The following is a 112,220-nucleotide window of genomic DNA, read 5'->3' on the forward strand; positions in this document are numbered from 1 at the left end:
ACAGGCCGCACCACGCATGGCGCCCGGGCCCGCGCGCGTCGCTAAAATTTTCGCTGGAATGGATGCTCACACTCGACTCCTTCTACAAACGGGAGGTCCCCCTCCCGCTCGGTGACTTCACGTGACGGTAAATTACTGATTGCTGGCCTGCATCGCTTCAATCTGCATCTTGATCTGTTTCACCGCATTATCGAGCGCGGCCTGCGGCGCCTGCTTGCCGGTGAGGCTCAGTTCAAGCGCGGCATTGGCCGGCCCCCACACTTCCCCCATCTCCGGAATGCCCGGCATAGCCATCGCCCGAGCCGACTGGACGGCGACGGCGCTGGCCTTTTCGTCATTTTTAATCACCGGGTCGTCAATCATCGCCTTCAGCGGCGGGATTTCGCCGGTGGCGACATAGCGGGCTTTTACATACTGCGGCTGGTTGATGAACTCGATAAACTGTTGCGCCAGCGCCTTGTCTTTACTCCAGGTCGATACCACGTAGCCCTTAACGCCGAGGAAGGAGCTCATTGGCTTGCCGTCCGGCAGGGTCGGCAGCGGCACCACGCCATAGTTGATACCGGCGGCTTCATACGGCTGGAAGGCCCAGGGGCCGTTGATCACCGCCGCCGCTTTTTTCTCGGTAAACAGCGAATCAATGGCGTTCAGCCCGTTATCGCCGAGGATCCCTGCGGGGAAGGCCTTCTCGGCATAGAATTTTTTCAGGAAGGTCACGGCTTCCACGGCGCCGGGCGTATTGAGCCCCACCTGCTGCGGATTAAAACCGCCGCCGTCGTTCTTCGCGAAGATATAGCCGCCCATCGGGCCAATCGCCCCCCAGCTGTAGTAGATCTGATCAAACTTGGCCAGCAGGCCGTATTTGTTCTGCTCGCGCTGGGTCTTCGAGTAGTCCAGCCAGGCCTGCAGACTGTCCAGCGGCTTGTCGATCAGGTCCTTGTTGTAGATAAGCACCAGGGTTTCCACCGCTTTCGGGATCCCATACAGCGCGTTGTCCATGCGGAAGGCGTTGATAGAGGCTGGCGTAAAGGCATCCTGTTTCGCCTGCTCAACGTTGAGCGGCGAGAGAAGTCCCTGAACGACGGCGCCGCCGAGCTGGTCATTCGGGATCACCAGCACGTCCGGCCCAATGCCCGCCGGGCCATCGAGGCGCAGCTTTTCCAGCTGCTGGGCATAAGGCATCTCCTGCAGATTGACCTTCACGTTGTACTGCTTCTCAAAATCGCTGACCGCGGTTTTGATGCCAGTGGATTTTTTAATGTCTTCCCAAACGTTGAGCTGCCCGGCGGCATGCGCCTGCAGGCTGGTAAGTTGCCCCGCCGCGAGGGTGGTAAGGATCAGTGCAGCAAGCGTGTTCTTTTTCATTATCAACCTCATGTGAAGGTATAACAATTTAATGGTTTTTATTTGACTTACGTCTGCCAGTTAGAAAAAAAATCATTTCAAACTGCCTTGTTACATAGAAAACAGACTCTGGTTCGCTTTTGTTATACGCTACGCTTTGATTGGGGATAAAACTACCATAAGCTGCCAGTTGTGTGATCATCCTTGCAGAAATGAAACGCCGCTGTATGGCGCAAAAACCGCGGAAGTTATAGTCAGGACATGATTTTAGCGCTGTTGAATATCGTCACGCTGATTTGTTACACGTAATACAAACACACTCAAATCAGCGACACGCCAACGGCAAACAACGGCTACTCACTTCGGGGAATGTGGATGTCCAATATACGACTGAGGAATGTCACCAAAAGGTTCGGCAGCACGGTGACGCTGCACCAGGTCAATCTCGATATTGAAGATGGCGAGTTTGCGGTCTTCGTCGGCCCTTCCGGCTGTGGAAAATCGACGCTGTTACGTATGATTGCCGGGCTGGAAGAGGTCAGTGACGGGGAAGTGCTGATTGGCGATGAGGTGATGAACGATGTGGTCCCCGCCCGCCGCGGCGTGGCGATGGTTTTTCAGTCCTATGCGCTCTATCCGCACATGACGGTGGCGGAGAATATGGGCTATGGGCTGAAAGTGAATAAAGTGCCGAAAGCGGAGATCCGTCGCCAGGTGGAAATGGTGGCCAAAACGCTGCAGCTCTCTCACCTGCTGGATCGTAAACCGAAGCAGCTCTCCGGCGGCCAGCGGCAGCGTGTGGCCATTGGCCGCGCTATCGTGCGTAATCCCCGGGTGTTTATGTTCGATGAGCCGCTTTCTAACCTCGATGCCGAGCTGCGCGTCGATATGCGCCTGCATATCGCCCGACTGCACCAGGAGCTGAAGACCACCATGGTGTATGTCACGCACGATCAGGTGGAGGCGATGACGCTCGCCGATAAAATCGTAGTCATGAACTACGGGAAGGTCGAACAAATGGGTTCGCCGATGGCGCTGTACTACAATCCGGTCAACAAGTTCGTCGCCGGTTTTATCGGCTCGCCAAAGATGAACTTTTTGCCGGCCACCGTCAGCGACTGGCAGGCAGAGCGCTTAACGGTCACCCTCGCCCAGGACCATCAGCTCACCCTGAACGTTGCCACCCAACCGCTGAAGCCCGGCGCCGCGGTCACGCTGGGGATCCGGCCAGAGCACCTCACGCCGGAAGTCTCCACCGGTACCGTGGTGGAGTTTCAATGTGAAGTGGTGGAGCGTCTGGGCAACAATACCTACCTGTTCGGCCAGTGCTACGGTCACGATAACGTCAAGGTTCTGCTGCCCGGCGACGTCCATTTCCGCCCGTGGCAGAAGATTAATCTGGCCTTCGATGACCGCTTCTGCATGGTGTTTGATGAGAACGATCTGCGCATCAGCGCCGATATCACGGCGCCGGACGCCCACTAAGCCAACATATTGCTGTCATCTGCGCAGCGTATGCTGCGACTGAATGCCGGAAAACATACTGCCCGGCATTCACACCCTCATTTTTATTCTGCTGCATCGGAATCATCCTTCTCTCCCGGCATCGCAGGTTATTGTGATGCCGGTTTTTTTGCCCACGCAGCACGATTTCTCCCGCTGCGCCCGGTTTATCTTTCGCATATACTGATGACACCCGGCGAACGATAAGGATACAGGCATGAGGACCCGGCATCTGATGGCGCTGTTTACAGGAGTGCTGATACTGGCCATCATCCTGCCTATCTCGCTCAGCATCTGGCAGGCGGCGCGGCAGGCCAAAATGCAGTTCTATCGTGAGCTGGATGATTATTCCAACCGTATTGTCGTCCGCACGCTGCAGGTCGCCGATCAGGCCCGGGAAGCACTGCGGGAGGCCGACTCACACTCTGCCGCTTCCTGTAGCCCGGAGCATCTGCTCGCCCTCCGCCGGATCGCCTATACCCATCGCTACGTGCAGGAAGTGCTCTGGCTGGAAGATTCCGTACCGCAATGCTCCTCCCTGGAAGACCATAGCGTTGCGGTGACCTTCCCGCCACCGGACCACATTGCCCCCGACGGCTATCGCACCTGGCTGACCTCGATTAACGATCTTGGCCTTAATCACCAGATGACGGCCATGGCCAGCCGGCAGCATATGGTAATGATCGATCCCATCTCCTTCATTGATGTGGTGCCCGCCAGCGAGGAGAAGATCCATACCATGCTGTTTGGTTTGGACCATCTGAAAATGGTGATCAGCAGCCAGCCGCTGCCGGCGAAGGTCTGGCAACGGATTAAAGATCCGCACCTGAATATGCTGACCCTGGATAATACGGTCTACCGGATCCAGCGCATTCCCGAGCTGGGATCCGGCATTGTGACCTGGTCATCCACGCTGCCGCTACAGCAGCGTATTCGCCAGCAGCTGATCTTCTGGCTCCCTGTCGGCATCTTCACCAGCCTGCTTGCCACCTGGCTGCTGCTGCGCCTGCTGAGACACCTGCGTTCACCGCGCAACAGTATGCTGGACGCCCTCAATTCCCAGGCGATTCAGGTTCACTATCAGCCGATTATTTCATTGCAGGACGGAAAAATCGCCGGGGCCGAAGCGCTGGCGCGCTGGCAGCAACCCGACGGCACCTTTTTATCGCCGGATATCTTCATTCCCCTGGCCGAGCAAACCGGACTGATCACCCAGCTGACGGAAGATATCGTCAGGAAAATTTTTGCCGACCTGGGCCCCTGGCTGAGGCAGCGGCCGGAAGTGCATATCTCCATCAACCTGTCGGTGGATGACTTACGCTCTCCCACCCTACCCAAGCTATTACACGATCAGCTGCAGCACTGGGGGATCGCCGCGGAACAGATTATCCTTGAGATCACCGAGCGCGGGTTTGTTGACCCGGAGACCACCATGCCGGTGATCGCACACTACCGCGAGGCCGGGCACCGCATTTCGATTGACGATTTCGGTACCGGCTACTCCAGCCTGAGCTATCTGCAGAAGCTGGACGTCGACACGCTGAAAATCGATAAATCCTTTGTCGATACCCTCGAGTACCGGCCGCTGACGCCGCACATTATTGAAATGGCCAAGGCGCTCAATTTGGCCACCGTCGCCGAAGGGGTGGAAACCGTAAGCCAGCGCGACTGGCTGAGACAGCATGGCGTTCAGTACGCCCAGGGGTGGCTGTACAGCAAAGCGCTGCCAAAAGAGTCGTTTATTCTGTGGGCGGAAGAGAACCTCCATGCGCATTAAGCGGCAGGCGGCCTGCGCAGAAGGTCAGCGGGCGCGGCCTCTTCGCCGCCCTCTGCCGGAGGCTACTTCAGATAGGATTTAATCACCTGCATCACCGTCTCCAGATCCGCCTCACGCTGCGTCTCGTCTGGCTCTTTCACCACATGGTCGGTGAGATGTCCCTGGATAACCTGCAGCATCATGCCATTGACCGCGCCGCGGATCGCCGCCAGCTGCTGTAGCACCTCAGCGCACTCATGCTCGCGATTAAGCATTTTCTCTAATGCGGTACTCTGCCCCTGAATTTTCTTCAGCCGGGTCAGTAACTTCTTTTTGTCTCTCACTGTGTGTGACATTACGCGATCCACCGTTTTTTTCTGTCCGGGATTACCGACCTGCGTGGTCAGCAACGCCTGCCAGCATACCATGATCCTTTTTATTAGCCGCTTTATCTACTGGGGGGTAGTATTTTACTACTGGGGGGGAGTAGGATAAACGCACTTTTGGCAAGGATCCCGATATGAACGATTTCACTTCCCTTTTGCAGCAGGGCAATGCCTGGCTGTTTATTCCCAGCGCAATACTGCTCGGCGCGCTGCACGGCCTCGAACCCGGGCACTCAAAAACAATGATGGCCGCCTTTATCGTGGCGGTGCGAGGAACCTTAAAACAGGCGGTACTGCTGGGGCTGGCGGCCACGGTTTCGCATACGGCGGTGGTCTGGCTGATCGCCATGGCCGGTCTGTGGTTTGGCCGCGGCTGGAACGCCCAAACCTCTGAACCCTGGTTTCAGCTGGTCTCAGGGATTGTCATTGTGCTGATTGCCTGCTGGATGCTCTGGCGCACCTGGCGCGAATCGCAGCCCCACACGCACCATGATCACCACCACGAACATGATCATCACCACGAACATGATCACCACCATGACCATCACCATGCGTCCTCATCCGCCGCGCCGCTGGTGGCGGAAGAGTGGCAGGATGCGCATCAGCGGGCCCATGCTCAGGAGATTAACCGGCGCTTCGATGGCCGCCAGGTGACCACCGGGCAGATCGTGCTGTTTGGCCTGACCGGCGGGCTGATCCCCTGCCCGGCGTCCATTACCGTGCTGCTTATCTGTTTACAGCTGAAGAAATTCTCGCTGGGCGCCACGCTGGTGCTGGGCTTTAGCGTCGGTCTGGCGCTGACGCTGGTGGCTTCAGGGGCTATCGCCGCCCTGAGCATGAAACATGCCACCCGCCGCTGGTCGTGGCTTAACGACCTCTCGCGCAAGGCACCCTGGTTCTCAGGCTTACTGATTATTGTGGTGGGGATCTACATGATGCTTCATGGCCTGAGCGGCCTGTAAGCGATGAAAGGCCCTCTCCGTGATGAAGAGGGCGATGGGTTAATTCAGGAGACTATTTCCCGGGGAGGGCTGACCGCGTTGCGGTTGACGGGCTGACTGAACCACGGCAGGCACAGCTGGATAAGCGGTCCAATCGACAGCGCGTAAATGACGGTTCCGACGCCAAACTTGCCCCCCAGCAGACAGCCAATCAGCAGCACGGAAAGCTCGATCGCCGTCCGGATACCGCGCAATGACCAGCCGGTGCGAGCGTGCAGGCCGGTCATCAGGCCATCGCGCGGACCCGGGCCAAACCCCGCGCCAATGTACATCCCGGTGGCGATAGCGTTCAGCACAATCGCCACCACCAGCAGCGCACTGCGCGCCACCAGCGATTCCAGCGGCGGCAGGACGGCCAGCGTGGCGTCCGCCGCCAGCCCCAGCACGATCACATTGCTCACCGTGCCGAGCCCCGGCATCTGCCGGATCGGGATCCATAGCAGCAGCACCGCGGCGCCGGTCAGAATAATCACAGTCCCGAAACTGATCCCCATCTGTTTAGCCACTCCAAGATGAAAGACGTCCCACGGATCGGCGCCGAGATTAGCATGCACGAAGAGCGCCGTGGACACGCCGTAGAGCACCAGACCGATATATAACTGCAGCAGGCGACGAAGCATATTTTTTCCTCAACATCATTGCGAATGCCCTCATCATCAGCAAAAATGGACTGATAATTAATGGCCAGTTTTGGAAAAGTGGATCGCTATGTCAGCCCGACGCTTTGGAACACAGTCCCTGGTACGCCTGCTCGGCAACTGGCAGGAGTCCAGTTCTCGCACACCGCTATGGCGCCAGCTGGCGGAAGCGCTCCGCCTGCTGATCCTCGATGGCCGTCTGACGCTACAGACGCGCCTGCCCGGCGAGCGCGAGCTGGCGGCGGCACTCAACGTCAGCCGGACGACCATCGCCAGCGCCCTCGGCCAGCTGCGGGAGGAGGGATTTCTCCAAAGCCGCCAGGGGAGCGGGTCGCGCATTGTTTTGCCGGAACGCCCTGCCGACCTGCCGCCGTCCTCTGCGACCCCCTCGACGATCAATCTCTCTACCGCCGCCCTCAGCGCCGGTCCGGAGGTCCATCAGGCCTTCCAGCATGCCATGACCCTGCTGCCGCCCTATCTCGCCCAGACCGGTTACGATCAGCAGGGGCTCCCGGTGCTGCGGGAAGCGATTGCCCGGCGCTACAGCGAACGTGGCCTGCCGACGCGGCCCGATGAAGTGATGGTGGTCAACGGCGCGCTCAGCGCCTTCGCGCTGATCCTGCGTCTGTTCACCGGCCCCGGTGACCGGGTGGTCATTGATGCCCCGACCTATCCAATGGCCATCAGCGCCATTCAGGGCGCCTCCTGCCGGCCCATTGGGGTCGCACTCCCACAGCAGGGGTGGGACTGCGATGGATTCGCGGCGATCATTGCGCAGACCGCGCCGCGTCTGGCGTGGCTGATGCCGGATTTTCACAACCCCACCGGGCGCTGTATGGATGCCCTCACCCGCCAGCGGGTCGCGGACATCGCGGCCAGGACGCGAACAACGCTGGTGATCGATGAGACCATGGTCGACCTCTGGTATAACGCCCCGCCCCCGCCGCCGCTGGCCTGCTTTAATCCCGACGCCGCGGTGATCACCATCGGTTCGGCCGGGAAAAGTTTCTGGGGGGGACTGCGCATCGGCTGGATCCGCGCCAGCACGCGAACAATCGCCTCGCTTATTCAGGCCCGCGACTCTCTGGACTTGGGTACGCCGCTGCTGGAGCAGCTGGCCTGCAGCTGGCTGCTGGCAAACGCCGCCACGCTGCTGCCGCCGCGACGGGAGATGCTGAAGGCGCGCCGGGACATGTGCGAAGAGCTGATGAAAGAGTATTTTCCCCGCTGGCGCTTTACGCCACCGGAAGGCGGGCTCTCTTTTTGGGTGGAACTCCCTGACATGCTAGCCACTTTGTTCTCTGCACGTGCGGAAAGCCAGGGGATCCATATCGGCACCGGCACGCGGTTTGGTCTGGAGGGCGCGTTCGATCGCTATTTACGTCTGCCGTTTACGCTGCCGGATGAAGCATTGCGCCAGGCCTTCTCCACGCTACAACCATTGTGGCACAGCCTTGCAGAACAGCGGGAAAGTGCGCGTTTGCGGAAAATAATATAAGAAAATATCGACGGGCTGGCTTCAGCCCGTCAAAAGTCCGTCATCCATGAGGTATATGAGATGTTTTTATAAAATTGCCTGGGTATCCTGCCATCTGGTTATGGCAACCCGGTGACGGAAATAAGGCAATTTCATTAATGCTGGCGCGGAATAGGAAACCCTTTCAAGGAAATAATAAAGCCATCTTCATCTTTTTTAATTTTAGCGCCGGTGTCACACCAGTCGGAGGCAATGCGAAAGAACTCATCACTACCGATATTCCAGTTCAGGCGAACGTGTTTCACGTATCCTGAGCGCAACATATCGCAGGCTTCGCTATAGTTGCTGGCTGTAGAGAATTGTTGTTTCATTTTTTCTTCTTCAGAAGTTTTCTTAATGCTTTGATTTCTTTAGGGGTTAATGGCGTCGCTTCCTCTTCGGTATGCTGGCTGTCAATGTCCTCTTCCGTCACCCCCGCCTCATCTGCTGACGCCTCCAGCTGAAAAGCCAGCTGCAGCAGCTTTTCCGTTGCCGTACCCAGGTTCTCGTTATTCACTTCCGCATAATGACGCAACTTCTCTTTTAACTCAGCGTCAATTTTTACATTCAAAACCACTGTGGTCATAGCTACGCTTCCCGTGCAATAAAATCATCATAATTAATACACGAAGTTAACATGCTGATCCAGAGATATATTTTATAGCATGGATCTGGCAACAAATTCCCACCAATAAGATGCGCTTTATTTATGACACGCAAATGACATTAATATTTCAGTAGCATTTCAGATTTATGACAAGTAAATATTATGGAATAAGTAGAGGGTGTTTTAGCAACTAAAAATAATATGTGATCTGTATTAGGAATAAATTCTGGCCAGCAGAGAAGACCGCACAAATACAAGGGGAAAATTACGAAGGCCGAAATGGGTGGGGGCCCTGCCAGCTACATCCCGGCACACACGTCGTCTGCTCTGGCTGCTTCCTTCCGGACCTGACCTGGTAAACAGAGTAGCGTTGCGGGAGAACCAACAGAGCCCCCATTGAGAGCGTTGTTACCCAACGCGCTGGCGCATTATCCCTGCTGACCTGGTGAATTGCAAGCACGCCCCGACTGCCTGCTGGTTTATTGCGCAATAATGCGAATAAAACCAGTCACTCACGCTCAACCTGTGAGATTGCGAGCGCGCGCTCAGCACACAGTCGGGATATCCACCATACTTAGCCATCTTGCGTCCCCTTTTATCATCAGCACCTTGTCTCGACGGTAATCGAATGACTGACTCATCACCACAGACCATCACTCTGCCTTTACCCGCCATTGAAGGGATGACCATCGCCTTTCAGGGGGTGAATTATCTGCGCCCTGAAAAAATGCTCGACTTCGTGACCATCAGTCAGGCGCCGGTGCGGGCGGTCACGCCGCTGGCGCTGCTCTATTCCACCGTCGGCGTCCTGCGCCAGGTGGAACTGCGCAAGCTACCGGTCTACATCAGCGGTCGGGTGGTATACCCCATCTCGTCGCTGACCATGCCGGGCCTGCGCGCGAAGCTGATCATCAACGCGACCTCGCAGCGGTTAAAATTCCTTGAGAGCCTCATCGCCAGTTCACCTTCCGACAATGTCCATGGCATGCAGATCCTCGGCCTCGCTCTGACGTTCACCGTCGAACAGCCCGCCTGATCGGGCAGGCTGTACAGCCTGAAGATCAGCGCTTATGCTGGCGTTTTTCGGGTAACAGGACTGAATATGGATCCGCACGATACATTTCCCCAACGTGTCTGGCACATTGTGGCGTCGATACCGGAAGGGTATGTCACGACCTATGGCGATGTCGCCAGGCTGGCTGGTTCGCCGCGCGCGGCGCGCCAGGTGGGCGGTGTGCTGAAGCGTCTGCCGGAAGGGTCCACTCTGCCCTGGCATCGGGTAGTCAATCGCCATGGCGATATCTCCCTCACCGGCCCCGATCTGCAGCGGCAGCGTCAGGCGCTGCTGGCCGAAGGGGTGCAGGTCTCCGGCGGCGGCCATATCGATCTCCAGCGCTATCGCTGGGTTTACTGAAGACCAAAAAAAAGCCCCCATTCGGGGGCTTAGCGAGCTTACTGTGCGACAGGCACGGCGGTCTGCTGAACCGGAACCAGCGTCAGGTCGGCATGGGTGCCCCCCTGGTTGATCACCGTCTGCACGGTATCGGTAATGAACATCAACTGGCCGTTAACCGTAATCGCTGCGCTCAACAGAATGCGGGCGTTCGGTTGAATATCTGCCGGGTTGTAAGGCAGTGCAAAGTTGAATGGCGCCTGCTTGCCTTCGGTACGCACCGCTTTTTGCGACAATACGCGGGCTGGCGCATCGGCCAGAGAAGCATCCGACAGGGTCACCGTCAGCACCGCATCCGGCGGCAAAGCGATTCTCTGGCGGATATTAATCGTCCCCGTGACGCTCGGCTGCTGCTGCGCCACGCTCAGCGTCGCAATACCGTAAGGGTCGGGTGCAGCCGCCTGCGTCGAAGAATTGTTCGAGTGGTGATTAGCACAGGCGGTCAGCGTCGCGGCGACGGCTAAGGCACTAAACATATAGGCAAATTTCATGATGTTCTCCTTATCATCCCTTAATACCCAGGAGGATGTTCCGCCGCTTCGCCGGCAGGAACTTTCGTGTCGTCAATAAGTGTGGCACAGATCGCAGATTTCTTCCTGTTGACCGGTTGTTATTCAGATTATTACACCCATCGGACCACTTGCGATTCCAGGTTATACTTTGCCACATTACGCGCGCGGCGCCGCCATTGTTAACTGAGGAAAAGTATGAGTCAGGCACTCTCTAACCTGCTGGCATTATTAGATTTGGAAAAAATTGAGGAAGGGTTGTTCCGTGGACAGAGCGAAGACCTGGGATTGCGCCAGGTTTTTGGCGGCCAGGTGGTGGGCCAGGCGCTGTATGCGGCAAAAGAGACCGTGCCCGTTGAACGTCTGGTGCATTCGTTTCACAGCTACTTTCTGCGCCCCGGCGACAGTCAAAAACCGATCGTCTACGATGTGGAGGTGCTGCGCGACGGCAACAGCTTTAGCGCCCGCCGGGTCGCCGCCATCCAGAACGGGAAGCCGATCTTCTATATGACCGCCTCCTTCCAGGCGCCAGAGCACGGCTATGAACATCAGAAAGCGATGCCGGCCGCCCCCTCCCCTGATGGGCTGCCTTCGGAAACCGACATTGCCCGCAAGCTGGCGCATCTCCTGCCGCCGCAGGTGAAAGACAAATTCCTCTGCGATAAGCCGCTGGAGATCCGCCCGGTGGAGTTTCATAACCCGATGAAAGGCCATATCGCCGAGCCGGTGCGTCAGGTGTGGTTGCGCGCCAACGGCGCCGTTCCCGACGATCTGCGCATTCATCAGTATCTGCTGGGCTATGCCTCGGACTTTAACTTCCTGCCGGTGGCGCTGCAGCCGCACGGCGTTGGTTTCCTTGAGCCCGGCATGCAGGTCGCCACTATCGATCACTCGATGTGGTTCCATCGGCCGTTTAATATCAATGAGTGGCTGCTGTACAGCGTCGAAAGCACCTCGGCCTCCAGCGCCCGCGGCTTCGTCCGCGGCGAGTTCTACACCCAGGATGGCACGCTGGTTGCCTCAACGGTGCAGGAAGGGGTGATGCGCAACCGCAACGCATAAAAAAAGCCTCCCCTACGGGAGGCTTTTTGCTACATGGAGAAGGGTTTTCTGTCAGGCGTTGTAAGCGTTTTCGCCATGGCTGTTGACGTCCAGCCCTTCGCGCTCCTGCTCTTCCGGCACGCGCAGCCCTACGGTCATATCCGCTACTTTGTAGCCGATAAAAGCGACGACGCCGGACCAGACCACGGTAATGCCGATACTTTCCAGTTGCACCAGCAGCTGATGGCCCATGGTGACGCCTTCCGCATAACCGACGCCGCCCAGAGAAGTCGCCGCGAAGATACCGGTCAGAATACAGCCGACGATGCCGCAGACGCCGTGAACGCCGAAGACGTCGCAAGGGTCATCCACACGCAGCCAGCGTTTCAGCGCAGTCACGCCCCAGATACCCGCCAGGCCAGAGGCGATACCGACGATCAGCGCGCCGCCGACACCGATATAACCACACGCCGGCGTAACGCCAACCAGACCGGCAATTGCCCCGGAGCAGGCGCCCAGCAGTGAAGGTTTGCCGCGCAGAGCCCATTCGCCAAAAGTCCACGCCAGGATAGCAGCGGCGGTCGCCACGACGGTGTTAACGAACGCCAGGGCCGCGATTTCATTCGCTGCGCTGGCAGACCCGGCGTTGAAACCGAACCAACCCACGTAGAGGATAGCGGTGCCGGTGAACACCATCGGCAGGTTATGCGGTTTGAACGCTTCTTTGCCGAAGCCCACGCGTTTGCCCATCATATACGCGCCCACCAGCCCGGCGACCGCGGCGTTGATGTGCACAACGGTGCCGCCGGCGAAATCCAGCGCGCCATGCGTCGCCAGCAGACCGCCGCCCCAGACCATATGCGCAATCGGCACGTAGGAGAGCGTCATCCACACCACCACGAAAATCAGCACGGCGGAGAAACGGATACGTTCAGCCAGCGCCCCGACGATCAGCCCGACGGTGATGCAGGCGAACGAGCCCTGGAAGGCGACGTGGATATACTGATAGAAGGTGCCCATCAGCGCTTTCAGTTCAATATTTTTCAGCATCACCCAGTCAAAGCTGCCGAAGAAGCTGCCGCCGGTGCCGAAGGCCAGGGTATAGCCATAAATGACCCACAGTACGCAGACCAGGCCAAAGGTGACAATCACCTGCGTCAGCATGGAAAGAACGTTCTTACCGCGGATCAGGCCGCCGTAAAACAGCGCAATCCCCGGGATAGTCATAAACAGAACCAGCGCGGTGCAAATCATCATAAACGCGTTATCGGCTTTGTCCGCTACCGCAGGCGCGGCCATCGCCAGCCCCGGAAGAAGGGCTAATGCCCCCAGACCCGATTTCATTGTTGCCATTTTCATTGTTTCGTTCCCCATCACTGTGTGGTCTGGAAATTACAGTGCCGCTTCGTCAGCTTCGCCGGTACGGATGCGAATGACGCGCTGCAATTCAGCGACAAAAATTTTGCCGTCGCCAATTTTTCCGGTATAAGCCGCTTTGCTGATGACATCGATAACTTCATCCAGCTGATCGTCGGCGATCGCCACATCAATCTTCACTTTTGGCAGAAAGTTGACGCTATACTCGGCGCCGCGGTAGAGCTCCGCATGTCCTTTCTGACGGCCAAATCCTTTGACTTCAGTGACCGTCAGGCCCTGAATGCCGATGGAAGACAAGGCTTCACGCACGTCTTCCAGTTTGAATGGTTTGATTACCACGGTAACCAGCTTCATAAGTCCCCTCCAGTCAGTATTCGGTAATGGCCGCAGCTAACACGATGGATATAAAGCAAGGGCTATGCCAGAAATGAAAAAAGGCCGCTGAGCGGCCCTTTGATGGCAAAAAACAGGCGAGAGGTCAGGCATTAGCCGGCGTAAAGGCATTTAACGGGCAAAAATGCACCACAGCGGTGCATTTGATGTAACGTTTTTGCACCACGACAGGCCGCCCAGCCTTCGCTGCCTGCTGGTGGTGCATCAGGCGCTGAGCGACTCTTCTCTGGCGCTGGCCGCCAGCTCTTCACCAGCCAGCTGTAGCTGATACATCTGCCAGTAGCGGCCTTTCGCCGCCAGCAGCTGCTGGTGGTTGCCCCGCTCGACGGCCTGACCACGATGCAGAACCAGAATGGTATCCGCCTCGACGATGGTCGACAGCCGATGGGCGATAACCACCAGGGTGGTATGCTGGCGAACCTTCGCCAGCGCCTGCTGGATCGCCTGCTCGGTACCGGAGTCGATGTTTGCCGTCGCCTCATCCAGAATCAGTACCTGCGGGGTGTCCACCAGCACGCGCGCCAGCGCCAGCAGTTGCTTCTGTCCGACGGAGAGATTATTGCCCTGCTCGCCCAGTTGGGTGTACAGGCCGTCGCTCATGCTGCGCGCCACCGCCGCCAGCTGCACCGCCTCCAGCGCTTCCCAGACCTGGGTTTCGCTGATGTCCCGGCCCAGCGCGACGTTGGCGTAGAAGGTATCCGCCAGCACCACCGGATCCTGTTGCACCATCGCGATGCCCCGACGCAACGCGCTGTGGCTAAGAGAAGCGAGCGGCCGGCCATCGATGCGGATCTCCCCGTGGGTTAACGGATAATAGCCCATCATCAGACTGGCGAGGGTACTCTTCCCGCTGCCGGTATGCCCGACCAGCGCCACAAAGCTGCGGGAAGGGATATCCAGCGTGATATCCTGGAGGACCAGACGATCCCCGCGGTAGGCGAAGGAGAGATGGTCGATTTCCACCCGACCGCTGCTCAGCGGCGCGTCATCGGCGCCCCACGCCTGGCGCGGACGATCCATTAGCTCGAAAACGCGTTCGCCGGCGACCACCGCCTGCTGCAGCATTGACTGCTGGGTGGTCAGCTCAATGAGCGGCTCGTTAAGGCGTCCGAGATAGCTGATAAACGCATACAGGACCCCGACCTCAATTGTGCCCGCCGCGCTAAAGCCGAACAGCATCAGCAGCCCGCACAGCACCAGCGAGGAAAAAAGACTCAGCAGCGGACGCAGCAGAAAACCGTCGAGGCGCAGCGTCTGCATCCGCGCCAGGTAGTGGGCGTAGCTGGCCTCACGCATCCGTTCGCCAAAACGCGCCTGCTGGCGGAACTGCTGAATGACACCCATGCCGTTGATCACTTCGTTAAAGCCATCGTTGATGTCGGCAAGCCAGGCGCGCACCCGGCGCACGATCGGCGTGCTATAGCGCTGATAAATGATCATCACGATCAGCACCGCCGGGAAAATCGCGATTGCCACCAGCGCCATCCGCCAGTCGAGGCTAAACATCGCCACCAGCATCGCGCCGATCAGCGCCGCGCTACGCAGCACCGTCGCCACTACCGTCACGTACAGGTCGCGAATGACTTCCGTATCGTTGGTTACCCGGGAGATAAGCTGCCCGACCGGCTGAGTATCAAACTCGCTGAGCGGCTGATGCAGGGCGGCATCCATCACATCGCTGCGTAACTGCTGGACCACGCCAACCGCGGCGCGGTTAAACAGCAGCGACTGGCTATAGTGCAGTAACGCCGCCAGCAGCTGCAGACCGATATAGGCTGCCGCCAGGCCTGCCACCAGCTTCAGCGGCAGAGTATGTTTCGCCACCATATTGTCGATGAAATAACTGATAAGCAGCGGACCGCTCACCTCTGCCGCCGCCGCGATCCACATCATCGCCACCGCGATGGCCAGCGGCTTACGCCACGGTGAACCATAGGCCAGCAGGCGTTTAAGCGTCGGCCAGAGTTCGGTAAAGCTACGCATCCAGGACCTCCTCTTGCTCCTGGGGAACCTCGTCGAGCGCGGCCTCCAGCTGCTGATAGCGATACATGTCGCGATACCAGCCTGGCTGCACGGCCAGCGCCTCATGGCGGCCGCGCTGGGCGACATGCCCATGCTGCAGCACCAGAATTTCACTGGCCTCGGTCAGCGCCGACAGCCGGTGGGCGCTGATGATCACCGTCCGGCCCTCTCCCCACTGGCGCAGGTTATGCAGGATCTGGTGTTCGGTGCGACCATCCACCGCCGATAAGGCATCATCCAGGATCAGAATTTCGGCCTCCAGCAGCAGGGCGCGGGCAATAGAGATACGCTGTTTCTGGCCGCCGGAGAGCATCACGCCGCGCTCGCCCACTTCGGTATCGTACCCCTGGGGCAGACGCAGAATGTCGTCATGCACGCTGGCCAGCCGCGCCACCCGCTCAATCTGTTCCGGCGTCGCGTCCGGTTTTCCCAGCGCGATATTATTGGCGACGGTATCGGAGAATAAAAACGGCGTCTGATTGACCACCGCCAGCCGTTCGCGCCAGCTGTCGAGCTGCAGACGCGGTAGCGGCAGATCGTGAAAGCGGATCTCGCCGCTGGTGACGTCAAAATGGCGCTGCAGCAGGGCCAGAATGGTGCTTTTGCCGGCGCCCGTCGGCCCGCAGATGCCCACCATTTGCCCCGGCTGAAGGGTAAAATTAACCTGTTCCAGTGAAGGTTTGCTCGCCTGCGGATAGATGAAATCGCGGATAGCGACCTGCAGGACGCCGCGGCCTGCCGGCACCGTCTCGGTCCCGTCGTCCACCGCCGGCGCCTCTTCGAGCAGGGTGCGGATACGACCATAGGCCGCGCTACCGCGCTCCACGATGTTAAACATCCACGCCAGCGCCAGCATCGGCCAGATCATCAGGCCAAGGTACATCACGAAGCTGGTCAGCTGCCCCAGCGTCAGGCTGCCGTGGATAACCATCCAGCTGCCGCCGCCGATGGCCAGCAGGTTCGCCGCCCCGATGGCGATATAGATGGTAGGGTCGAAGCGCGCGTCAATTCGCGCCACGCGCATATTTTTCGCTCCGGTATCGGCCGCATCGGCGGCAAACTGCGCCGACTGGCGATCCTCCAGCCCGAACGCCTTAATCATGCGGATGCTGGTCAGGCTCTCCTGCGTGCGATCGTTGAGGCTGGAAAAGGCCGCCTGGGCGACGCGAAAACGTTCGTGAAGGGCATCGCCGTTGCGTTTGATCGCCAGGGCCATCAGCGGCATCGGCAGCAGCGCCAGCAGGGTGAGCTGCCAGCTAATCTGCGTCGACATCACAATCAACACCGCACAGCCCATCACCAGGGAATCCACCAGGGTTAACACCCCTTCACCAGCGGCAAACACCACCCGGTCCACGTCATTGGTGGCGCGGGCGATAAGATCCCCGGTGCGATGGCGCAAATAGAACGCCGGATGCTGGCGGCTCAGCTGCCGGTAAAAGTCTTCCCGCAGTTCGACCGCCAGCTGGTAAGAGGCGCCGAACAGCAGCACGCGCCAGACATAGCGCAGCAGGTAGACCATCACCGCGATCAGCACCAGCGCGCCGATCCACATCCACACCTTCTCCGCGGTGTAATGTTGTTGCGTCACGCCGTCGACCACAATGCCCACCACCTTCGGCGGAACAAGCTGCAGGACGGCAATAATGGCCAGCAGGGCAATTGCGCCAAGATAGCGGCGCCACTCCCGGCGGAAATACCAGCTGAGTTGTGCAAATAATCGCAAGCAGTAAGATCCTGATTTGTTATGGGTTACGGCGCAATACCGTTATTCGACAGGCAAGGCGGTGGTGTATTTTATCTGTTCCATGGCAAAACTCGAAGTGACATCCGACAGCCCCGGCACGCTGTTCACCAACCGTTTATAAAAGTCGTCATAGCGCTTCATATCGGCCACCTGCACCCGCAGCAGATAGTCATACTCCCCCGCCATCCGCCAGAAGCCGAGCACTTCAGCCATCTGCGTCACTTCGCTCACAAAATGGCAATACCAGTCGCTGCTGTGATGCTGGGTCTTGATCAGGACAAACGCCGTCAGTCCCAGCCCCACCTTTTCCGCATCCAGTAAGGCGACGCGCCCGCGGAGAATACCCTCATCCTCGAGTCGTTTCAGGCGTTTCCAGCAAGGGGTCGTGGTCAGATTAACGGCATCGGCCAGCGCCTGCAAAGAGAGGGTGCAATCTTCCTGCAGCAGCGCCAGCAGCTTACGGTCAATTTTATCTAACATAAGGCCACCAGAGAGAATAATTTACTCCCGCAATTGTAATTGAAAGGTCAAATAGCAACAATTTTTCCCGCACAATCCGCTAAGCTGGGCACAAAATGACAAACAGGAATCCGAGATGAATAGCGCCTGGGTAAAACACGCCATTAGTGAAATTAACGCCGACTATCAGCGTTCCGCCGATACACACCTGATTCGCCTGGCGCTGCCTGGTTTTCCGGGGATCCCGATTTATCTGAAGGATGAAAGTACGCATCCGACCGGTAGCCTCAAACATCGTCTGGCGCGGTCGCTGTTTCTCTATGGCCTGTGCAACGGCTGGATCAAAGAAGGCACCACGATTATCGAATCGTCTTCGGGTTCGACTGCAGTTTCTGAGGCCTATTTCGCCCGCCTGCTGGGGCTGCCGTTTATCGCCGTGATGCCCTCCTGCACCGCCAGACGCAAAATCGAACAGATCGAGTTCTACGGCGGACGCTGCCATTTTGTGCAGAGCGCCTGCGAAATCTACGCGGCTTCCGAAACGCTGGCGCGTGAACTGAACGGCCACTATATGGATCAGTTTACCTTCGCCGAGCGGGCCACCGACTGGCGCGGCAATAACAATATCGCCGACAGTATTTTCCGCCAGATGAGCCATGAGCCGCACCCGCAGCCGTCGTGGATCGTGATGAGCGCCGGCACCGGGGGGACCTCGGCGACCATTGGCCGCTATATTCGCAGCCAGGGTTACGAGACGCAGCTGATGGTTGTCGACCCGCAAAATTCAGTATTCCTCGATTACTGGCAGACCCGCGACGCCAGCCTGCGCAGCCCGATCGGCAGCAAAATTGAAGGCATCGGCCGCCCGCGCGTCGAGCCATCGTTTATTCCCGATGTTGTCGATGAGATGCTGCGCGTGCCGGATGCGGCGAGCGTGGCCACTGCTCTGTGGCTGGAAACGCAGCTTGGGCGAAAAGTCGGCGCCTCGACCGGGACCAACATGTGGGGCGTGCTGCAGCTGGCCGCGCGGTTGCGCGAGGAAGGACGCACGGGTTCCCTCGTCACCCTGCTGTGCGACAGCGGCGAGCGTTATCTGGAAAGCTATTACAACCCGCAGTGGGTGGCGGCCAACATCGGCGATATCGCCCCCTGGCAGGCGGAGATCGCCCGGCTGGTCGGCAGAACATAAAAAAAGCCAGATAGAATGCTATCTGGCTTGCTGGAAGGGTCTCTCTATTCGGGGGAATAAGGAAGATCAGGATTATCCAGCCAATGCGTTAAAAAATGGGAGACCGCCTGATGCCGGCAGTCGCCAATAACCGGGAGATGCGGCAGCTCGGCTTTCAGCTGCGGCATCGCGTTGCCCATGATGAACCCCCGCCCGACGCTGCGAAGCATCTCGCGATCGTTCATCGCATCGCCGAAGGCCATGCACTCCTGTAGGGAGAGTCCCAGGTGCTGGCTCAGCCTCGCCAGCGCCGCGCCTTTATTGCAGCCAACCGGCAGCACTTCCAGACAGTCCATCGCCGAGAAGCAGAGAAACGCGCGCTGGCCCAGCGCCTCATTCAGTTGGATCCGCAGGCGGCGCAGATCGTCATGATCGCCGCAGAAGCAGATCTTGGTGACATGATGCGCCGACATACGTTTCGGATCGCACAGTTGATAGCGAAACCCGCTGAAGACATGCGCCTTCAGCAGCTCAGGTCTTGCCTGGCCGGTGAACCAACCGCCGTCATTAAACACGTGCATGCTGGCCCGGGTATCCCATCGACTATGCAGCACGTCTTCCGCTACCTCGGGATTGAGATCCTGACGGTACAGCTCCTCCCCTTCCAGCGAGTGGATGCGCGTCCCGTTGCCCGTGATCAGAAATGCGTCCAGGGAAAATTCACCCATCACATGGTGCATCTCCAGCGCATGGCGGCCGGTGGCGAACGTCAGAGTGATATCGCGTTCCCGCAGCCGTTTCAGCGCGGTGAGCGTCTTTTCTCCGAGACGATGGTCCGGCATCAGTAAGGTGCCGTCCATATCAAATGCTGCCAGTTTTGCCATGATGTTTTCCCCGATGTGTGATGGGCTTCGCTTGTGTTGCAGTATCACCTGGGATATACGGAAGTAATAGTGAATAGATAATATAAATTGTTCCGGGTTTATTGCGGCCCGGTGGGCGACAGCGCTTATGCGACTCTTACACCGTTTAAACCAGTACCAGCGGCTGTGGCAGCCCTCTGCCGGGGCGCCGCAGCAGGTCACCGTCGGCGAGCTGGCGGAACGCTGTTTTTGCAGCGAACGCCACGTCCGTACCCTACTGCGTCAGGCGCAGGAAGCTGGATGGTTAAGCTGGCAGGCCAGCTCCGGGCGCGGCAAGCGCGGCTTGCTCTCTTTTTACAAAACGCCGGAACGTCTGCGCAATGAGATGATGGAGCAGGCGCTGCATAAAGGTCAGCAGCAAAACGCGCTGGAGCTGGCGCAGCTGGCCCCGGTGGAGCTGAAAGCCCTGCTCCACCCCTTTCTGGGCGGTCAATGGCAAAACAATACCCCGACGCTGCGTATTCCCTACTATCGCCCGCTGGAGCCGCTGCGTCCCGGCTTTCTGCCCGGACGCGCCGAGCAGCATCTGGCCGGGCAGATCTATGCCGGGCTGACGCGCTTCGACGAAGGTGACAATATGCCGATCGGCGATCTGGCGCACCACTGGCAGGTCTCCCCTGACGGCCTGCGCTGGCAGTTTTATATCCGCTCCACACTGTGCTGGCACAACGGCGATGCGGTGGAAACCGCACAGCTGCGGCAGCGCTTACTGCTGCTGCTGGAACTGCCCGCCCTGCGGACCCTCTTCGCCAGCATCAGCCGCATCGATGTCACTCACGCCCAGTGTCTGACTATCACACTGCATCGTCCTGACTACTGGCTGCCGTTCCGCCTCGCCAGCTATTGCAGCGTGCTGGCCCATCCTGACGATCCGGCCATCGGCTGCGGACCGTTCCGCCTGAAGCGGTTTAGTCCAGAACTCGTCCGCCTGGAGAACCATCCTCGCTACCACCTGCGGCATCCGCTGATCCAGGCGGTGGAGTACTGGATCACCCCCCAGCTCTTCGATCGCGATCTCGGGACCAGCTGCCGCCACCCGGTGCAGATCACTATTGGCGATCGCGAAGAGCTGCATAACCTGCGCCAGGTCAGCAACAGCATCAGTCTTGGCTTCTGCTATCTGACCCTGCGTCACAGCCCTCGGCTTAGCAAAGCGCAGGCCCAGCGGCTGGTATCGATAATTCACCGCTCGTCGTTGCTGGATACGCTGCCGCTCGACGAGGATCTGATTACGCCAAGCCATGAGGTGTTGCCAGGATGGTCCATCCCGCAGGGGCCGGAAAACAGCGCGGTGCCGCTGCCGGCGAGGCTCACGCTGCTCTACCATCTGCCGGTCGAACTCCACGCCATGGCCGAACAGCTGAGACAGCGGCTGGCTGTGCTGGGCTGCGAGCTGACGCTGCTGTTCCATGACGCCAAAAACTGGGAAGGCTGCCAGCATCTGGGGCAGGCCGACCTGATGATGGGCGACCGCCTGATCGGCGAAGCGCCGGAGTATGCCCTGGAGCAGTGGCTGCGCTGCGATATGCTGTGGCCCAATTTGCTGACCGGGGCGCAATATGCCCATCTGCAGGCGACATTAGACGCGGTACAGGCGCAACCGGAAGCCCGCAGCCGCAACGATGCGCTGCGCAACGTATTTAACAGCCTGATGGAAGACGCCATCATGACGCCGCTGTTTAAATACAACTATCGCATCAGCGCCCCACCGGGAGTCAATGGCTTGCGCCTCAACGCCCGCGGATGGTTCGACTTCGCCAGCGCCTGGCTGCCGGCGTCGACGTGACAGAGCTGGTGGTGGCGGGCGTCTGGCGCTACCATATCGCCTTTACTCATTTAGTCAGGAATTGCCATGAAACGCGCCGTAGTTGTCTTCAGCGGAGGACAAGATTCAACCACCTGTCTGGTGCAGGCTCTGCAACAGTATGATGAAGTGCATTGCGTCACTTTTGATTATGGCCAACGCCACCGCGCGGAAATCGACGTTGCGCGCGAACTCGCCCTGAAACTTGGCGCCGTCGCGCATAAAGTGCTGGACGTTACCCTGCTCAATGAACTGGCGGTTAGCAGCCTGACCCGCGATAACATTCCGGTACCGGACTATCAGCCTGATGCCGAGGGCATTCCCAATACTTTTGTCCCGGGGCGCAATATTCTGTTTTTAACCCTGACGGCCATCTACGCCTATCAGGTAAAAGCCGAAGCTATCATCACCGGCGTGTGCGAGACCGACTTCTCCGGCTACCCGGACTGCCGCGATGAGTTTGTCAAAGCGCTGCACCACGCCGTCAGCCTTGGAATGGCGAAAGACATTCGCTTTGAAACACCGCTGATGTGGCTGAACAAAGCCGAGACCTGGGCGCTGGCCGACTACTGGGGTCAGTTAGATCTGGTGCGCCGGGAAACCCTTACCTGCTACAACGGCATTAAGGGCGATGGCTGCGGCCAGTGCGCCGCCTGCAACCTGCGCGCTAACGGGCTTAACCAGTATCTGGCCGATAAAGTCGGGGTAATGGCGGTGATGAAGCAAAAAACCGGGCTGATACAGGCATAGCCTCCGCAGAGGTATCTTCTAAAAGCTTCAGTTCAACTTCCCCGGTAGCGCTACGCTTACCGGGGCAAGGGGTTCATCACCTTCCGTGGGTCGAGGTGCGCCACCGCCCGGCACGCACGCGACGGTTGTCAGCGCAAGTTCATCTGGTCGAGTTTCTCACGCAGTTCCCCTTCCAGCGGCAGCGCCTTCTGGGTTTTCAAATCGATACAGACGAAGGTAATCAGCGCATCGGCCACCACCTCGCCGTTGGGGTTGAGAGTGACCACCTGGCTGAGCGTGCCGCTTTTGCCGTTGAGTTGCTCCAGTTTGCTGCTCACCGTCAGCACATCGCCCAGGACCGCCGGACGGCGGTAGTTAATATTAATATTCACCACCACGAAGGCGATGTTTTTCTCGGTCATCCACTGAAACGCCGGACTCTTTTCCAGACCATCCCAGCGGGCCTCCTCAAGGAACTCCAGGTAGCGTGCGTTATTCACATGCTGGTAGACGTCCAGATGATAGCCGCGAACTTTAATTTGTGTCTGCATAGCATCAATGCCTTTCTGTTATTGTTGTTTATGAGGTAAGAGGTCACACCACTTAATGCAACCTCTTTATCCTGGCAAAAAATCACCGCTGTGCAAGCGCTGGCAAAAAATTTACAGCGTCAGATGGGATAAATTCCGCTCCACCAGCGCGCTGCCCATCCCCGGGACCTGCTTCAGATCATCAAGGGTTTTGAACGGTCCGTACTCCTCACGGTAGCTGACAATCGCCTGGGCTTTTTTCAACCCCACGCCATTCAGAGCCTGCGCCAGCTGTTCGGCGCTGGCGTGGTTAATGCTGACTTTGGTCGCCCCGTTGTCGGCCTCGCCGGGCTCCGCTTTCGCCTTCGCCGAAGAGGACGCCTGGACATGCTCTTTGGTTACCGCCGCTTTGCCGCTGGCGGGGGCAGCCAGCGCGCCCTGTGCGCCTACCGCGAAAACCAGAACGCCCGCGGCCATCAGTGCTTTTATTCCATATTTCATGCTGATATCTCCTTGTGTATAGACAGCAAGGCTACGATAGCGTCAGTGCGGATGGCCGACAAAAGGCAAATCACAGAAATGGAAAGGGCCGCGAAAGCGGCCCTTGAGGATTACATGGTGTTGCGTATTTTTGCGAAATGACGCGAAATTACTGCTGCTGGTCGATGCTGTCGCCCAGCTTAATTTTCGCCGCCTTGCGCAGGTTGCTCATCAGCGCTTCGAAAGCGATTTGGGCATTGTTCTGGGTAATCCCCTGAACCATAGCCTTCTTCTGCTCTTCCGGCATGCTGCCTGCTTTCACTTCATCGAGCGCCACCAGCACCACATCGCCTTGCATGTTGCTGCCAACGCCATAGACCGGTTTGCCCTGCTGCGGCAGCGGCAGAGTAAATGCCAGCTGGCTCAGCGGATCCTGGCCGGTACGGGAAAGCGTCTGCGGTGCGCCAAAGCTCAGGCCAGCCGCCTTCATCGCCTCATCGCCTTTGCCGTCTTTCAGCGCCGCCAGCAGCTTATCGGCATCCCGCTTCGCCTGCTGTTCCGCTTTATTGTGCTTAACGATATCGCTGACCTGTGCCTTCACTTCGGCCAGCGGTTTCACCGCCTCGGCTTTGTGCTCGCTGATACGCAGAACAAAGGCGCGATCGCCGTCAACGGTAATGATGTCGGAGTTGCTGCCCGGCGCGCCGTTCACGCCGACCAGACCGCCGTTGAAGATAGCGTCAGCGACCGGTTTAAAGTTCAGCTCTTCCGGCAGGTTATCGCGGCCAAACCAGCCGGTTTCCACCACCTGCAGTCCGGCGACCTGCGCCGCGCCCGCCAGCGATTCATTATCGTTGCTGGCCGCATCGCTCACCTTCTGCTGCAGCGCATAGTAAGCATCCAGCGCTTTCTCCTGCTTCACTTTCGCCGCAATGTCATTGCGCACGTCAGCCAGCGGCTTGACCTGCGCCGGCTGGACGTCGTCCAGACGGGCCACCAGGAAGCCAACCGAGGATTTGATCACCCCGGAGAGCTGGCCTTTCTCTTTCAGGCCGGCGTCTTTCAGCTCAGGCACGGTAGAAGCATCTTCCATCCACCCCATATCGCCGCCGTTGCGGGCAGAGATAATATCGGTCGATTTTTCTTTTGCCAGCGTGGCGAAATCGGCGCCTTTTTGCAGCTCGGCCAGTACCGCTTTCGCATCAGCTTCAGTTTTAGTCTGAATCACGCTGTAGCGGTTACGCTGCGGCTGAGTGAACTGATCTTTGTGCTGGTCATACCATGACTGAATTTCTTCGTCAGAGGCGTTTTCCTGCATGCTGGCGGCATCCATCTTGATGTAGCTCACGCGGAACTGCTCCGGCGCCATAAAACGGGCCTGATTCTGCTGCCAGAAAGCGTTGATTTCCTCATCGCTGGCGGTCTGTTTTGCCGCCAGGGCGTTGACGTTGATGGTCGCTTCGCGGACGACACGCTGCTGAGACACCAGCGCCGCCAGCTGATCGGACTCGCCGGGCAGCATGAAGTCGGTACCCGCAATGGCGTTAATCAGCTGCTGCGTGGTCAGCTGGTTACGCAGCGCCTGGGCGTACTGATCGGTGGTCATCCCCATCTGGGCGACAATACCGCTGAAACGCTGGTTGTCGAACTTACCGTTCGTCTGGAACGCCTGGGTCTGGAAGATCGCCTGCTTCACCTGCTCATCGCTGATGCTGAGGCCCAGCTCGCGGGCATACTGATCCAGAAGCGACTCGTCAATCAGGCGGTTCAGCACCTGCTGGCGCATGGTTTTCATGTAGTTTTCGTTCGCCGCCAGCTCGGAGAACTGGTCGCCAAGCTGCTGCTGCATACGGTTACGTTCGCTGGCGACGGCGTTTTCAAACTGCCCACGGCCAATCTCCTGGCCATTCACTTTTGCGGCATAGTTTTTGCCACCGCCAATCAGGTAACCACTCACCCCGGTCAAAATGAACGAGACGATAATGATACCGAAAATAATCTTGAGCACGACGCTGTTGGCGGCCGTGCGTAGGTTGTCCATCATGGTGTAACAACGCTCCGCTGTAGATGACTTTAGCTCGCGCAGCATAGCACGTGATGGCCGCCGCGCGTGAGGACGTATTTTGACAAGAAAACAGGGTGATTGTCAGCCCACAAGTGGCGATAAACACACATAAAGTGGTCTGAAAAGGCAATAAAAAAGGCACATCTCACGATGCGCCCTTGTACTTCGTCACATTCCCTGACGGGAAAGCCGATCAGTTCACCGCGTCTTTCAGCGCTTTACCAGCACGGAAGCCCGGCACTTTTGCGGCAGCGATAGTAATTTCTTTACCTGTTTGTGGGTTGCGACCAGTACGGGCGGCACGTTCTTTAACAGCAAAGGTACCGAAACCTACCAGCGCAACGTCATCCCCAGCCTGCAGAGATTCAGTAACAGAAGCGATTAAAGCATCTAACGCACGTCCAGCTGCAGCTTTAGAAATGTCCGCACCCGCAGCAATTTTGTCAATCAGTTGAGATTTATTCACTGTTCTCTTCCTCTCTTTATAATTTATATCGCACCAGAGTCCTTCATAGTGCGACCGCGCAGCAGTTATATCAGGACTGTCATGCCCTTACAACAGCAGTTGTCGATGACCCCCCTGCCAGCGATCTAAGTTAGCTACACAAAAAAAGGCTGGCAAGTCCGAAATGACTTACCAGCCCTATTTTTATTAGCGCAATTTGCGCAGAATCACTATTTCGCGGTCACAACCTGCATGCCAAACGGTTCGTTTTGCAGCGCAAGTGTCAGAACTTCCTCGATTCGTTTCACCGGATGGATATCCAAATCAGCGATAACGTTATCCGGAATTTCTTCAAGGTCGCGTTTGTTCTCATCAGGAATCAGAACAGTCTTAATACCGCCGCGATGCGCCGCCAGCAGTTTTTCCTTCAGACCGCCGATCGGCAGCACCTGACCACGCAGCGTAATTTCCCCGGTCATCGCCACATCGGCGCGTACCGGGTTGCCGGTCAGGCAGGAGACCAGCGCCGTACACATGGCAATCCCCGCGCTCGGACCGTCCTTCGGCGTCGCCCCTTCCGGTACGTGGACGTGAATATCACGCTTCTCGTAAAAGTCGGCGTTAATCCCCAGCTTGTCCGCCCGCGAACGTACCACGGTCAGCGCAGCCTGAATCGACTCCTGCATCACCTCGCCCAGCGATCCGGTGTAGGTCAGTTTGCCTTTGCCCGGTACGCAGGCGGTTTCGATGGTCAGCAGATCGCCGCCCACTTCCGTCCACGCCAGACCGGTCACCTGACCGACGCGGTTCTCGCTATCGGCGCGGCCATAGTCGAAGCGCTGCACGCCGAGATAATCATGCAGATTCTCACCATTAATTTCGATGTGTTTCAGCGATTTATCCAGCAACAGCTGCTTAACGGCCTTACGGCACAGCTTGGAGATTTCACGCTCCAGGCTACGAACACCCGCTTCACGGGTGTAGTAACGAATAATGCCGATAATGGCGCTGTCGTCGACGGTCAGTTCGCCTTTCTTCAGCGCGTTGCGTTCGATCTGCTTCGGCAGCAGGTGACGCTTGGCGATGTTCAGTTTTTCATCCTCGGTGTAACCCGAGAGGCGAATCACTTCCATACGGTCCAGCAGCGGCGCCGGAATGTTCATGGAGTTGGAAGTCGCCACGAACATCACGTCGCTGAGATCGTAATCCACTTCCAGATAGTGGTCGTTAAAGGCCACGTTCTGTTCCGGATCCAGCACCTCAAGCAACGCAGAAGCCGGGTCGCCGCGCATGTCGGAAGACATTTTGTCAATCTCATCCAGCAGGAACAGCGGGTTTTTTACCCCCACTTTCGCCATTTTCTGGATCAGTTTGCCCGGCATCGAGCCAATATAGGTTCGACGATGACCGCGAATTTCCGCTTCATCGCGCACGCCGCCCAGCGCCATGCGGACGTATTTCCGGCCGGTCGCTTTGGCGATAGATTGCCCCAGCGAGGTTTTACCTACCCCCGGCGGTCCCACCAGGCAGAGGATCGGCCCCTTGATTTTGTTCACCCGGCTCTGCACCGCGAGATACTCAAGGATGCGGTCCTTCACGCGCTCCAGACCATAGTGATCGGTATCGAGGATCTCCTGGGCCTGACGCAGGTCTTTCTTGACCTTACTGCGCGCATTCCACGGCACCTGCACCATCCAGTCGATGTAGCCACGCACGACGGTCGCTTCCGCAGACATCGGCGACATCATCTTCAGCTTCTGCAGTTCCGCTTCGGTTTTCTCTTTCGCCTCTTTCGGCATTTTCGCCGCGTCGATCTTGCGCTTCAGCGCTTCGTTTTCATCCGGGGCGTCGTCCATCTCGCCGAGTTCTTTCTGAATCGCTTTCATTTGCTCATTCAGATAGTACTCGCGCTGGGATTTCTCCATCTGCTTTTTGACGCGGTTGCGAATGCGCTTCTCAACCTGCAGCAGATCGATTTCCGATTCCATCATCGCCATCAGATATTCCAGACGTTCGTTGACGTCGGACATCTCAAGCACGGACTGCTTGTCCGCCAGCTTCAGCGGCATATGCGCCGCGATGGTATCCGCCAGGCGCGCCGGATCGTCGATGCTGTTCAGCGACGTCAGCACTTCCGGTGGAATCTTCTTATTCAGCTTGATATAGCCTTCAAACTGGCTGATAGCGGTACGAACCAGTACTTCCTGCTCACGTTCGTCAATCGCCGGCGAGTCGAGATACTCCGCTTTCGCCGAGAAATGCTCGCCATTATCAGACAGCGCAGAAATGCGTGCACGCTGTAGCCCTTCGACCAGCACCTTCACGGTGCCGTCCGGCAGCTTCAGCATCTGCAAAATAGACGCCACGGTTCCAACGGTGAAAAGATCGTTTACACCCGGCTCATCCGTCGACGCTTCTTTCTGCGCAACCAGCATGATTTTTTTATCATGGTCCATGGCCGCTTCGAGGCAACGGATAGATTTTTCCCGCCCTACGAACAGGGGTATGACCATGTGCGGATAAACCACCACATCGCGCAACGGCAATACGGGGATTTCAATGCGTTCAGAACGCTCAGGATTCATAGAGCTCTCTCTTAGTTTAAAGTCCGCCAGGTAGCCGACGACGCCACACTCCACTGCATCGTCGTTAATATGTAATCCAGTATATGGGGATGTATTCCACACATTCAACGGCGGGAATGCAGGAAAAATAAAAGGGGAGATAAAATCCCCCCTTTTTGTTAACTGCTTGAGTGAAATGGCTAATTATTCGCCAGATGCCTGCTGCGCTTCCGGTTTGCCGTAGATCAGCAGCGGTTTGCTCTGACCGGCGATAACCGACTCATCAATGACCACTTTTTCGACATCTTCCATCGAAGGCAGATCATACATGGTGTCCAGCAGCGCCGCTTCCACAATGGAACGCAGGCCACGGGCGCCGGTTTTACGCGCCATCGCTTTCTTGGCAATGGCATCCAGCGCTTCGTCGCGGAATTCAAGCTCTGCGCCTTCAAGGCTAAACAGCGCCTGATACTGCTTGGTCAGGGCGTTTTTCGGCTCTTTCAGGATCTGGATCAGCGCTTCTTCGCTCAGCTCGTTCAGGGTCGCCACGACCGGCAGACGGCCGATGAATTCCGGAATCAAACCAAACTTGATCAGATCTTCCGGCTCGACCTGGGCCAGCAGCTCGCCTTCGCTCGCTTTGTCGGACTTCGCTTTAACCGTCGCGCCAAAACCAATGCCGGAGCCGGTTTCCACACGGTGGGAAATCACTTTGTCCAGACCGGCAAACGCGCCGCCGCAGATAAACAGGATCTTGGAGGTATCAACCTGCAGGAACTCCTGCTGCGGGTGTTTACGCCCGCCCTGCGGTGGAACGGCGGCGACGGTGCCTTCGATAAGCTTCAGCAGCGCCTGTTGCACGCCTTCGCCGGAGACATCGCGAGTAATCGACGGGTTATCGGACTTACGCGAAATTTTGTCGATTTCGTCGATATAGACGATGCCGCGCTGCGCTTTCTGCACGTCGTAATCGCACTTCTGCAGCAGTTTCTGAATGATATTTTCTACGTCCTCACCCACATAACCGGCTTCGGTCAGGGTGGTGGCGTCCGCCATGGTAAACGGCACATCCAGCAGGCGCGCCAGCGTTTCCGCCAGCAGCGTTTTACCGGAGCCGGTCGGCCCGATCAGCAGGATGTTACTTTTACCCAGCTCTACGCCATTGCTGGTATCGCCATTGCGCAGACGTTTGTAGTGGTTGTATACCGCGACCGCCAACACTTTTTTCGCCTGTTCCTGACCGATGACGTAGTCATCAAGGTGGTGGCGAATCTCGTGCGGCGTCGGCAGCGCGCTGCGCTCGCGGTGCGGCGCAACTTCTTTAATCTCTTCGCGAATGATGTCGTTACATAAATCAACGCATTCGTCGCAGATATACACGGATGGCCCGGCGATCAGCTTACGCACTTCATGCTGGCTTTTGCCGCAAAAAGAGCAATACAACAATTTGCCCGATCCATCTTTGCGTTTATCTGTCATGAGTCCAAACCTCTTTTTAAGTTCTTTGTGCCGCACACGACGACGCAAATGCCATTCTCAGGCGCAAGCCGCCATATAGCGTTGTGCCGCCCTTCATTAGTATATACACAAAATCCTTCGCGCTACATCGCGGCGGTAGCGAAGCGACCGGCCGCCTGCCTGCCCGGCAAGCGTCCGGAAAAATGCCAACCGCTCAGCAAACGTGGCGAGAAGGATGAAGCGTAAAGCGGCACCCTTACGCCCAGGGCATCAATTACGATGGGTCAAAATAGAGTCGACCAGTCCGTACTCCACGGCTTCCGCAGCAGACAGGAAGCGGTCACGCTCGGTGTCACGCTCAATCTGCTCAAGAGACTGGCCGGTATGATGCGCCATCAGCTCATTCATGCGTCCTTTCACCTTCAGGATTTCACGGGCGTGGATCTCAATATCCGTCGCCTGCCCCTGATAGCCGCCCAGCGGCTGGTGGATCATCACGCGGGAGTTCGGCAGGCAGAAACGCTTGCCCTTCGCCCCGGCGGTCAGCAGGAACGCGCCCATGGACGCGGCCTGGCCCATACAGATGGTGCTGACGTCCGGCTTGATGAACTGCATGGTGTCATAAATCGACATCCCGGCGGTGATCACCCCGCCCGGAGAGTTAATGTACAGGTAAATGTCTTTTTCCGGGTTTTCCGCTTCCAGAAACAGCATCTGCGCCACGATCAGATTTGCCATGTGGTCTTCGACCTGGCCGGTCAGAAAAATGACGCGTTCCTTAAGCAGACGGGAGTAGATATCAAAAGAACGTTCACCGCGTGAGGTCTGTTCAATGACCATCGGCACCAGGGCCATATGGGGTGCAAAGTTGTCTCGTTCGCCACTGTATGACATTTCCGTCTCCTGGAGTAATTTTAAAATACCTGCTGCACTGATTGTAACCTTACGGACGGATTATCAGCCACAGTTTCTATCCGCTGAACGCGTCACCGCCTCTTCAACACGCGTGCGATTGCGGATGCAGTTGCCTCCCTCGGTAATGGGGATGGCGTTGCCATATTTCAAGCATAACAAGCTTTTGCTGTAACGCTATCATGGTAAATGCGTTTTAGCACCGTGCCTGAGGCTATCATTAGCCTAAAAAAAAACCCGCCGCCTTTCGGCAACGGGTTTTTGCCCGAACCTTGAACAATCGCGGCGAAATTACGCCTGCTGGTTCATCAGTTCGTTGAAGGAAGTGGCTTTTTCAGACACTTTGGCTTTCGCCAGCACGGCTTCAACAGCCTGCTCTTCCAGCGCCACGTTGCGCATGTTGTCCATCAGCTCTTTGTTCTTGCTGTAGAACTCAACCACTTCTGACGGATCTTCGTAAGCAGAAGCCATCTCTTCGATCAGGCCTTTCACGCGCTCTTCGTCAGCTTTCAGCTCGTTGGTGCGAATCACTTCGCCCAGCAGCAGGCCAACCACTACGCGGCGTTTAGCCTGCTCTTCGAACAGTTCGCGCGGCAGTTCCAGAGCCTGTTTCTCGTTGCCACCGAAACGCTGAGCAGCCTGGCGACGGAGCACGTCGATTTCGCTGTCGATCAGAGCTGCCGGAACGTCGATGTCGTTAGCTTTAACCAGACCTTCGATAGCCTGAGACTTCACGCGGTTACGCACAGCGCCTTTCAGCTCGCGTTCCATGTTTTTACGCACTTCAGCGCGCAGGCCAGCGACGGAACCATCTTCCACGCCGAAACGTTTGATGAATTCTTCGGTCAGCTCCGGCAGTTCACGTTCTTCAACTTTCTTCAGGTTGATAACGAACTTAGCCGCTTTACCTTTCAGGTTTTCTGCGTGGTATTCTTCCGGGAAGGTCACGTCGATGGTGAACTCGTCACCCGCTTTGTGGCCTTTGATACCGTCTTCGAAGCCCGGGATCATGCGACCCTGGCCCATCGCCAGTACGAAGTCAGAAGCTTTGCCGCCTTCGAACTCTTCACCATCTACGGAACCGGTGAAGTCGATGGTTACGCGATCTTCAGCGTCAACCGCGCCTTCTTTTTCTTTCCAGGTTGCCTGCTGCTTGCGCAGGGTTTCCAGCATGGTGTCAACGTCAGCGTCGGTCACTTCAACAACCGGTTTTTCTACTTCGATCGCTTCCAGACCCTGCAGTTCAACTTCCGGATACACTTCGAACTCTACCGCGTAGGTGAAGTCTTCACCCAGTTTGTATTCGCCCGGAACGTAGTTCGGCGCGCCGGCCGGATTGATTTTTTCTTTGATGATCGCGTCAACGAAATGACGGCTCATCAGGTCGCCCAGCACGTCCTGACGAACGGAAGCGCCATAGCGCTGAGCAACAACATTCATCGGCACTTTGCCTTTACGGAAGCCGTCAATGCGAACTTTTTTCGCTACGTTGACCAGCTCGCTTTTGACAGCATTCTCGATGCTGTCAGCGGCGATAGTAATCGTTACACGGCGCCCAAGGCCCTGAGTGGTTTCAACTGAAACTTGCATCTTGTTACCTCAAAAAAATCACAGTGCTCGGTCAACTCTGGAAGCGCGTGTAGGTGGCTTCGCAGAACCGGGATGCCCTCTTCAAATCAGAAACACATTCCCTGTCGTCAGAATCATCCCGAAGACATTCATATATAAGACGCGGCATTATAGCGGCATCACTTTTGTGAGTCGAGAACGGTTGTCGCCTGGTGCTGCGGCATTTTTCACATTTCCCGCTCAATTTTGTCCGCAAAAGCGCTGAGTTTGCGCATTTTCCAGGCAAAACAAAACGGCCCGTAGGCCGTTTTTGCTAAATCTGCAAGCAACATACTGGAAAAGCGCCAGCGGTTGCAAATGGGATTTCTAGGCGATGCTCCCCGCGCCGCGGCACGGCGGCGAGGCGAAAACCGTATCCTGTAGCGCTTCCCATTCTTTAATCGTGTAGGTGTGCAGCGCCAGGGCGTGCACCGTATTCGACAGCTCCTCGGTTAGCGTGCCGTAGATCATACGGTGGCGATTTAGGAAACGCTCGCCAGTGAAGCGATCGCTCACTAACACCACTTTAAAATGACTTTCAGAGCCAGCAGGGACGTTGTGACGATAACTTTCATCCACGACTTCGAGATACATCGGGTCGAACGCTGCTCTAAGTTTTGCTTCGATCTGTTCACGTATCATCATGAATTTTCTCCTCCGACAACGCTGAGATGCCGCCACTCCATTTAAATGTTAGCCGCTTTTACCGCTTCCATTAGGAGAAAACAACAAAAAATTAGCATTGTTCTGATATTTTCATTCAAAAGTATCACGTTTACTGGCTCTGGTCGCCAGATCCGCCGGGGAAAGAGCGATTAACCGTGGCGGGACGCTCAGAAAACCGCCAGGGCGATGGATTTACACGCGTTGCCACTTCCCCTTGCCGTTGGCAATGCTATGATGGCGGTAATTTTCCTTATAACAACACCATGCGTTGAGACCTGAACATGCTTAAGAAGATCCTTTTCCCGTTGGTCGCCATGTTTATGCTGGCAGGATGCGCCACGCCGCCGACCACCATTGAAGTATCGCCGAAAATCACGCTGCCGCAGCAGGATCCTAGCCTTATGGGCGTGACCGTCAGCATCAACGGCGCCGACCAGCGTCCGGACCAGGCGCTGGCGAAAGTGACGCGCGACAACCAACAGGTCACCCTTACCGCCTCCCGCGATCTGCGCTTCCTGCTGCAGGAAGTGCTGGAGAAACAAATGACCGCGCGCGGCTACATGATTGGCCCGAACGGCGCAGTCGATCTGCAGATCATCGTCAACAAACTCTACGCTGACGTCTCCCAGGGCAACGTGCGCTACAACATCGCCACCAAAGCCGATATCGCCATCATCGCCACCGCGGCAAACGGCACGAAGATGACCAAAAACTACCGCGCCAGCTACTCGGTTGAAGGTGCCTTCCAGGCCTCGAACAAAAACATCGCTGATGCCGTCAACAGCGTCCTGACTGATACCATCGCCGATATGGCGCAGGACACCAGCATCCACGATTTCATCAAGCAAAACGCGCGTTAATGCCACCACGAACCCGGCCTCCGCCGGGTTCGTGCTTTATGCTATGTCCAGTCACTACTTACGCATTTTTCAGCAGCCTAAATCAGCGATTTTGCTGATCCTCGGCTTCGCCTCCGGTCTGCCGCTGGCCCTCACCTCCGGTACCCTGCAGGCCTGGATGACGGTGGAAAACATCGATCTGAAAACGATCGGTTTTTTCTCGCTTGTCGGCCAGGCCTATGTCTTTAAATTCCTCTGGTCCCCGCTGATGGACCGCTACACGCCGCCGTTTCTCGGGCGCCGTCGCGGCTGGTTGGTGACCACCCAGGTCCTGCTTCTGCTGGCCATCGCGGCGATGGGTTTTCTCGAACCTGCTTCCCAGCTGCGCTGGATGGCGGCGCTGGCGGTAGTGATCGCCTTCTGTTCGGCGTCGCAGGATATCGTCTTTGACGCCTGGAAAACCGACGTTCTGCCAGCGGAAGAGCGCGGCGCCGGCGCCGCGATCAGCGTGCTGGGCTATCGCCTCGGGATGCTGGTCTCCGGTGGTCTGGCCCTGTGGATCGCCGACCGCTATCTCGGCTGGCAGGGCATGTACTGGCTGATGGCGGCGCTGCTGGTGCCCTGCATCATCGCCACGCTGCTGGCGCCCGAGCCAAGCGACGTTATCCCGGTTCCCCGGTCGCTGGAGCAGGCGGTAGCTGAACCGCTGCGCGATTTTTTCGGCCGTAACAACGCCTGGCTGATTCTGCTGCTCATCGTTCTTTATAAGCTTGGCGATGCCTTTGCCATGAGTCTGACCACCACCTTTCTCATCCGCGGCGTCGGTTTTGACGCCGGCGAGGTGGGAATGGTGAACAAAACCTTAGGCCTGTTCGCCACCATTCTTGGCGCCCTGTACGGCGGCGTCCTGATGCAGCGATTGACGCTGTTCCGGGCGCTGCTGATCTTCGGTCTGCTGCAGGGGGTTTCCAACGCCGGCTACTGGCTGCTGTCGATTACCGATAAGCACCTCTATTCCATGGCGACCGCGGTATTCTTTGAAAATCTGTGCGGGGGAATGGGGACGGCGGCGTTTGTGGCGCTGCTGATGACGCTGTGCAACAAGTCGTTCTCCGCCACCCAGTTCGCGCTGCTCTCGGCGCTGTCCGCGGTTGGCCGCGTGTACGTCGGGCCGATTGCCGGCTGGTTTGTCGAGGCCCACGGCTGGTCCACCTTCTATCTCTTCTCCGTGGTCGCGGCGGTGCCGGGGATCGCGCTGCTGCTGCTGTGCCGACAAACGCTCGAGCATACCCAACGCACGGCAAGCTTTATACCGCGTAGCGAATATCCGCAGGCCTATGCGCTGGCGCTGGGGATCCTGACGCTGGGCTGCCTGCTGCTGGCGGTATGGCTGGGTCTGCTGATCCTCAACGCGCTGGATTATACGTCGTTCAGCTTCCTGTCCGGCCTGCTGGAGGTTGCCGCGCTGACCGCCGTTGGCGGTATTTTGTTCGGCGGCCTGCTCGACTACCTGGCGCTGCGTAAAACCCACCTGATTTAAGGACGCTGCATCATTATTAGCCGTTGTAATTACGAAACGTAATTATAACGGCTTATTAACGCTTTTATATTGCCCGCCGCGCTATTTGTTGTTTTGTGCGTTTTTGTTTTCTGGAAATTATTGACAGTTTTCATTCGATTCTTTAAATAATTTAACCGATTCAGCTACGCCGTTTTTATTTCACGTTTCCACAATGTCTTTTATTTGATAATTAAATGTTAAACAATTGTTCTAATTTTTGGGTGGTTATGCCCATTCGCCGCTAAGTACACCTTTTCTTATCCCTTTCGTTATCGATCCCACGAAAATCAGGCTTTGCAAGCGATTACGTAACACTACGTAACATATGTGACAAACCAAGCAGAAGCCGCTAACACAGAACTGACAGAGATCCAATCATGTTTACAGTAATGCAACCTTACCGTAAAATGCCCATACACTTTAAACGCCACCAGATCCCGTGGAATTGAGGTCGTTCAATGAGACTCAGGAAATACAATAAAAGTTTGGGATGGATGTCATTAATCGCAGGTACTGTATTACTCAGTGGTTGTGATTCTGCACTCCTTGACCCAAAAGGACAGATTGGACTGGAGCAACGCTCTTTGATTCTGACGGCCTTCGGCCTGATGATGATTGTCGTTATTCCCGCCGTCTTGATGGCAGTAGGATTTGCCTGGAAGTATCGCGCGAGCAATAAAGATGCGAAGTATAGCCCGAACTGGTCACACTCCAATAAAGTGGAAGCTGTGGTCTGGACGGTACCTATTCTGATCATCCTGTTCCTGGCCGTTCTGACCTGGAAAACCACTCACGCACTGGAGCCAAGCAAACCGCTTGTCCATGACGAGAAACCAATCACCATCGAAGTCGTATCGATGGACTGGAAATGGTTCTTTATCTATCCGGAACAGGGTATTGCTACCGTTAACGAAATCGCCTTCCCGGCGAACGTACCGGTACACTTCAAAGTGACCTCTAACTCGGTGATGAACTCGTTCTTTATTCCGCGCTTAGGCAGCCAGATCTACGCAATGGCCGGGATGCAGACTCAGCTGCACCTCATTGCTGACGAAGCTGGTACTTATGACGGTATCTCCGCTAGCTACAGTGGCCCGGGCTTCTCTGGTATGAAGTTCAAAGCGATTGCTACCCCGGATCGTGCAACTTTCGATCAGTGGGTTGAAAAAGCGAAACAGTCTCCGAACGCCATGGACTCTATGGCCGCGTTCGAGAAAGTGGCTGTGCCTAGCGAATACAACAAAGTGGAATACTTCTCTAACGTGAAACCGGATCTGTTCAAAGATGTTGTGAACAAATTCATGTCTCACGAGAGCATGAACATGTCCAAACCTGAAGGCGAGCATGCCGCTCACGACGGGATGGAAGGCATGGACATGAGCCACGCGGAAACCGCTCACTAAGGGGCCGAGGAAGAAAACGATGTTCGGAAAACTTACACTGGATGCAGTGCCCTACCACGAACCTATTATCGTGGTAACGGTGGCTGCGATTATCATTGGGGGACTGGCGCTTCTGGCAGCCATCACTTACTTCGGTAAGTGGTCCTACCTATGGAACGAGTGGCTGACTTCTGTCGACCACAAACGTCTCGGTATCATGTACGTTATCGTGGCAATCGTCATGCTGCTGCGTGGCTTTGCTGACGCCATCATGATGCGTAGCCAGCAGGTGCTGGCCTCGGCCGGGGAAGCAGGCTTCCTGCCGCCTCATCACTACGATCAGATCTTTACCGCCCACGGCGTTATCATGATCTTCTTCGTGGCGATGCCGTTCGTTATCGGTCTGATGAACCTGGTGGTTCCGCTTCAGCTCGGCGCACGCGACGTAGCCTTCCCGTTCCTCAACAACCTGAGCTTCTGGTTCACCGTTGTGGGCGTGATTCTGGTTAACCTGTCTCTGGGCGTCGGTGAGTTCGCGCAGACCGGTTGGCTGGCTTATCCGCCGCTGTCGGGAATTGAATACAGTCCTGGCGTAGGGGTCGACTACTGGATTTGGGCGCTGCAGCTCTCCGGTATCGGTACTACCCTGACCGGTATTAACTTCTTCGTGACCATTATCAAGATGCGCGCCCCGGGCATGACCATGTTCAAGATGCCGGTATTCTCCTGGGCATCTCTGTGCGCTAACATCCTGATTATCGCCTCTTTCCCAATTCTGACCGTCACCATCGCGCTGCTGACCCTGGATCGTTACCTGGGCACCCATTTCTTTACCAACGATATGGGTGGCAACATGATGATGTACATCAACCTGATTTGGGCCTGGGGTCACCCGGAAGTGTACATCCTGGTTCTGCCGGTGTTCGGGGTCTTCTCCGAAATCGCCGCGACCTTCTCGCGTAAGCGTCTGTTCGGTTACACCTCTCTGGTGTGGGCAACCGTCTGTATTACCGTTCTGTCGTTCATCGTTTGGCTGCACCACTTCTTCACCATGGGTGCTGGCGCGAACGTAAACGCCTTCTTCGGTATTACCACCATGATTATCGCGATCCCGACCGGGGTTAAGATCTTCAACTGGCTGTTCACCATGTATCAGGGCCGCATCGTCTTCAACTCGGCGATGATGTGGACTATCGGCTTTATCGTCACCTTCTCCGTCGGTGGGATGACCGGTGTGCTGCTGGCGGTACCGGGCGCGGACTTCGTTCTGCACAACAGTCTGTTCCTGATCGCGCACTTCCATAACGTTATCATCGGCGGTGTGGTGTTCGGTTGCTTCGCCGGTCTGACCTACTGGTGGCCGAAAGCCTTTGGCTTCACCCTGAACGAAACCTGGGGCAAACGCGCTTTCTGGTTCTGGATCATCGGCTTCTTCGTGGCGTTTATGCCGCTGTACGTGCTGGGCTTCATGGGGATGACCCGTCGTCTGAGCCAGCAGATCGATCCGCAGTTCCACCCGATGCTGGTTGTTGCAGCTTGCGGTGCGGCGCTGATCGCCTGCGGTATCCTGTGCCAGCTGATTCAGTTCTACGTCTCTATTCGCGACCGCGATCAGAACCGTGACCTGACCGGTGACCCATGGGGTGGCCGTACGCTGGAGTGGGCAACCTCTTCTCCACCGCCGTTCTACAACTTCGCTATCGTTCCTCAGGTTCACGAGCGTGACGCCTTCTGGGAAATGAAAGAGAAAGGTGAAGCGTATAAACAGCCTGCTCACTATGAAGAAATTCATATGCCGAAGAACAGCGGCGCCGGCATCGTCATTGCCGCCTTCGCTACGGTATTTGGTTTCGCCATGATCTGGCATATCTGGTGGATGGCGATCGCCAGCTTCATCGGCATCGTAGCGACCTGGATTATTAAGAGCTTTGACGAGGACGTGGATTACTACGTACCGGTTGCAGAAGTCGAAAAACTGGAAAAACAGCATTTCGATGAGATTAACAAAGCAGGGCTGAAAAATGGCAACTGATACTCTTGCGCATACTGCCCACGCGCATGAACACGGGCACCATGATACAGGACCGATGAAGGTATTCGGTTTCTGGATCTACCTGATGAGCGACTGCATTATCTTCGCTACGCTGTTTGCTACCTATGCCGTTCTGGTGAACGGCACAGCCGGCGGACCAACTGGCAAAGATATTTTCGAACTGCCGTTCGTTCTGGTTGAAACCGCACTGCTGCTGTTCAGCTCCATCACCTACGGCATGGCGGCTATCGCCATGTACAAAAACAACAAGAGCCAGGTGGTTTCCTGGCTGGCGTTGACCTGGTTGTTTGGCGCCGGATTTATCGGGATGGAAATCTATGAATTCCATCACCTGATCATGGAAGGCTTTGGTCCGGATCGTAGTGGCTTCCTGTCCGCGTTCTTCGCGCTGGTCGGCACCCACGGTCTGCACGTGACCTCCGGTCTTATCTGGATGGCGGTGCTGATGTTCCAGGTTTCACGTCGTGGCCTGACCAGCACTAACCGCACCCGTATCCTGTGCCTGAGCCTGTTCTGGCACTTCCTGGACGTGGTGTGGATCTGCGTGTTCTCGGTTGTCTATCTGATGGGGGCGATGTAATGAGTCATTCTACCGATCATAGCGGCGCTTCTCACGGCAGCGTGAAGAGCTACATGACAGGATTTATCCTGTCCATCATCCTGACGGTCATTCCGTTCGCCATGGTGATGAGTGGCTCCGCCTCGCATGCGGTTATCCTTGGCACCATTCTGGTGACCGCTGTGGTGCAGATCGTGGTACACCTCGTGTACTTCCTGCATATGAACAGCAAGTCCGATGAAGGCTGGAACCTGACCGCATTTATCTTCACCGTAATCATCATTGCGATCGTGGTTGTCGGCTCCATCTGGATTATGTGGAACCTGAACTACAACATGATGATGCACTAAGAGCGGCGAGTATGTTTAAGCAATACCTGCAAGTTACGAAACCAGGCATTATTTTTGGCAACCTGATCTCCGTGATCGGCGGTTTCCTGCTGGCCTCCAAAGGCCACATCGACTATCCGCTGTTCGTCTGGACGCTCCTTGGAGTATCCCTGGTGGTCGCCTCGGGTTGTGTATTCAACAACTACATCGACCGGGACATCGATCGTAAGATGGAACGGACGAAAAACCGGGTGCTGGTCAAAGGGCTGATCTCGCCAGAAGCTTCGCTGGTGTACGCCACCTTGCTGGGTATTGCTGGCTTTATGCTGCTGTGGTTCGGCGCAAATCCGCTGGCCTGCTGGCTGGGGGTGATGGGGTTCGTGGTTTATGTCGGCGTCTACAGCCTGTACATGAAACGCCACTCCGTCTATGGCACGCTGATTGGCTCACTCTCCGGCGCAGCGCCGCCGGTGATTGGCTACTGCGCAGTGACCGGTGATTTCGACAGCGGTGCGGCTATCCTGCTGGCTATCTTTAGCCTGTGGCAGATGCCTCACTCCTACGCCATCGCGATTTTCCGCTTCAAGGATTATCAGGCGGCGAATATTCCGGTGCTGCCGGTAGTGAAAGGTATATCGGTCGCCAAAAACCATATTACGCTGTACATCGTCGCCTTTGCCGTTGCGACCCTGATGCTCTCGCTGGGCGGCTATGCCGGGTACAAATACCTGGTCGTAGCGGCAGCGGTCAGCGTCTGGTGGCTGGGCATGGCGCTGCGCGGCTACAAAGTGGCAGATGATAAAGTCTGGGCGCGTAAGCTCTTCGTCTTTTCCATCGTCGCCATCACTGCGCTGTCCGTGATGATGTCCGTTGACTTTATGGTGCCGGATTCACATAGTCTGCTGGCTTATGTGAGATAATCACCCGCTCCAGTATGATATAAAGCCCCGTTTTTACGGGGCTTTTTCTTTTCTGTTTAATGTCTTTTTCCTTTCTCAATTCATACTTGCCTCCCCTCCCCCACACCGTTTTCGTAGCTACCCGCTAATAAATGAGGAAAAAATGAGCTTATACCAACCGGACGTCGCTCGCCCCGTTCAGCTCTACGGTGCTACCTTTCGCCTCGGGCTTACGCCCGTTTTGGAAATATTCAATACAAGGAATTGCAATGAAAGAGTTAACACTGAACGAAATGGACTACATCTCCGGCGGCTTTAACCTGTTCGGCGCGGCCAGCGGCTTCGCCAGCTTTGTCGCCAACTCGGGCATCGGTTTCACCTCATTTGTCCTCACCTCTGGCAACGCATTCGCCTCGTTCGTCTGCGACAGCACAATGGCGTTTGGTTCCTTCCTGACCGGTCAGTCAAATTGGGAAACCTTTGTGACCGCCGGTAAGGATAACTGGGGAAGCTTCGTCAATACCGCCGGCAACAGCTGGAACACCTTTGTCGATAACGCCGCCAGCGACTGGAGCAGTTTCCTGAACAAAGCATCAGCCTAAGCGACATCTTGCCGAGGGCAGCGCATCGGCTGCCCTGTTTACCCCACCAGCATCGCCTGCGCGCTGTAGAGCAGATCGAGATGATCACGGCATAACGCTTCCAGCGAGGTCCGCGATTGATGGCTGGTCAGACTTAGCGCTCCCCACCAGGTTCCTTCCCTGTCGGTTAACGGTACCGCCAGCACCAGCATGCCAATCTCAAACTCCTGTTCAATGGTAGCGTATCCCTGACGCCGCACCTGAGCGATTTTCTCCATCAGCGGCGCGACGTCGGTCACCGTATAGGGCGTGCGTTGTTCCCGGGTAATGCGCTGCAGAACCGCTTCACACTCTGCTTCCGGCAGCGAAGCCAGCCATAATCGCCCCCCGGCGGTACAGAAGATGGGCACCCGCTCCCCTAGCCGAACCGACGTGGAGTTAAACGGCGTATGCCGGCTGCGGGCGATATAGACCAGCTCATCTTCATCCACCACCCCCACCGAGGCGTGCTCTTCGGTCCGGCTGGCGATGTATTCGACAATCGGTCGCACCATGCGTGGAAACTGCGCCGAATCAACATAGGCCTGGCCAAGCCGCAGGGTCTTCGGGGTAAGCCAGTAATAGCGCCCATCGGTTTGCAAATAACGATCATGCAGCAGCGTCAACAAAAAACGTCGTGCCGCGCTTTGCGTCAGGCCGCTCATTTTCGCCGCCTGGGCAACAGTGAGCTTTGGGCAGTTTTTGGAAAAAAGCTGGATCAACGCCAACCCTTTTTGTAAACCGACGATCAGATCGCGTGGATGAATGGTGTTTTGCATATTCGCTCACATTTTTGCAACATCATTATCGATTTCCTGCGATTATCGCAGCGATGGTGCGATTAACAACCAACATGTCCGAATTCTGCGTTGTCGCTCCCAGCTTCCGCTGAAATACTTTCACAACATTCATTTAACAAATGAGGTTTGAAATGGTCAGTGGAACTACCCAGGTTGTCGCCGTGATTGGTCATCCGATCGCCCAGGTGAAATCACCGGATAACTTCAACCGCTACTTTGCCGAACAGCACATGGACAGCGTCATGATCCCGGTGGATATCGTCCCGGACGCGGTGGCCGCCTACCTCAACGCCCTGCGCGGCTGGCAGAACATGAGCGGCGTGCTGGTGACGGTACCGCATAAACAACGCGCCGCCGCGCTGGTCGACGAGCTTACGCCGCGCGCTCGCCGACTCAACGCCATCAATGTGATCCGCAAGCTGGCGGATGGCCGGTTACAGGGCGATATGCTGGACGGCGTCGGATTTCAGCTTGCCGCCGAGGCACAGGGTTTTCAGCCGGCAGGTAAGCAGGCGCTGCTCTCCGGTTGCGGCGGCGTCGGCAGCGCCATCGCCTGGGGATTGTGCGAGGCGGGGATCCGCCAACTGGCTCTGCACGATCAAAACCCGGCCACCCGGCAACGCCTGCACGATCTTCTGACCGAGGCCTTTCCGGCGGTGCAACTGAGCACGCTGCCGGACAGCCTGCACGGTGTCGATCTGCTGATCAACGGCTCGCCGGCCGGCATGGCCGGGTTTGATGCACTGCCCCTACCCCAGGCGCTGCTGGAGACGCTCGACAGCGCCACCCACGTGGCCGACGTTGTCACCGCCCCGGAGATGACGCCGTTGCTCACCTTCGCCGCCGCCCGCGGCTGCCGGGTACAGACTGGGCCGGAAATGGCGCTGGCGCAGATGACGCTGATGGGCCAGTTTATCGGCGCCATCCCGTCGGCGCAGGGAGCGGCGGCATGAAAAGCTGGGATGTGATCGTCATCGGCAGTGGCGCCGCTGGCTTTGCCGCCGCGGTCACCGCCAGCTGCAAAGGGCTGTCGGTGCTGATGCTGGAGAAAGCCGGTCAGTTCGGCGGCACCTCGGCTATCTCCGGCGGCGCCGTGTGGCTGCACGATACCGACCAGGCGCGCGCCGAGGGCAAAAGCGGTAGCGCCGAAGCGATCAAAACCTATCTACGAACCATTATCGGCGAGGCCCACTACCGCGAAGATATCGCCGAGGCGTTTGTCCGCGCCGGGCGAGAGGCCCTCTCCTTTCTGGAGCGCGAGGGGGCGGTGAAATATAGCCTGCGCCCGCTCTCACCCGATTACTATCCGGATGAGCCCGGCGCCGTCGACGTCGGTCGGGCGTTGGAGGTGGTCGAGTATGACGGCCGTGAACTGGGGGACGCGTTTCGCGACCTGCGCTCGCCTCCGCCGGGGATGCTGCTGTTTGGCGGGATGATGGTCAACCGCGTCGACATTCAACATTTTCTCGATATGCGTCGCTCGCTGCGCTCCCTGGCCCATTGCACCCGGCTGCTGCTGCGCTACGCCCGCGACCGGGTGAAATATCCTCGCGGCACGCGCCTGGCGATGGGCAATGCGCTGATTGCCCGCATGGCGACCACGGCGCTGCGTAAAGGCATGAGCCTTCGGCTGAATGTCAATGTGCTGGCGCTGTGCGAATCGCAAGGCGCGGTCACCGGGGTAGAGATTGGCTATCAGGGGCAAAAAGAGACGCTACACGCCCGCCGTGGGGTGGTGCTAGCCGCAGGCGGCTTTGCCGCTGGCGCGCTGGCGGCGCGCTATCGGCCTCACACCCGAGAGCACTTCACCATGTCGCCGCCAGCCAATGATGGCGCCGCTCTGCGTCTCGCGGCGGCACTCAACGCTCGCGAGGGAGCCGATCGCGCGTCCAACTTTTTCTGGGCGCCGGTATCGGTGCTGACCCGGGCCGACGGTAGCGAGGAGCGCTTCCCCCACCTGGTGACCGACCGGGCCAAGCCGGGCGTGATTGCCGTCAATCAGCGGGCGGTACGCTTCGTTAACGAGTCCAGCTCCTATCACCATTTTGCGAGCGCGATGCAGCGTGCAGCGGAGAATGCCCCCTGCTTTTTACTGTGCGACGCGCAGGCGATGAAGCGTTACGGCCTCGGGCTGGCGCGCCCGGCGCCGGTGAACAATGACGCCCTGATCGCCGCTGGCTATCTGCATAGAGCCGATACCCTGGCCGCGCTGGCGCAGCAGCTTGGGCTGGATGCCCACGCCCTGAGCGAGACGGTCGCCCGCTACAATCGTGACGCCGCGCAGGGTGTGGACCGTGAGTTTGCCAAAGGCGGCAACAGCTATAACCGGGCGATGGGCGATCAGGGCCGTCATCCTGACGCCTGCAACGCTCCCCTGCTCAGCGCGCCGTTCTATGCCATCAAACTCTATACCGGCGATCTGGGGACTTCTCGAGGTCTGGTCACCACCGCCGATGCCCAGGTCGTCAACGCTGAAGGCAACCCCATTGCGGGGCTGTACGCGGTGGGAAACGACATGGATTCGCTGATGGCCGGCACCTACCCGGGTCCCGGCATCACCCTTGGCCCGGGGCTGACGTTTGGCTACCTCGCCGCCTGCCATCTGGCGCAACCCGCCACCCACTAATCAGGAAAACATCATGATCTACGAAAAACGCACCTACACCATCAATCCGCTGAAAATGGCCGACTGGCTGGCGCTGTACCAAAGCGATGCCCTGCCGGTGCAAACTGACCATCTTGGCAAACTGATCGGCTTCTTTTTTACCGAGATCGGCGTGGTCAATCAGGTAGTGCACATCTGGGCTTACGAAAGCCTGGACGATCGTCTGGTACGCCGCGCACGGATGGCCCAGGACGAGCGCTGGCAGACCTTCTCGCGGAAAAACCGCGAACTGGCCGCCGTGGAGCGCCTCGAATCGGTGCTGATGCGCCCCACCGCTTTTTCACCATTGCAATAAGGAGTCCATCATGAGCGGGCCTGTGAAGGTGGATGTGCTGGTGGTCGGATCCGGCGCGGCGGGACTCTCTGCCGCGGTCACCGCGGCAGTGCACGGCGCCAGCGTCATGGTGGCGGAGAAAGCGTCAGTGCTCGGCGGGACCAGCGCCTGGTCCGGCGGCTGGCTGTGGATCCCCTGCAACCCGCTGGCGCGAGCGGAGGGCATCGACGAAGCGGCCGATGCCCCGCTGACCTATCTGCAGCATGAGATGGGGGGAGAAGCCGCCGACGTTCGCTTGCAGACCTTCCTGCATTACGGGCCGGAAATGGTGGATTTTTTTCATCAACGGACGGCGGTGAAGTTTCTGTCGGGCAGCACCATGCCGGACTTTCACGCGTCGCCGGGCGCGGCGAACGGTGGGCGGTCGGTCACCGCTCAGCCCTACGATGGCCGCCTGCTCGGCGACTGGCTCCACCGACTGCGCCCGCCGCTGGAGACCATCAGTCTTGCCGGGATGGGCATCGCCGGCGGCGCGGACATGGCGCATTTTTTCAACGCTACCCGCTCGCCGCGCTCTGCGCTGTATGCCGCCCGCCGCCTGCTGCGCCACGGCTGGCAGCGGCTGCGCGCCGGACGAGGGCTGCATCTGGTCAATGGCAATGCGCTGGTCGCCCGTCTGCTGCGATCCGCCCTCGACGCCGGGGTGCGTTTTCAGCTCAACGCCCCGGCGGTCAGACTGCTGCAGGGTCCGCAGGGAGTGTCCGGTGCAGTGCTGCGCAGCGACGGCGGGGAGATACTCGTCGAAGCGGGCGCCGTGGTGCTGGCCTGCGGCGGTTTTCCCCACGATCGGCAGCGCCTGGCGCAGGTGGTGCCTCATGCCGCGGAGGGTTACGGCCATTTCTCCGCCGCGCCGCCTGACAATCAGGGCGAGGGGATCCGCCTTGGCGAATCCGCCGGCGGCCAGTTCGATACCCGCCTGCGCCACCCGCTGGCCTGGGCGCCGGTGTCCCGCGTCACCCTCGCCAGCGGCCAGCAGCTGATGTTTCCCCATCTGGTGGAACGCGCCAAGCCCGGGGTGATCGCCGTCCTGCCTAACGGCAAACGCTTTGTTAACGAGGCCGACTCCTATCACGACTTTATCGCCGCCCTGCTGGCGGCGACGCCCGCGGGCGACACGCCGCAGGCCTGGCTGCTGGCCGATCGGCGCGCGCTGCGCCGCTATGGCCTGGGCCACGCCAGGCCCTTTCCGTTCTCCCCTACCGCCTGGCTGCGTACCGGCTATCTGCGGCGAGGAAACACCCTTGCCGAGCTGGCGAAGCGGTGCGCCATCGATACCGATGCGCTGGCGGAAACCGTTGCACGCTTTAACCATTTTGCCAGCACCGGTGAAGACATCGATTTTCACCGCGGCGCATCGGCCTATAACCGCGCGCAGGGTGACCATCAGGTGACGCTCGGAGCGCTGCGCGAAGGGCCGTTCTACGCGGTGCGCATTCTGCCCGGCTCGCTGGGCACCTTTAGCGGGTTACAAACCGACGAGCACGCTCGGGTGTTGGATGGGCAGCAGCAGCCGATACCGGGCCTGTTCGCCATCGGCAACGACATGTCGAGCGTGATGCGCGGCTATTACCCCAGCGGAGGGATCACCCTCGGGCCGGCTATGACCTTCGGCTACCTGGTGGGCAAAAATCTGGCGGCAAACACAATAAAAACAAAGCAATAAAAACCAGGGACGGCAATACCCCTGGCTAACTTCACCTGCAACTGTACCGGAGCCATTTATGAACATGCGTACCCTATCGCTCGCCGCGCTGAGCCTGCTCGATGTCCCTCCCCCCGAACAGGTGCGGATAGCGGCCAGAACCGGTTTTACCCACGTGGGACTGCGGCTGCTGCCCGCCACACCCGCCGACCCGGACTACGACATGCTGGGCGATACCCCCGCCGTCCGCGCGACCCTGGCCGCGCTGATGGAAACCGGCATCCGCGTCTCGGACGTGGAGATCGTCCGCCTCAGCCCGGGGTTTACCCTCGACGATCGGCTGCAGCGCTTTATGGAGACCGCCGCGCGGCTTGGCGCCGGACAGGTGTTAGTCGCCGGGAATGACGACAACCTGCAGCGCAGCGCCGACAACCTGGCCACTCTCGCCGCAGCCGGTCGCTCATTTGGCCTGACCATGAACCTTGAGCCGATGCCCTGGACCCAGCTGCGCACGATCGCCGATGCGCAGGCGCTGATCGCCGCCAGCGGGCGGGAAGATATCGGCATCCTGGTGGACGCCCTTCATTTCTGGCGCGCGGGGGAATCGCTCTCCGCCCTCTCCAGCCTGCCCGCGCATCATCTGAACTATATGCAACTCTGCGATGGCGCGGCGCAGCGGCCGGAAAGCGAGCAGGAGCTCATCCGCCAGGCCCGCTCAGCGCGCAACGTGCCGGGGGAAGGCGGTCTGGATCTGCACGGTCTGATGGCGGCACTGCCGGCAACGCTACCGGTCTCCCTCGAAGTGCCGCTGGACGGTGAGCAGGGCGCCCTGCCGCCCCTCCAGCGGGCGCAATTACTGTTCAATGCCGCGCAGCCCTACCTGCGCTCCTGCGCATAAGGAATACGCTATGACACAGACTCAACGCCTGGATGTCAGAGAGTTAATTAACCGTAATCCTCTGAGCCGCTTTCAAAAGCAGATTATTTTTCTCGGCTTTTGCGTTATCGCTCTTGATGGGTTTGATATCGCGATCATGGGCTTTATCGCCCCGACGCTGAAGCTGGAGTGGGGGGTAAGCAACCACCAGTTGGGCCTGGTGATTAGCGCCGCGCTGATCGGCCTCGCGCTGGGCGCGATTTTCTCTGGCCCGCTCGCCGACTGGCTGGGACGCAAGAAGATCATCATCAACAGCGTCTTCTTCTTCGGCTTCTGGACCATCGCCACCGCCTTCTCGCACAACATTGAGCAGATGATGTTCTTCCGCTTTATGACCGGGCTCGGACTGGGCGCCGCGATGCCGAACATCGGGACGCTGGTGTCGGAATACGCTCCGGAACGCCAGCGCTCATTTATTATTACCGTCATCTTCTGCGGCTTCACCTTCGGCGCGGCGGCCGGAGGATTTACCGCGTCATGGCTGATCCCGCAGTTTGGCTGGCACTCGCTGATGGCGCTCGGCGGCATTCTGCCGCTGCTGTTTGCCCCCCTGCTTATCTGGCGGCTGCCGGAATCGGTTCGTTTTCTGGTGATAAAACAAGCGCCTGCGGCGCGCATTCGCGCCATCCTCAATCGTCTTTATCCCGGACAAATCAGCGACAACGTGACGTTTATCCTGCCGGCGCAGCCGGCGGCCGGGAATGCGATGCGCATTGTGCTCTCCCGCCAGTATGGCTTTGGCTCGCTGATGCTATGGCTGGTCTACTTTATGGGGCTGTTCCTCGTCTATATTCTCGGCAGCTGGCTGCCAACGCTGGTTAAGGAGGTCGGGCTTACCGTCAGCCAGGCGGCCGTCATGACGGCCATCTACCAGGCGGGAGGTACCCTCGGCTCGCTGTTTGCCGGCTGGCTGATGGACCGCATCAATCCCCATCGCGCGCTGGGGATGATCTACGCCGTCGGCGGCCTGTTTACCATGGCGATGGGCTACGCGGCGGGCAGCTTTGCCCTGCTCTGTATGCTGGCGTTTATCAGCGGCGCCTGCCTGAACGGCGCCAATACCGGCATGAACGCCCTCTCCGCCCGTTACTACCCCACGCAGGCGCGAGCGACGGGATCCAGCTGGATGCACGGCGTCGGGCGGATCGGCGCGATCCTCAGCGCCTTTGCTGGCGCTGAGATGATGGCGCTCAACCTGCCCTTCGAAAGCGTCTTTTTGATCCTCGGCATCCCGGCAGCCCTCACCGTCGCAGGCCTGGCGGCGAAGGGTATCTTTGCGGCCGGTAATCCTCCCGCCGCTTCGCCAGCCCCCGCATCTGTGCGCGGAGCGTAATGTCGTCGTCTTCCTCCGGTGCAATCTGCGGATTGCACCGCACGTTGAGGTTAAAAAGAAAATTTATTTCATCTTGCTCTGTAACGAAAAGCATTCCGCCACATTCCGGCCTGTACCCGTCGCCGTTGATTCCCCTCTCCTTTTCAACCCAGCGGAAAATAAACTTCTGCTTATTCGATCCCCTTCGCATATATGAAAAATAAATTCCACAATACAATTGAAACAGAACAAACATTTCCTTAAGTTTAGGTCAGTCTATCCGGATGCGCGTTGCCGCAGGCGTCGGCATTGAGCGCCTCAGAGTGCGAATGATTTCAAAAAGGAGAGCACCATGTTAAACGGTCTGAAACCCTTATCCCGTTCCCTGCGTTGGGGCATGGTCGGCGGCGGGGGAACCAGCCAGATCGGCTACAGCCACCGCTGTGCGGCGCTGCGTGACAATGTTTACACCCTACTGGCCGGCGCGCTTGACGTCGATGCCGAGCGCGGGCGCGCGTTCGGTGAGCAACTGGGCATCGCGCCGGAGCGCTGCTACGCCGACTACCAGACCCTGTTTCGTGAAGAGGCGCAGCGTCCTGACGGGATCGAGGTCGTCTCGGTCACCACCCCGAATAATACCCATTTCGCCATCACCAAAGCGGCGCTGGAAGCGGGCCTCCATGTCATCTGTGAAAAGCCCCTCTGCTTTACCGCCGAAGAGGCACGCGAACTGGTGGACCTGAGTAAAAAACAGAACAAAATCGTCGGCGTCACCTACGGCTATGCCGGCTATCAGATGATCCAGCAGGCGCGGCAGATGATTGCCGATGGGCTGCTCGGCGAGATCCGCATCGTCAATATGCAGTTCGCCCACGGCTTTCATAACCAGGCCGTGGAGCTGCAGGCAGAATCCACCCGCTGGCGCGTGACGCCGAAGTTCGCCGGGCCCAGCTATGTGCTGGGAGATTTGGCCACCCATCCGCTGTTTGTCGCCGAAACCATGGCGCCACAGCTCAATATCAAACGGCTGATGTGCTCCCGCCAGAGCTTTGTTCCCTCTCGCGCGCCGCTGGAAGATAACGCCTTTGTCCTGATGGAATATGACAACGGCGCGGTTGGCTCGATGTGGACCAGCGCGGTGAACAGCGGCGCCATGCACTCGCAAAAAGTACGCATCGTCGGCGAAAAAGCGAGTATCGAATGGTGGGATGAGCATCCTAACCAGCTCAGCTATGAGGTGCAGGGCGAGCCGGCGCGCATTCTGGAACGCGGGATGCCCTACCTGAGCGCAAACGCGCTGGCGGACGATCGCATCGGCGGCGGTCATCCGGAAGGGCTGTTTGAAGCCTGGGCCAACCTCTATCGCCGCTATGCGCAGGCGATTGACGCTACGGACCGTGACGATCGCGCCTTCCTGCAAGACTTCTGGTATCCGGACGTCGAAGCCGGTCTGCACGGCGTCTATTGGGTCGAGCAATGCGTCAAATCGGCTGATGCCGGCAGCCAGTGGGTTGACTTTACTTTACCTTAATTTTCCCCCTCGCCAGTGGAGTCCTCCTCCACTGGTTTATTGATTTTTACCAACTTGTCGCATCGCGCAACAGCCCCGTAATATCTGTTAAACAAACATTTATTTACGCTTCTTACCCCCCGCCGCTACACTAGGCGCAGTTTTTATATTGAGGTGGTAATGAACGATAACAAAATGACGCCAGGGGAACTGCGCGCGACCTGGGGTTTGGGGACGGTATTCTCCCTGCGCATGCTTGGCATGTTTATGGTCCTGCCGGTTCTGACCACGTATGGCATGGCATTGCAGGGCGCCAGTGAAGCGCTGATTGGCCTGGCGATCGGCATCTACGGTCTGGCGCAGGCGGTGTTCCAGATCCCCTTCGGACTGTTATCTGACCGTATTGGCCGTAAGCCGTTGATCGTCGGCGGCCTGCTTATTTTCGTGCTCGGCAGCGTCATCGCCGCGCTCACCGACTCCATCTGGGGCATCATTCTTGGCCGTGCCCTTCAGGGCTCCGGCGCCATCGCCGCCGCGGTCATGGCCCTGCTCTCCGATCTCACCCGCGAACAGAACCGCACTAAAGCGATGGCGTTTATTGGCGTCAGCTTCGGCGTCACTTTCGCTATCGCCATGGTGCTGGGGCCGATTATTACCCATCAGCTGGGTCTGCACGCCCTGTTCTGGATGATCGCCATCCTGGCGACCGTCGGCATTCTGCTCACCCTGTGGGTGGTTCCCAACAGCCAGAACCACGTGCTTAACCGCGAATCCGGGATGGTGAAGGGCTGCTTTAGCAAGGTGCTGGCGGAGCCGCGCCTGTTGAAGCTCAACTTTGGCATCATGTGCCTGCACATCATGCTGATGTCCACTTTTGTCGCGCTGCCCGGACAGCTGGAGGCCGCCGGCTTCCCGGCCGCCGAGCACTGGAAGATTTACCTGGTCACCATGGTTATCTCCTTCATCTCGGTGGTGCCGTTTATCATCTACGCCGAAGTGAAGCGTAAGATGAAGCGCGTCTTTTTGCTCTGCGTCGCCATCCTGCTGATTGCGGAGATTGTCCTCTGGGGCGCCGGAGGCTACTTCTGGGAACTGGTGGCGGGCGTTCAGCTCTTCTTCCTGGCGTTTAACCTGCTGGAAGCGCTGCTGCCGTCGTTGATTAGCAAAGAGTCGCCGGCGGGCTACAAAGGCACCGCGATGGGCGTCTACTCCACCAGCCAGTTCCTCGGGGTGGCGATTGGCGGCGCCCTTGGCGGTTGGGTCGATGGTTTCTTTGATTCGCAGACCGTGTTTCTGCTGGGCGCCCTGCTGGCGATGCTGTGGCTGCTGGTGGCCAGCACCATGAGCGAGCCGCCCTACGTCAGCAGCCTGCGGGTAGAGGTACCGGACGGCGTGGTGGTCGACAGCGCGCTGCAGGCGCGTCTGCTGAATGCCAGCGGGGTTCATCAGGCGCTGGTGGTGCCCGAGGAGCGTTCGGTGTATATCAAAATCGACAGCAAAGTCACCAACCGCTTCGAGATAGAGCAGCTCATCAAAGGGGTATAAAAAAGCGGGGAATTCCCCGCTTTTTGCTGTCTGTCGGCCGCCTTAGTCGCGGAAGTTTTTGAACTGGAACGGTTGTCCCAGATCGCCACCGCGCACCAGCGCCATCACCGACTGCAGATCGTCGCGGGACTTACCGGTCACGCGGATCTCTTCGCCCTGAATCTGGGCCTGCACTTTCAGCTTGCTGTCTTTGATCAGTTTAACGATCTTCTTCTGCACCGCGCTTTCAATGCCCTGCTTCAGCTTCGCTTCAACAAACCAGGTTTTACCGCTGTGTACGATATCTTCCGGCACGTCGAGGGAGGTGCCTTCAATGCCGCGCTTGAGCAGCTTGGCGCGCAGGATATCCAGCAGCTGGTTCACCTGGAAGTCAGACTCGCTCAGCACTTTAATGGTCTTGTTGGCGTCGTTTAATTCAAACGTGGCTTCAACGCCACGAAAATCAAAACGCGACTCGACTTCGCGGCTCGCGTTGTCTACCGCGTTACGGGCTTCCTGAAGATCAACTTCAGAGACAATATCGAAAGATGGCATCTTTTCCTCTCCTTCCGTTTCTTTTGCGTTGCATAATACCTGCAACGCGGCATAACTCAACTTGTTATCCCGGAAGCTTAGCTGATTACGCAACGCTCGCGCTATTTTCCCCATGCTGCCCGACGACGCCGAAACCCCCTTTCCGTGCGACGATGCGAAAAGCGACGAGATAGACTTTAGTCATCAGCGCCTGGGGTAGCGGCAGATGAGGAGGAACAATGAAAGTAACCGTACTGGGATGCGGTGCACTGGGACAACTATGGCTGACCGCGTTGTGCAAACAGGGACATGAAGTCCAGGGCTGGCTGCGCGTGCCGCAGCCATTCTGTAGCGTCAACGTCATTGAAACCGACGGCTCGGTGTTCAACGAGTCGCTGACGGCCAACGATCCCGATTTTCTTGCCAGCAGCGAGCTGCTGATTGTCACTTTAAAAGCCTGGCAGGTTTCAAACGCGGTGAAGCACCTGGCCGCGATCCTGCCGGACACCACGCCGATTGTGCTGGTGCATAACGGCATGGGAACCGTCGAGGAGCTGCGCAGCGTGAAACAGCCGTTGCTGCTGGCCTCCACCACCCAGGCGGCTCGCCGGGACGGGAATGTCATCATCCACGTCGCCCAGGGCACCACGCATATCGGGCCGGCGAAAAGCTACGAACAGGACTACAGCTACCTCGCTGAAGTGCTGCAGAACGTGCTGCCGGATGTCGCCTGGCACAACAATATTTTCTCGGCCACCTGGCGCAAACTCGCGGTTAACTGCGTGATTAACCCCCTGACCGCGATAAAAGGGTGTAAAAATGGCGATCTGCGCGACTATCCGCAGGAAGTTGCGGCCATTTGTCGCGAGGTGGCGGCAGTGATGGAGCGCGAAGGTATTCATACCTCGGCGGAAAACCTGCTATTTTATGTCGAACAGGTGATTGAAAGTACGGCAGAAAATATCTCATCCATGCTGCAGGACGTTCGCGCCCAGCGGCACACGGAGATCGACTATATCACCGGTTTTCTGCTCAACCGTGCCCGCGCCCACGGCGTTGCCGTACCGGAAAACGCCCGCTTATTTGAACTGGTCAAGCGTAAGGAGAATGAATATGAGCGCGTCGGCACTGATTTGCCTCGCCCCTGGTAGCGAAGAGACCGAAGCGGTCACCACTATCGACCTGCTGGTCCGCGGCGGGGTGAAGGTGACCACCGCCAGCGTCGCCAGCGACGGCGGCCTGACCATCGTCTGCTCGCGCGGCGTCAAGCTGCTGGCGGATGCTCCTCTGGTCGAGGTGGCCGATGGCGATTTCGATATTATCGTCCTCCCGGGCGGCCTCAAGGGAGCGGAGTGCTTTCGCGACAGCCCGCTGTTGGTGGAAACCGTCCGCCAGTTTCATCTCTCTGGGCGCATTGTGGCCGCTATCTGCGCCGCTCCGGCGACCGTGCTGGTACCTCATCATCTGTTCCCGATCGGCAACATGACCGGTTTTCCAGCGCTGAAGGCGCAGATCCCCGCCGATCAGTGGCAGGATAAGCGGGTGGTCTGGGATCCGCGGGTGAATCTGTTAACCAGCCAGGGTCCAGGGACATCGATTGATTTCGCCCTGAAAATGATCGATCTGCTGGTGGGGCGCGAGAAAGCGTATGAGGTCGCCTCACAGTTGGTGATGGCCGCCGGCATCTATAATTACTACGAAGCCTGATAGCCGGTCCGCGCCGCGGACTGGCTCCCCCTTTTCCTGAGGAGTCGTAGCATGTCCCGTAGCGCAACCGATTCTCGCGATCTTGTTATCAGCCGCCTGCTCAGCGCGCCCGCCGCAGCCCTGTGGCGCGCGTGGGCCGACCCGGCATTACTCCGAACCTGGTGGTGCCCGAAGCCCTGGCAAACCGAGGTTCTGACCTTTGATTTTCGCGCCGGCGGGGCCTTTCACACCGTGATGCACGGCCCTGACGGTGAACGCAGCGATAACCCCGGCTGTTTTCTTGAGGTTATCCCGCAACAAAAAATCGTCATGACCTCGATGCTGACGGCGGATTATCGCCCCGCCGTTTCCCCCTTCGCGATGACGGCCATCATCACTTTTGCCGATGAACAGGGCGGGTGTCGCTATACGGCTACGGTGCTGCATGCCGATGATGAAACCCGCGAGCAGCATGAGCAGATGGGATTTTTCGAGGGCTGGAATATTGTCATCGATCAACTCAATGACCTGGCGCTGACCCTGCGCTAATACACTCCCCAGCCAATAGTAAAAAGGCCTTCCATCAAGGAAGGCCTTTTGCATCATAACAACCTGTTACGGGCGATAAACTTTCACGTTGCTGAAGCCCTGCTCGCGCAAATAAAGCGCCTGCAGACGGCTCATCACTCCGCGTTCGCACCACAGCAGCCAGGTTTTACTCTGATCGAGATCGCCAAACTTGGTGCTCAGCTTGTAGAACGGCAGAGAAACAACTTCAACCCCCTCGACCTTAAGCGGCTTGTCTTCCTGCTCGTCGATGGAGCGAATGTCGAGGATCGCGTCGTTGGCGCCAAAGCCGTTCACGGTTTCCACTTCCACCACCGTCTCTTCCGTCTGCTGGGCGATTTCGCGGATATCGATATTGCTCGCCTCTTCCACCACTTTATCGAGGATGCTGAAATCGAAGTGTTCTTCTTCCGCTTCAATCTTCGCCTTCACCGCCTTCACGGTCGGGCTCTTGGAGATCACGCCGCAGTACTCCGGCATCGTGCGGGCGAAATCTTCCGTACCGATCTCGCGGGCCAGGTCGATGATGTGCTCTTTATCGTGCGAAATCAGCGGACGCAGGATCAGGGTATCGGAGACGTTGTCGATCAGGCGCAGGTTGGTGAGAGTCTGACTGGAGACCTGGCCCAGCGCTTCGCCGGTGACCAGCGCCTGCACGCCGTAGCGTTCCGCGACTTTTGACGCGGCGCGGACCATCATGCGCTTGAGCACCACGCCCATCTGGCCGTCATCCACTTTTTCAAGGATTTCGCCGACCACCGGCTCAAAGTTAATCGCCACAAAGCGAACGCGGTGAGAGCTGCCGAAGCGGTTCCACAGGTAATGCGCGACCTGGCGGACGCCAATCTCATGGGCGGCGCCGCCAAGGTTAAAGAAGCAGTAGTGCACGCGGCAGCCGCGGCGCATCAGCATGTAGCTGGAGACGCCGGAGTCAAAGCCGCCGGAAATCAGCGACAACACATCTTCCTGCGTGCCGATCGGGAAACCGCCGATACCTTCATAGCGGCCTTTCACCAGCAGCAGGCGATCGTTTTCAATCTCAAGATTGACGGTAACGTCCGGGTCGGTCAGCTTCACGCGCGCCGTTTCAATATGCTGATTCAGGCCGCCGCCGACGTAACGCTCTACCTCAATTGAGGTGAATTCATGTTTGCCGCGACGCTTCACCCGCACGCAGAAGGTTTTGCCTTCCAGCGCCTCGCGCCACAGCGGCAGCGTCTGCTCAAAAATATCGTGCAGCGAGGTGAACGGTACGTCTTCGACTTCCAGAATATGGTGGATGCCGGGAATACGGGTCAGCGCATCGCGAATAGCCGGGCGCTGATTTTCATCTTTCGCGCGAACTTCGATATGATCCCAATGGCGAACGACGGCCAGCGTCTCGTCATAGTTTTTGAGAACGTTACGAATGTTCCCGGTTAAGATTTTAATGAAGCGCAACCGCACAGATTGGCTTTTGATGGTGATTTCCGGGAACAATTTAATGATAAACTTCATGGCGACAATAGTTCGTTGGCAAGCCCGACGGGGCTTTAAGCAAAAGTTGTAAAGCAGCGCACACCGGTGCCTGCATCCTGGGCGCGGAGTATATCACCATTGCGCGTTATTTGCTTACACGCGTGACTTCGTTACCATACCCGGTATTGCCGTCGCGAAATAACAAGAGTCTATATTCACTATGCCAAAGAAAAATGAGGCCCCGGCCAGCTTTGAAACTGCACTGGGCGAACTGGAGCAGATCGTAAACCGTCTGGAAAGCGGCGATTTGCCGTTAGAAGAAGCGCTCAGCGAATTTGAGCGCGGGGTCCAGCTGGCCCGCCAGGGGCAAAGCCAGCTGCAGCAGGCCGAACAGCGCGTGCAGATCCTGCTGGCGGATAGTGAAGATTCCCCGACCACGCCTTTTACGCCGGACGCTGAATAAATGGATTTCCCGCAACAATTGCAGGCCTGTGTGGAACAGGCTAACGAGGCGCTGCGCCGTTTTATCGCGCCGCAGCCCTTTCAGAACACTCCGCTGGTGGAAGCGATGCATTATGGCGCACTCTTAGGCGGTAAACGCCTGCGTCCCTTCCTTGTCTACGCTACCGGCGAGATGTTCGGCGTGAGCCGCACCACGCTGGATGCCCCTGCCGCCGCGGTCGAATGCATTCATGCTTATTCTCTGATGCATGATGATTTGCCGGCGATGGATGATGACGATCTGCGTCGCGGACTGCCGACCTGCCATATTAAATTTGGCGAAGCCAACGCAATTCTTGCGGGAGATGCCCTGCAAACGCTGGCGTTCTCTATACTCAGTGATGCGCCGATGACGGACGTCCCTGACCGGGATCGTCTGGCGATGGTTTCCGAACTGGCGCAGGCCAGCGGCGTGGCGGGCATGTGCGGCGGCCAGGCGCTGGATCTACAGGCGGAAGGACAGCAGGTGAATCTGCAGGCGCTGGAACGTATCCACCGCCACAAAACGGGCGCGCTAATCCGCGCCGCCGTCCGCATGGGGGCGCTGAGCGCCGGCGAGCGCGGGCGTGCCGCCCTGCCCGCGCTGGATCGCTATGCGGAAAATATCGGCCTGGCCTTCCAGGTCCAGGATGACATTCTCGACGTGGTAGGGGATACTGCGACCCTTGGCAAACGTCAGGGTGCCGACCAGCAATTGGGTAAAAGCACCTATCCCGCCCTCCTGGGTCTTGAGCAAGCCCGGAAGAAAGCGCACGACCTGATCGCTGATGCCCGCCGTTCGTTAGATGAACTGGCCGCACAATCTCTGGATACTTCGGCACTGGAAGCGCTCGCGAATTACATTATTCAGCGCGATAAATAAACAATAAATGAGTCTCTGATGAGTTTTGATATTGCCAAATACCCGACCCTGGCGCTGGTAGATTCCACCCAGGAGTTGCGCCTGTTGCCAAAAGAGAGCCTGCCGAAGCTGTGTGATGAGCTGCGGCGCTACCTGTTGGACAGCGTCAGCCGCTCCAGCGGTCACTTTGCCTCTGGCCTCGGCACGGTGGAACTGACCGTGGCGCTGCACTACGTCTATAACACGCCCTTCGATCGCCTGATCTGGGACGTCGGTCACCAGGCCTACCCGCATAAAATTCTGACCGGCCGCCGCGACAAAATCGGCACCATTCGCCAGAAAGGCGGCCTGCACCCCTTCCCGTGGCGCGGTGAAAGCGAGTACGACGTGCTGAGCGTCGGTCACTCCTCCACCTCCATTTCCGCTGGCATCGGGGTGGCTATCGCCGCCGCGAAAGAGGATAAACAGCGGCGCGCGGTGTGCGTGATTGGCGACGGGGCGATCACCGCCGGGATGGCGTTTGAAGCGATGAACCACGCCGGGGATATCAAACCCGACCTGCTGGTGGTGCTGAATGACAATGAAATGTCGATCTCCGAGAACGTCGGGGCGCTGAATAATCATCTGGCGCAGCTGCTCTCCGGTAAGCTCTACTCCACCCTGCGCGAAGGCGGCAAAAAGGTCTTTTCCGGCGTACCGCCGATTAAAGAACTGCTTAAGCGGACCGAAGAGCATATCAAAGGCATGGTGGTGCCTGGGACGCTGTTTGAAGAGCTGGGCTTTAACTACATCGGCCCGGTGGATGGCCACGATGTGCTCGGTCTGGTCAGCACCCTGAAGAACATGCGCGACCTGAAGGGCCCGCAGTTCCTGCATATTATGACCAAAAAAGGCCGCGGCTATGAGCCCGCCGAGAAAGACCCGATCACTTTCCACGCGGTGCCAAAGTTCGACCATACCAGCGGCGTACTGCCCAAAAGCAGCGGCGGTCTCCCTTCCTATTCGAAAATCTTCGGCGACTGGCTGTGCGAAACGGCGGCCAAAGACAGCAAGCTGATGGCCATCACCCCGGCGATGCGCGAAGGTTCAGGGATGGTGGAATTTTCGAAGAAATTCCCCGATCAGTACTTTGATGTCGCCATCGCCGAGCAGCATGCAGTCACCTTCGCCGCCGGACTGGCGATTGGCGACTACAAACCAGTGGTGGCCATCTACTCCACCTTCCTGCAGCGAGCCTACGATCAGGTGATCCACGATGTGGCTATTCAGAAGCTGCCGGTGCTGTTTGCCATCGACCGCGCCGGGATTGTCGGCGCAGACGGCCAGACGCATCAGGGGGCGTTCGATCTCTCCTTCCTGCGCTGTATTCCGGATATGGTGGTGATGACGCCGAGCGATGAAAATGAATGCCGCCAGATGCTGTACACCGGCTACCACTACAGCGACGGCCCCTGCGCGGTGCGCTATCCGCGCGGCAGCGGCACCGGCGCGACGCTGGAGCCGCTGGCATCGCTGCCGATCGGCAAAGGGGTAGTGAAACGCCAGGGCGAGAAGGTAGCGATCCTCAACTTCGGCACCCTGCTGCCGGAGGCCGCAGCGGTGGCGGACAAACTCAACGCCACCCTGGTGGACATGCGCTTTGTGAAGCCGCTGGATACCGCGCTGATCCTGCAGCTGGCAGGCGAGCACGACGTTCTGGTGACGCTGGAAGAGAACGCCATTATGGGCGGCGCCGGCAGCGGCGTGAATGAAGTGCTGATGGCCCATCGCCGGGCGGTACCGGTGCTCAATATTGGCCTGCCGGACGTCTTTATTCCGCAGGGCACTCAGGAAGAGATCCGCGCCGACCTCGGCCTCGATGCCGCCGGTATTGAAGCCAAAATCCTCGACTGGCTGGCATAATCGCCCCTCCCGCTCCTGCTATGCTTAAGGGATACCCTTGATGAATAGCAGGAGCGCACCATGCACTATATCCCCCTCGGCGATACTGCCTTACGTGTTTCCCGACTCTGCCTCGGCTGCATGACCTTCGGCGAGCCGGACCGCGGCAGACACGCCTGGACGCTTCCGGAAGAGAGCAGTCGCCCGCTCATCCAGCACGCCATTGAAGGCGGCATCAACTTCTTCGATACCGCAAACAGCTACTCCGACGGCAGTAGCGAAGAGATCGTCGGCCGCGCTCTGCGCGACTTTGCCCGCCGCGACGAGGTGGTTGTCGCCACCAAGGTCTATCACCAGGTCGGCGATCTGGCGGAAGGGCTTTCCCGGGCGCAGATCCTGCGCTCTATCGACGACAGCCTGCGCCGTCTCGGTATGGACTATGTCGACCTGTTGCAGATCCACCGCTGGGACTACAGCACCCCGATTGAAGAGACGCTCGAAGCGCTGGACGAGGTGGTGAAAGCCGGCAAAGCGCGCTATATCGGAGCCTCGTCCATGCATGCCCGGCAGTTTGCCCAGGCGCTGGCGCTTCAGCAGCAGAACGGCTGGGCGCGCTTCGTCACCATGCAGGATCACTACAACCTGATTTACCGGGAAGAAGAGAATGAGATGCTGCCCCTGTGCCAGCGTAACGGCGTGGCGGTGATCCCGTGGAGCCCGCTGGCGCGCGGCAGGCTGACCCGCCCATGGGGTGAGACCACCGCCCGGCTGGTCTCGGATGAGTTCGGCAAATCGCTTTACAGCACCAGCGAAGAGAACGACGCGCAGATCGCCGGGAATCTCGCGGACGTGGCGGAAGAGCTCGACGCCAGTCGCGCGCAGGTCGCCCTCGCCTGGCTGTTAAGCAAGCCCGGCGTCGCCGCGCCAATTATCGGTCCGTCGCGTCAGGAACAGCTCGATGACCTGTTGCAGGCGGTGGATTTGACGCTATCTCCGGAACAGATCGACAAACTGGAGGCGCCCTATCAGCCGCATCCGGTGGTGGGATTTAAGTGACGGGCGTGGTTTCCCCGACAGCATGGCGCTGCCGGGGAGAAGCGGTCAAAGCAGACCGATGGGCCAGTGATGGCCAATAACATACAGCACGCCGGCGGAGATCACGCCGGCGACGATATCGTCCACCATGATCCCCATTCCGCCGTGAATATTGCGGTCAAACCAGCGAATCGGCCACGGTTTCCACATATCGAAGATACGGAAAATGACGAAGCCGGCGGCCACCCACTGCCAGTCCAGGGTCGGCAGCGCCATCAGGGTGATCCACATCCCGACGAACTCGTCCCAGACGATGCTGCCGTGGTCATGGGTGCCCATATCTTTGGCCGTGCGATGGCACAGATAGACCCCGATACAGATGCTCATCATCACCACCAGCGAGTAGAGCTGCCAGGGGAGAAAAGTCATCAGATACCAGAACGGGATCGCCGCCAGCGACCCCATCGTGCCCGGCACCACCGGGCTTAAGCCGCTGCCAAAGCCGGTCGCCAGCAGATGCCATGGATTACGCATACTCAGGCGGCTAAGCGCCTCGTCTCGACTACGCAAAGTGATCGTATCCCTTTAAATCAAGCGTGACCGGCTTACCGTCGCGGATAAACTGCAGACCTTCGCTCTCCGGCGCAATCTGTCCGATACAGGTAAAACGCGCGCCAAGATGGCCAAGGGCCACGTCCAGCGCCCCACGGTTCAGTTCCGGTACGGTAAAGCACAGCTCGTAGTCTTCGCCACCGGCGAGCGCCCAGCGCAGCGCCTGCTCAGAATCAACCTGGCGTAGCATCGCGTCAGAGTACGGCATGGCATCAAGCTCGATACGCGCGCCGCAGCCGCTGGCTTTGAGAATATGACCCAGATCGGAGATCAGGCCGTCGGAGAGATCGATCGCCGACGTCGCCAGGTCGCGCAGCGCCTGGCCCTGCAGCACGCGGGGCATCGGACGCAGGTGACGGGCCAGCAAATAGTCGGCGTCAGTCGGCGTATCCACCGTCAGCCGGTTCTGCAACAGCGCCAGGCCGGCGGCGCTGTCCCCCGGGGTACCGGTGACATAGATCCAGTCTCCCGGCTTCGCACCTGAACGTTTCATGGCGCGCCCAGGCGGCACAAAGCCGTGGATACCCAGGGTCATGGCGAGCGGGCCACGGGTGGTGTCGCCGCCAATCAGCTGCATATCGTAGTAGTCAAGCTGGACAAACAGGCTGTCGCTGAAGGCTTCCAGCCAGGCTTCATCCACCTCCGGCAAGGTCAGCGCCAGGGTGAGCCACGCCGGCTCTGCGCCCATCGCTGCGAGGTCGCTCAGGTTCACCGCCAGGGCTTTATAGGCGAGGTCGGCCGGGTCGATATCGGGTAAGAAGTGATTGCCCGCCACCAGAGTGTCGGTGCTGATTGCCAGCGTTTTTTTCTCGGGAATATTCAGGAGAGCGCAGTCGTCGCCGATACCGGTCTCGACATCAAGACGAGCGCTTTTAACGCGATCAAAATAACGGGCAATCAGGGAGAATTCGCCACATGCCATACGTTATGCCTCAGCAAAATAATAAATAAGGCCGGGTTGCGAGACGACCCTCGCAAAACCCGGCCTGCAGTTTACTTCTTGTGGGGACGAATTACCGGAGCCGCTTTGTCCAGCACACCGTTGACGAACTTGTGGCTATCTTCAGCGCCGAAGGTTTTCGCCAGTTCGATAGCTTCATTGATGGCCACTTTATACGGTACGTCATCGCGTTTGGACAGCTCAAACAGCGCGATACGCAGCACCGCTTTTTCCACCTGACCCAGCTCTTCCAGCTGACGGGACAGGTAGGGCTTCATCAGGCCGTCGAGGTACGCGCTGTTAGTCGCCACTCCGGACAGCAGTTCGCGGAAATACAGAACATCAACATCTTTTACGTCCTGTTCCGCCAGGAACTGGTATTCGACATCAGCGATGTCGTTCTGGGACAACTGCCAGGAGTAGAGCGCCTGGACGGCACACTCACGGGCGCGGCGACGAGCAGCAGGTTTCACGGAATTCCCCTTACAAAAATCAGGCCTTGATGGCTTTCAATACGTTAATCATTTCCAGCGCGGTCAGCGCAGCTTCTGCGCCTTTGTTACCGGCTTTGGTGCCAGCGCGCTCAATGGCTTGTTCAATACTTTCAGTGGTCAGAACACCAAAGGCTACCGGGATTTCGCTGTCCTGAGCGACGTGCGCCAGGCCATTGCTGGCACCGCCTGCCACATATTCAAAGTGGGCGGTACCGCCGCGAATCACCGTACCCAGCGCGATCACCGCGTCATATTTACCGGTTTTCGCCAGTGCGCCAGCCGCCAGCGGCAGCTCATACGCGCCTGGAACCCAAACAACGGTGATGTTTTCATCTTTTACCTGACCAATGCGTTTCAGGGCGTCAATCGCACCTTCCAGCAGGCTGTCATTGATAAAGTTGTTGAAACGCGCAATGGTGATGGCGACGCGAGCGTCCGGGGTAGCAACGTTAGCTTCAATAATGTTCATACTCTTCCTTCGGGTTCATGTGCCCCGCAAGAGGGGCGGATTTTATCATATTATTCTGAGCGCTGCTTCCTAATAATCAGGAAAGCCTCACGCAGTGGTTAAATGCAGGCAGACATCCGGGCCAACCTGACGTATCTCATTGAATTTAAAATGGGGCGCTTGGCTCAGTTCTTCAAGCCCCGGCAGCGCGCATAATCCACGCGCCGCATTGCCTAACAGTTTAGGCGCAATATAGACGATAAGCTCGTCGACCAGCCCCGCCTGCAGCAGCGCCCCGGCAAGCGTGGCCCCCGCCTCCACCCAGACGCTGTTGATCTGCTGTTTGCCAATCAGCATCATCAGCAGCACCAGATCGAGATGGCCGTTATGTTCCGGAACCAGCAGCGTGCGCACGCTGTCCGGCCACTGGCGCTCATCGGCGCCCAGGCGGGCAAACAGCGTTTCCCCCGCCTGCTGCACAATACGATGCTCAGGCGTGACGCGGTTCTGACTGTCGATCACGACGCGCAGCGGCTGGCGCAAATTCTCTTGGGGATACAGCGCCTGGGTATCGGCGCTCAGCTCCTGCCAGCGCACGGTCAGCGCCGGATCGTCCGCCAGTACGGTGGCGCTGCTGGTCAGAATGGCATGGCTCTGTGCGCGCAGACGCTGCACGTCGCGTCGCGCCTGCGGGGAGGTGATCCACTGGCTTTCGCCGCTGGCCATCGCCGTGCGGCCGTCCAGCGAAGCACCCAGCTTGAGCTGCACCCAAGGAAAACCGGTGCGCATCCGCTTCAGGAAGCCCTTGTTCAGCGCTTCCGCCTCGTTCATCATCAGCCCGTGGCTGACTTCAATACCGGCCTGCTGCAGACGGTACAAGCCGCGCCCCGCCACCTGCGGGTTCGGATCCTGCATCGCGGCGACCACGCGGCTGATGCCGGCGGCAATCAGCGCATCGCAGCACGGCGGCGTACGGCCGTGGTGGCTGCAGGGCTCAAGGGTGACATAGGCGGTGGCGCCTCGCGCCTGTTCCCCCGCCATCCGCAGGGCGTGCACTTCGGCGTGCGGCTCGCCGGCGCGATAGTGGAACCCTTCGCCGACGATCTCGCCGTCTTTTACAATGACACAGCCAACGTTAGGGTTAGGATGGGTGGTAAAGCGACCGCGGGCGGCGAGCTTAAGCGCACGCGCCATGTACATTTCGTCCTGCATGGCTTAGTCCTGTAAGCGGGCGATCTCTTCGCCGAATTCTTTGATATCTTCGAAGCTGCGATAGACCGACGCGAAGCGAATATAGGCGACTTTATCCAGTTTTTTCAGCTGTTCCATCACCAGATTGCCGATCATTTTGCTGGCCACTTCGCGCTCGCCGGTTCCGCGCAGATGGGTTTTGATATGGTTGACCGCCATTTCGACGTCATCGGCGCTGACCGGACGTTTCTCCAGCGCTTTCAGCATCCCACTGCGCAGCTTGTCTTCGTTGAAGGGTTCACGCACATCGTTACTCTTCACCACCCGGGGCATCACTAGCTCCGCCACTTCGAAGGTGGTAAAGCGCTCATTACAGACCAGACACTGCCGACGGCGACGCACGGAAGAGCCTTCCCCCACCAGACGAGAGTCAATCACTTTGGTATCCACGGCGAAACAGAAAGGGCAATGCATAGCGCGTCCTGACAGGTAGTTAAACTGAAGGGTAGTTTACCGCGAAGTGACCTGACTACAAAGAAAGAGCTTTTGAGACAAAGGATCTATGGGAGAGACAGGCGGTTTGGCTACCATTAAGCATCCTCTGCAAACGGAATCCTGACCATGACAAGACGTTACCTGAAACTCGCCATCGCGGGCAGCCTGTTTACCCTTACCGCCTGCGCCCAGCAAAGCGAAATCCGCCAGATGCACCAGAGCGTGAGCACCCTGAGCCAGGAGATGACCCAGCTCAATCAGCAAACGATCAAAATTACCCAGCAAAACGCGCTGAACGCGAAATCTACCCGCGGCGTCTATTTGCTGCCGGAGGCGAAAACCCCGGCGCGGCTGGAGAGCCAGATCGGCACCCTGCGCATGTCGGTGGCGAGCATTACGCCGGATGGCGACGGGTCACGCCTGACGTTACGTATTCAGGGCGAATCCAACGATCCGCTGCCGGCCTTTACCGCCACCGTCGCCTCCGGACAGATCACCGGCACTACCCACAGCTACCAGGAAGTAAATGTTCAGGATCAGTTGATCAGCGCCCCGGCCAGCATCCTCGCACCCAGCGATGTCAACATCCCGCTGCGCCTGAACGTGACGCCGGACAAAGTCGGTTTTATTCGCGTCCACGATATCCAGCCCGCCGCCGCACAGTAAGCCTTTGCGCCGGGCTTTCCCCTGCCCGGCGACATCCTGCCCCGTCATTCTTCTCCACTTACAACTTTTCACAAGAGTTCATTAGAAATCGTTCTGCATCGCGATTTTCAGTAGCATTTTGTCAAGAAATGCATAGAATCGTGAACGCAATCGATTACGCATGTTCTGGTTATGTGAAACAACACGTATTTTTGTGAGCAATGATTCCTATAATAGACCCCCACAGAAAGACGAAATATTTAGAAACGCTTCGGCACTTCTTTTAACGCCTTCAGGCTCAATTTAAACAGTGGCATTACTATGAAAAAAACATTACTGGCAGCGGGTGCGGTTGTGGCGCTCTCCACTTCTTTTACCGCGGGCGCGGCAGAAAACGACAAACCGCAGTATCTGTCTGACTGGTGGCACCAGAGTGTTAACGTGGTAGGGAGCTACCACACCCGTTTCGGACCGCAGATCCGTAACGATACCTATCTGGAATACGAAGCGTTCGCCAAAAAAGACTGGTTTGATTTTTACGGCTATATCGATGCTCCGGTGTTCTTCGGCGGCAATAGCACGGCAAAAGGTATCTGGAACAACGGTTCTCCGCTGTTTATGGAGATCGAACCGCGCTTCTCTATCGACAAGCTGACCAACACCGATCTGAGCTTCGGGCCGTTCAAAGAGTGGTATTTCGCGAACAACTATATCTACGATATGGGCCGCAATGATTCCCAGGAGCAGAGCACCTGGTATATGGGTCTGGGTACCGATATCGACACCGGCCTGCCGATGAGCCTGTCGCTGAACGTCTACGCCAAATACCAATGGCAGAACTACGGCGCGTCCAATGAGAACGAGTGGGACGGCTACCGCTTCAAAGTGAAATACTTTGTGCCGCTGACCGACCTGTGGGGCGGTTCGCTGAGCTACATCGGCTTCACCAACTTCGACTGGGGTTCTGACCTCGGCGATGACAACTTCTACGATCTGAACGGGAAGCACGCGCGCACCAGCAACTCCATCGCCTCCAGCCACATCCTGGCGCTGAACTACGCGCACTGGCACTACTCGGTAGTGGCCCGTTACTTCCATAACGGCGGCCAGTGGGCTGACGATGCCAAGCTGAACTTCGGCGATGGCGATTTCAGCGTCCGCTCAACCGGCTGGGGTGGTTACTTCGTGGTTGGTTACAACTTCTAATTGCTGAAACGGCAAGACAGCGCCCGGGCCATCCGGGCGTTTTTATTTCTCCCACACGTCGCACCGGACCTTGCGCAGAAAATCGCTTAACGAGCGGTCGGCGCACTCGCTGAATCGACGCTCGGTCGCCCTGACCGCCAGACAGCGGTCGAGGCGAAAGTTGCGATAATCATTGCGCAGCTCACACCAGGCTACCAGCAGCCAGCGCTCCCCCCAGAAAAACAGCCCCAGCGGCAGCACGTCGCGCTCGGTCACCCGACCGGACTCATCCTGATAGCGCAACGCCAGCACCTGCTGGCCGGAGACCGCCTGATGAATGATGTCAAAGAAGGTTTTGGCATAGCGATGGGCGCCGAGATCGGGGCAAACAGGCGGGTCTGCTCCGCCTGGCGTCGGCGCGCCTCCGGCAGGATCGCCAGCATCTTCTCCTGTGCGGATTCCAGCGATTGCGACAGCGCCTCGCCGCCCCAGGTTTTCAGCAGCCGGATCGCGGCGATCAGCGCTTCGGATTCTTTGGTGGTCAGCATTAGCGGCGGCAGATCGTAGCCCGCCAGCAGCCGGTAGCCGCTACCCGCCTCCCCCTCCACCGGCACGCCGGAGAGGGAGAGATCGCGAATATCGCGATACACGGTGCGCTCCGACACGCCCAGCCGCTCCGCCAGCAGCGAGGCGGTGGTGAGCCGCCTGCCGCGCAGGATCTGCACAATCTGAAATAAACGGTCGGCGCGTCGGGTCATGTTTCAATTCACAAAAAGTTCAGGTTAAGCCGGTTGGTGCAGGCCGACGCGGTTGCCCTCGCTGTCAGTAAACAGCGCGATGGTGCCAATATTATTCGGCAGCGTCAGCGGCCCGAAAACACACGCCCCACCCGCCGAGGCGACGCGGTCGAGTGTGGCGGCAAGATGGTCTGTATGCAGGTAAATAATAGCGCCCTGCGCTGAAGGCGCGATACCCTCAAATTTGGCCAGCGCGCCGCCGGGGGCCGGGTCCTGATGCGGGAACACCGCCAGCTCGGCGCAGTCCATGGTTTCGCGACGCAGCGTCACCTGCATCACCGGCTCATAAAACGCGACGGCGCGATCCATATCGGCGACCGGAATTTCAAACCAGTTAATCACGTTATTCATACTTCCTCCTGCTCGTTATTGAGTTCAAAAGGAGTGTATGGGAGGGCTCCTGACAGCATACTGTCAGCAGGTTTTGTCGCGGGCAAAAAAAATCCCGGCCGCCTGGGCCGGGATTGCTTTATTTCAACTGAACCGTATTACGGCAGAATTGACGGCTGGTCCGCCCCTTCTTTTTCCACCTTCTGCTGCAGCAGATGCTCGCGCTTCATGCCCAGCTTCAACGCCAGCGCGGAGGCGACGTAGATAGAAGAAGCCGTACCGATGGAGACACCGATCAGCATGGTCAGCGAGAAGCCTTCCAGAATCGGGCCGCCGAACAGGAACAGCATCAGGATCACCATCAGGGTGGTCCCGGAGGTGATCAAGGTACGGTGCAGCGTCTGGGTCAACGACACGTTGAAGATCTCGTACGGCGTACCGCGGCGGATCTTACGGAAGTTTTCACGGATACGGTCCGATACCACGATACTGTCGTTCAGCGAGTAGCCGATAACCGACATCAACGAGGCCACAATGGTCAGGTCGATTTCGATATGGAACAGCGACAGCACGCCCATGGTGATCACCACGTCGTGCGCCAGGGCGATAACCACCCCCGCCGCCAGACGCCATTCGAAGCGGAAGCCGACGTAGATCAGGATACAGACCAGCGCGGCAATCAGCGCCAGGGCGCCGGTTTGCGCAAGGTCCGCACCGACGCTCGGGCCGACAAACTCAATGCGCTTCACCGCTGCGTTCTGGCTGGTCGATTCGTTAATCACCGTCACGACCTTACTGCCCAGCTCCTGGCTGCCGTTGGCGTCATGCACCGGCGGCATACGTACCATGATGTCGCGGCTGCTGCCAAAGTTCTGCACCTGCGGCTCTTCAAAGCCCGCTTTTTGCAGGGAATCGCGCATCTGGTCGAGATCGACCGGCTTCTCAAGGGTAATTTCGATCACCGTACCGCCGGTGAAATCGAGACCCCAGTTAAAGCCGCGGACGCCGATGATGGCGATCGACACAATCAGCAGAAAACCTGAAATGCCGAAGGCCCAGTAGTCCCAGCGCATAAAGTCCCAGACTTTACGGCCGTGGTTCAATTGTTCAACAGTATATTCCTGTGCCACAACGCACTCCTCAGATAGACAGCTTTTTAACGCGCTTGCCGCCGTACAGCAGGTTCACGATGGCACGGGTGCCGACGATAGCGGTAAACATTGAGGTCGCGATACCGATACCGGTGGTAATCGCAAACCCTTTAATGGCACCGGTACCGACCGCGTACAGGATGATCACTTTGATAAGCGTCGTCACGTTGGCGTCGAAGATCGAGCTGAACGCGCCGCGATAACCTTCGTCAATCGCCTGCTGAACGGTACGCCCGTTGCTCAGCTCTTCTTTGATACGCTCGTTGATCAGAACGTTAGCATCGACTGCCACCGCAAGGGTTAACACGATACCCGCGATGCCCGGCATGGTCAGCGTCGCCCCCGGGATGAGGGACATAATGCCGACAATCAGCACCAGGTTGGCAATCAGCGCCGAGGTCGCAATCAGACCGAACTTCTTATAGAAGAGGATCATGAACAGGATGGAGACCACCAGGCCGGCCAGACAGGCTTCCAGACCCTGCTTGATGTTCTGCATACCAAGGGTTGGGCCGATAGTCCGCTCTTCGACGATCTGAATCGGCGCAATCAACGCGCCGGCACGCAGCAGCAGCGACAGCTGGCGCGCTTCGTTCGGGTTGCTGATACCGGTAATACGGAAGCTGTTACCCAGACGCGACTGGATGTTGGCGATGTTAATCACCTCTTCCTCTTTCGCCAGGATAGCGCGACCGTTGGCGTCTTTCTTACCGCTGTCTTTATACTCCACGAACAGGGTCGCCATCGGCTTGCCGATATTGTCCTTAGTGAAGTTGGACATGATGTTACCGCCCGCGCTGTCCAGCGAGATGTTGACCTGCGGCTGGTTGTACTCATCCATGCTGGAGGTCGAGTCGGTGATATGGTCACCGGTCAGGATCACCCGCTTGTACAGCACCACCGGCTGGCCTTCACGCGTCTGCTTCACTTCCGAGTCGCCCGGTACGCGGCCAGAGGCGGCGGCGGACTGGTCAACGTTAGTATTGACCAGACGGAACTCGAGGGTCGCGGTCGCGCCAAGGATCTCCTTCGCCCGCGCGGTATCCTGGATACCCGGCAGCTCAACGACGATGCGGTCAGCGCCCTGACGCTGAACCAGCGGTTCGGCGACGCCCAGCTGGTTCACACGGTTACGCAGAATGTTAATGTTCTGCTGAACCGCGTACTCACGGGCTTCTTTCAGGCGCTCATCGGTCATCACCGCTTTCAGGCTGTTGTCACCCTGAGAGGAGATCACCAGATCGCGATGGCGAGGGCTGAGATAAGAGATAGCCTGGTCGCGCGCCGCGCTGTCGCGGAAGACGATGCTCAGACCGTAGTTGTCTTCCTTGCGCACGGTCGCGTAAGGAATGCCTTTGTCGCGCAGCTCGCTGCGCAGGCTATCGATGTTCTGTTCCTGCAGTTTGCCTAACGCGGTGTCCATGTCGACTTCCATCAGGAAGTGCACGCCGCCGCGCAGATCAAGACCCAGCTTCATCGGTTCGGCATAGAGTGCCGCCAGCCAGCGTGGGGTTGCCGGAGCAAGGTTTAGCGCCACGACGTATTTGTCACCCAGCACGGTAAGCAGCGCTTCACGCGCGCGCAGCTGGGTATCAGTGGTGTCGAAGCGCGCAAGAATAGCGCCCTCTTCCAGTGCCACAGACTTCGCGGTAATTTTTTCTTCTTGTAAAGTTTTCTGGACCTGGATCAGCGTTTGCTCACTGGCGGCGACGCCGCGCGCGCCAGTGATTTGAACAGCCGGATCCTCACCATACAGGTTGGGAAGCGCATAGATCAGGCCGACGACAATGACGACGACCAGCATGACATACTTCCACAAAGGATAACGGTTTAACACGGCAGTTCCCTTTGGGAAAAGTTAGATTACAGCGCCTTCATGGTGCCTTTCGGCAGAACGGCAGCAACGAAGTCACGTTTGATAACCACTTCAGTGGTATCGTTCAGCGCGATAGCAATGTAGCCAGTTTCCGCTACTTTGGTCACGCGACCGACCAGACCGCCGTTGGTCAGCACTTCATCACCTTTGGCGATGGAGTTCATCAGGTTCTTATGTTCCTTGGTGCGCTTCTGCTGTGGACGCAGGATCATGAAGTAAAAAATCAGACCGAACACCACCAGCATCAGAATCAGAGACATCGGGCTGCCCTGCGCCGGTGCACCCGTTGCCGCTACCGCATCAGAAATAAAAAAGCTCATTGAAATTCCCTCATTATTAAAATTAATCAACGTTCAAAGGAGGCACGGTGCGCCCCTGACGTTGGTAAAAATCGGTCACGAAGCTCTCTAATTTACCCTCTTCGATAGCCTTGCGTAAACCAGCCATTAAACGCTGATAGTAGCGCAGGTTATGAATGGTATTGAGACGCGCGCCCAATATTTCGTTGCAACGGTCAAGGTGATGCAAGTAAGCGCGTGAATAATTGCGACATGTATAGCAATCACACTCGGCGTCCAGCGGCGCGGTATCGCTTTTGTGCTTCGCGTTGCGGATTTTCACCACGCCGTCGGTGACGAACAGGTGGCCGTTACGCGCGTTGCGCGTCGGCATGACGCAGTCGAACATATCGATACCGCGACGTACCCCTTCCACCAGATCTTCCGGCTTCCCGACGCCCATCAGGTATCGTGGTTTATCGGCCGGGATCTGCGGGCAGACGTGCTCCAGAATACGGTGCATGTCTTCCTTCGGCTCGCCGACCGCCAAACCGCCGACAGCGTAGCCATCAAAGCCAATCTCTACCAGACCTTTCACCGAGATATCACGTAAATCTTCGTAAACGCTGCCCTGAATGATGCCGAACAGCGCATTTTTATTGCCAAGGCTATCGAAACGGTCACGGCTGCGCTTCGCCCAGCGCAGAGACATCTCCATTGAGCGCTTGGCGTAATCCCAGTCCGCCGGATACGGCGTACATTCGTCGAAGATCATCACGATATCAGAGCCGAGATCGTACTGAATCTCCATGGATTTTTCCGGATCGAGGAAAATCGGATCGCCGTTGATCGGGTTGCGGAAATGCACGCCCTGCTCGGTGATCTTACGGATATCGCCAAGGCTGAACACCTGGAAGCCGCCGGAGTCGGTCAGGATCGGTCCTTTCCACTGCATAAAATCGTGCAGATCGCCGTGCAGCTTCATGATCTCCTGACCCGGGCGCAGCCACAGGTGGAAGGTGTTGCCGAGAATAATCTGCGCGCCGGTGGCTTCCACCTCTTCCGGCGTCATCCCTTTGACGGTGCCGTAGGTGCCAACGGGCATAAAGGCCGGTGTTTCCACCACGCCGCGCTCAAACACCAGGCGACCGCGGCGGGCGCGACCGTCGGTGGTATCCAGTTCAAATTTCATGCTTGCTCCTGCGTCAGAAAAACAGTCCGACGTTTTCATACTCGCCACGGAATGATTCCGTGGCTAAAAAAATGCGTCATGGCGTCCAAAAAGCCGGCGGGCCGGCCTCTTCAGGGACGCTCAGAAATAGCCTGCGGATTGTACGTGATAAACATCGCATCCCCGTAGCTAAAAAAGCGATATTTCTGCTCCACCGCTACCTTATAGGCGTTCATGGTGTGCTGATAACCCGCAAACGCCGACACCAGCATAATCAATGTGGATTCAGGGAGATGGAAGTTGGTTACCAGCGCATCGATCACCTGGTACTGATAACCCGGGTAGATGAAAATCTGCGTATCGTCGAAGAACGGCGCAATCAGGGCGTCTTTCGCCGCCTGCGCCGCGCTCTCCAGCGAGCGTACCGAGGTGGTGCCCACCGCGATCACGCGATTGCCGCGCGCCTTCGCCGCCAGCACCGCATCGACTACCTCCTGCGGCACTTCCGCATATTCAGAGTGCATGGTGTGCTCTTCAATGCTGTCGACGCGCACCGGCTGGAAGGTACCCGCGCCCACGTGCAGGGTGACAAACGCCATCTCAACGCCTTTGGCGCGCAGTTTATCCAGAAGCGGTTCGTCGAAGTGCAGACCAGCGGTCGGGGCGGCTACCGCGCCCGGCCTGGTGCCGTAGACGGTTTGATAGAGCTCGCGGTCAGCGTCTTCATCCGGGCGGTCAATGTAGGGCGGCAGCGGCATATGGCCAATCCCGTTAAGGATCTCCAGCACCGGGCGCTCGTCGTTAAATTCCACTTCAAACAGCGCGCCGTGACGCGCCAGCATGGTGGCCTGAATGCTCTCGTCGTCGCCCAGCAGCAGCTCGGCGCCCGGCTTCGGCGCTTTCGAGGCGCGAATATGGGCGAGGATGCGCTTATCATCCAGCATCCGCTCCACCAGCACTTCGATCTTGCCGCCGCTGGCCTTACGACCGAACAGACGCGCCGGGATCACCCGGGTGTTGTTAAACACCAGCAGATCGCCGGGATTGAGCTTATCGAGGATGTCGGTGAAGGTGCCATGCGTCAGCGCGCCCGTCGGCCCGTCCAGGGAAAGTAAGCGGCAGCTGCTGCGCTCAGGCATCGGATAGTGGGCGATCAGAGATTCGGGTAGTTCAAAAGCAAAATCGGTAACGCGCATGACGGTAACTCAGACTGAATAAAGAGGCGGGTAGTCTAGTGCCGGGGCGTTCTGCCTGCAACCTTTACCCCTCCGGACGAATGACATAATCTATATTCCAAATCATTCCGAATGCCGCCATGCGGCAGCCGAATGCATCACCGGTGGCAGAGGGCCGCGCGCGGCCAGACAGCACGCCATTCGGGCACCGGGGCTGCCGTTCAGGGCGACGCGCAGCGCTACACCGCTCACTCTGCTCGCCATAAAGTATTTAAAGGATGTCGTCGCTATGAATTTTCTCGCCCACCTGCACCTGGCCCATCTCGCCGACAGTTCGCTGCCCGGCAATCTGATGGCCGACTTTGTGCGCGGCAACCCGCAGGGCGACTATCCGGCGGCGATCGTCGATGGCATCTATATGCATCGGCGAATTGACGTGCTGACTGACAACCTGGCGGAAGTCAAAGAGGCGCGGGAGTGGTTTCGCCCGCAGACCCGCCGCGTCGCCCCCATCACCCTCGACGTCATGTGGGATCATTTCCTGTCGCAGCACTGGGCGCAACTCTCCCCTGACCTGCCGCTGGACGAGTTCGTGCGCTACGCCGAGCGGCAGATCGTGCCGATCCTGCCCGACTCGCCGCCCCGCTTCGTCAATCTCAATCAATACCTCTGGTCGGAGCGCTGGCTGGAGCGCTACCAGGAGATGGATTTTATTCAGCGCGTGCTCAATGGCATGGCCAGCCGCCGCCCGCGTCTCGAGGCGCTGCGCGACTCCTGGCAGGATCTGGATACTCACTACGACCGGCTGGAGGGGCAGTTCTGGCGCTTTTATCCGCAGATGATGCGTCAGGCGAAAAACAAACAGCTGTAATCGCTGCGACATTGATAGGTAAAAGCTGGCTGAACGATTGTCAGCGCCTCTTTGTGTTATTGGCGGACAGGCTCTATACTTGCCCGCGTTGCGTTCCAAATAACCTTAGTAATTACAGGAGAATCAAATGGTTCTGGTCACTCGTCAAGCGCCGGATTTTACTGCAGCCGCTGTGCTGGGTAATGGTGAGATCGTTGAGAAATTCAATTTCAAACAGCACACCAACGGTAAACCTACCGTTCTGTTCTTCTGGCCGATGGACTTCACCTTCGTTTGCCCGTCTGAGCTGATCGCGTTCGACAAACGTTACGAAGAATTCCAGAAACGCGGCGTGGAAGTGGTTGGCGTTTCCTTCGACTCCGAGTTCGTGCACAACGCATGGCGTAATACCCCGGTAGACCAGGGCGGTATCGGCCCGGTTAAATACGCGATGGTTGCCGACATCAAACGTGAAATCCAGAAAGCTTACGGTATCGAGCATCCGGACGAAGGCGTGGCGCTGCGCGGCTCCTTCCTGATCGACGCCAACGGCGTGGTTCGCCACCAGGTGGTGAACGACCTGCCGCTGGGCCGTAACATCGACGAAATGCTGCGCATGGTGGACGCGCTGCAGTTCCACGAAGAGCACGGCGAAGTCTGCCCGGCGCAGTGGGAAAAAGGAAAAGAAGGTATGGCTGCCTCTCCGGAAGGCGTGGCAAAATACCTGACCGAAAACGTCTCCAGCCTGTAATCGGCACACGTTTTTATAAAAGGCCCGCTCAAGCGGGCCTTTTTTGTTAGCGGCGTCAAAATTTAAGAAAATGACCCGCTGATATTTGTGACCAGCAATACACTTCTGCTGAAAAATTCCGCTCTGCCTCTCATTTTTTCTCTGTCATATTTCAGCGTTAAATCTCAACCACTTCATAACACACTGAAAAACAAATAAATTATTTATATGATTTTCAGCCAGCACTTTGCCGTCGATGTGATCGCCATCAATATTTAAAACCGCGGATGTGATCTCATCCATCATTTTTATCAATGTATTTGGTCATGATTTTACTCAGGAACAGGAATACGTTCAGGAGAAGAGAATGGATATTATTTTTGACCCGACGTTAATCGCCCTGAAGCAGAATATTTCCCATGCGGAGGAGGCCATCGAACTGGCGGGTTCATTACTCGCCAGGCGCCAGATTTGCAGCGCCGAATATGTCAACGAGATGCTGACAGTATACGAGGATTTTGGCGCCGCCATCGTGATAGATGACGGGATTGCCATGCCGCACGCCCGCCCGGAAAAAGGGGCATTGCAGACCGGATTTTCGCTTGTCACCACCGCCACACCAGTGACCTTCGGCCACGATGAGTTCGATCCGGTTACCGTCGTCATCGCGATCGCCGGCGCCGATGCTGACAGTCATATCAAAATGATCCAACTGATTGCCTCGCTGATCGAGTCAGATATCGTGACTTTTCTTCAGCAGGAAAATGACGTGAATTCAGTCTTACATTTCATCCAAAAACAAATGGAGTAGTCATTATGTTAGTTATCAGAACGGTTTGTGGTAACGGTATTGGCAGTTCATTGATGGCTGCGAATAATGTGAAGAAGATCTGTGAAGAATTAGGTATCAAAGCGGACGTCGCTTCGGTCGATTTTGCTAACGCCGTCGGGGAAAAAGCCGACCTTTACGTCACGATCAAAGAACTGGCAAATCAATTTCCGGCCCACTGTCATGTCGCCATTATTCGCAGCTACGTCCATAAAGCAAAAATCGCCGAGGATATTACCGACGCGCTGATGAAAATTGCTGCGACTCACTCTTAATCAGCATAGAGGGAACGACCATGCAGGCTATTCTTAGTTTCTTAACGGAAATATTCAGTCAACCCGCTTTTTTAATGGGGCTTATCGCCTTCGTTGGCTTAGTGGCGCTGCGCTCCCCCGGCAACAAACTCCTTACCGGCACATTAAAGCCGATTTTAGGCTATTTGATGCTGAGCGCTGGCGCAGGCGTTATCGTTGCCAATCTCAACCCGCTGGGCGGTATTATCGAAGCTGGATTTAATATCCGCGGCGTTATTCCTAACAATGAAGCCATTGTCTCCGTCGCCCAGAAAATGCTGGGCGTGGAAACCATGAGTATTTTGCTGTTGGGCTTTATTTTCAACCTGATCATAGCCCGCTGCACCAAATATAAATATATCTTTCTCACCGGCCATCATTCGTTCTTTCTCGCCTGCCTGTTCTCCGCCGTCCTGCAGGCGGCGGAGTTCCAGGGCTGGATGTTGATCCTGATCGGCGGATTCCTGTTGGGCTCATGGTCGGCCATTTCCCCGGCCATTGGCCAGCGTTACACCAGGCAGGTAACCGAAGACGGCGGGATCGCCATGGGCCATTTCGGCTCCCTGGGCTACTACCTCTCGGCGTGGATCGCCAGCCGGACCGGCAATCCGGCAAACTCCTTCGCCGATACCGAAATTTCAGAGAAATGGGGTTTCCTGCGCGATACCACCGTCACTACCGGTATCGTGATGTTTGTTATCTACTTCATCTGCAGCGCTGTCGCCGGGTCGGCGTACCTGAGCACCATCACCGACCAGAATATGCTGATCTTCTCCGTGCTGACCGGTCTGCAGTTCGCCGTTGGCGTAGCCATTGTCTACAATGGCGTGCGGTTGATCCTCGGCGATCTGGTGCCGGCATTCCAGGGCATCAGCCAGAAACTGATCCCGGACTCCATCCCGGCCGTTGACTGCGCGGTGTTCTTCACCTTTAGCCCCACCGCGGTGGTGGTGGGATTCATCAGCTCCTTTGTGGGCGGTCTGGTCGGGATGCTCATGCTCGGCGGACTGGGCATGGCGCTGATTATTCCCGGCATGGTGCCGCACTTCTTCTGCGGCGGCACCTCCGGGGTCTTTGCCGACAAGCTGGGCGGTAAGCGCGGGTGTATCATCGCCGCCTTTATCGGCGGGATCTTCCTCGCCTTCCTGCCGGCGATGCTGCTGCCGGCGCTCGGCAACCTCGGGTTTGAAAACAGCACCTTCGCCGATTTCGACTTCGCAGTGTGGGGCATCATTATCGGTAACGCGTTCACCCAGTTTGGCCAGGTCACTATCTACCTGATTTGTCTGGCGCTGCTCGTCGCGCTGCTGGTGCCTTTCTGCTTCCGTCAGGTACGGGTAGTGGGCAACACGCTCAGCTATGAGGAGCTTACTGCCAAGCAGAAAAATGAATAAGCGAGGTCATTTTTCCCTGCGGGAAGGTCACGCTTCCCGCCGCTGACAAATAATCAGGAGTGGTTATGGCTATTTTGTCCATTGGATTTGCCTGTTTCGATCAGTTTTTCTTTCTCAATGAATGGCCCCAGGAGAATACCAAAAACTTTTGTCATGATTTTATAGAAAGCGGCGGCGGCCCGGCGGCCAATGCGGCCTGGCTGCTGGGATTATGGGGTGAGGAGGTCTATTACATCGGCCATCTGCATCAGGACCTTTACGGTCAGCGCATTATCGATGAGTTTGCCGAAGCGGGGGTGGATACCAGCCAGGTGGTTTTCTCCGATGACATGATCACCCCGTTGGCCTCGGTGCTGGTCAATCGCTTAACGGGTTCGCGGACGATTATTACCCGCAAGATGCAGACACCGCCTTCCCTGACCTACGATCAAAAGCTCAAACTGGACGACCTCGCCGAACGACTGATTGCCGCCGAGGATCCGGTCACCATTTTAATTGACGGCCATGAGCCGGAAATCAGTGAATATTTAATTAAGAAACTGCCCAACGCCAGAGTCGTGATGGACGGCGGGTCACTGCGCGCCAGCAATATAAAACTCGCAGCCTGGACCGACTATTTTGTAGTGAGCGAACATTTTGCCCGCGATTATATGAGCTATCGCTCTCTGAGCACCGAAGCAGAAATTAAAGCGGCGCTGATTGAGCTGAATAAAATTTGCCGCGGTGAAGCATTTATTACCCTTGGCGAAAAAGGCTGCGCTTTTTTAAAAAGCGGTATGCTGCAGATCGTTCCTTCCTGGTTGTGCAATGCCGTTGATACCACCGGAGCCGGAGATGTATTTCACGGTGCCTTCACCTATGGCGTCCACTACTCATGGCACATAGATAATATTATTTTATTTGCCAGCCTGACCGCCGCCATTTCTATTGAGAAAAAAGGGGTACGGGAATCTATGCCGGACCTGGCGGTCGTCCACCACTCGTTAAATAGCTACGAGAGAAACTTAAAGCAATATTTTGAAGAATAACTGCATTTAATAAATATCAAGAGGTGAATATGTTAGTGTCGATGAAGGACATGCTTCAGCATGCCCTGCGGGACGGCTACGCCGTCGGTCAGTTCAACATTAATAATCTGGAATGGGTCGGCGCCGTATTAAGCACCGCCCAGCAGTGCCGCTCACCGGTTATTTTGGGCGTGTCCGGCGGCACGGTTAAGCATATGCTCGGGTTAAAATGTATTCATGACATCGTAGTTAACGCCATGCAGTATTTGCATATTGATGTTCCGGTGGCGCTGCATCTGGATCATGGCACCTCCCGGGAGGCCTGCGAAGCGGCGATTGCCGCCGGCTTCAGTTCCATTATGTTTGATGGCTCGCATCTGCCGTTCAGGGAAAACCTGGCCATTACTCGCCATCTGGTGACGCTGGCGCACAGCAAAGGTATCTCTGTTGAGGCCGAACTGGGGACTATCGCCGGCAGTGAAGACGGCATTGTCAATTCCGAAGTCATCTACGCCGATCCGCAGGAGTGCTACACCCTGGTGACAGAAACCCAGGTGGATTGCCTCGCCGCCGCGCTGGGCTCCACCCATGGCCTGTATAAAGGCAAAGCCCGACTGGGATTTACCGAGATGAAAGCCATTGCCGAGCGGGTGAAGGTTCCGCTGGTGCTGCATGGCGGCACCGGTATTGCCGATGAGGATATGCGCCGGGCGATTGCCTGCGGCACCGCCAAGATTAACGTTAATACCGAAAATATGTACGCCTGGTGCCAGCAGGTGAAGGCGATCTTTGCTGCCGATACCGGGAACGATGTGAACGATCCGCGGAAAGTGATCGCCCAGGGACTGCAGCCAGTACGCGAAATGATTGCCCGCCGCATGGCGCTTTTTGGCTCACAGCAGCGTTATTGATGCGTGAAAGGTGGCTGAGACCTCCGCCCTTAGCAACCGGGGCGGAGGCGTCAGGCATCAGAAGGCAAAGCAGGAGCAACCCAGCACGCCCCAGAAGGCCTGCTCGTCGGAGACCGGGATCGACGATTTCCGCGCGATATCATGCTGATGGCCGTGGACACTGCAGCTACCGCAGCACTGGTGCATCTGGACTATGGCGCCAATTTTGGCCGCCGCTGGCGGAGCGGAACGGTAATGGCCCGGGACCTTCACCACCGGCGACCACTCCGGCAGCACCGGGAGCGGCGGCGGTGCCAGCGGCGAGAAGTGACCGGCGGCGTACACCACTTTGCCATCAACCACCGTCAGCACCGACTCAATGCCTTTGATCTCCTCTTCCGCGACGCTGAAATAGTCCTTCGACAGCACCACCAGATCGGCAAGCTGACCGGCGGCCAGACGGCCCTTTTTACCCTGCTCGCTGGAGAACCAGGCGCTGCCCGCCGTCCACAGCTCCAGCGCGACATCGCGCGGCAGGCGGTTGTTGTCGTCATACATCGCCATCCCGCCAACGGTGCGCCCGGAGACCAGCCAGTACAGCGCGGTCCACGGATTATAGCTGGCGACGCGGGTGGCATCGGTCCCTAACCCTACCGGTACGTCCAGCTCCAGCATTTTCGCTACCGGCGGCGTATGTTTCACCGCCTCTTTGCCGTAGCGATCGACAAAATATTCGCCCTGGAAGGCCATCCGGTGCTGCACCGCAATGCCGCCCCCCAGCGCCTTCACCCGCTCAATGTTGCGCTCGGTAATGGTCTCGGCATGATCGAAGAACCAGTGCAGGCCATTAAACGGAATGTCACGGTTCACCTTCTCAAACACGTCCAGCATCCGGCTGATGGACTCGTCGTAGGTGGCATGCAGGCGGAACGGCCAGCGATGTTCAACCAGATGGCGCACCACCCGCTCCAGCTCATCTTCCATGCCTTGCGGCAAATCCGGCCGCGGCTGCAGGAAATCTTCAAAATCCGCCGCCGAAAACACCAGCATCTCGCCGGCGCCGTTGGCGCGATAGAAATCGGTTCCCTGCCCCGGCTTCAGCATATCGGTCCAGCGCTCGAAGTCCTCCAGCTCCTGCTTCGGTCGCTGGGTAAACAGGTTGTAGGCGATGCGCACGGTCATCTGATCTTTTGCGTGCAGCTGCTCGATAATTTCGTAATCTTCCGGGTAGTTCTGGAAACCGCCCCCGGCGTCGATGGCGCTGGTCAGCCCCAGTCGGTTCAGCTCGCGCATAAACTGACGGGTGGAGTTCACCTGCAGATCCAGCGGCAGCTTCGGCCCTTTGGCCAGGGTGGCGTAGAGGATCATGGCGTTTGGTTTGGCAATCAGCATCCCGGTCGGGTTGCCGTGGCTATCGCGGACGATCTCTCCGCCAACCGGATCCGGCGTCTCTTTGGTATACCCCACGGCTTTCAGCGCCGCGCGGTTCAGCAGTGCGCGATCGTAGAGATGTAGCACAAACACTGGCGTATCGGGCGCCGCGTCGTTTAGCTCTTCCAGGGTCGGCATCCGTCGTTCGGCGAACTGGAATTCGCTCCAGCCGCCGACCACCCGCACCCACTGCGGCGACGGTGTGCGATCCGCCTGATCCTTAAGCATTCGCAGGGCATCGGCCAGAGAGGGCACGCCCTCCCAGCGGAGCTCAAGGTTGTAGTTCAACCCTCCGCGGATCAGATGCAGGTGAGAATCGTTGAGGCCCGGGATCACCGTATGCCCTTTGAGATCGACGATCTGCGTTCCCTCGGCGGCAAAGCTCATGATCCGATCGTGGCTTCCGGTGGCAACAATTTTTCCGTCGGCGATGGCCACGGCTTCCGCCAGCGGATTCGCACGATCGAGGGTATGAATCTGGCCGTGGGTCAGAATCAGTGTGGCAGTTTGCGACATAACACACTCCTTGGGGAGGCTGACTCAGTTTTTCTTCAACCAGCCAGCAAACAGGCGGGTCACGATGGGCATCCAGAACCAGACCACCAGCGCAACCACGCAGGCATCATTGATCAGGTGCAGCAGCAGGCTCCCCTTAAGCGACGGCAACAGCATGCCGGTCACCGTCGGCACCAGGTTGGTGCTGGGGAAAATCACCAGCAGGGTGATCAGAAACTGTTTCCAGCGCCGCGGCTGGCGCACATTCGCCACCGGCGGGGTAAACCAGAAGGCCGGTTCGGTCCGCACCTCCGTCCGATCGCCCTCCGTCAGCAGCGGGGCAATTTCCGCCACCAGCTGACGACGGGTTTCCGACTGCGTCCAGGCATAGAGATGCTCCAGGGTGTCGAAGCGGATAATCACGCTCCACAGATTCTGCCCTGCGGCGGGCCGGATCACATTCGCCCCGAGATGACCGGGAAACTCAGCCGCGATGGGCATGATTTTGCCGAGCCACTCTTCGTAGCGCTGGCCGTGTTGCGGATCGAGCAGATGGCTGATGACCAGGGTCACCGATTTTTGCTGCGCCATAAAGATTCCTTGCTTCAGGGGAATGGCAGGATGATTCTCGCCATTAGCCATAGATGACCATACACAACGTCATTCATGCTGCGTCGAGGCGGCAAGCCGGCACGTCCCGGGAGCTGACATCAGTCAGTGACCGGGGCGGGCAAACCCAGCTAACAAAGAGGCAGCCTGAAGGGTGAATGTATTTAAGCTTTACGCTCTGGCGCGCCATGCACCATGGTATAAGCGTAATCCACGCCCATCCCGTAGGCGCCGCTGTGTTCGCGCACCAGGTCCATCACCGCATCGTAAGTCGCTTTGCGCGACCAGTCGCGCTGGTACTCCAGCAGCACCTGCTGCCAGGTCACCGGCACCGCGCCCGCCTGCACCATCCGGTCAATGGAGCGCTCATGGGCGTCGACAGAGGTACCGCCGGAGGTATCGGTGACCACATACACTTCGTAGCCCGCCTCCAGGGCCATCAGCGCCGGAAACGTCAGGCAAACTTCGGTCCACAGAGCGGAGATCACCAGCTTTTTACGGCCGGTCGCTTTCACCGCCGCAACGAAGGCATCGTCTTCCCAGGAGTTCATTGAAGTACGCTCAATCGGCTTGACGTCAGGATGCACGGCCAATAATTCCGGCCAAATATAACCGCTGAAGCTTTTGGTCTCTACGGAAGTGTAAATCACCGGTACATTAAAAATTTTGCCGGCTTTAGCCAGCGCCACGGTGTTATTTTTGAGGGTCTGGCGATCGATATTCGCCACGCCGAATGACATCTGTGGCTGATGATCAATAAAGATAAGGGCGGAATTAGTGGGATCGAGCAGTTCACGAATAGACATTAAATACCTTCTTAATCAATTAGTTAAAAAGATGACATGATGGTTAATGCGTCGTGTAGATCCTGACTGATAAAGCATGGTGAGTATAGCCAGTTATTTCTAACAAGTTATTAAAGTTTTTTTGTGGTTTATATTTTGTCAGCGGTTAGTATTTACTCATGCCAGCGTTCATCAAAATTTTACGGCAAACTGTTCTGATTTATTCACTGGCATTGATTATTGCGCTTAGGTACAACAAGGGGAAATTAATGAATGGAAACTCCTGATGCGCGTAAACTTTGATGTTCTGATGATCCTTGATGCGCTGGACCGACACGGATCCTTCGCCACCGCCGCAGAGTCGCTGTATAAAACCCCCGCCGCTCTGAGCTATATGATCCAGAAGCTGGAGAACGATCTGGACATTGTCTTATTGGATCGCTCCGGTCACCGGGCGAAGTTTACCGATACCGGGCGATTGATGCTCGAGAAAGGACGCCAGCTGTTGAGCGCCGCCAGAGATCTGGAAAAGCAGGCCCAGCAGCTGAGCGCGGGCTGGGAGCGAGAGCTGGCGATCGCCCTCGACGCCTCGTTTCCCTTTTCGGCCCTGCTGCCGCTGATCGCCGAGTTCTACGCGCAAAACCCGCAGACCCGGCTGAACTTCAGTCATCACACCCTCGCCGGTTCATGGGAAGAGCTGACCCACCATGGCGCGGATATTATCCTCGGCGCCATCAATGAGCCGCCCACCTCTGCCGAGTGGTCATGGCAAACCCTCGGCGCGCTGGATAACATTTTCGTGGTCGCCCCGGCCCACCCGCTGGCCGGAGCGGAAACGCCGCTCAGCAATAAGCAGCTCAGCCAGCACCGGGCGGTGGTGATCCGCGACAGCGCCCGCTATTGCCATCCGCTGAACAGCAATCTGCTTGATGAACAGCCGCAAATCGGCGTCGATGATTTCGCCAGCAAAGTCGAACTGCTGTGCGCCGGGCTGGGCTGCGGCTTTCTGCCGCGTCATATCGCCCGCCCGTGGCTGGAAAAAGGCTGTCTGGTGGAGAAAAGCGTCGCCGGCTGGCGGGAAAAAGATATCACCTACATGGCCTGGCGCAGCGGGAATGACGGGCTGGCTCAGCGCTGGTGGCGGGAGGCGCTCCTCCGCGACGACCTGCTGAGCCAGCTCTATCGTTAACGACCGGACCAGACGCAGGCGGAGATAGCCGGGAGCGTCAGTACCCCGTCATGGAAGGCGCCGGCGCCCTCCTGCAGCGTCCAGGCTCCCACGTCCAACAGCGGCGAATCCTCGATAACCACTTCGCAGGCTTCGCCGCGGTTAATCGCCACCAGTACCCGCTGCTGTTTGTAGACGCGGACAAACACCACCACGTTATCCTCGGCGTAAATCACCTGGCAGCCGCCGTAGCGCAGCGCCTGGTGGGCTTTACGCAGTTTCGCCATTCGCTGATACAGCGCCAGCAGCTGGGTATCCTGCAGCGCCGGATCCCACGGGAACGGTTTGCGGCAGAACGGATCGTTATTGCCATCTACGCCCACCTCATCCCCGTAGTAGATACACGGTACCCCGGGCCAGCTGAACAGCCACACCACCGCCAGCGGCAGACGCGCTACGTCTTTGCCAAGGAGAGATTTAAAACGCGCCGTATCATGGCTGTCGAGCTGGTTGAACATCCGCAGCTGCTGCTGATGCGACAGCCCGGCGCGATAATTATCCATCCACGCCATACAGGTCTGGGCGTCTATCTTCTGCGGATCGTAAGAGATATCGGTATTGGCGAGGAATCCCCAGATCGGGAAGGTGAAGCCGCGGTAGTTCATTGCCGCATCTTCGGCATCCGCCTGCAGCCACTGGCGCGCGTCGCCAAAATGTTCGCCAAAGACAAAGGCTTCCGGCTGCGTTTGTTTCGCCGCCTGGGTGATGCCGGCGATATGCCGCAGGTTATTCCGCGCCCCGCCGCCTTCGCCCAGCATGTGCACCACGTCCAGACGCCAGCCGTCCATACTCCACGGCGCCTTCAGCCAGTGGCGTACGATGCTGTCCTCGCCGGCATAGATCTCGTTGACCAGGCTGGTCGACCGATAGTCGAGCTTCGGCAGACTGGCATAGCCCAGCCAGTTGTGCGCCTGCCCCTCCCCGGAGAAGGTAAACCAGTCGCGCCACGGGGAGTCCGGATGGTGGCCGGCGCCGCCGCTGCCCTGCTGGTGGCGATCGAACCAGGGATGGGAATCGCCGGTATGGTTGAACACGCCGTCGAGGATCATGCGCATCCCCGCCCGCTGGGTGTTGTGGCGCAAGCGGAGCAGCGCCGCGTCGCCGCCAAACTGCGGATCGACGCGCCGATAATCCTCGGTGTCGTATTTATGCACGCTGGGGGCGGCGAAGACCGGGTTCAGATACAGGGCGGTGACACCGAGCTGCTTCAGGTAAGGAAGTTTTTCGCTGATGCCGTCGAGATCCCCGCCGTAGAACGTCGACCCGCCCGCCTCGCCGGTAAGCGGTTCGTCCCACGCCTTGCGCACAATCTCCCGTCCCGCCGCGTGATGGTAATAGACCGCATCCTGTTCGGCGTCACGCGCAGCGCTGCGGGCAAAGCGATCGGGGAAAATCTGGTAGAAAACCTGATCGGCCACCCACTGCGGGCCGGCGTCCGGCAGGTCGACGGCGAACTGCTCCAGCCTGGCCGGCGGGAAACGGCTGAAGCCCTGCGGCGTAAACCAGCGCTGATGGTCGGCCCACAGTAGCTTAAAGCTGTAGCGGCGGCGCGGCTGACCGCTGGCGAGAGAGATTTCGCCGCGCCATGCCACTACACCCGGCCTCGGCGCCTGGCGGAGACGCTGCATCGGCAGCGACAGCTCTTCGTTATCTTCTTCCGCGCGCAGCGTGATCCGCTGCGGCAGCGACTCACCGCTCAACCACAGGGTAATAAACAGTCGGTCCTGTTGCACCTTGATAAAGGGTGCAACCGGAAGGTGCCATGCCTTCAACATCGTGAATCCTCATTGTGCAGAATGGGCACACCTTGCCATAGCCGTCAGGCGCAGAACTCATCGTCACAGGATTTTTTGGGGGAGGATAACGGGGGAGGACGCGGGTCGGCAAGCCGCCCCGGTCGCGCGATGCAGACCGGGGCGATGTTGATTACTGTGCCTGCGCCAGGCGGCGCTCACGACGGGTCTTAAAGACCCAGCCCAGCAGCAGCAGCGCAATCCACGCCATACCGACGTACAGCGAGATGCGGGTGTCCGGATGATAGCCGATCAGGGCGATAATAAACGCCAGGAACAGCAGGCCGACAACCGTGGTTGCCACCCCACCGGGAACTTTGAATTTCAGGGCTTTGACCTCCTCCGGCGACAGACGGCGGCGGAAGGCAATCTGCGACAGCAGGATCATAATCCACACCCACACGGTGGCGAAGGTGGCCAGCGAGGCGATCACCAGGAAGACGTTTTCCGGCATGATGTAATTGAGGTATACCGCAAACAGCAGCGCAATGGTCATCACCATCACCGTCACCCACGGAATACCGCGACGCGAGGTTTTAGCGAACACCTTCGGCGCGCTCCCCTGCTCGGCCATGCCGTGCAGCATACGACCCACGCCGAACACGTCGGAATTAATCGCCGACAGCGAGGCCGTCAGGACCACGAAGTTAAGAATGCTGGCCGCGAAGGTAATGCCCAGATGCTGGAAGGTCAGGACAAAGGGGCTGCCGTCGGTACCCACCTGGTTCCACGGATAGATAGACATAATGACAAACAGCGTGCCGACATAGAACACCAGAATGCGCATCGGCACCGAGTTGATAGCGCGTGGAATGGATTTCTCCGGATCTTTCGCCTCACCGGCGGTAATACCGATGATTTCGATACCACCGTAGGCGAACATCACCATCTGCAGCGACATCACCATTCCCAGCCAACCGTTGCTGAAGAAGCCGCCGTTGCTCCAGAGGTTATGAATGCCCGTCGGCTGGCCGCCGTTGCCGATCCCCCAGATAATGATGCCGAACCCGGCGAGGATCATAATGATGATGGTGGCCACTTTGAAGAACGAGAACCAGAACTCCAGCTCGCCAAACACCTTGACGCTCATCAGGTTGACGGCGCAGATGATGAGCACCACGCTGAGCACCCAGATCCAGTGCGGCACCGTCGGGAACCAGACGCCCATGTAGATACCGAAGGCGGTGACGTCGGCGATGGCGACGATCAGGATTTCAAAGCAGTAGGTCCAGCCGGTGATATAGCCCGCCAGTCCGCCGAGGTTTTCCTGAGCATAGCGGGAGAATGAGCTGGCGGAAGGGTTATGCACCGACATCTCACCGAGCGCGCGCATAATGATATATGCCGCGACGCCGCCGATAATGTAGGCCAACAGTACGCTGGGTCCGGCCATTTTAATCGCGTCGGCTGAACCGTAAAAAAGCCCGGTGCCGATGGCGGAACCCAGGGCCATAAAGCGGATGTGCCGGGTGCTTAGCCCGCGCTTAAGCTTGTTACTACTTTCCATCGTGGTTTTTCAATGCCGTTTAACACAAAAAATAAAAAACCACGGAACCCGAAGTCCCGTGGTTAAACGCTTGTCCTCAACGCCGGTTAGTGCGCGCTGGAGGTCACCTGACGTCCGGCGGCACGGTCCCAGATCACCGCGAGGATTGCCATCACGGCGGTCGGCATCAGCCAGGCCAGACCTTGCTCCGCCAGCGGCAGACGCGCGGTCCAGGCCGGCAGGATAGCGGCAAACGCCGATGACTTAATCCCGTCAATGATACCAAACATCAGACTGATAAACATGGCCGGCGCGATAACACGTGACGAATTATGCCACCAACTGCGGGTAAAGCTTAATACAACCAGTGCGATACACGGCGGATAGATAGCGGTCAACACCGGAATCGACACCTGAATCAGGTGGCTCAGACCAAGGTTGGAGACCGCCATCGAGAACAGGCCGAGGATGAAGACCAGCGTGCGATAGGAGAACGGCAGATACTGGGCAAAGAACTCAGCGCAGGCGCAGGTCAGACCCACCGCCGTCACCAGGCAGGCGATGAAGATCAGCGCTGCCAGCAGGAAGCTGCCCGCCCCGCCGAAGGTATGCTGCACGTAAGCGTGGAGGATTGCCGCGCCGTTAGCGGACTGGTCCACGAGGGTGGCGCTATCAGAGCCCAGACGGAACAGCGCCAGATACAGCAGGGTCAGACCGACGCCTGCCATCAGGCCCGCCCAGACGGTGTAGCGGGTCAACAAACGCGCTTCGCTGACGCCGCGGGAGCGTGCGGCATTGACAATCACGATCCCGAACACCATCGCGCCGAGGGTGTCCATGGTCAGGTAGCCGTTGACGAAGCCATTGGAGAATGGCGCGGTACGATACGCTTCCATCGCGTCGCTGATCGGGCCCGCCGGCCAGACAACCGCGGCGACCGCCAGCACAATCAGGGCGATAATTTTCAGCGGCGCAAGGAAATTTCCCACCGTATCCAGCAGTTTGCCCGGATAGAGTGAGACCAGGATCACCAGCGCGAAGTAGATAACGCTGTAGATCAGCAGCGGCAGCGGGCCGTCGCCGGTCAGCGGCGCAATACCGACCTCAAAAGAGACGGTCGCGGTGCGCGGGGTCGCGAACAGCGGTCCTACCGCGAGATAACACACCACCGCCAGCAGGATACCCGCCACTTTACCAATCGGGGTGCTCAGGCTTTCAACGCCGCCGCCGACTTTCGCCAGCGCCACCACCGTCAGAACCGGCAGACCCACCGCAGTGATCAGGAAGCCGATCGCCGCCGTCCAGACGTGCTCGCCCGCCTGTAAGCCAACCATCGGAGGGAAAATAATATTGCCTGCGCCAACGAACAACGCGAAGGTCATAAAGCCCAACGCTATGATGTCGCGAGATTTTAACTGATGGGTCATAAATTCATTACTGCCTGTGGATGTGGTGTTGTAAAAAAACGGAAAAATACCGCGCTACCCTCTCAGGGACGATACAGCGGCGATTGCCGGTAAACTCAGCGAGATATGCTCCCGAAGCGGCGTGGGAAAGAATTGTTTTTGGTATTACCACGCAAAAGCAGTCTGTCATCGACTGCGCAGGCGCAATTTAAACGCTTATAACGTTTTAAAGCAAGGCACGATCGCAAAAGCAGATGATTATGCTGGTTATCAGTTTCACACCAGAATCATTTACCATATTGATGGAAAACCCGTGGCTTATCATGCGAACAAAAAAGCAGCGCACGTTCATTAAATAGGCGAGGGGAAAATGACTGCCAATGAAAATGACCAGCCGAAGCCGGTCATTGGCAAGATAAACTGACAGTGCGCCGCTCAGGGGTCGTTTCTGGCAATTAATCGTTCCGGGAGCAGGAAGCTAAAACGGGTTCCCTTGCCCACCGTACTTTCTATTTCCAGTCGGCTGTCATGATGGTTGACCGCGTGTTTGACAATCGCCAGCCCCAGGCCGCTGCCCCCCGTTTGCCGGGAGCGGGCTTTATCCACCCGATAGAAACGCTCGGTCAGACGGGGAATATGCTCCGGCGCAATGCCTGGCCCATTATCTTCGACGCTGAACAGCGCCCCCTGCGGCGTTCGCTGCCAGCTGACGCGAATTTCAGTGCCCGGCGGGGTGTGGTTCACCGCGTTATAAACCAGGTTAGAAATGGCGCTGCGCAGCTGCTCCTCGTTGCCCAGCACCTTGAGCTGCTCATCGACGGTAAAAAACAGCGTCTGCTTATCCTGGCTGAGGGTCTGCGCCTCGCGCTCCACCACCCGCAGCATCATCGGCACGTCGATGCGGTCATTCATCGCCAGCGCCGGCGCGGCTTCAATACGCGACAGCGTGAGCAGCTGCTTCACCAGGCCCTCCATACGCTGGGTTTGCTCACGCATGGTGTGCAGGGCCTTTTCACGGGTCGCCCCTTCCAGCACCTGCTCCTGCATCATCTCCAGATAGCCTTGCAGCACCGTCAGCGGGGTGCGCAGCTCATGGCTGACGTTAGCGAAGAAGTTACGCCGCGCCCCTTCCAGTTGATGCATCTGCGTCACGTCGCGCGCCACCATCAGCCACTGCTTGTCGCTGTAGGGCATCACGCGAATTTCCAGATGACGGGCATTATTCAGCACCAGATTGAGCGGTTTTGAAAAATCACGCTGTTTCAGGTAGGTGGCGAATTCAGGATAGCGCAGAAGGTTAAGAATGTTTTGCCCACTGTCGTCCGGCCAGCGCAGGTTTAAAATCTGCTGCGCCAGGCCATTACACCAGAAAATGGCTCCCTCCTCCGTGGTCAGGACCACCGCGTCCGGCAACGATTCCGCTCCACTGCGGAAGCGTTTAATCAGGCTTCCCAGCTCACGTCGACGCTTTTTATTACGCATCTGCATCTGGTGCAGACCATACAGCAGCGGCTCCCAGCTGCCGCGGCCGGGCGGAGGGGTCATGCTCCGGTCCACCCACAGCCACCACGACAGGCGCATCAAATTCCAGAAATGCCAGATCAGCAAACCGGTCACTGCCGCCAGTAAAAACCACGGCAAATGCCCCACAAACGCCCCCAGAATCAGGGCCGGAATACACGCTAAAAAGAGCTCCAGCGCCAGCCTTTTCCATGACAGCCGTTCCAGCACGGGTCACACTCCTGTCAAAATTCAGAAACGGGCGGAGAAACGATACCCCGTGCCGCGAACCGTTTGCACCATCCGATCATGGCCACTGTGTTCCAGCGCTTTGCGCAGGCGACGAATATGGACGTCCACCGTGCGGTCTTCCACATAGACGTTGGTTCCCCAAACGTGGTTCAGCAGCTGCTCGCGGCTGTACACCCGCTCCGGATGGGTCATAAAGAAATGCAATAATTTAAATTCCGTTGGCCCCATGTCCAGCGGACTTTCGCCGGTCATCACCCGGTGCGATGAGGGATCGAGGCTCAGCCCCTGCATTTCAATCACCTCTTCCACCGCCATCGGCGAAATACGGCGCATCACCGCTTTGATTCTCGCCACCAGCTCCTTCGGTGAGAAAGGCTTGGTAATGTAGTCGTCCGCCCCGGTCTCCAGGCCGCGAACGCGATCCTCTTCTTCTCCGCGCGCGGTCAGCATCACCACCGGAATATCACGGGTCATCGCCTCGCGCTTGAGCAGCTTAATAAACTGCAGCCCCGAACCGCCCGGCAGCATCCAGTCAAGGAGAATCAAATCAGGCCAGGGTTCATTGAGTTGATTCACCGCGCTGTCATAATCTTCCGCTTCGACAGGCTGAAAGCCATTTTGCTCCAGAACAAAGCAGACCATTTCGCGGATTGGAGCTTCATCTTCAACGACCAGAATTCTTCTCGCCATTATTTACCCTGTGTTTTTTAGCCATCAGTATAGAAGTGCGGCGTCATTATGCGTCACTTTTGTGACAGATTTATGAAAAAAATGACCGTCTGATGATCGGGTATTTTGAAGCATGACGCGGACTTACCCCTCTCCGACAAATGGTATACTGCCGCTCATGCTTTTTTCGCTAGGGAAGATTTATGCGCATCCTTCACACCTCCGACTGGCACCTGGGCCAGAATTTTTACAGCAAAAGCCGTGCGGCCGAACATGACGCCTTCCTGAGCTGGCTGCTGGCCCGCGCGCAGGAGCATGAAGTCGACGCCATCATCGTGGCCGGCGATATTTTTGATACCGGATCGCCGCCGAGCTACGCTCGCGAACTGTATAACCGCTTTGTCGTCCAGTTGCAGCAGACCGGCTGTCGCCTGGTGGTGCTGGCGGGCAACCACGATTCGGTGGCGATGCTCAATGAATCCCGCGATATCCTCGCCTTTTTACACACCACCGTCGTGGCGAACGCCGGCTGCCCGCCCATTGAGCTGCCGCGGCGCGACGGCACCCCTGGGGCTATCTTCTGCCCGGTGCCGTTTTTACGCCCGCGCGAGCTGGTCATCAGCCAGGCCGGCCACTCCGGTCGGGAAAAACAGCAGCAGCTGCTGCACGCCATCAGCGACTATTACCAGGAACAGTATCAGCAGGCCTGCGCGCTGCGCGGCGATCGCCCGCTGCCCGTCATTGCCAGCGGCCATCTGACCACCGTCGGCGCCAGCAAAAGCGATGCCGTTCGCGACATTTATATCGGCACGCTGGATGCCTTCCCGGCGCAGCACTTCCCCCCTGCCGACTACATTGCGCTGGGCCATATTCACCGGGCGCAGGTGGTCGGCGGCTGCGAGCACATCCGCTACAGCGGCTCGCCGCTGCCGCTGAGCTTTGATGAAACCGGCAAAGCGAAATCGGTGCATCTGGTGAGCTTTAGCGATGGGCGACTCAGCGCCGTGGAAACCCTCGAGGTGCCCGTCACCCAGCCGCTAGCGGTCATCAAAGGCGATCTGGCCGCCATCACCGCCCAGCTGGAGCAGTGGCGCGGCGTTGAACAGGACCCGCCGGTGTGGCTGGATATCGAAATCACCACCGAGGAGTACCTGCACGATATTCAGCGTCAAATTCAGGCGCTGACGGAGGATCTGCCGGTGGAAGTATTGCTGGTGCGCCGCAGCCGCGAGCAGCGCGAGAAAATACTGCTCAACGCCCAGCGGGAGACCCTCAGCGAACTGAAGGTGGAAGAGGTGTTCGAGCGCCGGCTGGCGCTGACCGAGATTGACGATGAGAAGCGCGCCCGGCTGCACGAGCTGTTCGCCCATACGCTGCATACGCTCACCGCGGAGGACGAAAACGCATGAAAATCCTCAGTCTGCGTCTGAAAAACCTTAACTCCCTGAAAGGGGAATGGAAGATAGACTTTACCGCCGAGCCGTTCGCCAGCAACGGCCTGTTCGCCATTACCGGCGCCACCGGCGCCGGGAAAACCACCCTGCTCGACGCCATTTGCCTCGCGCTTTACCACGAAACGCCGCGCCTGAATAAAGTCTCCCAGTCGCAAAACGACCTGATGACCCGCGATACCGCCGAGTGTCTGGCGGAGGTGGAGTTTGAAGTGAAGGGCATCGCCTACCGCGCCTTCTGGAGCCAGAACCGGGCGCGTAACCAGCCGGATGGCAACCTGCAGGCGCCCCGCGTCGAGCTGGCGCGCTGCGCCGACGGCAAAATCCTCGCCGATAAGGTCTCGGATAAGCTGGAGCAAACCGCGACGCTCACCGGCCTCGACTATGGCCGCTTCACCCGCTCGATGCTGCTCTCCCAGGGACAATTTGCCGCCTTCCTGAACGCGAAGCCGAGCGATCGCGCGGAGCTGCTGGAGGAGCTGACAGGCACGGAAATCTACGGTCAGATTTCGGCGATGGTCTATGAGCAGCACAAAACCGCTCGCCATACGCTGGAGAAGTTCGAAGCCCAGGCGGCGGGCATCGTACTGCTGACGGAGGCCCAGCAGCAGGCGCTGCAGGAAAGTTTGCAGGTGCTTACTGACGAAGAGAAAGCCCTGCTGGCGCAGCAGCAAAACCAGCAGCGGCAGCTCCAGTGGCTAACGCGCCGCGACGAGCTGGCGCAGCAGCAGCAGCAGGCGGTCAGCGGCCAGGAGCAGGCCCGCCAGGCGCTGGCCGACGCCGCGCCGGCGCTGGCGAAGCTTGAGCTGGCCCAGCCCGCCGCCCAGCTGCGCCCCCTGTGGGAGCGCCAGCAGGAGCACGCGGCAGGCCTGGAGCAAACCCGCCAGCGAATCAATGAAGTAAATGCTCGCTTACTTGCCAGCACGGCGCTGCGCGCGCGCATCCGCCGCAGCGCCCTGCACGCTCAGCAGCAGCGGCAGGCTGAACTGACCGATCTGGCGCAGTGGCTGGCGGCCCATGAGCGATTCCGCTTGTGGGGCCAGGAGATTGCCGGCTGGCGGGCGCAATTTTCGCAGCTAACGCGGGATAAACAGCAGCTGACGGCCCAGACCAGCCGCCTGGCCGCGCTGCGCCAGAAGCTGACCGCGCTGCCAGCCAGTCCTCTGTCGCTGAGCGCCGATGACGTTGCGGCGGCGATAGCGCAGCAAACCCAGTCGCGACCGCTGCGCCAGCGGCTGCTCTCCCTGCATGAACAGCATCAGCTGCTGCGCAAGCGTCTGCGCCAGAACGCCGAAAGCGTACAGCAGGCGCAGGCGGAGCAGGCAAAACTCAACGCTACCCTGGCGCAACGCCGGGCGCAGTACAAAGACAAAAACCAGCACTATCTCGACCTGAAAGCGCTCTGCCAGCGGGAAGAAACGATTAAAGATCTGGAAGATTACCGCGCCCGGCTTGAGGCGGGTAAGCCCTGCCCGCTGTGCGGCTCCTGTGAACATCCGGCGATTGAGCAATACGCTTCGCTAACAGTCACGGATAATCAGCGCCGCCGCGATGCGCTGGAAAAAGAGGTCGCCGCGCTAAAAGAAGAAGGTCTGCTGATCCTCGGGCAGGTCAACGCCCTGACGCAGCAGCTCCAGCGTGAGACCGAAGCGGCCGGGCGGCTCGCTGAGGAAGAGCAAGCGCTCACTAAAGCGTGGCAGGAAACCTGCGCCTCTCTGCAGGTCACGCGGGATATTGCGCAAGAGATAAACGACTGGATCCAGGAGCAGGAGCGCTACGAGCAGCAGCTCTACCAGCTCAGCCAGCGCCTGATGCTGCAGAGCCAGCTCAACGATCAGGAGGCGCTGGAGCGCCAGGCTCTGCAGCAGCTGACGGCCACGCGCCAGGGGCTGGAGAGCGCCCTGCAGGCCCTGACGCTGACCCTACCGGAAGAAGGGACAGAATCCGCCTGGCTGAACGCTCGCGAAAGCGAATTTGCCCAGTGGCAGGCGCAACAGACCCGGCATGGCGCCATTCAGGAGCAGATTGCCGCCCTGCAGCCGCTGCTCGAGACGCTGCCAGCCAGCGACGAGGCAGAGGCTGAAGCTGAAGCGGAACCGGCGATCCCCGACAACTGGCGCGCGATCCACGAAGAGTGCCTGGCGCTGCACAGCCAGCTTGTCGCCCAGCAGCAGCTGGAGACCGAAGAGAAGGCGCGCCTGGACCAGTCGCAGGCGCAATTTACCGCCGCCCTGGCCGCCAGCCGCTTTAACGATCGGCAGGCGTTCCTCGCCGCGCTGCTGGACGACGAGACCGCCCAGCGGCTAACGCAGTTAAAACAGACGCTGGAGCAGCAGCTTCAGCAGGCGACGGCGCTCTGCGAGCAGGCGACCCGGCAGCAGCAGGCGCACCTGGCGCTGCGTCCGCAAGGGACGGACGCGGACATCCCCGCCCTGCAAACTCAGCTGCACGACCTGGCCCAGCGGCTGCGGGACAACACCACCCGCCAGGGCGAGATCCGTCAGCAGCTCAGGCAGGACGCAGAGAGCCGTCAGCATCAGCAGGCGCTGGGGCGGCAGATTGCAGAGGCGGCGCAGCTGGCGGATGACTGGGGCTATCTCAACTCGCTGATCGGCTCCAGCACCGGCGATCGGTTCCGCAAATTCGCCCAGGGGCTGACGCTGGATAATCTGGTCTGGCTGGCAAACCAGCAGCTTAACCGCCTGCACGGGCGCTATCTGCTGCAGCGCAAAGCCAGCGAAGCGCTGGAGCTGGAGGTGGTCGATACCTGGCAGGCCGACGCCGTGCGCGACACCCGCACCCTCTCCGGCGGCGAAAGTTTCCTCGTCAGCCTGGCGCTGGCCCTGGCGCTGTCAGACCTGGTGAGCCATAAGACGCGGATTGACTCTCTGTTTCTTGATGAGGGCTTCGGCACCCTCGACAGCGAAACGCTGGACACGGCGCTGGACGCGCTGGATGCCCTCAACGCCAGCGGCAAGATTATCGGGGTGATCAGCCACGTGGAGGCGATGAAAGATCGCATTCCGGTGCAGATCAAAGTGAAGAAGATAAATGGCCTGGGCTACAGTCGGCTGGATAGAGCGTTTGCGGTGGAGTGAGGTCTGAGTCATTACGATGTTCCCTCACCCTAACCCTCTCCGGGGGGAGAGGGAACCGTCCGGCGCTGGTTTTCCGTTTCGTACGCTGTTGCGATTACCCCTCTCCCCGCAAGAGACCGGGGGTTCCTGCCACACCCCCAACCACCGACGCCGCCTTCCCCCTCTCCCTCCAGGAGAGGGCCGGGGTGAGGGGGAGTGGTTCAGGTCCCCTGCAGCGGCCACAGCCATGCCGCGCCGCGTACTCCGCTGGAGTCGCCGTGCATTGCTTTACGGATCGGCGTTTCACACTCGCCGCCGAAGACCCACTGTTTCACCAGGTCCGGCACCGTCTGATAAAGCCGCTCGACGTTGCTCATCCCGCCGCCCAGCACGATGACGTCCGGATCGAGGATGTTCACCACGTGGGCGAGCGATTTCGCCAGCCGCTGTTCATAGCGGCTCAGCGCCAGTTCGGCTTTTTCGTCACCTTCACCCACCAGGCGCATAATCTCGCTGCCGCTTAACCCCTTGCCGCTCAGCCGCTGATAGTCAGTGGCAAAGCCGGTGCCGGAGATAAAGGTTTCGATACACCCCTGTTTACCGCAGTAGCAAGGCACTTCCGCACGGTAGCGCAGCTCATCGTCGTTCATCCACGGCAATGGGTTATGTCCCCACTCGCCGGCGTTACCGTTGCCGCCGATATGCGCCCGCCCGTTGAGCGCTACGCCCGCGCCGCAGCCGGTGCCGATAATCACCGCGAACACCGTTTGCGCCCCCGCCGCCGCGCCGTCCACCGCTTCCGACACTGCCAGACAGTTGGCGTCGTTAGCCAGCCGGACTTCACGGTCAAGGCGCAGGCTGAGGTCCTTGTCAAAGGGCTGGCCGTTGAGCCAGGTCGAGTTGGCGTTTTTCACTACCCCGGTATAGGGCGAAATCGAGCCCGGGATCCCCATCCCCACGGTGCCACGCTGTCCGGTCGCCTGCTCGGCCATCGCCACCAGGGTAGCGATAGTCTCGATGGTTTGCCGGTAATCCTCCCGCGGCGTGGGTAACCGATGGCGAAACAGCTGCTCTCCCTGGTCGCTCAGGGCTATCACTTCGGTTTTTGTACCACCTAAATCAATACCAATACGCACGCTCAGCTCCTCACCCCGATTAACAATGCAAGCATAGCGACAATTCGCTATCATGCCCGCCTGATTTAACGACAAAGCCGTGGAAATTATCATGCTGTGGTTCAAAAATTTAATGGTTTACCGTCTCAGCCGCGATATCGAATTGCGCGCCGAGGAGATGGAAAAACAGCTGGCCGAGCTGACATTTACCCCTTGTGGCAGCCAGGATATGGCGAAAACCGGTTGGGTATCGCCGATGGGATCGCACAGCGACGCGCTGACGCATACGGCGAACGGCCAGATCATTATCTGCGCGCGTAAAGAAGAAAAGATCCTGCCGTCGCCGGTGATCAAGCAGGCGCTGGAGGCGAAGATCCAGAAGCTCGAAGCCGATCAGGGGCGCAAGCTGAAGAAGACTGAGAAAGATTCCCTGAAAGATGAAGTGCTGCACTCGCTGCTGCCGCGCGCCTTCAGCCGCTTCAGCCAGACGATGATGTGGATCGACACCGTCAACGGCCTGATCATGGTGGACTGCGCCAGCGCGAAAAAAGCGGAAGATACCCTGGCCCTGCTGCGTAAAACCCTCGGCTCGCTGCCGGTGGTGCCGCTGACCCTGGAGAATCCGATCGAGCTGACGCTGACCGAGTGGGTCCGCTCCGGCACCGTAGCGCAGGGCTTCCAGCTGCTGGACGAAGCCGAGCTGAAAGCGATGCTGGAAGATGGCGGCGTGATCCGCGCCAAGAAGCAGGATCTGGTCAGCGACGAAATCGCTGTGCACATTGAGGCCGGGAAGGTCGTCACCAAGCTGGCGCTGGACTGGCAGCAGCGTATTCAGTTTGTGATCTGCGACGACGCGTCAATTAAGCGCCTCAAGTTCTGCGATGAATTACGCGACCAAAACGAAGATATCGATCGGGAAGATTTCGCCCAGCGCTTTGACGCCGACTTTATCTTAATGACCGGCGAACTGGCTGCCCTGATCCAAAGCCTGGTGGAAGGGCTCGGCGGCGAAGCGCAGCGCTAAGCGCCGCTTTCTTTCCTGCCTGACAGGAAAAAAATACAACCCGGCGGCAAGCGCCGGGCGTTACGCTGACTTACAGATAGCGGCACAGATAGGAGGTTGGCTCAGCCACCTGCAGATGGAATTCGCTGTTGCCTGGCACATTGAAGGCTTCGCCGGCGGCGTAAACTTTCCACTCAGTCTCACCCGGCAGCAGGACATTCAGCGCCCCGCTGACCACCGTCATCTCTTCCGGCTGCGCCGTACCAAAGGTGTATTCTCCTTCCGCCATCACGCCAACGCTGGCGCGACCGGTACTGCTGCTGGTGAAGCCAATGGATTTCACTTTTCCGTCAAAGTATTCATTGCTTTGAAGCATAAACAAGCCCTTCTGATCGTCGTTGAAAGGCTCAATATAGGGGGCGCTCCTTGCCCCTGTCACGTGAAATTAACACATTAGACTAATAGTTCTGCCGCCAGTCGGGAAACCAGCACATTCGACAGCAAAACCGGGACATCAAGGGCTTTTTGTAACACATCGCGATGATGCTGATAGTAACCGAGACAGTCGAGGACCAGCACGTCGGCCCCCTGCTCAAGCAGCGCTTGACCGGCGGTTAACAGCTCACTGTCGCTACCGGTAAACGGGTTGGCCAACGCGTAGTACGGTGACTTCTCCAGTGAATGCCACTTTTGTCGCTGCATGGGCATGATCTCTTCCACCGGCACGATCACCCCGACCTGGTGCCCATCGACGATCGACGCCACCAGCGGCGGAATGATCCGCTGCGGCTCGAGGAGGATCGCGTGGTGGGTGGTAAAACCGGTCAGCTGTTCGGAGCTGAGCAGCAGGATCACATCAAAATGCTGTCGATCCAGCATGGCGATCACGCTGCGAACATCACGTTCAATTTTTTGTCGCGACACCATCACCAGCTGGTTATCGCTGAGCAAGGTCAACAGACCCTGTTCGCCGTCACCCACGGCGTACTCTGCCATCACGTCGTCACGCGTCATCTCGCCCAGCAGGCTGATGTGAGCGATCTGTTCTTCCCTGATATGTTCGGTCAGGAGCGGTAATACTCCCGCCAGCGGCACAACGCCGATGGTCAAAATTGCCATCGTTGCACTACTCATATCATGTACCTTTTCACTACCACTGCTTCAACACAGGCTTACCACACACAGCATTCGCCCCCCTGGTGAGTAAAAATCAACCGTCGAGAAGCGTAGCAGCTCCACGCCGCGGTTGAATGTAAAGATTACCGGGCGGCGGCGGCGTGCCTGAAAAATCCGTGTGTTAGAAATTCATTAGTACGACTGATAAATAAAAAATGTGAGATACGCCCGATATTGCCCGCAGGACAGGCAATCCGGGCTCAGGGCTTAAGACTTGTCGGGATCTTCATAACGCCGCTTGGCATCCACGGCTTCCTGCTCGGTAGGATGTTCGCTGATTAGCGAATCGGGCTCAGGATAGTCCGCGCGGAGTTGATACCAGGTCACCGTCTGACCCTGAGGACCTTTCTCTACCGCAACCACGCGCGCTTCTCTCGGATATGGGGGTCTGTTTGGCATAGTTCTTCCTTCTTCCGGTATCAGAACTATCAAGTATAGGCGCCCCTCGCCGCCTTAATGTAAGTAAATTCTTAACTTACCGGAGCTGCCGTCGCGCCGCACAGCATGGTCATAATTTGCTCCACCACCCGATCCGGGGAGGCTGTAGCATCGACAATATGATGGGCAGCATCACGGTATAACGCTTCACGCTGCGCCAGCACCTCGCCCACTTCCTCACGCACCGGTTTCCCGGTGAGCGTCGGCCGTTGTTCGGCTTTCGGGTAGGCTTCCAGACGGTCAATCAGCGCCGACACCGACGCCTGAAGATAAATCACCACGCCGTTCTCCCGCATAAACTGACGGTTACATTCCGCGAGGATGATGCCGCCGCCGGTGGCGATCACCGTATTCGGCAGGGTCACGGCCTTCAGCGACAGGGTCTCCAGCTCGCGAAAGCGCGCCCACCCTTCCGCCTGCACGATCTCCGCCACCGTCCGCTGCTCATGGGCCTGCAGCCGATGATCGGTATCGGAGAACTGAAAATGTCGCGCTCGCGCCAGCGCATGGCCGACGGTGGTTTTACCGCAGCCGCGTGGCCCGATGAGAAAGATTGGCTGTGTCATAACCGAAGACCCCCTGGTTCCGTCTGTCGCAAAAAAAGGAAAACGAAAGAACGTATTATCGCTGTCTGTTCCGCAACGTATTCGTAAATAAAACGTTACACAACTTCTTTACACCCCATCACCGCAGTGAGGCAAAGGGCTCTTGATGTAAACTTATCATTGCATTTGGTGTTTAACCAGCTTTACTTTTCTGCCTGGCGTTATTTTTTATCCACTGCTGGCGTAAACGGTAACACATTTATGCATAGCTTTACGAAGCAACATATTTACAACATCGTGTTTCAGACGCACCCTGATGCCTATTCGACAGTGTGACAGAGGAATGTAACATGCAATCTGAAGAACAACGCCTTATTGATGGACTGTTTTCCCGGCTGAAAGAGGCTGAGGCGCACAGTGCATCGCGCGATGCCAGCGCCGAGGAGCGGATTGCCCAACACGTGAGCGCGCAGCCGGCGGCCCCCTACTATATGGCGCAAACCATCCTTATCCAGGAAGCCGCGATTAAACAGCTCAACGATCGCATCCAGGCGCTGGAGAGCCAGGTCAGCCAGCTGCAGGCGGCGAAGCCCAGCAGCGGCGGTTTCCTCTCCGGCCTGTTTGGCGGCGGCGGCTCGTCACGCGGTTCTGACCCGATCCCGGGCGCGGAGCAATACGGTCGCCCGCAGGCCAGCTCACAGCCGCAGTATGCCCCACAGCAGCAGCAGAGCTATGCCCCGCAGGCTGCCGCACGCGGCGGCGGCTTTATGGCGGGCGCGCTGCAAACGGCCGCAGGCGTAGCGGGCGGGGTGGTGCTGGGCAATATGCTGACCAGTATGTTCAGCGGCTCGCACCCGCAGGAGATTGTGAATATCATCGAAGAGAAGCCGCAGCCTGATGCTGACGCCCCCGCCGCGCAGGACGCCGCCGCGGGTGACGATCCGTTCCGTCAGGGAGACGATCAGTTCCTTGCCGACAACACCTGGAACGACGACTTCGACGCCGGCTTTGGCGATGATGATATTGGCAGCGATGACGACAGTTGGGTTTAACCCTGCTGACGTTTAACCGCCAGCAACCACTTCTCCAGCTCGGCGGCAAACTGTTGCCGATCGCGCTGCGATAAACTATCCGGGCCGCCGGTCTGAACGCCGCTGGCCCGTAATGTCTCCATAAAATCCCGCATCGTCAACCGCTCGCGGATCGTCGCTTCGCTGTAGCGCTCTCCGCGCGGATTGAGCGCCGCCCCGCCCTTCGCCAGCACCTCCGCCGCCAGCGGAATATCGGCGGTGATCACTAAATCCCCCGCCGCGCACTGACGGACGATTTCGTTATCCGCCACGTCAAAACCCTGCTCAACCCGCAGGGTGCGGATGAAACGCGACGGCGGTACGCGCAGCGGCTGGTTCGCCACCAGCGTCAGCGGCGTCTGGGTCCGCTCTGCCGCGCGGAACAATATCTCTTTAATCACGTTCGGACACGCGTCTGCATCCACCCAAATGGCCATGCCAGCTCCTGTTACCTGCAATAAGTGTCGCCAATGTTACCTGCTTTTCTCCCCCATGAAAGCGCCAGGATGATAAGCTAATCAGATCGTAACGAAAAAAGCAGAGGGGAATGGTGATGGATAAGAAAATTGGCTTTATCGGCTGCGGCAATATGGGTAAGGCCATTCTGGGTGGACTGATCGCCAGCGGCCAGGTACAGCCGGGACAAATTTGGGTCTACACCCCGTCGCCGGACAAGGTTGCGGCTCTGCGCGACCAGTACGGCATCAACGCCGCCGATAGCGCCCAGGAAGTGGCGCAAATTGCCGATATCGTCTTCGGCGCGGTGAAGCCGGGGATCATGACCAAAGTGCTGGGCGATATCGCCTCCAGCCTGAATAAAGAGTCGCTGGTGGTCTCCATCGCCGCCGGCGTCACGCTTGACCAGCTGGCGCGCGCGCTCGGCCACGATCGCAAAATTATTCGCGCGATGCCCAATACCCCGTCGCTGGTTAACGCCGGCATGACCTCCGTTACGCCAAACGCGCTGGTGAGCAGCGAAGATGTGGCTGAAGTGTTGACCATTTTCCGCTGCTTTGGCCAGGCGGAGCAAATTGCCGAGCCGATGATCCATCCGGTGGTGGGCGTTAGCGGTTCGGCGCCAGCCTATGTCTTTATGTTTATCGAAGCGATGGCCGATGCCGCCGTTCTCGGCGGGATGCCGCGCGCCCAGGCCTACAAATTCGCCGCGCAGGCGGTGATGGGCTCTGCCAAAATGGTGCTGGAGAGCGGTGAGCATCCGGGAGCGCTGAAAGATATGGTCTGCTCTCCTGGCGGGACCACCATCGAAGCCGTGCGCGTGCTGGAAGAAAAAGGCTTCCGCTCCGCGGTGATCGAAGCCATCAGCCAGTGCATGGAAAAATCAGAGAAGCTGAGCCGCTCCTGAAGCTGAGCTGGCGGGCTGCAAGCCCTGAGAGGTCAAAGAACAAGGGAGCGCGTGCGCTCCCTTTTTTTCAGGCTTTCTTCAGGCAGCTACTCATGAAGGTACTGCGTTCATCGCCCTTCAGTGATTTTGCCGAAGCCGCTTTGTTGCAGTCGCTCATCTTCTGCTGTTGGGGCGTGAGGGGCTTTCCTTGCGAGGTCGTGGTCTCTTTTTTGAGGCACTGACTCATAAAGGTTTTGCGCTCCTCCCCTTTCAGCGTTTTGGCTGACGCTTGCTGATTGCAGTCCGTCATCCTTTGCTGCTGAGGAGTGGGCGTTTTTTCTGCCGCGCCAACCGCGCTGATAAAGATCAAGCCAAACAGTAGGGTCATCAGTAAGGTTATTTTCATCGCACCATCCTTCTGTGAGTGGATCGTTGTAAGTCTGGACGCAGATAGAAAAAAAACCAGCCGGTGACGCGATTTCGCCACCGGCAGCGACTTATTTCAGACTCAGGGCAGCTTTCATAGTTGAGAAGAGGTCGGTCTGATCGGTCAGGCCGACGACGTTAGCCGCATGCGGACCGTAGGCCGCAATGCGCAGCTGGGTGCCGGTGTGCTCCATCGACTCTTCCTCTGAGTTGCCGTAGCTCATGACCATCACTGCGCCATCGTGAGTATTCAGAGCCTGAGTCAGGCCCGGGGCTTTGCTATCCGCCGGGATGATCTGGCTGGCGTGCGCATGGTCGGCGGTGACGATCACCAGGGTATTGCCGTCTTTTTTGGCAAATTCCAGCGCCTTCTGCACCGCCTCGTCGAGATCAACCGTTTCGCCGATCTGGCCGCACGGATTCGCCGCATGATCCTGCTTATCGATGGAGGCACCTTCCACCTGCAGGAAGAAGCCTTTCTCGTGGCGGCTCAGCAGGTCAATCGCTTTCTCCGTCATCTGCGCCAGCGTCGGCACCGAGGCGTCGCGTTTCGGGTTTGGGGTACAGGTTACCGGCGGCTTATCGATATTACCGTGATAAGACGCCTTGGGCCCTTCCCAGCGTACCGGCATATTGCCGTCGGCGAACAGTCCCAGCAGCGGTTTATCCTGGCTGGCTTCCGTCGCGGCGGCAAGAGAGGCCGCGTCGGTCACAATCTGGTAGCCGCGCGCTTCCGCCTGCTCACGCAGGGTTTTGCCCTGCCACTCGCCCGCCGTCGCCGTTTCGGCAAAAGTCTTCGCGCCGCCGCCCAGGGTGACATCCGGCCGGGCGTTCAGCAGCTGTTCGGTAATGGAGCCTTTGCCCCCTTTCTCCAGCGCATTGCTGGGGCATTTTTCGCTGGTGACCGTAGGGCCGTAGCATTTACGCGATGTCACATGCGCCACCAGCGCCGCGGGGGTGGCGTCCTGCAGCTCGGCGGTAGAAACGTTGCCGGTGGCCAGGCCCGCCGCTTTCGCCAGCTCGAGGATGGTCTGATGCGCGTTCTCATGAATATCGACGCCCAGCGCGCCGTTATAGGTCTTCACGCCGGTGGTCCAGGCGGTGGCGGAGGCCGCCGAGTCGGTGACGTAGTCCGGTTTACCGGTTTTTTTATCCAGCGAATAGTGCGTGTACTGCCCGGTTAACGGCAGGGCGTCAATGCCTTTAAAGAAACCGCCCGCCCCTTCCGCATAATTTCGCGCAGCGGTAATTTCAGAATCACCCATCCCATCGCCAATCAGCAAGATAATGTTTTTGGCCGGCTTATTGATTATCGAGGCGCGCAGCGCTTCGGTTTGATCGCCCGTTAAACGACGCGCGCCGCCGGGAGTGGTGATATCTCCCTGGGCAGCGCGATTTTCCAGAACCGGCGCGGTCGTGGTTTCCGCATGAATAACCGGCGAGCCCAGCAGAGGCAGCAGGGCAATAAACAGGGCGCTTAATTTCACTTTTGTCATCTCCATGTAAAAAATACTTAAAAAAACAAAACGTGGGAGACTTTATAAAAGGGAGATGACAGAAAAATGACGGCATCCTTGTCGCGTCGCAAAGATTAGCTACGAGGATGCCGCAACAGCTTCTTTAGATATTGCTGCAGCAGGATGGCATCCTGGTCGTTGACCGGCGGACAAGGCGTCACCTGGTCTATCGCCTGCTCAATATCCTGAATCAATGCCTGCTGGGCATCATGCTCCATATGGCGCAATAATGCGGTGACCACGATCTCCAGCGCTTCAACCTGCACCGTCAGTTCCTTTGCTTCTTCTTCTTTTTGCGCCAGTTTAACCAGTAACTCAGCAATGAGATTCTTCATAGCACCAGTTCCTTATGCGAGGCCTGTTTTTCGATTGAGATGTCATACCTGATGACGGACCCCAGAATTACTTAAAATAAGAATCGTCGCAACACCCAATATACAGCGAAACGTTTTACCACAACAAAATACCACTATAAATAGTATTGTTTAATCACAACCGGGTCTGTTTATAACTAAATGACGTCGGAAATAATAAAATGGAATAGCGCTCACGCAATGGCGATAACAAAAAGTAATGGTAAATCGACCGACGTTGAATAACGCTGACGGTATTGCGTTAAATACCGTCAGCAGAGGTTCAGGCATTCGCCCGGCGGGTACGGCGCAGCATCCATGCCAGTTGCCAGAGGTTAATGAAAACGATAATGGCGGTAGCAATAAACACCCAGCGGAAGCCGGCCATCGCTGATACGGAAGCGCCAATTAGCGGCCCGGCGACGTTGCCAAGATACATAAACGACTGGTTATAGCCAAAGATGCGCCCGGTGACGCTGTCGCTGCTGTATTTCAGCAGCAGGGTCTGCACCGCCGGAAGCATCGCGCCATCGGCAAAGCCGAGCAGAAAACGCAGCGTACCTAATTGCAGCGGGGTGGTGACAAAGGACATGGCGAAGAACATCACCACCGCGCAGCAGAGCGTCGCCAGCAGGATCCGTGAGGTGCCGATGCGGTCGCCAAGCTTACCCAGCCGTGGCGCAGAGATCAGCGCCGACACCCCGGGCACCGCGGCGATCATCCCGGCCAGAAAAGCGATATTGTTGCTGTCCGGCGCCATCGACTTGATAAACAGCGCCAGAATCGGGCCGATTGAGCCGTTGCACAACTGGATCACCAGGGTGGTGAAAAAGAGGCTGATCACCAGCCCCGGATAGGGCAAGGAGGCAAAGACCTGTTTCCCGGTGAGACGATCGCTTTTGCTGACCTGCGGGCGAACGCCCTCTTTAATCAGAAACAGGGTCACCAGAAAACTGATGGTCAGCAGGATCGCCGTAATAAAAAAGACCATTCGCAGCCCGACGTGGTCCGCCAGGAAGCCGCCCAGCAGCGGGCCGCCGATCACGCCGCTGATTTGCGCCGTCGACAGGGTGCTCAGCGCCCAGCCGCTGCGCTCGCGCGGCACCTGGGAGGCCACCAGCGCCATGGCGTTAGGGATATAACCGGAGGTTAAGCCCATGATCGCCCGCAGGATAAACAGCTGCCAGACATTAGTGGCGAAGGCCTGCAGTAAAATGGCGATCGCCATTCCCAGCGAGGCGCGCAGCAGCATCAGCTTGCGGCCTTTGCGGTCCGCCAGGCTCCCCCACATCGGCGAGACGATCGCCGAGACCAGGAAGGTGACGCTGAAGGTCAGCCCCGACCACATCGACAGCGCTTCATGCGAGGTGACGCCCAGCTGGGAGACGTAGAGCGGTAAAAAGGGGAGAATTTGACTGATCGCCAGGCCGGTAAAAAAGCAACCAAACCAGACGGAGATAAGATTAACCTTCCAGGATTCCATAACTACGCGTATTCATTAATGATTTGCCAATTATTACCTAGCTTAGCAATTTCATTGCACTGGTGTACTACCATAGATGCGCTGGCGGTGAGTTTGGTGTTTTATGACTGCGCATGAGAGGCTGACGAAGCATTTTCTGGTCATTCAGGCTGCTCACAGGGCTTTATGCTCAAAAGCAGAAGCCCTGCCCGCGCATCCCAAAGTGAAAATGGTTGGCGTGCGCCGCGTTGTACTCCGGCCCCAGGGCGTTGCCGAAGTAAGGGCAGCTGTTGCTTAACAGCGCCGCCAGCCAGGGGTGAGAGCGATCGCTGCGCCAGCCCTGCAGGACGCTGATGCGTCTGCCGTCCGTCAGGCGGAAGCCGCTAACATCAAGGGCATCCGCCGTCGCGTGTTCACTACGCCGCGCCTGTTCCCGATGGTAGATATTGCGGCAGGCGAAGCTGCCGAGATGATCGATCTGGCGCAGATCGCTGGCCATCAGCTGACGGGTTAGCGGCTTCGCCTGCTGCTCGACGTACAGCGCGCTGCTGAGCGCCAGCGGGCAGCTGGCGAGGAAACTACTGCTCAACTGCACCGAGCCAAAATTAGCCACCCGCACCACATTACGCAGCGGGCAGGCGCCCTCGCTGTCGGCCACCGGCTGGCTGGCGATGAGCCGCCGGCGGTTGGCCTCCGCCAGCAGGGAGGCGCACTGGTCGGCCGTCAGGCTGCGCAGCTTGAACGACGTCAGCCAGCCCGGGGGATCGTCAAGGGCCAGCGGCGCCAGCGGATTCAGGTGTGGCGGCAGATAGCGATATCCCACAAGGCCCGCGCCGAGCAGCCCGGCCAGCACCAGCAGCGTCTTTCCTCTCACGCCCGCTCCCGTCAATTGATCAGGTAAATATTATGGCAGGCAGGCGGCGGTTTCACATGGTATGTTATGCCCTTTGATGTAATCTGGATGGAAGTTGAAATGGCAAAGATGAGGGTTGGGATCGTTTTTGGCGGTAAGTCGGCAGAGCATGAAGTGTCGCTGCAGTCAGCGAAGAATATCGTGGAAGCGATTGATAAATCACGCTTCGATGTGGTTCTGTTGGGGATTGATAAACAGGGGCTATGGCACATCAACGACGCCGGCAACTACCTGCTCAACGCTCAGGATCCTGCCCGCATCGCCCTGCGCCCTTCAACGGTGACCCTGGCGCAGATCCCGGGCCGCGAGGCGCAGCAACTGATTAACGCCGAAAGCGGTCAGCCGCTGGCGGCCATCGATGTAATTTTCCCCATCGTCCACGGCACGCTGGGCGAAGACGGTTCCCTGCAGGGGATGCTGCGCATGGCCAATCTGCCTTTCGTCGGATCCGATGTGCTGGGCTCTGCGGCCTGTATGGACAAAGATGTGACCAAACGCCTGCTGCGCGACGCCGGTCTCGCCGTTGCGCCGTTTATCACCCTGACCCGCGCCAACCGCGCGCAGTTCAGCTTTGCCGATGTCGAAGCGAAGCTGGGCCTGCCGCTGTTCGTTAAGCCGGCCAACCAGGGATCGTCGGTTGGCGTCAGCAAAGTTAAAAACGAAGAGCAGTACCATCAGGCGGTGGCCCTGGCCTTTGAATTTGACCATAAAGTGGTGGTGGAGCAAGGTATTAAAGGGCGGGAAATTGAGTGTGCGGTGCTGGGTAACGACCATCCGCAGGCCAGCACCTGCGGTGAAATTGTCCTCAACAGCGAGTTTTACGCTTACGACACCAAGTATATCGACGACCAGGGCGCGAAGGTGGTGGTCCCGGCCGCTATCGCCCCGGAGATCAACGACAAGATCCGCGCTATCGCGGTGCAGGCTTACCAGACCCTGGGCTGCAGCGGCATGGCCCGCGTCGACGTCTTCCTCACCGCCGACAACGAGGTGGTGATCAACGAGATCAACACCCTGCCGGGCTTCACCAATATCAGTATGTATCCGAAGCTGTGGCAGGCCAGCGGCCTCGATTACACCAGTCTGATCACCCGCCTGATTGAGCTGGCGCTGGAGCGCCATGCCGCGGACCGGGCGCTGAAAACCTCCATGAACTAAAACGCGTTTTACCCCGCCTGGCAGCGGCGGCCTCAGGCCTCTTCTGCCGGGCGGCGGCGGATCACAAAGCCCGCAATCCAGAAGCTTATCACCCAGGTGACCAGACCGACGGCGTAGGATTGCCAGCCCTGAGTCTCAAACCCCAGCAGCCCCACCACGCCATTAAGAATAAAAATTAACCCCAGCGCCACCGCGTAGTAGTGCCAGTCGCGGCGAATTTTATCAGTGAGCTTCATGCGGCCTCCAACAGCAAAAAACGCATCTTCGCATAGCCGCCCACGGCGGTCTGTAGCGATATGGAGAATGTTGCTGGATTGCGACGCCGGTCTCCCTTTTCCCTTCCTGTGGCGCGGTTAACACAACGGCGAAAACAGGATTATTCCTGGAGGGCAATTACCAGCAATCTGATACTGGCGACGGCGTCGCACTGCCAGAATACCTGCCATAGAGCTGGAGAAAAAACCAGCAGTACAGAGGTGGGAGGGCCTATGGCTGAATTCAGTTTTTCAAAATCGCTTTTGGGAAATAAAAAAAGAGGGGCGCTGACCGGCAGCCATGTCGCCTACGGGCTGTTCGTGCTGATCTGCTGCTGGGCCGGCGCGCAGATGCTCAGCATGCTGATCCACGCCCCGGGGGTGTTTGAGCGCCTGATGCAGGCCCAGGACGCCAGCCGTCCGCAGGTCGACATCAGTCTCGCCGTTGGCACCCTCTTTGGCCTGATCCCTTTCCTGGCCGGCTGCGCGTTCATCGGGCTGCTGGCGATCATTGTACGCTGGCGTCGGCGCCGTTAACGCCGCGCCATACAGCTTGCCCGCCGCTCATCGACCCGTTTCGCAAACCACGCCGTCGTCAGATTACGGGTGATTTTCGGACTCTCAAGCTGGATTCCCGGTAACATCTCCCGCGGCAGGGTTTTGCCCGCTTTTTTATCAGCGAGACGGAAAACCTGTTGATAGAGGTCGGTCTTCTCAAACGCCAGGCTGTCGCCCTTTTTCAGCTGGCTGTGGATCTCGCTGTCGCTCATCCCCAGCTGGCCCGCCAGGCGACGTACCGCCAGCTCGGTGCTGCCCGGCTCATCGCTGTCATAGCGGATAAGGTCGCCGTCGAGCGCCAGTTTCACCCCGCTGGCTTTCACCACCGCGTTCTGGAAGGCGGCGTTACGGCTGGCATACCAGCCGGCGTTAAAGTCGGCAAAACGGTACAACGGCACGCTGTAGCTGGCCGGGTAGTTCAGCAGATGATAGGTACCAAACCAGAGGCCGCCGCGCAGGCTGAAGACCTCCTGGCGCACCGTACCGTTCATTTTCCACGGGTAGCCGGAGGTATGCTGCTCAGCAAAGGCGATGCTGACCTGCATTGGGCCGCCGGTGTGCACCGGGTTCAGGGAGCCGAACAGCTTCTGCCCCATCGGCACCATCCCGATAAAGTCATCAAAAATAGCGCTCAGCTGCTTTTCCGTCTTCACGTTGTCCAGACGGTCGCTGTAGCTTTTGCCGTTTGGCGAGGTGATCTTCAGCGCGGTATGGACCAGAAACAGCGGAATGTGCATTTTTTCCGCCCGGCGGTCGATCTCCTGCCAGGCGATTTTATTCAGCCCCGGCACCACCGGATCGGACTGATAATTGGACTCCTGCTGCGCGACCGCCAGCACCGAGCAGACGTTCTCTTCCGTCGGCGCCAGCTTCTGGCTGTCAAAGGCGGTGGCGATGGCTTGCGCCCAGGCCTCCCGATCCTTGACGCTGGCGGGCATTTTCTGCCGCACCACCGACGCCACGTCAACGGGCTTCTCACCCTCTTTCAGCACCGGCGCCTGCTGGCTGGTACAGGCGCTGAGCACCACGGCCGCCAGCAGCGTCAATGAATCGGGTATAATGCGCGATAAACGTGCGGCCATCCTGCTTCCTTGTCTTGATTAACGTAATGTCGGGATCGCTTCCTGCAGCGGCTTGCCGTCCAGTTCGCGCTCAAAGCTGCGCAGACGTTTGTAGATGGACATCAGTTCCACCAGCGTCGTCCACGAGCTGATCAGGTACTGGAACGAACCGCGCACCTGGCCGAAAACGTTGGTAATTTGCGTCATCAGCCCAAGGGTAATCGTACCGGCAACGATCGACGGAAACAGCAGGAAAAGGCCGAAAACGTTATCCACCTGCAGATAGAGAATGCGGGCGATATTGAAGTACATATAGTGAAAATAGAGACGGAAATAGTTGCGACGCACCGCGCTGAACAGCTCGCGCACCGTCGGCGGCGTGGCGCGGGTTTCATCGTCCTCGCCGTAGACCAGCTCTTTACGATAGGCCGCTTCCACGCGCTGGTTTTTAAACTCCAGACCCGGCAGCTTAATCCCCACCACCGCCAGCAGGCCGGTCCCCATCAGCGACCAGACGATCGCTGCAATCACCAGGCCATACGGCAAGTGACCGACGATGGGCAGGTCGGGAACGTGTTCGGAGAGCGTCACCAGCACCGGCAGGAAGGCGATCAGGGTCATCACCGCGTTGATAAAGCTCACGCCCATATCTTCCAGGGTGGAGGCAAAACGCATGGTATCTTCCTGCACACGCTGCGCGGCGCCTTCGATATGGCGCAGATGCTGCCAGTGGGCCATGTAGTGTTCGTTCATCGCCGTGCGCCAGCGGAAGACGTAGTGGCTGACGAAAAAGTTGTTCATCACGCCGATGATCACCGCGATGAGCGCGATGCCGAGAAAGATGCCGATCTCATGATAAAACTGGTTGATACTGACCTTATGCGGGGTGGCCAGCGCGCTCTGGATCAGATCATAGAACGGCGCATACCAGGCGTTGATCGCCACCCCCACTTCCACCAGAAACCAGGTGACGAAGATGATGAGCGACGTGCCGAGAATCGACCAGTACTGCCAGCGATGCGGGCAGTAGACAAACCAGAACAGCGCAAACACGCCGACGCAAAACAGATAGTAAGCGTAGAACACCAGATAGTTGAGCGACCAGAAGCGCGCCGCGCTGATCGCCACATCCTTCGATGCCCCGGTGACCCGCAGCAGCCAGTCGCCGCCGCCCGCCTGCCAAAAGATCACCGCCAGCAGCGACCAGATAAAGGCAGAAATAAAAAACGGCCCCGGTTTGGGGAAAAAAGATTTAAACATCATTGTCTCCTGCTAACTTCTTATCGTTCTGCTATTGCTGTATACGACGCATACGTCGGCCGCCGCGTGAAAGCGCTCTCGCGGGGAAGACGGATGATAAGACCGGATATCAACAGCTTAGTTCTGCTGCCAGGCGTGCAGAATTGTTTCTGTGGGTTTCACCTGTAAAGGATTGCCAGGAACGGTCAGCGTACGCCACACCTCATTGTAGTGGGCGATCAGCGTCGCGGCCTGCGCGGCGGGGCGGTTGGCGGTGGTGTGGGCATCTTCCGCGATAACAATGCCGTACCCGCGGCTGGCGCCGTTTTTAATGGTGGTGTCGAGGCAGTAGTCGGTGGCGCAACCGCAGATGACGAACTGCTGAATGTCGTGTTCCCGCAGCACCTGCTCCAGCGAGGTGTGGTAGAAGGCGTCGCAGGCGGTTTTGGTGACATACAGCGCGCCGGCCGGCTGTTCCAGCTCAGGGAGCAGGGCGAAGCCTTCGCTGCCGGCTTCGAGGCCGCCGGCCTCATCATGCTGAATAAAAATCACTTTATCCGCCGCGCGCACCAGACGATTAATTTGCGCGACGCAGCGCTCGCGCGCCAGACGCGGCGTGGCGAACACGCCGTTTTGCATATCCACGACCATCACTACCCGTTGAGCCGCCATTGTTTTCTCCCGCAAACCTTCAGCCAAACGGTCATCATACGCGCCGGCGAAAAAAGCCGGTATCCGAAAGCGTAAAAAAGTCTTTTTTACGCACCGTTACCTTTTTCCTGCAGGAATGTCGTGAATCCCGCTTTGTTCTGCGCCACTTCGTAGTATAAATACCCTCTTCTTTTTTATTTAATGGATGATCTCCGTTGAAACGTAGTTTGCTCATTTTTGCTGCGCTGTGCGCGGCGTCGTGGACCTCGGCGCAGGCCGCACAGCCTACCGTTGACCCGGTTTTCGCCTCGGATGTGGTCGATCGTTACGCCAATCATATCTACTACGGCAGCGGCGCCACCGGCATGGCGCTGGTGGTGATCGATGGCAATCAGCGTGTGTT

Annotated in this window: 112 protein-coding genes, 1 other RNA gene and 2 pseudogenes (2 of these 115 only partly in view); 51 read left to right on the forward strand and 64 right to left on the reverse strand. The window is 58.1% G+C overall.

Annotated features, from left to right (window positions below):
- Positions 1–70: the beginning of a sugar ABC transporter permease gene (locus ABLV76_RS17925; protein ID WP_080841333.1), read on the reverse strand. It extends 1,238 nt beyond the left edge of the window; only the first 70 of its 1,308 coding nucleotides appear in the window; it begins with the start codon at positions 68–70; its stop codon lies beyond the left edge, outside the window.
- A gap of 62 nt (positions 71–132) precedes the next feature.
- Positions 133–1,365, reverse strand: a complete 1,233-nt coding sequence (locus ABLV76_RS17930; protein WP_017898899.1) for a maltodextrin ABC transporter substrate-binding protein — start codon at positions 1,363–1,365, stop codon at positions 133–135.
- A gap of 354 nt (positions 1,366–1,719) precedes the next feature.
- Here ABLV76_RS17930 and ugpC point away from each other — a divergent pair, with 354 nt between their 5' ends.
- Both ugpC and ABLV76_RS17940 read left to right on the forward strand, forming a co-directional pair.
- A complete protein-coding gene (gene ugpC / locus ABLV76_RS17935) occupies positions 1,720–2,829 on the forward strand; it encodes a sn-glycerol-3-phosphate ABC transporter ATP-binding protein UgpC (RefSeq protein ID WP_043521496.1) in 1,110 nt (369 codons plus the stop codon).
- Positions 2,830–3,064: 235 nt separating this feature from the next.
- Entirely contained in the window at positions 3,065–4,624 is a 1,560-nt protein-coding gene (locus tag ABLV76_RS17940) for an EAL domain-containing protein (protein WP_004204766.1), read from the forward strand.
- A 62-nt stretch (positions 4,625–4,686) separates the two neighbouring features.
- Here the strand turns inward: ABLV76_RS17940 and ABLV76_RS17945 are convergent, their stop codons facing one another.
- The gene (locus tag ABLV76_RS17945; protein ID WP_004204767.1) at positions 4,687–4,959 is read right to left on the reverse strand and encodes a metal-sensing transcriptional repressor; all 273 of its coding nucleotides are present in this window, start codon (positions 4,957–4,959) and stop codon (positions 4,687–4,689) included.
- A 164-nt stretch (positions 4,960–5,123) separates the two neighbouring features.
- Here ABLV76_RS17945 and ABLV76_RS17950 point away from each other — a divergent pair, with 164 nt between their 5' ends.
- The gene (locus ABLV76_RS17950; RefSeq protein WP_348878406.1) at positions 5,124–5,951 is read left to right on the forward strand and encodes a nickel/cobalt efflux protein RcnA; all 828 of its coding nucleotides are present in this window, start codon (positions 5,124–5,126) and stop codon (positions 5,949–5,951) included.
- Between the two features lie 44 nt (positions 5,952–5,995).
- On the opposite strand, the gene ABLV76_RS17955 is transcribed toward ABLV76_RS17950, so the two are convergent.
- Entirely contained in the window at positions 5,996–6,610 is a 615-nt protein-coding gene (locus tag ABLV76_RS17955; RefSeq protein ID WP_305202296.1) for a hypothetical protein, read from the reverse strand.
- An 88-nt stretch (positions 6,611–6,698) separates the two neighbouring features.
- Here ABLV76_RS17955 and ABLV76_RS17960 point away from each other — a divergent pair, with 88 nt between their 5' ends.
- Positions 6,699–8,126, forward strand: coding sequence for a PLP-dependent aminotransferase family protein (locus tag ABLV76_RS17960; protein ID WP_065803027.1), 1,428 nt, complete (start codon positions 6,699–6,701; stop codon positions 8,124–8,126).
- A gap of 134 nt (positions 8,127–8,260) precedes the next feature.
- Here the strand turns inward: ABLV76_RS17960 and ABLV76_RS17965 are convergent, their stop codons facing one another.
- From ABLV76_RS17965 to ffs, 3 genes are all read right to left on the reverse strand, one after another.
- Positions 8,261–8,476: a hypothetical protein gene (locus tag ABLV76_RS17965; protein ID WP_004142688.1), complete on the reverse strand. Its 216-nt coding sequence runs from the start codon at positions 8,474–8,476 to the stop codon at positions 8,261–8,263.
- Entirely contained in the window at positions 8,473–8,730 is a 258-nt protein-coding gene (locus tag ABLV76_RS17970; RefSeq protein ID WP_004204776.1) for a hypothetical protein, read from the reverse strand. The genes ABLV76_RS17965 and ABLV76_RS17970 overlap by 4 nt, the downstream gene beginning before the upstream one ends.
- A gap of 311 nt (positions 8,731–9,041) precedes the next feature.
- Positions 9,042–9,138: signal recognition particle sRNA small type (gene ffs, locus ABLV76_RS17975), an RNA gene on the reverse strand.
- A gap of 241 nt (positions 9,139–9,379) precedes the next feature.
- Here ffs and ABLV76_RS17980 point away from each other — a divergent pair.
- Entirely contained in the window at positions 9,380–9,787 is a 408-nt protein-coding gene (locus ABLV76_RS17980; protein ID WP_017898905.1) for a hypothetical protein, read from the forward strand.
- 66 nt (positions 9,788–9,853) lie between these two features.
- Entirely contained in the window at positions 9,854–10,165 is a 312-nt protein-coding gene (locus ABLV76_RS17985; protein ID WP_004204778.1) for an MGMT family protein, read from the forward strand.
- A gap of 38 nt (positions 10,166–10,203) precedes the next feature.
- Here the strand turns inward: ABLV76_RS17985 and ABLV76_RS17990 are convergent, their stop codons facing one another.
- Positions 10,204–10,695, reverse strand: coding sequence for a YbaY family lipoprotein (locus ABLV76_RS17990; RefSeq protein ID WP_002891903.1), 492 nt, complete (start codon positions 10,693–10,695; stop codon positions 10,204–10,206).
- Between the two features lie 216 nt (positions 10,696–10,911).
- On the opposite strand from ABLV76_RS17990, the gene tesB reads away from it, so the two are divergent.
- A complete protein-coding gene (tesB, locus tag ABLV76_RS17995) occupies positions 10,912–11,775 on the forward strand; it encodes an acyl-CoA thioesterase II (RefSeq protein ID WP_004204779.1) in 864 nt (287 codons plus the stop codon).
- A gap of 51 nt (positions 11,776–11,826) precedes the next feature.
- Here the strand turns inward: tesB and amtB are convergent, their stop codons facing one another.
- The 5 genes from amtB to ABLV76_RS18020 form a co-directional block, all read right to left on the reverse strand.
- Positions 11,827–13,113 carry an ammonium transporter AmtB gene (gene amtB, locus ABLV76_RS18000; RefSeq protein ID WP_004204781.1) on the reverse strand — a complete coding sequence of 429 codons (1,287 nt, stop codon included), beginning with the start codon at positions 13,111–13,113 and terminating at the stop codon, positions 11,827–11,829.
- 33 nt (positions 13,114–13,146) lie between these two features.
- On the reverse strand, positions 13,147–13,485 hold the full coding sequence (glnK, locus tag ABLV76_RS18005; protein WP_002891893.1) for a P-II family nitrogen regulator: 339 nt from the start codon (positions 13,483–13,485) through the stop codon (positions 13,147–13,149).
- A gap of 243 nt (positions 13,486–13,728) precedes the next feature.
- Positions 13,729–15,507, reverse strand: a complete 1,779-nt coding sequence (locus tag ABLV76_RS18010) for a SmdB family multidrug efflux ABC transporter permease/ATP-binding protein (protein ID WP_004204783.1) — start codon at positions 15,505–15,507, stop codon at positions 13,729–13,731.
- On the reverse strand, positions 15,500–17,272 hold the full coding sequence (locus ABLV76_RS18015; RefSeq protein ID WP_109938156.1) for a SmdA family multidrug ABC transporter permease/ATP-binding protein: 1,773 nt from the start codon (positions 17,270–17,272) through the stop codon (positions 15,500–15,502). Before ABLV76_RS18015 ends, ABLV76_RS18010 begins: the two co-directional genes overlap by 8 nt.
- Before the next feature lie 42 nt (positions 17,273–17,314).
- Entirely contained in the window at positions 17,315–17,773 is a 459-nt protein-coding gene (locus tag ABLV76_RS18020; protein WP_004204786.1) for an Lrp/AsnC family transcriptional regulator, read from the reverse strand.
- 115 nt (positions 17,774–17,888) lie between these two features.
- On the opposite strand from ABLV76_RS18020, the gene ABLV76_RS18025 reads away from it, so the two are divergent.
- Positions 17,889–18,941 (forward strand): PLP-dependent cysteine synthase family protein, encoded by a 1,053-nt coding sequence (locus ABLV76_RS18025; protein WP_348878407.1) that lies wholly within the window; start codon positions 17,889–17,891, stop codon positions 18,939–18,941.
- Between the two features lie 44 nt (positions 18,942–18,985).
- On the opposite strand, the gene cof is transcribed toward ABLV76_RS18025, so the two are convergent.
- A complete protein-coding gene (cof, locus tag ABLV76_RS18030) occupies positions 18,986–19,804 on the reverse strand; it encodes an HMP-PP phosphatase (RefSeq protein WP_017898908.1) in 819 nt (272 codons plus the stop codon).
- 127 nt (positions 19,805–19,931) lie between these two features.
- Between cof and ABLV76_RS18035 the strand changes: the two genes are divergently transcribed.
- Positions 19,932–21,629 (forward strand): SgrR family transcriptional regulator, encoded by a 1,698-nt coding sequence (locus ABLV76_RS18035; RefSeq protein ID WP_032455635.1) that lies wholly within the window; start codon positions 19,932–19,934, stop codon positions 21,627–21,629.
- Between the two features lie 66 nt (positions 21,630–21,695).
- Positions 21,696–22,397, forward strand: coding sequence for a 7-cyano-7-deazaguanine synthase QueC (queC, locus tag ABLV76_RS18040; RefSeq protein WP_004204791.1), 702 nt, complete (start codon positions 21,696–21,698; stop codon positions 22,395–22,397).
- Between the two features lie 128 nt (positions 22,398–22,525).
- Here the strand turns inward: queC and ABLV76_RS18045 are convergent, their stop codons facing one another.
- The 9 genes from ABLV76_RS18045 to bolA all read right to left on the reverse strand — a co-directional run bounded on the left by ABLV76_RS18045 (position 22,526) and on the right by bolA (position 33,083).
- Complete coding sequence (locus ABLV76_RS18045) at positions 22,526–22,927, reverse strand: YbgC/FadM family acyl-CoA thioesterase (protein WP_017898911.1); 402 nt, start codon at positions 22,925–22,927, stop codon at positions 22,526–22,528.
- A gap of 111 nt (positions 22,928–23,038) precedes the next feature.
- Positions 23,039–23,407 (reverse strand): helix-hairpin-helix domain-containing protein, encoded by a 369-nt coding sequence (locus ABLV76_RS18050; RefSeq protein WP_048294255.1) that lies wholly within the window; start codon positions 23,405–23,407, stop codon positions 23,039–23,041.
- 148 nt (positions 23,408–23,555) lie between these two features.
- A complete protein-coding gene (gene ppiD, locus ABLV76_RS18055) occupies positions 23,556–25,430 on the reverse strand; it encodes a peptidylprolyl isomerase (RefSeq protein WP_017898913.1) in 1,875 nt (624 codons plus the stop codon).
- Between the two features lie 214 nt (positions 25,431–25,644).
- Entirely contained in the window at positions 25,645–25,917 is a 273-nt protein-coding gene (hupB, locus tag ABLV76_RS18060; RefSeq protein ID WP_002444653.1) for a nucleoid-associated protein HU-beta, read from the reverse strand.
- Between the two features lie 209 nt (positions 25,918–26,126).
- Positions 26,127–28,481, reverse strand: coding sequence for an endopeptidase La (gene lon, locus ABLV76_RS18065; protein WP_004151336.1), 2,355 nt, complete (start codon positions 28,479–28,481; stop codon positions 26,127–26,129).
- Between the two features lie 183 nt (positions 28,482–28,664).
- On the reverse strand, positions 28,665–29,939 hold the full coding sequence (clpX, locus tag ABLV76_RS18070) for an ATP-dependent protease ATP-binding subunit ClpX (RefSeq protein WP_002891807.1): 1,275 nt from the start codon (positions 29,937–29,939) through the stop codon (positions 28,665–28,667).
- A gap of 249 nt (positions 29,940–30,188) precedes the next feature.
- The gene (gene clpP, locus ABLV76_RS18075; protein ID WP_002891804.1) at positions 30,189–30,812 is read right to left on the reverse strand and encodes an ATP-dependent Clp endopeptidase proteolytic subunit ClpP; all 624 of its coding nucleotides are present in this window, start codon (positions 30,810–30,812) and stop codon (positions 30,189–30,191) included.
- Positions 30,813–31,121: 309 nt separating this feature from the next.
- Positions 31,122–32,420, reverse strand: a complete 1,299-nt coding sequence (gene tig, locus ABLV76_RS18080; RefSeq protein ID WP_004204798.1) for a trigger factor — start codon at positions 32,418–32,420, stop codon at positions 31,122–31,124.
- A gap of 345 nt (positions 32,421–32,765) precedes the next feature.
- Complete coding sequence (gene bolA, locus ABLV76_RS18085) at positions 32,766–33,083, reverse strand: transcriptional regulator BolA (protein WP_002891649.1); 318 nt, start codon at positions 33,081–33,083, stop codon at positions 32,766–32,768.
- 302 nt (positions 33,084–33,385) lie between these two features.
- Here bolA and ABLV76_RS18090 point away from each other — a divergent pair, with 302 nt between their 5' ends.
- From ABLV76_RS18090 to ABLV76_RS18125, 8 genes are all read left to right on the forward strand, one after another.
- On the forward strand, positions 33,386–33,964 hold the full coding sequence (locus ABLV76_RS18090; RefSeq protein ID WP_004204800.1) for a lipoprotein: 579 nt from the start codon (positions 33,386–33,388) through the stop codon (positions 33,962–33,964).
- A gap of 43 nt (positions 33,965–34,007) precedes the next feature.
- Entirely contained in the window at positions 34,008–35,483 is a 1,476-nt protein-coding gene (ampG, locus tag ABLV76_RS18095; protein ID WP_048323172.1) for a muropeptide MFS transporter AmpG, read from the forward strand.
- Between the two features lie 479 nt (positions 35,484–35,962).
- On the forward strand, positions 35,963–36,907 hold the full coding sequence (cyoA, locus tag ABLV76_RS18100) for a cytochrome o ubiquinol oxidase subunit II (RefSeq protein ID WP_004204802.1): 945 nt from the start codon (positions 35,963–35,965) through the stop codon (positions 36,905–36,907).
- A 19-nt stretch (positions 36,908–36,926) separates the two neighbouring features.
- A complete protein-coding gene (cyoB, locus tag ABLV76_RS18105; protein ID WP_004204804.1) occupies positions 36,927–38,918 on the forward strand; it encodes a cytochrome o ubiquinol oxidase subunit I in 1,992 nt (663 codons plus the stop codon).
- Positions 38,908–39,519: a cytochrome o ubiquinol oxidase subunit III gene (locus tag ABLV76_RS18110; protein ID WP_002891635.1), complete on the forward strand. Its 612-nt coding sequence runs from the start codon at positions 38,908–38,910 to the stop codon at positions 39,517–39,519. Before cyoB ends, ABLV76_RS18110 begins: the two co-directional genes overlap by 11 nt.
- Positions 39,519–39,848, forward strand: coding sequence for a cytochrome o ubiquinol oxidase subunit IV (locus tag ABLV76_RS18115; protein ID WP_002891634.1), 330 nt, complete (start codon positions 39,519–39,521; stop codon positions 39,846–39,848). The genes ABLV76_RS18110 and ABLV76_RS18115 overlap by 1 nt, the downstream gene beginning before the upstream one ends.
- Positions 39,849–39,859: 11 nt before the next feature.
- The gene (gene cyoE, locus ABLV76_RS18120; RefSeq protein WP_002891629.1) at positions 39,860–40,747 is read left to right on the forward strand and encodes a heme o synthase; all 888 of its coding nucleotides are present in this window, start codon (positions 39,860–39,862) and stop codon (positions 40,745–40,747) included.
- 248 nt (positions 40,748–40,995) lie between these two features.
- On the forward strand, positions 40,996–41,328 hold the full coding sequence (locus ABLV76_RS18125; RefSeq protein WP_017898918.1) for a hypothetical protein: 333 nt from the start codon (positions 40,996–40,998) through the stop codon (positions 41,326–41,328).
- 38 nt (positions 41,329–41,366) lie between these two features.
- Here ABLV76_RS18125 and ABLV76_RS18130 read toward each other — a convergent pair whose 3' ends face one another.
- Positions 41,367–42,125, reverse strand: a complete 759-nt coding sequence (locus ABLV76_RS18130) for an IclR family transcriptional regulator C-terminal domain-containing protein (protein WP_004204808.1) — start codon at positions 42,123–42,125, stop codon at positions 41,367–41,369.
- Between the two features lie 152 nt (positions 42,126–42,277).
- Here ABLV76_RS18130 and ABLV76_RS18135 point away from each other — a divergent pair, with 152 nt between their 5' ends.
- The 8 genes from ABLV76_RS18135 to ABLV76_RS18170 all read left to right on the forward strand — a co-directional run bounded on the left by ABLV76_RS18135 (position 42,278) and on the right by ABLV76_RS18170 (position 52,091).
- Complete coding sequence (locus ABLV76_RS18135; RefSeq protein WP_080837259.1) at positions 42,278–43,099, forward strand: shikimate dehydrogenase; 822 nt, start codon at positions 42,278–42,280, stop codon at positions 43,097–43,099.
- Complete coding sequence (locus ABLV76_RS18140; protein WP_325926314.1) at positions 43,096–44,772, forward strand: FAD-dependent oxidoreductase; 1,677 nt, start codon at positions 43,096–43,098, stop codon at positions 44,770–44,772. The genes ABLV76_RS18135 and ABLV76_RS18140 overlap by 4 nt, the downstream gene beginning before the upstream one ends.
- A 13-nt stretch (positions 44,773–44,785) precedes the next feature.
- Positions 44,786–45,106, forward strand: a complete 321-nt coding sequence (locus ABLV76_RS18145; RefSeq protein ID WP_094311725.1) for an NIPSNAP family protein — start codon at positions 44,786–44,788, stop codon at positions 45,104–45,106.
- Positions 45,107–45,116: 10 nt separating this feature from the next.
- A complete protein-coding gene (locus tag ABLV76_RS18150; RefSeq protein ID WP_032455633.1) occupies positions 45,117–46,808 on the forward strand; it encodes an FAD-dependent oxidoreductase in 1,692 nt (563 codons plus the stop codon).
- A gap of 58 nt (positions 46,809–46,866) precedes the next feature.
- Complete coding sequence (locus ABLV76_RS18155; protein ID WP_165708290.1) at positions 46,867–47,685, forward strand: TIM barrel protein; 819 nt, start codon at positions 46,867–46,869, stop codon at positions 47,683–47,685.
- Positions 47,686–47,695: 10 nt separating this feature from the next.
- Positions 47,696–49,057, forward strand: a complete 1,362-nt coding sequence (locus tag ABLV76_RS18160) for an aromatic acid/H+ symport family MFS transporter (RefSeq protein WP_017898923.1) — start codon at positions 47,696–47,698, stop codon at positions 49,055–49,057.
- Between the two features lie 331 nt (positions 49,058–49,388).
- The gene (locus ABLV76_RS18165) at positions 49,389–50,567 is read left to right on the forward strand and encodes a Gfo/Idh/MocA family oxidoreductase (protein ID WP_004204816.1); all 1,179 of its coding nucleotides are present in this window, start codon (positions 49,389–49,391) and stop codon (positions 50,565–50,567) included.
- 159 nt (positions 50,568–50,726) lie between these two features.
- On the forward strand, positions 50,727–52,091 hold the full coding sequence (locus ABLV76_RS18170; protein WP_004204817.1) for an MFS transporter: 1,365 nt from the start codon (positions 50,727–50,729) through the stop codon (positions 52,089–52,091).
- Positions 52,092–52,133: 42 nt separating this feature from the next.
- Here ABLV76_RS18170 and ABLV76_RS18175 read toward each other — a convergent pair whose 3' ends face one another.
- Entirely contained in the window at positions 52,134–52,625 is a 492-nt protein-coding gene (locus ABLV76_RS18175) for a YajQ family cyclic di-GMP-binding protein (protein ID WP_002891465.1), read from the reverse strand.
- Between the two features lie 218 nt (positions 52,626–52,843).
- On the opposite strand from ABLV76_RS18175, the gene panE reads away from it, so the two are divergent.
- From panE to ABLV76_RS18190, 3 genes are read left to right on the forward strand one after another with little or no spacing between them, the layout of a single operon-like run.
- Positions 52,844–53,755 (forward strand): 2-dehydropantoate 2-reductase, encoded by a 912-nt coding sequence (panE, locus tag ABLV76_RS18180; protein WP_017898925.1) that lies wholly within the window; start codon positions 52,844–52,846, stop codon positions 53,753–53,755.
- Entirely contained in the window at positions 53,718–54,311 is a 594-nt protein-coding gene (gene yajL / locus ABLV76_RS18185) for a protein deglycase YajL (protein WP_004204820.1), read from the forward strand. Before panE ends, yajL begins: the two co-directional genes overlap by 38 nt.
- A 51-nt stretch (positions 54,312–54,362) precedes the next feature.
- Complete coding sequence (locus ABLV76_RS18190) at positions 54,363–54,839, forward strand: SRPBCC family protein (protein WP_048323159.1); 477 nt, start codon at positions 54,363–54,365, stop codon at positions 54,837–54,839.
- Between the two features lie 66 nt (positions 54,840–54,905).
- Here ABLV76_RS18190 and thiI read toward each other — a convergent pair whose 3' ends face one another.
- Complete coding sequence (thiI, locus tag ABLV76_RS18195; protein WP_004204823.1) at positions 54,906–56,354, reverse strand: tRNA uracil 4-sulfurtransferase ThiI; 1,449 nt, start codon at positions 56,352–56,354, stop codon at positions 54,906–54,908.
- 181 nt (positions 56,355–56,535) lie between these two features.
- On the opposite strand from thiI, the gene xseB reads away from it, so the two are divergent.
- From xseB to ABLV76_RS18215, 4 genes are read left to right on the forward strand one after another with little or no spacing between them, the layout of a single operon-like run.
- Complete coding sequence (gene xseB, locus ABLV76_RS18200) at positions 56,536–56,778, forward strand: exodeoxyribonuclease VII small subunit (protein ID WP_004204824.1); 243 nt, start codon at positions 56,536–56,538, stop codon at positions 56,776–56,778.
- Positions 56,779–57,678, forward strand: coding sequence for a (2E,6E)-farnesyl diphosphate synthase (gene ispA / locus ABLV76_RS18205; protein WP_004204826.1), 900 nt, complete (start codon positions 56,779–56,781; stop codon positions 57,676–57,678).
- Between the two features lie 18 nt (positions 57,679–57,696).
- Positions 57,697–59,559, forward strand: coding sequence for a 1-deoxy-D-xylulose-5-phosphate synthase (gene dxs, locus ABLV76_RS18210; protein WP_004204827.1), 1,863 nt, complete (start codon positions 57,697–57,699; stop codon positions 59,557–59,559).
- 60 nt (positions 59,560–59,619) lie between these two features.
- Positions 59,620–60,594: an aldo/keto reductase gene (locus ABLV76_RS18215; protein ID WP_017898927.1), complete on the forward strand. Its 975-nt coding sequence runs from the start codon at positions 59,620–59,622 to the stop codon at positions 60,592–60,594.
- Positions 60,595–60,639: 45 nt separating this feature from the next.
- On the opposite strand, the gene pgpA is transcribed toward ABLV76_RS18215, so the two are convergent.
- The 6 genes from pgpA to nrdR form a co-directional block, all read right to left on the reverse strand.
- Positions 60,640–61,143: a phosphatidylglycerophosphatase A gene (gene pgpA / locus ABLV76_RS18220; RefSeq protein ID WP_004177266.1), complete on the reverse strand. Its 504-nt coding sequence runs from the start codon at positions 61,141–61,143 to the stop codon at positions 60,640–60,642.
- On the reverse strand, positions 61,136–62,107 hold the full coding sequence (thiL, locus tag ABLV76_RS18225) for a thiamine-phosphate kinase (protein ID WP_004204831.1): 972 nt from the start codon (positions 62,105–62,107) through the stop codon (positions 61,136–61,138). The genes pgpA and thiL overlap by 8 nt, the downstream gene beginning before the upstream one ends.
- A 71-nt stretch (positions 62,108–62,178) precedes the next feature.
- Positions 62,179–62,598, reverse strand: a complete 420-nt coding sequence (nusB, locus tag ABLV76_RS18230; RefSeq protein WP_004204833.1) for a transcription antitermination factor NusB — start codon at positions 62,596–62,598, stop codon at positions 62,179–62,181.
- Positions 62,599–62,617: 19 nt separating this feature from the next.
- Positions 62,618–63,088 carry a 6,7-dimethyl-8-ribityllumazine synthase gene (gene ribE, locus ABLV76_RS18235; RefSeq protein WP_001021161.1) on the reverse strand — a complete coding sequence of 157 codons (471 nt, stop codon included), beginning with the start codon at positions 63,086–63,088 and terminating at the stop codon, positions 62,618–62,620.
- Positions 63,089–63,175: 87 nt separating this feature from the next.
- Positions 63,176–64,279 (reverse strand): bifunctional diaminohydroxyphosphoribosylaminopyrimidine deaminase/5-amino-6-(5-phosphoribosylamino)uracil reductase RibD, encoded by a 1,104-nt coding sequence (ribD, locus tag ABLV76_RS18240; protein WP_348878408.1) that lies wholly within the window; start codon positions 64,277–64,279, stop codon positions 63,176–63,178.
- Between the two features lie 3 nt (positions 64,280–64,282).
- Positions 64,283–64,732 carry a transcriptional regulator NrdR gene (gene nrdR / locus ABLV76_RS18245; RefSeq protein WP_002890417.1) on the reverse strand — a complete coding sequence of 150 codons (450 nt, stop codon included), beginning with the start codon at positions 64,730–64,732 and terminating at the stop codon, positions 64,283–64,285.
- Between the two features lie 147 nt (positions 64,733–64,879).
- Between nrdR and ABLV76_RS18250 the strand changes: the two genes are divergently transcribed.
- Complete coding sequence (locus ABLV76_RS18250; protein WP_004204835.1) at positions 64,880–65,419, forward strand: DUF3251 domain-containing protein; 540 nt, start codon at positions 64,880–64,882, stop codon at positions 65,417–65,419.
- A 300-nt stretch (positions 65,420–65,719) separates the two neighbouring features.
- Positions 65,720–66,604, forward strand: a complete 885-nt coding sequence (locus ABLV76_RS18255; RefSeq protein WP_004204836.1) for a nucleoside-specific channel-forming protein Tsx — start codon at positions 65,720–65,722, stop codon at positions 66,602–66,604.
- A 42-nt stretch (positions 66,605–66,646) separates the two neighbouring features.
- Here ABLV76_RS18255 and ABLV76_RS18260 read toward each other — a convergent pair.
- From ABLV76_RS18260 to ABLV76_RS18295, 8 genes and pseudogenes are all read right to left on the reverse strand, one after another.
- Positions 66,647–67,341, reverse strand: a pseudogene (locus ABLV76_RS18260) (YafY family protein).
- Between the two features lie 24 nt (positions 67,342–67,365).
- Positions 67,366–67,731, reverse strand: coding sequence for a VOC family protein (locus tag ABLV76_RS18265; protein WP_004204838.1), 366 nt, complete (start codon positions 67,729–67,731; stop codon positions 67,366–67,368).
- 137 nt (positions 67,732–67,868) lie between these two features.
- Positions 67,869–68,840 (reverse strand): protein translocase subunit SecF, encoded by a 972-nt coding sequence (gene secF, locus ABLV76_RS18270; RefSeq protein WP_004204839.1) that lies wholly within the window; start codon positions 68,838–68,840, stop codon positions 67,869–67,871.
- A gap of 10 nt (positions 68,841–68,850) precedes the next feature.
- Positions 68,851–70,698, reverse strand: a complete 1,848-nt coding sequence (gene secD / locus ABLV76_RS18275) for a protein translocase subunit SecD (protein WP_004204840.1) — start codon at positions 70,696–70,698, stop codon at positions 68,851–68,853.
- Between the two features lie 26 nt (positions 70,699–70,724).
- Positions 70,725–71,057, reverse strand: coding sequence for a preprotein translocase subunit YajC (gene yajC, locus ABLV76_RS18280; protein ID WP_002890398.1), 333 nt, complete (start codon positions 71,055–71,057; stop codon positions 70,725–70,727).
- A gap of 22 nt (positions 71,058–71,079) precedes the next feature.
- On the reverse strand, positions 71,080–72,207 hold the full coding sequence (gene tgt / locus ABLV76_RS18285; RefSeq protein ID WP_002890395.1) for a tRNA guanosine(34) transglycosylase Tgt: 1,128 nt from the start codon (positions 72,205–72,207) through the stop codon (positions 71,080–71,082).
- Positions 72,208–72,317: 110 nt separating this feature from the next.
- Entirely contained in the window at positions 72,318–73,382 is a 1,065-nt protein-coding gene (gene queA, locus ABLV76_RS18290) for a tRNA preQ1(34) S-adenosylmethionine ribosyltransferase-isomerase QueA (RefSeq protein ID WP_004204841.1), read from the reverse strand.
- 64 nt (positions 73,383–73,446) lie between these two features.
- Positions 73,447–73,562, reverse strand: a pseudogene (locus ABLV76_RS18295) (hypothetical protein).
- 88 nt (positions 73,563–73,650) lie between these two features.
- Between ABLV76_RS18295 and acpH the strand changes: the two are divergent.
- Both acpH and ABLV76_RS18305 read left to right on the forward strand, forming a co-directional pair.
- Complete coding sequence (gene acpH / locus ABLV76_RS18300; RefSeq protein WP_004204843.1) at positions 73,651–74,232, forward strand: ACP phosphodiesterase; 582 nt, start codon at positions 73,651–73,653, stop codon at positions 74,230–74,232.
- 127 nt (positions 74,233–74,359) lie between these two features.
- Positions 74,360–74,962 (forward strand): peroxiredoxin, encoded by a 603-nt coding sequence (locus ABLV76_RS18305; RefSeq protein WP_004178733.1) that lies wholly within the window; start codon positions 74,360–74,362, stop codon positions 74,960–74,962.
- Positions 74,963–75,106: 144 nt separating this feature from the next.
- On the opposite strand, the gene ABLV76_RS18310 is transcribed toward ABLV76_RS18305, so the two are convergent.
- On the reverse strand, positions 75,107–75,253 hold the full coding sequence (locus ABLV76_RS18310; RefSeq protein WP_060656998.1) for a hypothetical protein: 147 nt from the start codon (positions 75,251–75,253) through the stop codon (positions 75,107–75,109).
- Positions 75,254–75,308: 55 nt separating this feature from the next.
- Between ABLV76_RS18310 and ABLV76_RS18315 the strand changes: the two genes are divergently transcribed.
- From ABLV76_RS18315 to fba, 5 genes are all read left to right on the forward strand, one after another.
- Positions 75,309–75,752, forward strand: coding sequence for a PTS sugar transporter subunit IIA (locus ABLV76_RS18315; protein WP_004204845.1), 444 nt, complete (start codon positions 75,309–75,311; stop codon positions 75,750–75,752).
- A gap of 5 nt (positions 75,753–75,757) precedes the next feature.
- Positions 75,758–76,045 (forward strand): PTS sugar transporter subunit IIB, encoded by a 288-nt coding sequence (locus ABLV76_RS18320; RefSeq protein WP_017898931.1) that lies wholly within the window; start codon positions 75,758–75,760, stop codon positions 76,043–76,045.
- A 20-nt stretch (positions 76,046–76,065) separates the two neighbouring features.
- Positions 76,066–77,457, forward strand: coding sequence for a PTS ascorbate transporter subunit IIC (locus ABLV76_RS18325; protein WP_004204848.1), 1,392 nt, complete (start codon positions 76,066–76,068; stop codon positions 77,455–77,457).
- Between the two features lie 65 nt (positions 77,458–77,522).
- The gene (locus ABLV76_RS18330) at positions 77,523–78,485 is read left to right on the forward strand and encodes a PfkB family carbohydrate kinase (RefSeq protein WP_023319834.1); all 963 of its coding nucleotides are present in this window, start codon (positions 77,523–77,525) and stop codon (positions 78,483–78,485) included.
- A gap of 35 nt (positions 78,486–78,520) precedes the next feature.
- Positions 78,521–79,375, forward strand: a complete 855-nt coding sequence (gene fba / locus ABLV76_RS18335) for a class II fructose-1,6-bisphosphate aldolase (RefSeq protein ID WP_348878421.1) — start codon at positions 78,521–78,523, stop codon at positions 79,373–79,375.
- A 57-nt stretch (positions 79,376–79,432) separates the two neighbouring features.
- Here fba and ABLV76_RS18340 read toward each other — a convergent pair whose 3' ends face one another.
- From ABLV76_RS18340 to ABLV76_RS18350, 3 genes are all read right to left on the reverse strand, one after another.
- A complete protein-coding gene (locus ABLV76_RS18340) occupies positions 79,433–81,301 on the reverse strand; it encodes an amidohydrolase (RefSeq protein WP_087771477.1) in 1,869 nt (622 codons plus the stop codon).
- Positions 81,302–81,325: 24 nt separating this feature from the next.
- Entirely contained in the window at positions 81,326–81,871 is a 546-nt protein-coding gene (locus ABLV76_RS18345) for an antibiotic biosynthesis monooxygenase (RefSeq protein WP_004204853.1), read from the reverse strand.
- Positions 81,872–82,053: 182 nt separating this feature from the next.
- Positions 82,054–82,695 (reverse strand): hydrolase, encoded by a 642-nt coding sequence (locus ABLV76_RS18350; RefSeq protein ID WP_002890357.1) that lies wholly within the window; start codon positions 82,693–82,695, stop codon positions 82,054–82,056.
- Positions 82,696–82,960: 265 nt separating this feature from the next.
- Between ABLV76_RS18350 and ABLV76_RS18355 the strand changes: the two genes are divergently transcribed.
- The gene (locus tag ABLV76_RS18355; RefSeq protein WP_049093354.1) at positions 82,961–83,863 is read left to right on the forward strand and encodes a LysR substrate-binding domain-containing protein; all 903 of its coding nucleotides are present in this window, start codon (positions 82,961–82,963) and stop codon (positions 83,861–83,863) included.
- On the opposite strand, the gene malZ is transcribed toward ABLV76_RS18355, so the two are convergent.
- The 5 genes from malZ to phoB form a co-directional block, all read right to left on the reverse strand.
- Positions 83,860–85,677, reverse strand: a complete 1,818-nt coding sequence (malZ, locus tag ABLV76_RS18360; protein WP_004204856.1) for a maltodextrin glucosidase — start codon at positions 85,675–85,677, stop codon at positions 83,860–83,862. The two genes, ABLV76_RS18355 and malZ, sit on opposite strands and share 4 nt — an antisense overlap.
- Before the next feature lie 151 nt (positions 85,678–85,828).
- Complete coding sequence (gene proY, locus ABLV76_RS18365; protein ID WP_004204857.1) at positions 85,829–87,202, reverse strand: proline-specific permease ProY; 1,374 nt, start codon at positions 87,200–87,202, stop codon at positions 85,829–85,831.
- Between the two features lie 86 nt (positions 87,203–87,288).
- Entirely contained in the window at positions 87,289–88,608 is a 1,320-nt protein-coding gene (brnQ, locus tag ABLV76_RS18370) for a branched-chain amino acid transporter carrier protein BrnQ (RefSeq protein WP_004204859.1), read from the reverse strand.
- A gap of 414 nt (positions 88,609–89,022) precedes the next feature.
- Positions 89,023–90,318, reverse strand: coding sequence for a phosphate regulon sensor histidine kinase PhoR (gene phoR / locus ABLV76_RS18375; RefSeq protein ID WP_004204860.1), 1,296 nt, complete (start codon positions 90,316–90,318; stop codon positions 89,023–89,025).
- Positions 90,319–90,339: 21 nt separating this feature from the next.
- Positions 90,340–91,029 (reverse strand): phosphate response regulator transcription factor PhoB, encoded by a 690-nt coding sequence (gene phoB / locus ABLV76_RS18380; protein ID WP_004204861.1) that lies wholly within the window; start codon positions 91,027–91,029, stop codon positions 90,340–90,342.
- A 182-nt stretch (positions 91,030–91,211) separates the two neighbouring features.
- Here phoB and sbcD point away from each other — a divergent pair, with 182 nt between their 5' ends.
- Together sbcD and sbcC are read left to right on the forward strand one after the other, a co-directional pair.
- Positions 91,212–92,417, forward strand: a complete 1,206-nt coding sequence (gene sbcD / locus ABLV76_RS18385) for an exonuclease subunit SbcD (RefSeq protein ID WP_017898937.1) — start codon at positions 91,212–91,214, stop codon at positions 92,415–92,417.
- On the forward strand, positions 92,414–95,557 hold the full coding sequence (sbcC, locus tag ABLV76_RS18390; RefSeq protein ID WP_219713652.1) for an exonuclease subunit SbcC: 3,144 nt from the start codon (positions 92,414–92,416) through the stop codon (positions 95,555–95,557). Before sbcD ends, sbcC begins: the two co-directional genes overlap by 4 nt.
- A gap of 200 nt (positions 95,558–95,757) precedes the next feature.
- Here the strand turns inward: sbcC and mak are convergent, their stop codons facing one another.
- Positions 95,758–96,672: a fructokinase gene (gene mak, locus ABLV76_RS18395; protein ID WP_004204864.1), complete on the reverse strand. Its 915-nt coding sequence runs from the start codon at positions 96,670–96,672 to the stop codon at positions 95,758–95,760.
- 91 nt (positions 96,673–96,763) lie between these two features.
- Between mak and rdgC the strand changes: the two genes are divergently transcribed.
- Positions 96,764–97,675, forward strand: coding sequence for a recombination-associated protein RdgC (gene rdgC, locus ABLV76_RS18400; protein ID WP_002890285.1), 912 nt, complete (start codon positions 96,764–96,766; stop codon positions 97,673–97,675).
- A gap of 70 nt (positions 97,676–97,745) precedes the next feature.
- On the opposite strand, the gene ppnP is transcribed toward rdgC, so the two are convergent.
- The 4 genes from ppnP to aroL form a co-directional block, all read right to left on the reverse strand.
- Positions 97,746–98,030 carry a pyrimidine/purine nucleoside phosphorylase gene (gene ppnP / locus ABLV76_RS18405; protein WP_004204865.1) on the reverse strand — a complete coding sequence of 95 codons (285 nt, stop codon included), beginning with the start codon at positions 98,028–98,030 and terminating at the stop codon, positions 97,746–97,748.
- A 77-nt stretch (positions 98,031–98,107) separates the two neighbouring features.
- On the reverse strand, positions 98,108–98,788 hold the full coding sequence (locus ABLV76_RS18410; protein ID WP_094333957.1) for an AroM family protein: 681 nt from the start codon (positions 98,786–98,788) through the stop codon (positions 98,108–98,110).
- Between the two features lie 249 nt (positions 98,789–99,037).
- Positions 99,038–99,229, reverse strand: a complete 192-nt coding sequence (locus ABLV76_RS18415) for a YaiA family protein (protein WP_002890278.1) — start codon at positions 99,227–99,229, stop codon at positions 99,038–99,040.
- A 71-nt stretch (positions 99,230–99,300) separates the two neighbouring features.
- The gene (gene aroL / locus ABLV76_RS18420) at positions 99,301–99,834 is read right to left on the reverse strand and encodes a shikimate kinase AroL (RefSeq protein WP_023319827.1); all 534 of its coding nucleotides are present in this window, start codon (positions 99,832–99,834) and stop codon (positions 99,301–99,303) included.
- Between the two features lie 329 nt (positions 99,835–100,163).
- Between aroL and ABLV76_RS18425 the strand changes: the two genes are divergently transcribed.
- Positions 100,164–100,865: a DUF2076 domain-containing protein gene (locus ABLV76_RS18425; protein ID WP_048294238.1), complete on the forward strand. Its 702-nt coding sequence runs from the start codon at positions 100,164–100,166 to the stop codon at positions 100,863–100,865.
- On the opposite strand, the gene ABLV76_RS18430 is transcribed toward ABLV76_RS18425, so the two are convergent.
- On the reverse strand, positions 100,862–101,320 hold the full coding sequence (locus ABLV76_RS18430; RefSeq protein WP_004204870.1) for a YaiI/YqxD family protein: 459 nt from the start codon (positions 101,318–101,320) through the stop codon (positions 100,862–100,864). The two genes, ABLV76_RS18425 and ABLV76_RS18430, sit on opposite strands and share 4 nt — an antisense overlap.
- Positions 101,321–101,436: 116 nt before the next feature.
- Between ABLV76_RS18430 and proC the strand changes: the two genes are divergently transcribed.
- On the forward strand, positions 101,437–102,246 hold the full coding sequence (gene proC, locus ABLV76_RS18435; protein WP_004204871.1) for a pyrroline-5-carboxylate reductase: 810 nt from the start codon (positions 101,437–101,439) through the stop codon (positions 102,244–102,246).
- A 67-nt stretch (positions 102,247–102,313) separates the two neighbouring features.
- Here the strand turns inward: proC and ABLV76_RS18440 are convergent, their stop codons facing one another.
- From ABLV76_RS18440 to ABLV76_RS18460, 5 genes are all read right to left on the reverse strand, one after another.
- On the reverse strand, positions 102,314–102,631 hold the full coding sequence (locus ABLV76_RS18440; RefSeq protein ID WP_004204873.1) for a PsiF family protein: 318 nt from the start codon (positions 102,629–102,631) through the stop codon (positions 102,314–102,316).
- Positions 102,632–102,722: 91 nt separating this feature from the next.
- A complete protein-coding gene (gene phoA / locus ABLV76_RS18445) occupies positions 102,723–104,153 on the reverse strand; it encodes an alkaline phosphatase (protein WP_025999123.1) in 1,431 nt (476 codons plus the stop codon).
- Positions 104,154–104,242: 89 nt separating this feature from the next.
- Entirely contained in the window at positions 104,243–104,503 is a 261-nt protein-coding gene (gene iraP, locus ABLV76_RS18450; protein WP_004204875.1) for an anti-adapter protein IraP, read from the reverse strand.
- Between the two features lie 301 nt (positions 104,504–104,804).
- Positions 104,805–106,004, reverse strand: coding sequence for a multidrug efflux MFS transporter (locus tag ABLV76_RS18455; protein WP_004204877.1), 1,200 nt, complete (start codon positions 106,002–106,004; stop codon positions 104,805–104,807).
- 169 nt (positions 106,005–106,173) lie between these two features.
- The gene (locus tag ABLV76_RS18460) at positions 106,174–106,857 is read right to left on the reverse strand and encodes an extensin family protein (RefSeq protein ID WP_017898943.1); all 684 of its coding nucleotides are present in this window, start codon (positions 106,855–106,857) and stop codon (positions 106,174–106,176) included.
- Between the two features lie 99 nt (positions 106,858–106,956).
- Between ABLV76_RS18460 and ddlA the strand changes: the two genes are divergently transcribed.
- Positions 106,957–108,054 (forward strand): D-alanine--D-alanine ligase, encoded by a 1,098-nt coding sequence (gene ddlA, locus ABLV76_RS18465; RefSeq protein ID WP_004204880.1) that lies wholly within the window; start codon positions 106,957–106,959, stop codon positions 108,052–108,054.
- Between the two features lie 32 nt (positions 108,055–108,086).
- Here the strand turns inward: ddlA and ABLV76_RS18470 are convergent, their stop codons facing one another.
- Entirely contained in the window at positions 108,087–108,290 is a 204-nt protein-coding gene (locus tag ABLV76_RS18470) for a DUF2754 family protein (RefSeq protein WP_004204881.1), read from the reverse strand.
- A gap of 252 nt (positions 108,291–108,542) precedes the next feature.
- Between ABLV76_RS18470 and ABLV76_RS18475 the strand changes: the two genes are divergently transcribed.
- Positions 108,543–108,845, forward strand: coding sequence for a YaiY family protein (locus ABLV76_RS18475; protein ID WP_048323132.1), 303 nt, complete (start codon positions 108,543–108,545; stop codon positions 108,843–108,845).
- On the opposite strand, the gene ABLV76_RS18480 is transcribed toward ABLV76_RS18475, so the two are convergent.
- From ABLV76_RS18480 to ABLV76_RS18490, 3 genes are all read right to left on the reverse strand, one after another.
- Positions 108,842–109,948 carry a DUF1615 domain-containing protein gene (locus ABLV76_RS18480; RefSeq protein WP_348878409.1) on the reverse strand — a complete coding sequence of 369 codons (1,107 nt, stop codon included), beginning with the start codon at positions 109,946–109,948 and terminating at the stop codon, positions 108,842–108,844. The genes ABLV76_RS18475 and ABLV76_RS18480 overlap by 4 nt on opposite strands.
- A gap of 18 nt (positions 109,949–109,966) precedes the next feature.
- The gene (gene sbmA / locus ABLV76_RS18485; RefSeq protein WP_004204884.1) at positions 109,967–111,187 is read right to left on the reverse strand and encodes a peptide antibiotic transporter SbmA; all 1,221 of its coding nucleotides are present in this window, start codon (positions 111,185–111,187) and stop codon (positions 109,967–109,969) included.
- A 117-nt stretch (positions 111,188–111,304) separates the two neighbouring features.
- Positions 111,305–111,817, reverse strand: a complete 513-nt coding sequence (locus tag ABLV76_RS18490; RefSeq protein ID WP_072096510.1) for an isochorismatase family protein — start codon at positions 111,815–111,817, stop codon at positions 111,305–111,307.
- A 215-nt stretch (positions 111,818–112,032) separates the two neighbouring features.
- Between ABLV76_RS18490 and ampH the strand changes: the two genes are divergently transcribed.
- Positions 112,033–112,220, forward strand: partial view of a D-alanyl-D-alanine-carboxypeptidase/endopeptidase AmpH gene (gene ampH, locus ABLV76_RS18495; RefSeq protein ID WP_004204886.1) — the 5' end (the start) only. 973 nt of this gene lie beyond the right edge of the window; the window shows 188 of its 1,161 coding nt (coding positions 1–188); its start codon is at positions 112,033–112,035; its stop codon lies beyond the right edge, outside the window.

Source organism: Klebsiella sp. GB_Kp047 (assembly GCF_040065235.1).
Lineage (GTDB): Bacteria > Pseudomonadota > Gammaproteobacteria > Enterobacterales > Enterobacteriaceae > Klebsiella > Klebsiella quasipneumoniae.

What these genes read in the sequence shown, in the direction of transcription:
- ABLV76_RS17930 (WP_017898899.1), bottom strand. Translation starts at nt 1,365, where the DNA reads ATGAAAAAGAACACGCTTGCTGCACTGATCCTTACCACCCTCGCGGCG.
- ugpC (WP_043521496.1), top strand. Translation starts at nt 1,720, where the DNA reads ATGTCCAATATACGACTGAGGAATGTCACCAAAAGGTTCGGCAGCACG.
- ABLV76_RS17940 (WP_004204766.1), top strand. Translation starts at nt 3,065, where the DNA reads ATGAGGACCCGGCATCTGATGGCGCTGTTTACAGGAGTGCTGATACTG.
- ABLV76_RS17945 (WP_004204767.1), bottom strand. Translation starts at nt 4,959, where the DNA reads ATGTCACACACAGTGAGAGACAAAAAGAAGTTACTGACCCGGCTGAAG.
- ABLV76_RS17950 (WP_348878406.1), top strand. Translation starts at nt 5,124, where the DNA reads ATGAACGATTTCACTTCCCTTTTGCAGCAGGGCAATGCCTGGCTGTTT.
- ABLV76_RS17955 (WP_305202296.1), bottom strand. Translation starts at nt 6,610, where the DNA reads ATGCTTCGTCGCCTGCTGCAGTTATATATCGGTCTGGTGCTCTACGGC.
- ABLV76_RS17960 (WP_065803027.1), top strand. Translation starts at nt 6,699, where the DNA reads ATGTCAGCCCGACGCTTTGGAACACAGTCCCTGGTACGCCTGCTCGGC.
- ABLV76_RS17965 (WP_004142688.1), bottom strand. Translation starts at nt 8,476, where the DNA reads ATGAAACAACAATTCTCTACAGCCAGCAACTATAGCGAAGCCTGCGAT.
- ABLV76_RS17970 (WP_004204776.1), bottom strand. Translation starts at nt 8,730, where the DNA reads ATGACCACAGTGGTTTTGAATGTAAAAATTGACGCTGAGTTAAAAGAG.
- ABLV76_RS17980 (WP_017898905.1), top strand. Translation starts at nt 9,380, where the DNA reads ATGACTGACTCATCACCACAGACCATCACTCTGCCTTTACCCGCCATT.
- ABLV76_RS17985 (WP_004204778.1), top strand. Translation starts at nt 9,854, where the DNA reads ATGGATCCGCACGATACATTTCCCCAACGTGTCTGGCACATTGTGGCG.
- ABLV76_RS17990 (WP_002891903.1), bottom strand. Translation starts at nt 10,695, where the DNA reads ATGAAATTTGCCTATATGTTTAGTGCCTTAGCCGTCGCCGCGACGCTG.
- tesB (WP_004204779.1), top strand. Translation starts at nt 10,912, where the DNA reads ATGAGTCAGGCACTCTCTAACCTGCTGGCATTATTAGATTTGGAAAAA.
- amtB (WP_004204781.1), bottom strand. Translation starts at nt 13,113, where the DNA reads ATGAAAATGGCAACAATGAAATCGGGTCTGGGGGCATTAGCCCTTCTT.
- glnK (WP_002891893.1), bottom strand. Translation starts at nt 13,485, where the DNA reads ATGAAGCTGGTTACCGTGGTAATCAAACCATTCAAACTGGAAGACGTG.
- ABLV76_RS18010 (WP_004204783.1), bottom strand. Translation starts at nt 15,507, where the DNA reads ATGCGTAGCTTTACCGAACTCTGGCCGACGCTTAAACGCCTGCTGGCC.
- ABLV76_RS18020 (WP_004204786.1), bottom strand. Translation starts at nt 17,773, where the DNA reads ATGTTAGATAAAATTGACCGTAAGCTGCTGGCGCTGCTGCAGGAAGAT.
- ABLV76_RS18025 (WP_348878407.1), top strand. Translation starts at nt 17,889, where the DNA reads ATGAATAGCGCCTGGGTAAAACACGCCATTAGTGAAATTAACGCCGAC.
- cof (WP_017898908.1), bottom strand. Translation starts at nt 19,804, where the DNA reads ATGGCAAAACTGGCAGCATTTGATATGGACGGCACCTTACTGATGCCG.
- ABLV76_RS18035 (WP_032455635.1), top strand. Translation starts at nt 19,932, where the DNA reads ATGCGACTCTTACACCGTTTAAACCAGTACCAGCGGCTGTGGCAGCCC.
- queC (WP_004204791.1), top strand. Translation starts at nt 21,696, where the DNA reads ATGAAACGCGCCGTAGTTGTCTTCAGCGGAGGACAAGATTCAACCACC.
- ABLV76_RS18045 (WP_017898911.1), bottom strand. Translation starts at nt 22,927, where the DNA reads ATGCAGACACAAATTAAAGTTCGCGGCTATCATCTGGACGTCTACCAG.
- ABLV76_RS18050 (WP_048294255.1), bottom strand. Translation starts at nt 23,407, where the DNA reads ATGAAATATGGAATAAAAGCACTGATGGCCGCGGGCGTTCTGGTTTTC.
- ppiD (WP_017898913.1), bottom strand. Translation starts at nt 25,430, where the DNA reads ATGATGGACAACCTACGCACGGCCGCCAACAGCGTCGTGCTCAAGATT.
- lon (WP_004151336.1), bottom strand. Translation starts at nt 28,481, where the DNA reads ATGAATCCTGAGCGTTCTGAACGCATTGAAATCCCCGTATTGCCGTTG.
- clpX (WP_002891807.1), bottom strand. Translation starts at nt 29,939, where the DNA reads ATGACAGATAAACGCAAAGATGGATCGGGCAAATTGTTGTATTGCTCT.
- clpP (WP_002891804.1), bottom strand. Translation starts at nt 30,812, where the DNA reads ATGTCATACAGTGGCGAACGAGACAACTTTGCACCCCATATGGCCCTG.
- tig (WP_004204798.1), bottom strand. Translation starts at nt 32,420, where the DNA reads ATGCAAGTTTCAGTTGAAACCACTCAGGGCCTTGGGCGCCGTGTAACG.
- bolA (WP_002891649.1), bottom strand. Translation starts at nt 33,083, where the DNA reads ATGATGATACGTGAACAGATCGAAGCAAAACTTAGAGCAGCGTTCGAC.
- ABLV76_RS18090 (WP_004204800.1), top strand. Translation starts at nt 33,386, where the DNA reads ATGCTTAAGAAGATCCTTTTCCCGTTGGTCGCCATGTTTATGCTGGCA.
- ampG (WP_048323172.1), top strand. Translation starts at nt 34,008, where the DNA reads ATGTCCAGTCACTACTTACGCATTTTTCAGCAGCCTAAATCAGCGATT.
- cyoA (WP_004204802.1), top strand. Translation starts at nt 35,963, where the DNA reads ATGAGACTCAGGAAATACAATAAAAGTTTGGGATGGATGTCATTAATC.
- cyoB (WP_004204804.1), top strand. Translation starts at nt 36,927, where the DNA reads ATGTTCGGAAAACTTACACTGGATGCAGTGCCCTACCACGAACCTATT.
- ABLV76_RS18110 (WP_002891635.1), top strand. Translation starts at nt 38,908, where the DNA reads ATGGCAACTGATACTCTTGCGCATACTGCCCACGCGCATGAACACGGG.
- ABLV76_RS18115 (WP_002891634.1), top strand. Translation starts at nt 39,519, where the DNA reads ATGAGTCATTCTACCGATCATAGCGGCGCTTCTCACGGCAGCGTGAAG.
- cyoE (WP_002891629.1), top strand. Translation starts at nt 39,860, where the DNA reads ATGTTTAAGCAATACCTGCAAGTTACGAAACCAGGCATTATTTTTGGC.
- ABLV76_RS18125 (WP_017898918.1), top strand. Translation starts at nt 40,996, where the DNA reads ATGAAAGAGTTAACACTGAACGAAATGGACTACATCTCCGGCGGCTTT.
- ABLV76_RS18130 (WP_004204808.1), bottom strand. Translation starts at nt 42,125, where the DNA reads ATGCAAAACACCATTCATCCACGCGATCTGATCGTCGGTTTACAAAAA.
- ABLV76_RS18135 (WP_080837259.1), top strand. Translation starts at nt 42,278, where the DNA reads ATGGTCAGTGGAACTACCCAGGTTGTCGCCGTGATTGGTCATCCGATC.
- ABLV76_RS18140 (WP_325926314.1), top strand. Translation starts at nt 43,096, where the DNA reads ATGAAAAGCTGGGATGTGATCGTCATCGGCAGTGGCGCCGCTGGCTTT.
- ABLV76_RS18145 (WP_094311725.1), top strand. Translation starts at nt 44,786, where the DNA reads ATGATCTACGAAAAACGCACCTACACCATCAATCCGCTGAAAATGGCC.
- ABLV76_RS18150 (WP_032455633.1), top strand. Translation starts at nt 45,117, where the DNA reads ATGAGCGGGCCTGTGAAGGTGGATGTGCTGGTGGTCGGATCCGGCGCG.
- ABLV76_RS18155 (WP_165708290.1), top strand. Translation starts at nt 46,867, where the DNA reads ATGAACATGCGTACCCTATCGCTCGCCGCGCTGAGCCTGCTCGATGTC.
- ABLV76_RS18160 (WP_017898923.1), top strand. Translation starts at nt 47,696, where the DNA reads ATGACACAGACTCAACGCCTGGATGTCAGAGAGTTAATTAACCGTAAT.
- ABLV76_RS18165 (WP_004204816.1), top strand. Translation starts at nt 49,389, where the DNA reads ATGTTAAACGGTCTGAAACCCTTATCCCGTTCCCTGCGTTGGGGCATG.
- ABLV76_RS18170 (WP_004204817.1), top strand. Translation starts at nt 50,727, where the DNA reads ATGAACGATAACAAAATGACGCCAGGGGAACTGCGCGCGACCTGGGGT.
- ABLV76_RS18175 (WP_002891465.1), bottom strand. Translation starts at nt 52,625, where the DNA reads ATGCCATCTTTCGATATTGTCTCTGAAGTTGATCTTCAGGAAGCCCGT.
- panE (WP_017898925.1), top strand. Translation starts at nt 52,844, where the DNA reads ATGAAAGTAACCGTACTGGGATGCGGTGCACTGGGACAACTATGGCTG.
- yajL (WP_004204820.1), top strand. Translation starts at nt 53,718, where the DNA reads ATGAGCGCGTCGGCACTGATTTGCCTCGCCCCTGGTAGCGAAGAGACC.
- ABLV76_RS18190 (WP_048323159.1), top strand. Translation starts at nt 54,363, where the DNA reads ATGTCCCGTAGCGCAACCGATTCTCGCGATCTTGTTATCAGCCGCCTG.
- thiI (WP_004204823.1), bottom strand. Translation starts at nt 56,354, where the DNA reads ATGAAGTTTATCATTAAATTGTTCCCGGAAATCACCATCAAAAGCCAA.
- xseB (WP_004204824.1), top strand. Translation starts at nt 56,536, where the DNA reads ATGCCAAAGAAAAATGAGGCCCCGGCCAGCTTTGAAACTGCACTGGGC.
- ispA (WP_004204826.1), top strand. Translation starts at nt 56,779, where the DNA reads ATGGATTTCCCGCAACAATTGCAGGCCTGTGTGGAACAGGCTAACGAG.
- dxs (WP_004204827.1), top strand. Translation starts at nt 57,697, where the DNA reads ATGAGTTTTGATATTGCCAAATACCCGACCCTGGCGCTGGTAGATTCC.
- ABLV76_RS18215 (WP_017898927.1), top strand. Translation starts at nt 59,620, where the DNA reads ATGCACTATATCCCCCTCGGCGATACTGCCTTACGTGTTTCCCGACTC.
- thiL (WP_004204831.1), bottom strand. Translation starts at nt 62,107, where the DNA reads ATGGCATGTGGCGAATTCTCCCTGATTGCCCGTTATTTTGATCGCGTT.
- ribE (WP_001021161.1), bottom strand. Translation starts at nt 63,088, where the DNA reads ATGAACATTATTGAAGCTAACGTTGCTACCCCGGACGCTCGCGTCGCC.
- ribD (WP_348878408.1), bottom strand. Translation starts at nt 64,279, where the DNA reads ATGCAGGACGAAATGTACATGGCGCGTGCGCTTAAGCTCGCCGCCCGC.
- nrdR (WP_002890417.1), bottom strand. Translation starts at nt 64,732, where the DNA reads ATGCATTGCCCTTTCTGTTTCGCCGTGGATACCAAAGTGATTGACTCT.
- ABLV76_RS18250 (WP_004204835.1), top strand. Translation starts at nt 64,880, where the DNA reads ATGACAAGACGTTACCTGAAACTCGCCATCGCGGGCAGCCTGTTTACC.
- ABLV76_RS18255 (WP_004204836.1), top strand. Translation starts at nt 65,720, where the DNA reads ATGAAAAAAACATTACTGGCAGCGGGTGCGGTTGTGGCGCTCTCCACT.
- ABLV76_RS18265 (WP_004204838.1), bottom strand. Translation starts at nt 67,731, where the DNA reads ATGAATAACGTGATTAACTGGTTTGAAATTCCGGTCGCCGATATGGAT.
- yajC (WP_002890398.1), bottom strand. Translation starts at nt 71,057, where the DNA reads ATGAGCTTTTTTATTTCTGATGCGGTAGCGGCAACGGGTGCACCGGCG.
- tgt (WP_002890395.1), bottom strand. Translation starts at nt 72,207, where the DNA reads ATGAAATTTGAACTGGATACCACCGACGGTCGCGCCCGCCGCGGTCGC.
- queA (WP_004204841.1), bottom strand. Translation starts at nt 73,382, where the DNA reads ATGCGCGTTACCGATTTTGCTTTTGAACTACCCGAATCTCTGATCGCC.
- acpH (WP_004204843.1), top strand. Translation starts at nt 73,651, where the DNA reads ATGAATTTTCTCGCCCACCTGCACCTGGCCCATCTCGCCGACAGTTCG.
- ABLV76_RS18305 (WP_004178733.1), top strand. Translation starts at nt 74,360, where the DNA reads ATGGTTCTGGTCACTCGTCAAGCGCCGGATTTTACTGCAGCCGCTGTG.
- ABLV76_RS18315 (WP_004204845.1), top strand. Translation starts at nt 75,309, where the DNA reads ATGGATATTATTTTTGACCCGACGTTAATCGCCCTGAAGCAGAATATT.
- ABLV76_RS18320 (WP_017898931.1), top strand. Translation starts at nt 75,758, where the DNA reads ATGTTAGTTATCAGAACGGTTTGTGGTAACGGTATTGGCAGTTCATTG.
- ABLV76_RS18325 (WP_004204848.1), top strand. Translation starts at nt 76,066, where the DNA reads ATGCAGGCTATTCTTAGTTTCTTAACGGAAATATTCAGTCAACCCGCT.
- ABLV76_RS18330 (WP_023319834.1), top strand. Translation starts at nt 77,523, where the DNA reads ATGGCTATTTTGTCCATTGGATTTGCCTGTTTCGATCAGTTTTTCTTT.
- ABLV76_RS18340 (WP_087771477.1), bottom strand. Translation starts at nt 81,301, where the DNA reads ATGTCGCAAACTGCCACACTGATTCTGACCCACGGCCAGATTCATACC.
- ABLV76_RS18345 (WP_004204853.1), bottom strand. Translation starts at nt 81,871, where the DNA reads ATGGCGCAGCAAAAATCGGTGACCCTGGTCATCAGCCATCTGCTCGAT.
- ABLV76_RS18350 (WP_002890357.1), bottom strand. Translation starts at nt 82,695, where the DNA reads ATGTCTATTCGTGAACTGCTCGATCCCACTAATTCCGCCCTTATCTTT.
- ABLV76_RS18355 (WP_049093354.1), top strand. Translation starts at nt 82,961, where the DNA reads ATGCGCGTAAACTTTGATGTTCTGATGATCCTTGATGCGCTGGACCGA.
- malZ (WP_004204856.1), bottom strand. Translation starts at nt 85,677, where the DNA reads ATGTTGAAGGCATGGCACCTTCCGGTTGCACCCTTTATCAAGGTGCAA.
- proY (WP_004204857.1), bottom strand. Translation starts at nt 87,202, where the DNA reads ATGGAAAGTAGTAACAAGCTTAAGCGCGGGCTAAGCACCCGGCACATC.
- brnQ (WP_004204859.1), bottom strand. Translation starts at nt 88,608, where the DNA reads ATGACCCATCAGTTAAAATCTCGCGACATCATAGCGTTGGGCTTTATG.
- phoB (WP_004204861.1), bottom strand. Translation starts at nt 91,029, where the DNA reads ATGGCGAGAAGAATTCTGGTCGTTGAAGATGAAGCTCCAATCCGCGAA.
- sbcD (WP_017898937.1), top strand. Translation starts at nt 91,212, where the DNA reads ATGCGCATCCTTCACACCTCCGACTGGCACCTGGGCCAGAATTTTTAC.
- sbcC (WP_219713652.1), top strand. Translation starts at nt 92,414, where the DNA reads ATGAAAATCCTCAGTCTGCGTCTGAAAAACCTTAACTCCCTGAAAGGG.
- rdgC (WP_002890285.1), top strand. Translation starts at nt 96,764, where the DNA reads ATGCTGTGGTTCAAAAATTTAATGGTTTACCGTCTCAGCCGCGATATC.
- ppnP (WP_004204865.1), bottom strand. Translation starts at nt 98,030, where the DNA reads ATGCTTCAAAGCAATGAATACTTTGACGGAAAAGTGAAATCCATTGGC.
- ABLV76_RS18410 (WP_094333957.1), bottom strand. Translation starts at nt 98,788, where the DNA reads ATGAGTAGTGCAACGATGGCAATTTTGACCATCGGCGTTGTGCCGCTG.
- ABLV76_RS18415 (WP_002890278.1), bottom strand. Translation starts at nt 99,229, where the DNA reads ATGCCAAACAGACCCCCATATCCGAGAGAAGCGCGCGTGGTTGCGGTA.
- aroL (WP_023319827.1), bottom strand. Translation starts at nt 99,834, where the DNA reads ATGACACAGCCAATCTTTCTCATCGGGCCACGCGGCTGCGGTAAAACC.
- ABLV76_RS18425 (WP_048294238.1), top strand. Translation starts at nt 100,164, where the DNA reads ATGCAATCTGAAGAACAACGCCTTATTGATGGACTGTTTTCCCGGCTG.
- ABLV76_RS18430 (WP_004204870.1), bottom strand. Translation starts at nt 101,320, where the DNA reads ATGGCCATTTGGGTGGATGCAGACGCGTGTCCGAACGTGATTAAAGAG.
- proC (WP_004204871.1), top strand. Translation starts at nt 101,437, where the DNA reads ATGGATAAGAAAATTGGCTTTATCGGCTGCGGCAATATGGGTAAGGCC.
- ABLV76_RS18440 (WP_004204873.1), bottom strand. Translation starts at nt 102,631, where the DNA reads ATGAAAATAACCTTACTGATGACCCTACTGTTTGGCTTGATCTTTATC.
- phoA (WP_025999123.1), bottom strand. Translation starts at nt 104,153, where the DNA reads ATGGAGATGACAAAAGTGAAATTAAGCGCCCTGTTTATTGCCCTGCTG.
- iraP (WP_004204875.1), bottom strand. Translation starts at nt 104,503, where the DNA reads ATGAAGAATCTCATTGCTGAGTTACTGGTTAAACTGGCGCAAAAAGAA.
- ABLV76_RS18455 (WP_004204877.1), bottom strand. Translation starts at nt 106,004, where the DNA reads ATGGAATCCTGGAAGGTTAATCTTATCTCCGTCTGGTTTGGTTGCTTT.
- ddlA (WP_004204880.1), top strand. Translation starts at nt 106,957, where the DNA reads ATGGCAAAGATGAGGGTTGGGATCGTTTTTGGCGGTAAGTCGGCAGAG.
- ABLV76_RS18470 (WP_004204881.1), bottom strand. Translation starts at nt 108,290, where the DNA reads ATGAAGCTCACTGATAAAATTCGCCGCGACTGGCACTACTACGCGGTG.
- ABLV76_RS18475 (WP_048323132.1), top strand. Translation starts at nt 108,543, where the DNA reads ATGGCTGAATTCAGTTTTTCAAAATCGCTTTTGGGAAATAAAAAAAGA.
- ABLV76_RS18480 (WP_348878409.1), bottom strand. Translation starts at nt 109,948, where the DNA reads ATGGCCGCACGTTTATCGCGCATTATACCCGATTCATTGACGCTGCTG.
- sbmA (WP_004204884.1), bottom strand. Translation starts at nt 111,187, where the DNA reads ATGTTTAAATCTTTTTTCCCCAAACCGGGGCCGTTTTTTATTTCTGCC.
- ABLV76_RS18490 (WP_072096510.1), bottom strand. Translation starts at nt 111,817, where the DNA reads ATGGTCGTGGATATGCAAAACGGCGTGTTCGCCACGCCGCGTCTGGCG.